Here is a 115,343-nt window from a genome sequence, read left to right on the forward strand (position 1 = left end):
TTGATGGTGCGGCCTCCGGCCGGGCCCGGTTCGGCACTTTTTTTTTATTTCAAAAAACAAAAGATCGTCCGATCGCGGCCCGAGCCTGCGGCAGCTCCTACAGGGATCGAGTTACAGGGAGGGGGCGGGTTTTAGTCACTTATTGATCTAAGCCTGCTCTATAAAAATTGCCGGCCTGTTGCACATCACAGGTAGGCAGGATGTGTATTGATTGCTAAGGCCCCATCGCTGGCAAGCCAGCTCCCACACGGTTAGTGGCGTTCACAAGTCACTGTGGGAGCTGGCTTGCCAGCGATAGGGCCATAAGCAGCACCGTGCAAAAAAGGATCTGCCAATGCTCTCCAGGCTCATTCTGTTCAGCGCTTTTGCGCTGCTATGCCCCTTCAGTTGGGCCGCCCCACAACCCGCGTTGACGGTCTACGGCGAAGCCCCCAAATACGCCCCGGACTTCCAGCACCTGGCCTACGCCAACCCCAATGCTCCCAAAGGCGGCACTCTGCGTCGTTCCTCGCTGGAAAGCGGCCCGTTCGACCATCTGATTCCGTACATCGACAAAGGCACCGGCGTTGCCGACATCGATGGCTGGCTCTACGCGCCGCTGGCCTATCGCAGCAAGGATGAACCCTACAGCGTCTACGGCCTGGTGGCGCAGCAGATGGAGCTGGATGCGGATCGCCGTTGGCTGCGGTTCTACCTCAACCCCCAGGCCCGCTTCGACGACGGTACGCCGATTACCGCCGAGGACGTGCGTTACACCTTCGAACTGTTCACCACCCAGGGCAGCCTCAAATATCGCCAGCAGTTTCGTGACGTCGCCGACGTGGTGGTGGAGTCGCCGACACAAGTGCGCTTCAACTTCAAGAACAACGACAGCCGCACCTTGCCACTGGATCTGGCGACACTGCCAGTGTTGCCCGAACATTGGTGGCGTACGCGCAACTTCGCCGAGGGCGGCGGTTTCGAGATCCCGCCGGGCAGCGGCCCGTACCGGATCAGCGCGGTGGATGCCGGGCGCAGCGTGAAATTTCAGCGCGTTGCCGACTGGTGGGCCAAGGACCTGCCGATCACGCGCGGCCTGTATAACTTCGATCACTTGAGCGTCGAGTTCTTCGCCGACACCGATGTTTCCCGGCAAGTGCTCAAGGCCGGCGGTTTCGATTACAACCGCGAATTTTCCGCGACCAGTTACACCATCGGCTATGCCGGCGCGGCGCTGGAGCAGGGAAAATTGCTCCGCGAACATCTGGCACCGGGTGCCGCGCAGGGCTCGCAGGGTTTCGTGTTCAACCTGCAGAAGCCCATGTTTCAGGATCGCCGGGTACGGCAGGCAATCGCCATGCTCTGGGATTTCGAATGGAGCAACCGGCAAATGATGCGCAGCATGTACCTGCGTCAGCGCAGTTACTTCTCGCACAGCGCATTGGCGGCCACAGAGTTGCCGGACGCGGAGGAACTGAAAATCCTCGAGCCGTGGCGCGGCAAGATCCCCGACGAGGTGTTCACCGAGGTCTTCGAAGCGCCGAAAACCGACGGCAGCGGCAACATCCGCGCCGAGCAGTTGCAGGCGTTGAAACTGCTGGAAGCCGCCGGCTGGAAACCTCGTGGTGATCAGTTGGTGAACGCCAATGGCGAGCCGTTGCAGTTCACCTTTCTCAACGGGCAGAAGGGCTTTGAACGGCTGCTGCTGCCATTCAAGCGCAACCTGGCGCAGATCGGCATCGGCTTTGATATTCGTCAGGTCGACACCGCGCAATACACCAACCGCGTGCGCAATCGCGACTACGACATGATCGTCGTCGGCTACCCGGTGAGTCAGGCGCCGGGGCGCGAGATGTTCAATTACTTCGGCTCCGACGGCGCCGACGATCCCGGCTCGAACAACTACATGGTGCTGCGCGATCCGGCCGTGGATGCCTTGCTCGAAGGGTTGGTACAGGCCGACAACCGCGAAAGTCTGTTGCTCCATGCCCACGCTTTGGATCGGGTGCTGCAGTGGGGCTATTACTGGATTCCCAACTATTACCCACCGGGGATTTCTACGGTGTGGTGGAACCGTTTCGGGCGACCGGCGACGGCGCCGCTGTACGATGCCGGATTGGATACCTGGTGGGAAATCAGCCCGACCGCGCTGACCGCCACGCAGATGCAGCAACAGCAGAAGGAGTACGCGCATGTGGGGTTATAGCCTGCGGCGTCTGCTGCTGATCGTGCCGACGTTGCTCGCCATTCTGCTGGTCAATTTCGTCATCGTGCAGGCCGCGCCGGGTGGCCCGGTGGAGCAGGCGATCGCGCGCTTGCAGGGTATAGGTGTCGGCGCGGCGGTGGGCGGCGGTCATGTCGAAACCATTGGCGGCGAATCCCGTGCCACTCGAGGCCTGGACCCGAAACTGGTGGCCGACATCGAGCGTCAGTACGGCTTCGACAAACCCGCCGGTGAGCGCCTGTGGCTGATGCTCAAAAGCTACGCGCAACTGGATTTCGGTCAGAGCTTTTTCCGTGGCGCCAGCGTCACCGAGCTGATCTGGCAGAAGCTGCCGGTGACCTTGTCACTGGGCTTGTGGGCGACGTTGATCACTTATCTGGTGTCGATTCCGCTGGGCATCCGCAAAGCGGTGCACAACGGTTCGGCGTTCGATGTCTGGAGCAGCGTGGCGATCATCATCGGCTACGCGATGCCGGGGTTCCTGTTCGCGCTGCTGTTGATTATCGTGTTTGCCGGCGGCAGCGCGCTGGACTGGTTTCCGGTGCGCGGGCTGGTCTCGGACAACTTCGCCGAGCTGTCGCCGTGGGGCAAAGTGGCCGATTACTTCTGGCACTTGGTGTTGCCGGTCACCGCGCTGGTCATCGGCGGATTCGCCACGTTGACGATCCTCACCAAGAACAGCTTTCTCAACGAGATCTCGCGCCTGTACGTGGTGACGGCACGAGCCAAGGGCCTCAGCCAGCGTCAGGTGTTGTACGGCCACGTGTTCCGCAACGCGATGCTGCTGGTGGTCGCCGGATTACCCCAGGCACTGGTGACGGTGTTCTTCGGCGGCTCGTTGTTGATCGAAGTGATCTTCTCCCTCGATGGCCTCGGCCGTCTCAGTTACGAGGCAGCGGTGTCGCGCGACTACCCGGTGGTGTTCGGTTCGCTGTTCATCTTCACCCTGTTCGGCCTGCTGATAAAACTGCTCGGCGACCTGTGCTACACGCTGGTCGACCCGCGCATCGACTTCACCGCGAGGACTGCCTGATGCTGACCTTATCTCCCATCGGCCAGCGGCGCTGGGCGCGGTTCAAGGCGCATCGGCGTGGCTGGTGGTCGCTGTGGCTGTTTGTGCTGTTGTTCGGCCTGAGCCTGGGCGGCGAGCTGATCGCCAATGACAAGCCGCTGCTGGTCGAGTATCAGGGTCAGTGGTATTTCCCGGCGTTCAAGCGCTACACCGAGCAGGATTTCGGCGGTGAGCTGCCGTTTCAGCCGGACTATCGCAGCGCGCAGGTGCGGCAGTTGATCGAGGGGCAGGGCGGGCGCCTTTGGTTTGCGCCGATCCCGTTCGGTTTCGACACGGTGAATTACGACCTGACCGAGCCGGCACCGAGTCCACCGAGCGCTGAGAACTGGCTGGGCACCGACGATCAGGCGCGGGATGTGCTGGCGCGGGTGATCTTCGGTACGCGGGTGTCGCTGCTGTTTGCCTTGGCGCTGACTGCCGCCAGCGCGCTGATCGGCATCGCTGCCGGTGCTTTGCAAGGCTATTACGGTGGCTGGGTCGATCTGCTCGGGCAGCGGCTGCTGGAGGTTTGGTCGGGGCTGCCGGTGTTGTATCTGCTGATCATTCTGTCCGGGTTCGTCGAGCCGAATTTCTGGTGGCTGCTGGGGATCATGGCGCTGTTTTCCTGGCTGAGTCTGGTGGATGTGGTGCGCGCGGAATTCCTGCGCAGCCGTGGCCTGGAATACGTGAAAGCGGCGCGGGCGCTCGGGGTTGGCGATGGGCAGGTGATCAGCCGGCACATCCTGCCCAATGCGATGAGCGCGACCCTGACTTATCTGCCGTTCATTCTCACCGGGGCGATTGCGACCTTGTCGGCGCTGGATTTTCTCGGTTTCGGCATGCCCGCCGGCAGCGCTTCGCTGGGCGAACTGATCGGCCAGGGCAAGAGCAATCTGCAAGCGCCTTGGTTGGGGCTGACGGCGTTTTTTGCCCTGGCGCTGATTCTTTCTCTGTTGGTGTTCATCGGTGAGGCCTGCCGAGATGCTTATGATCCGAGGACTTGAGATGAGCGATAACCTGATCGAAATCCGCGACCTGCGCGTGGCGTTCAACGGCCAGTCTGTGGTGCATGGCATCGACCTCGATATTCGTCCGGGCGAATGCCTGGCGCTGGTCGGCGAGTCTGGCTCGGGCAAATCGGTGACCGCCCACAGCATCCTGCAATTGCTCGACCCGAATATCACGCGAATCGACGGCAGCATTCGTTATGCCGGGGAAGAGCTGCTCGGCGTGCACGAGCGCTATCTGCGCCAGTTACGGGGCAACCGTATCGCGATGATTTTTCAGGAGCCGATGAGCTCGCTGAATCCGCTGCATACGATCGAGCGGCAACTTGGCGAAAGCCTGGCGCTGCACAAAGGTCTGGCCGGCGCGCAAGCCCGTGAGCGCATTCTTGAGTTGCTGGAGCTGGTCGGCATTCAGAAACCGCGCGAACGACTCAAGGCCTATCCGCATCAACTCTCCGGCGGCCAGCGCCAGCGGGTGATGATCGCCATGGCGCTGGCCTGCGAGCCGCAATTGTTGATCGCAGACGAGCCAACCACTGCGCTGGACGTGACCGTGCAGCGCAAGATTCTGCTGTTGCTCAAGGACTTGCAGCAGCGCCTGGGCATGGCGCTGTTGATCATCAGCCATGACCTGAATCTGGTGCGCACCATTGCGCAGCGGGTGGCGGTGATGCGCGGTGGGCGGATCGTCGAGCAGGCGTCGTGCGAGCAACTGTTCCGTGCGCCGCAGCATCCCTACAGCATCGAATTGCTCAACGCCGAGCCGGGGGGCGAAGCGCTGTGCCGGGACGATGCGCAAGACTTGTTGCAGGTGCGCGATCTGAATGTGTTTTTTCGCCTGGGGGGCGGTTGGCTGCGGCCGAAGACGTGGCTGCAGGCGGTCAAGGGCATCGATCTGAATTTGCAGCGCGGCAAGACACTGGGGATTGTCGGCGAGTCGGGCTCGGGCAAGTCGACCTTGGGCCAGGCGATTTTGCGCCTGATCGACGCCGAGGGCAGCATTCGCTTTGCCGGTGAGGCGTTGGAGCAACTGAGCGGCAAGCAGCTGCGGCCACTGCGCAAACGCCTGCAAGTGGTGTTTCAGGATCCGTTCGGCAGCCTCAGCCCACGCCTGTGTGTGGAGCAGATCATTGCCGAGGGCTTGCAGGTGCACAGCGATCTGAATGCTGCCGAGCGTGAGCAGGCGGTGATTGATGTGCTGCGCGAGGTCGGTCTCGATCCGGCGACGCGGCATCGCTACCCCCACGAATTTTCCGGTGGCCAGCGGCAGCGTATCGCTATCGCCCGAGCGCTGGTGCTCAAGCCGGATCTGATCTTGCTGGATGAGCCGACGTCGGCGCTGGATCGCACGGTGCAAAAACAGATCGTTGCGCTGTTGCGGCGGTTGCAGGAAGAACATGGGCTGACCTACCTGTTCATCAGTCATGATCTGGCGGTGGTGCGGGCGTTGGCTCATGACTTGATTGTGATGAAGGACGGCGAAGTACTGGAACGCGGTGAGACCGGCAAGCTGTTCAGCTCGGCGCAGCATCCGTACACGCAGGAGTTGCTGGCGGCATCCAACGTGGACGCGAGGCTGGCGCAAACCCTGTAGGAGCTGTCGAGTGAAACGAGGCTGCGATCTTTTAAAGGCAAGATCAAAAGATCGCAGCGTGCCGCAGCTCCTACAGGGGCCAGACGCAAAAATCCCGCCACAGGGGCGGGATTTTCTTGAAGCCGGACGCAGGTCTTACGACGGGAACAGCTCGGACAGTTTCATCGACAGCATCATGTCGCCTTCAACGCGCAGCTTGCCGCCCATGAACGCTTGCATGCCGTCGGTTTCACCGCTGACGATGTCTTTCAGGGTTGCACTGTCGAGTACCAGGGTGCAGTTGGCGTCCGGGTTTTCACCTTCCTGGATGTCGCAAGTACCGTCTTTGACGATCAGCGCGTAGTGCTTGTCTTCGTCGGTGATGTTGAAACCGAAGACCAGATCCAGACCGGCAGCAGCGGCTGGGTTGAACTTGGCTTGCATCGCTTTTACGGCATCAGCTACGGAGGTCATGGTTCGATCCTTTCTTGGGTAATAAGCGCTGGTTGATTACAGCACGGGTCACAGTTATCCGGACTCAGCGGAAAGTGATGAGTTCCGGAGCCTTCAGCAGTTGCAGGTGTGCGTGACTATTGAAGGAAGCCAAAGCCACCTCGCGACCGCGGAACTTCAGCTGGTTGAGCGAGGTGTTGACGATTTGCCAATTCAGTTCAAAGGCCTGTTTGGCAGGCATTCGGGTAATCAGGTGGAGCAGGGCGGTGATGGTGCCGCCGGAGGTGAACACGGCGATTTTCTGGTTGCCGTCGGCCTGTTCGAGGATCCGCTGCAATCCGCCCTGGACCCGCTCGACGAAACCCAGCCAGCTCTCCAGCCCGGGGGTGTCGTAGGTACCCGCCAGCCAGCGCTCGATGACCAGGGCGAAGATGCGCTGGAATTCGCTGCGGTTCTGCGCGGCGTTGCGCAGGATGTCGATGGCTTCAGGCTCGTCCTCGATCATGGCGGGGATCAGGGCGCGAATCACCGCGTCGGCATTGAATTCGTTGAATGCGGAGTCGGTTTCCAGCGTCGGTACCGCCAGGCCCTTGGCACTGAATTGCTCAAGAGCGCTGGTGGCCGTGTGTTGCTGACGGCGCAGGTCGCCGGCCAGACAGCGATCGAAGCTGATCCCCAGATCAGCGAGGTGCTGGCCGAGGATTTCTGCCTGGCGCACACCGATGGGCGACAGGACGTCATAGTCGTCTGCACCAAAGGAGGCCTGGCCATGTCGAATCAGATAGATGCTGCCCACGTCCGCGTCATCCCGGTACGTTGAAGGTTTGGCGAGGTTATGAGGATGACGGAGTGCTGTCAATGAAAAAACATACGCTTGTTTGAAATGCCCGTTACAGGCCTGTTGCCAGAGGTTTCACGGCTGGCCGACGAGGCGGCGCATGGGTATGCTGGAACCATCCCGCGCGTGTTTTGCATCCGCGCATTGTTTTAAGGAGTCTCTGTGGAGTTTTTCACCGAATACGCCAGTTTCCTGGCCAAGACCGTAACGCTGGTGGTCGCCATCCTGGTGGTGCTCGCCAGTTTTGCTGCATTGCGCAGCAAGGGCCGGCGCAAGTCGGCAGGGCAGTTGCAGGTCAGCAGGCTCAACGATTTCTATAAAGGGCTGCGTGAGCGCCTGGAGCAGACCCTGCTCGACAAGGATCAGCTCAAGGCCCTGCGCAAGGGCCAGGCCAAGTCGGAAAAGTCCGAGAAGAAGCAGAAGAATAAATCCGAGAGCAAATCGCGGGTGTTCGTGCTCGATTTCGACGGCGACATCAAGGCCTCGGCCACCGAGAGCCTGCGCCACGAAATCACCGCGCTGCTGACCCTCGCCACGCCCAAGGACGAAGTGGTACTGCGTCTGGAAAGCGGCGGCGGCATGGTTCACAGCTATGGTCTGGCGTCCTCGCAACTGGCGCGAATCCGTGAGGCCGGCGTGCCATTGACCGTGTGCATCGACAAGGTCGCGGCCAGCGGCGGCTACATGATGGCGTGCATCGGCGAGAAGATCATCAGCGCGCCGTTTGCAATTCTCGGCTCGATCGGCGTGGTGGCGCAGTTGCCCAACGTCAATCGCCTGCTGAAAAAGCACGACATCGATTTTGAAGTGCTGACCGCCGGTGAGTACAAACGCACCCTGACCGTGTTTGGCGAAAACACCGAAAAGGGCCGGGAGAAGTTCCAGGAAGACCTGGACATCACCCATCAGTTGTTCAAGAACTTCGTTTCGCGCTATCGCCCGCAACTGGCCATCGACGAAGTGGCCACCGGTGAGGTCTGGCTTGGTGTTGCGGCGCTGGACAAGCAACTGGTCGACGAACTCAAGACCAGCGACGAATACCTGGCAGACCGGGCGAAGAAAGCCGAGGTCTACCATCTGCATTACGCCGAGCGCAAAAGCCTGCAGGAGCGCATCGGCATGGCGGCCAGCGGTTCGGTGGATCGCGTGCTGCTGAGCTGGTGGAGTCGCCTGACACAACAGCGCTTCTGGTAAACAGTCAGCCACAAAAAACGCCGGTCAATGACCGGCGTTTTTTTGTGCGCATAACCTTGAAGCTTAGCGGCGACGGAACAGCGGCAGCGGTTCGTCGGTGGCGGCCTGATAGGTTACGGAGAAGTCCTTCAGGCCTTCCAGTGCTTCGTACGGATCTTTGTCCGCACGAACGGCAAACGCGTCGAAACCGCAGCGGTGCATGTAGAACAGCTGATCGCGCAGCACATCGCCAATCGCCCGCAGTTCGCCTTTGAACCCGTAACGGTCGCGCAGCAGGCGGGCGTTGGAGTAGTTGCGGCCGTCGGTGAAGGCCGGGAAATTCAGCGCGATGACCTGGAACTGATCCACATCGTCACCGATTTCTTCGGCTTCTTCATCGGCGTCCAGCCACACGCCCAGGCCGCCGTCACGGGCCTTGAGCATGCGGCTGTGTTCGCGCCACAGCTGCAATGGAACGATCAGATCGTCGCAATTGCTGATGTCGTCGATGTTGAAATCTTTCGGCAGCAGATGCCAGGTTTCGTCGACAACTTCGTTGTTCTTAATGATTCGCTGCATAGACGCGTTCCTTGAAGAGGTCGATGCCAATACGCTGGTAGGTGTCGATGAAGCGCTCGTCTTCGGTACGTTGTTCAACGTACACGTCGATCAGCTTCGAGATCACGTCCGGCATGTCGTCCTGGGCGAAGGACGGGCCGAGGATCTTGCCCAGGCTTGCGTCACGGCTGGCGCTGCCGCCGAGGGACACCTGGTAGAACTCTTCACCTTTCTTGTCCACCCCGAGGATGCCGATGTGGCCGACGTGGTGGTGACCGCAGGCGTTCATGCAACCGGAGATGTTCAGGTCCAGCTCACCGATGTCGAACAGGTAGTCCAGGTCGTCGAAACGGCGCTGGATCGATTCGGCGATCGGGATCGACTTGGCGTTGGCCAGCGAGCAGAAATCGCCACCCGGGCAGCAGATAATGTCGGTCAGCAGGCCGATGTTCGGCGTGGCGAAACCGCCTTCACGCAGCTCGCCCCACAGGGTGAACAACTGGCTCTGCTCGACGTCGGCGAGAATGATGTTCTGCTCGTGGGAAGTGCGCAGTTGACCGAAGCTGTAGCGTTCGGCCAGATCGGCGACGGCATCGAGCTGCTTGTCGGTGATGTCGCCCGGCGCCACGCCGGTCGGTTTCAGCGACAGGGTCACGGCGACATAACCCGGTTTCTTGTGCGCCAGGGTGTTGCGCGAACGCCAGCGGGCGAAACCCGGATGCTCCTTGTCGAGTTCGGCCAGGGCGGCAGTCTGGTTCTCCAGCGCCTTGTAGTCCGGATCGACGAAGTGTTTGGCGACGCGATGCAGTTCGGCTTCGGTCAGTGTGGTCTGGCCGCCGCGCAAGTGTTCCATTTCGGCATCGACTTTCTGCGCGAACACTTCAGGGGTCAGCGCCTTGACGAGGATCTTGATCCGCGCCTTGTATTTGTTGTCGCGACGGCCATAACGGTTGTACACCCGCAAGATGGCGTCGAGGTAGCTCAAAAGGTCCTGCCATGGCAGGAACTCGTTGATGAACGCGCCGACCACCGGGGTACGGCCCAGACCACCGCCGACCAGCACACGGAAGCCCAGCTCGCCGGCGGCGTTGTGGACCGGCTCCAGGCCGATGTCGTGGACTTCGATGGCCGCACGGTCAGCGGTCGAACCGTTGACGGCGATCTTGAACTTGCGCGGCAGGTAGGCGAATTCCGGGTGGAATGTAGTCCATTGACGGACGATTTCACACCATGGTCGCGGGTCGATCAGTTCATCGGCGGCGACACCGGCGAACTGGTCGGTGGTGACGTTGCGCAGGCAGTTGCCGCTGGTCTGGATCGCGTGCATCTGCACGGTGGCCAGTTCCGCGAGGATGTCCGGGATGTCTTCCACCGCCGGCCAGTTGAACTGCACGTTTTGCCGGGTACTGATGTGGGCGTAGCCCTTGTCGTAGTCACGGGCAATCTTGGCCATCATGCGCACCTGACGGGAAGTCAGCTGGCCGTAAGGCACCGCCACGCGCAACATCGGCGCAAAACGCTGGATGTAGAGGCCATTTTGCAGGCGCAGGGGGCGGAATTCTTCTTCGCTCAGCTCACCTGCCAGATAGCGTCGGGTCTGATCACGGAACTGCTTGACGCGGTCCTCGATGATCCGCTGATCGTACTCGTCGTATACGTACATATAAGTCCTGTTCTCAGGCTTTGGGCTACTCGGAAAACGCTGCGTTTTCGCTTGCTGGAGTCCGATGGTGCCTCGGCAATTACGCGCGCACGGCCGCGCACTCCCTAACGGAGCCGGGGCAATATACCCGTTTGCAGTTATGCGCAAAAGTGATGTTTGAGTATATGTAAAGAACCAAATCGCCTAACGAGAATAGTTGTTGATTAACCCACATTTGTCGCGGGGACAATCATCGTCTTAACTGTGATCGAGTCTTTCTGCAATCACCGATAAAACCGACAAGAGGCGATGCAATGAGCAATCCGACCAAGGCAAGAAAAAGCGATAGCAGTGTCGATGCATGGGCCATTCTGTTCCTGATCATTCTGGTAGTAGGGACGGCGGTATTCTGGGTCAGTCATCAGTAAACGACCGATTCGGGCCTGCTTCCGACGATTGTCGGACAAAAACGGGATCACGCGTCAATAGCCGCTGATTAGAGGGCTATAATGCGCGGCCATTTTTCCCTGGGCCCGGATCATTCATGTTGAAGTTTTTCCACCTCAGCCTCCTGCTGTTCGGTGCGGTTTTCGGTTCTGCGGCCCGGGCCGAGTCGGTGCTGTTCCTCAATCCGGGATCGACGCAGGAAGCCTTCTGGGTCAGCTATTCGCAATTCATGCAGGCGGCGGCCCGCGACCTGGGCGTCGATTTGCAGATTCTCTATTCCCAGCGCCAGCCGGAATTCACCCTTGCTCAGGCCAGAGTTGCCTTGCAGGGGCCGAATCGTCCCGATTATCTGGTGTTCGTCAACGAGCAGTACGTGGCGCCGCAGATCCTGCGTCTGGCGCAAGGCAGCGGGGTCAAGCTGTTCATGGTCAATGCGGTGCTTACCGCTGATCAGGAGGCGCTGGTCGGCGAGCGTGCCGATCGCATCGGCAGCCTGGTACCGAATGACGAGGAGGGCGGCTACCTGATGATGAAGGAGCTGATTCGCCTGCATCCTCCGGTGGCGCGGGGCGAGCAGATTGAAGTACTGGCGTTTTCCGGTCTGAAGATTACCCCGTCAGCGCAGTTGCGCGAGCAGGGCATGCAGCGCGCCCTCGCCGAACATCCACAAGTGCGACTGCGGCAACTGGTGTACAGCGGCTGGACGCGGCAGCGTGCCTACGAGCAGGCGCGGCAACTGGTCGGCCGTTATCCGAAGGTGTCGCTGGTGTGGGCGGCCAATGATGAAATGGCTTTCGGTGCGATGCGTGCGTTTGCCGAAGCCGGCAAGATCCCCGGCAAGGATGTGCTGTTCAGCGCGGTCAACACCTCACCCGAGGCGTTGCAGGCGGTGGTCGATGGACGCCTGAGCGCGCTGGTGGGCGGTCACTTCACCCTCGGCGGCTGGGCGCTGGTGGAGTTGCACGATTACGATCAGGGCGTCGATCTGGATCGGTACGGCGGACGAGAACGGCAATTGTCGCTGCTGCAACTGATCGACAAGCATCAAGCCCAGCAAATGCTGGCCATGGGCGCCTCGCCGGATTACGGCGTGAGTTTTCGCAAACTGTCAGCCAAGGGCCGCCCCACGTCCTATCGCTATCCGTTCGGCCTGCAGATCCTGATGCACTGAGTGCCGTCAGACCCCGGCGAAATGCAGCACCAGTTTGACGATGACAAACAGCGTCAGGGCGAATACCGCAGTGAAGCCGATCCCCAGGATCACGAAATGGCTGGGCTTGCCATGGGTGAAATCCCTTGCCCGGTTTTTCCCGCTTTGCACGCCGAATGCCGCAGCCATCACGCTGTGCAGCATCTGCCAGAAGCTCGGTGGCTTGTTGTCGACTGGATCGTCCATAAATCCCCCGTCCGAAAGGCTGTCCCGACAGCATAGCCAATCCAGCGGGTTGTGCCGTGGTCGCACGCGGGTTGCTGAATTGTCCGGTAACACGTCCACGCCAAAACGATAACTATGTACCGCAGGTCACTGCGGCGGACATGGTGTCCTGTCCTCCCATTTTTCAGGAGAGACAGGATGTCCACTCATCCCCCGACATTGCCCCGCGCACCGGTCAGCGCCAGCCTTCACGGCAAGCTGCTTGAGCAGATGATCCCCGATTGGCTGATTGCCGCCACGCCCGCCCGGCGAGCCGCGATGAAAGCAGTCAATAGCCGGCCAGCGCACGGTTATCACGAATTCCCGAATGATCAGCAGCAAGCCTTGAAAGACCGGGTCACGGCGGCCTTTGTCGCCCAGACCCGACTCGACAAGACCATGGCCGGCCTTGAAAGCGTCGATGCATTTGCCCAGGCGCTGCTCGGCAAGGCACTCAAGGATCAGTTCAACGTCACGGTCGATCTCGGCAAGACCTTGCTGTGTCTCAGACGGCCCCTCGAACTCGGGGTGCTGGAGGTGGAAGTTTCCACGTTCGAAGTGCTGAAGCTGCCCTTGCTGCAAGCGGTGTTGCACAACTTCGAGGCCGCGGAATGCGAAGCGGGTGCCTATCACCCCAAGTCCGGTTTCGTGGTCGAGACAGCGACCCCAGGCGAGTTTCAGGCAGCAGAAATCGGCATCACGGTCAGTCAGTTTCTGACCCTGTGTCGTTCGCTGGACGTCGGTGCCCGTTATCAGGCACGGATCAAAGGGTTTTTCGAAAAAACCGACGCCTTGCGCCAACAATTCATTACCAGCCAGAAAACCGCGCTGCGTGCCGCCGCTGAATGGGCGCTAGTGAAAAAGGACATCGAGCCCGCCGACTACCAGATGATTTTGTCGGTGGTGGACGGCCATATCCATCCGCAGCTCGGCGGCAAGGCTGTCTGGTTTCGTGATCTGAGCCTGATGAAGCGGCGGATGACCGGTTGCGTGGTGTTCAGCATCAGCGAGCGCTACCGCTATACCAACGAGTTCATCATCTACATCCCCCATGACCCGCAACACCCGCTCAAGCGTTACAGCAGTGCGCAGATGCGTGAGGTGTTCAAACGCAAGTTCACGGCCACCGACCCTGCGGCTACCGGGCCAGGACCGACCGCTTACCAGCAGTTTTTCAGTCAGTTCGTCGCTTATGCCGACCGTCCTTACTATTTCAGTCAGTTCACCCAAAAGGCTGCAGACTCCCCGAGTGACCCGTTGCATTCGATCTGGGTCAAGGTCGCACAGCTGATGCCGCCACTGTCCACCATCGCGCGGATCAAGGAGCTGCCACCTGAAGCCCCCGGCAAGCGCGAGCCGCAGCCTGACCCGTATCTCGACCCGTTTGGCATCACGCGCAAAGGCGTTGCCGGAATCTGGGCCGACAACACGGATCTGTGGCAATACCTCTACGAAGAGCACCAGGCCAGATTCATCGCCGACGCGCGCGCCCATGCCGTCCCCACGGCGGACGTCGATGCCAGGGTACGGGCAGAAAAGCTCAGTCATCTGCTCGAGTTCGGCATGCTGGCGTTGAACATGGTGTCGATGTTTGTCCCGGTCCTGGGCGAAATCATGATGACCGTGATGGCCGGGCAACTGCTCTATGAGTCGTTCGAAGGCGCCATCGAATGGTCGGAAGGCGATCGCCAGGCTGCCAAGGCGCATCTGGTCGATGTGGCGCAGAACCTCGCGCTGATTGGCGTGATGGGCGCAGTCGGCAAGGGCGCAGGGCGACTGCGTGCGGCCTCCGCCGAGCCGGTGATCGAGCATCTGCACCCGGTCGAACGGCCTGACGGCTCGGTTCGCCTGTGGAAACCTGATCTCGATGCCTACGTCAGCGATAGTGTCCTGCCTGCGACTGCCGTGCCCGATGCGCAGGGCGTGTATCGATTCGACGGCAAGACCTTCATTCGCCAGCAGGGCAAGGTCTACCAGACGCACTACGACGAGCCCTTGAAAAGCTGGCGCATCCGCCACCCGCATGATCCTGCGGCGTATCAACCGATCCTTGAGCACAACCGACTGGGCGCCTGGCGCCACAACCTGGAGCGACCGCTGAGCTGGGATCGACTGACCCTGCTGCGGCGCATCGGTCACTCGACTGATGCGTTTTCGGATGCGCAACTGCTCGAAATCGCCGATGTCAGTGGGGTCAGTGATGATGCCCTGCGTCAGATGCACCTCGATCATCAGCCGGCGCCACTGGCCCTGGCCGACACCCTGCGTCTGTATGAGGCGGATCAGCAGGTCGGGCGGCTGATCGATCAGGTCGAACGAGGAACTGCCCTGGACGATTCGTATCTGCTGACGCTGCCAATGCTCACGCAAATGCCGCGCTGGCCGAGCGGGCAGATCCTGCAAATCTTCGACGCAGCGCAGTTGTCCGGCCCCAGCCGGCTGTTCGGCGCGGAATCAGGCTCTATCGAGGGCCAGGTGCACACGCCGATCCAGGTGACCCGCGCCGAAGTGCTCGACGGCCAATTGCCTGAGCGTATTCTGGCAGCGCTGGATGAGTCGCAAACACGTTGGCTGCTGGGTGCCGAGCCGGCGCGTGTCGTCGAATCCCGGCCTTTGGAACTGCGCAAACAGATCGCCGATTACCTGCGCACCCGGCAACCCGCAATGTTCGACAGGCTCTATGACGAACTCGCGTTGAACGACCCGCGAATCGCCAGGCTACAAGACGCCACACCGGGGTTGGGCAGCTCGGCGGCTATCCGTGTGCTGCTGGAGGCGAATGCCGAGGAATTGGCACGCCTGCAAAACGCTGAGCGGGTTCCGTTGCGGCTGCTGGAGCTCTCCCGTGAATATGCCCGGCAGCGCCGCTTCAACCACGCGGTCGCTGGCCTGCACAGGGAGAATCCGGGCGGCAGCGAAAGCCAATGGCTGGCCTTGCGCGCCCTGGAACGGCTGCCGGGCTGGTCGGACGAGGTGCGTCTGGAGGTGCGCGAAGGCAGTTTCGACGGGCCGTTGATCGACAGTATCGGCAGCGAAAGTGCCGTCCAGACCAAGTACCTGGTCAAGCGCGGGCCGGTCTATCAGGCGTACAACGAGCGCGGCGAAGAGCTCAACAGTGTTCCGCGTCACGGCGACAACTTCCTCGCCTCAATCCTCCACGCGTTGCCCGACCAGTCGCGACAGGCCCTGGGGTTCGCCCAGGTTACGCGCAGCGCCGGACTGCGTCGGGCGCTGATCCGGTATGTGGCCCGCCACCGTAGCGAAATGGCTCGTCTGGCGAGCAAACGCCAGGGCCACAAGAAGCGCTTCAAGGCGCCAGTGCGGGTACGCCAGCACGGGCTGGGTTATTACGCCAGCGGTCGCGGCGAAGGCGTCAACCCGCTGCTGGTGACGCGCGTGCAGGACGTGTATCCGGCGCTGACGGATCAGCAGGCGGGCGGGTTCATCCTCAAACAGTTGGCTGCCGGGCGGACTGACGCGCAGATCTACGAGTTGTTGCAAAGGCGCATGCGTGAATGGCAGGCGCTCGAATCGACGCTGGCGCAATGGGAAGGTGTGCCAGCCCCGGAGCCGACGCTGCAATCGATGATCGGCGGCCGAGCCAGCGTGGTGCGCAGCCTCAAGCAGAGCTGGCGCAAATCGCCACTGGCTGATAGCCAGGCCACCGCCGCTCGCCTCGATCTGACGTGCGACGACCCGTTGCCGGTGCTGACGGCGGATTTCTCGCATGTGCGCGATCTGCGAATCCGCGGGCGATGCATCACCGATGCCAACGTCGATGAGTTGTTGGGCAGTTTCCCCGGACTCAGGGCGCTGCGCATCAATGCCACCGCAGAAACGTTCACCAACGTGCCGGCGGTGTTGCAGAACCTGCCGGAGTTCACTGACCTGACGCTCTATTGTGCAATGCCCTATGCCGCCGACATGCCTGCACGGCTGGCTCAGTTGACCCGCCTTGAAGCATTGAGTGTCAGCACCTCGAGCTATCAGCCACTGGCCTTCGACGTCAGCGGCATGCGTAACCTGCGCACGCTCGACATCGTCGCCTATTCATTGTTCGACTGGCCTGCGGGTGTCCTGGAATTACCAGCCCTGGAGCGTCTGAATCTCAGAGACACGGGGATCAGCAGCGTGCCGCCGACATTGTTGCAGGGGCATGGAAAACTCTGGCCGGGGCTGTCGCTGGACTGGTCAAGATTCTCCCGGGAAAATTTCGCGGGTGTGTACGAATACGTCAAGACCCATCCAGAACACCTGATCGATCGAGAGACGATGGTCAGGGATTATTGCCGTGGTGAATTGCGGCGCCTGGGCGAGGGCGTGAATCAATCGCCGGAGGGGGTGTTCAATCGTTTCTTCGAGCAATGGCCGGATGAGCAGCAGCGTTTCACCGCGATCAATGCCTTGAGTGATCAATTCGCTGCGCTGGCGAGTGAACTCAATCAGTGGCAGCAGCGCGTGGTGGTGTCGGCAGAATCGCTGCGCGAACTCATCGCGCGATCAAACCTGGCCCAAGTCCTCAAAACCAGTTGGCGCAAGGGCATGTTCAAGCGCTATGGCGCGACGCTCAGCGCTTCGACCGTGGATTTGTCGGGGTTGATGCTCAGCGAACTGCCGGTATTGCCCGCTGACGCGTTTGCGCATGTGCGCACGCTGCTGCTCAGCGGCCAGCGCGTTGCCGCCGCGCAGGTGCGCGGTTTTGTCAGCGCATTCAGCGAAGTGCGCACCCTTGATCTGAGTGACAATGCCTTGCACGAATGGCCGATCGAGTCGCAGGGGCTTTCGCGCCTGGTCCACCTCGACCTCGCCGACAATCTGTTGACCGATACTTCACGCCTGCAGAGCGGATTGAGCGCATTGCCGGCGCTCGAACAGCTGAATCTGCGCAACAATCCGTTAAGCGAACTGAACGTCGACAGCCTGCAGCGATTGAAGGCTCTCGACCTGCACGGAACACACTTGCAGCAGTGGCCGGCAGGGGCCGAAAGTCTGCCACAACTGTCGTGGCTGGATCTGCGCGACACCCGTATCGGCACGCTGCCGCCTGCCGTGCTCGAGAGCACCGCACTGCTCAATTCCAACCTGAGCGGTGCCCCTCTGACCGCCGCAGCGGCGGCCGACCTGCGTGTGGCGCAACGGCGGCTCGAGCACACCATCGGCCTGCCTGAGGGCGCGCTGGATGCGTTTGCCCGGCAACCGGTACCGGCGACTTTTCCGCCGGTGGAGAACGGTGTTTCAGTGGCCCGCCAGTTGCTGCCGCTGACGCCGGCACCGGTCAGTACCGGGCTGACACGCATGCGCCAGAACCTGCAGCGGTTGCAACCGGCCTTTACCGACGAACACGCCATGCAGATGATCGAGGCGCTGCGTAACGAGGGTGCGACCGATGTGCAGATCGGCGAGCGGATCACGGGCTGGAGCCAGACGTTTGAAACCCTCGTCCGCCGCCTCAACGGCTGGCTGTATACCCGGGAAACCCGTGGTGTCGACTGGGTCATCTCCTCGCAATCGCGCAGCCTGGCGGCGTGGCGCATCCTCACCTGCTGGCGCGCAAGGTTATCGGTTGCCGGGGTTGATGCGGTTCTCGATCTCAACGGTCTGCAATTGGGCGATTTACCGCCAGTGCCCGAGGACTTCGGGCATGTCGGCAGCTTGAACCTGACAGGCACACGAGTGACGGCCGAGGGCAGTAACGGGTTTCTCAAATCTTTCTCTCATCTGCGTAATCTGACCCTCAATGGCAATGAACTCACAGCGCTGCCTGATGGCGTCCGGCAAATGCGGGAACTTGAGCGGCTTGAACTTTCCAGCAACAACTTCAGTGACAGCGAGCATTTGTACGATGCGCTGTCCGGCCTGGAACATCTGCAGACCCTGGACTTGAGCTACAACCACCTCGAGGCGTTCGACGTCAACTATTTCGAACATTTGCGAAGTCTGGATCTGCGCAACAATAACCTCGCCGAGTGGCCGGCCGGTGCGCTGGATGCGCAACACCTGCGGACACTGAACCTGAGTCGCAACGACATCACCGCCATCCCCGAAGAGGCGCTGGACGGTCAGCACGATGAGCTGATGGACGGCACCGACCTGACTGACAACTACAACCTGTCTGAGGACTCTCTAGACAGGCTCAGAACCTATCAGGCTGCGGGCCAGCGTCAGCGAGTGCTCGGTTTCTCGCGATCCGATCTGGACGAAATGGCTGACGACGTTGCCGGCGGGCTCAGTGAAACCACTGACAGTATCGAGTCCGACGAAACCCTCCCGGGCGAACAGGCCCATGCGCAACAGAAGGCGCCGTGGCTGGCGAATCTGCCGGCGGAGCAGGCGTCCGCGCGAGACATACTCTGGGATCAACTGGCGGCGGAACCGGATAGCGCAGCATTCTTCCATTTGCTTGACCGATTGCAAGACACCCAGGAGTTTCGGGTGGCCAACGCCGATCTGACCCGACGCGTGTGGATGGTCATGGAGGCGGCGGCCGCCAACAGTGAGCTGCGCGAGGTGATTTTCGCCGGCTCGGCCACACACGGGACTTGCGTGGACGGGCGCATCCTTACGTTCAGTGGTCTGGAGAGCAAGGTCTTCACCTACAACGCCTTGCTCGATTTACCGGCCGGCCGCCCGGGAATCCGCGGCGAGGCCTTGTTATCCCTGTCGCGGCAGCTGTTCCGGCTGGACAAGGTCGATGAACTGGCAAAAGCGGCGGCTGCGCGCAGTGGTTTCGACGAAGCCGAGGTCCGTCTCGGTTACCGGATCGGTCTGACCGGGGGGTGGGACGATGGACTGGAATTGCCCGGGCAGCCGAAAAACATGAAATTTGCCTCCGGTGTCACCCCGCAGCAGTTGGTCAATGCGCGCGCCGAGGTGGTTAGCGCGGAACGCTCCGACAGATTTCTGGAGGACCTGATCCAGCGCGACTACTGGCTGGACTATCTCAAGGAGCAGCAGCCTGAAGCGTTCAGGCAAATGGATGAAGTGCAGTTGATGGAGGAAGGCGAGGACGAAGCGTTGAGTGCTGACGATCCGCTGTATCTGAGCAGGTTGTTCGACCAGGCGGCCGCGCGAAATGCCAGGCTCATCGAATTGTCGCGAGAGGAGATCGAACGGATCGGTTTGTCTGCCGGCAACGCACAAATGCCCGGTACGTCCGGGCAAATGTCAGGCGGGTAAAACCGCTGAACGGTCAGTCCCCGGGAGGTTCGGGGACTGACCGTTGCGCTTATTCGTCGTAACCGAGGTTTGGCGCCAGCCAGCGCTCGGTCACGCTCAGTTCCTGACCTTTGCGCGAGGTGTAGCTCTGCACCTGATCCTTGTCGACCTTGCCGACTGCGAAGTATTGCGCTTGCGGGTGGGCGAAGTACCAGCCGCTGACCGCCGCTGCCGGGAACATTGCGTAATGCTCGGTGAGGAACACGCCGCTGCGGCCCGCACGCATTTCGCTGGCTTCTGGATCGAGCAGGGTGAACAGCGTGGCCTTCTCGGTGTGATCCGGGCAGGCCGGGTAGCCCGGTGCCGGACGAATACCGGAGTACTGTTCTTTGATCAGCGCGTCGTTGTCCAGCACCTCGTCCTTGGCATAACCCCAGTGTTCTTTACGCACTTGCTGGTGCAGCCATTCGGCGCAAGCCTCGGCCAAACGGTCGGCGAGGGCCTTGACCATGATCGAGTTGTAGTCGTCACCAGCGTCCTGGTAGGCCTTGGCGACTTCTTCGGCGCCGATGCCGGCGGTGGTGATGAACCCGCCGACGTAGTCGGTGACTTCGCTGTCCTTCGGCGCGACGAAGTCGGCCAGCGAGAAGTTCGGCTTGCCGTCGGTCTTGATGATCTGCTGACGCAGGTGATGCAGCCGCGCCATCGGCTTGCCGTCATCGCCGTACAGCTCGATGTCGTCGTCATGCACCTGGTTGGCCGGCCAGAAGCCGAACACCGCACGGGCGCTGATCAGCTTCTCGTCGATCAGTTTGGTAAGCATCTCGCGCGCATCCTTGTACAGTGCGGTGGCGGCTTCACCGACCACTTCATCTTCAAGGATGCGCGGGAACTTGCCAGCCAGGTCCCAAGAGATAAAGAACGGCGTCCAGTCGATGTATTCGGCCAAGACCTTGAGGTCGATGTTGTCCAGTACCTTGCTGCCGGTGAAGGTCGGTTTGACCGGCTGATAATTGGCCCAGTCGAACTGTGGTTTCTTGGCGATGGCCGCTGCGTAGCTCAGGCGCTCGGTGCGGGCGCTGCGGTTCGAGGTACGTTCGCGCACATCGATGTATTCCAGACGCGTCTTTTCGACGAAACCGGCCTTCAATTCTTTCGACAGCAACTGCGTCGCCACGCCCACTGCACGGGAGGCGTCGGTCACGTAGACCACGGCATCGTTGCTGTACTTCGGCTCGATCTTCACCGCCGTGTGCGCTTTGGAAGTGGTCGCGCCACCGATCATCAGCGGCAGGTGGAAGTCCTGGCGCTGCATTTCACGGGCAACGTGAACCATTTCGTCCAGCGACGGGGTGATCAGGCCGGAGAGGCCGATGATGTCGCATTTCTGTTCTTTGGCGACCTGCAGAATCTTCTCTGCCGGGACCATCACGCCAAGGTCGACGATGTCATAGCCGTTGCAACCAAGTACCACGCCGACAATGTTCTTGCCGATGTCGTGCACGTCACCTTTCACGGTTGCCATGAGGATCTTGCCTTTGGCTTCCGGCTTGTCGCCTTTTTCCAGTTCGATGAACGGGATCAAGTGCGCCACCGCCTGCTTCATCACTCGCGCGGATTTCACCACCTGCGGCAGGAACATCTTGCCGGCGCCGAACAGGTCGCCGACGATGTTCATGCCCGACATCAGCGGGCCTTCGATGACTTCGATCGGGCGCGCGAACGACTGGCGCGACTCTTCGGTGTCTTCAACGATGTGGGTGGTGATGCCCTTGACCAGCGCATGCTCCAGACGCTTGTTGACGTCCCAGCTGCGCCACTCTTCGGTCTCTGCTTCCTTGACGCTGCCGTCGCCCTTGTACTTGTCGGCGATGGCGAGGAGGGCGTCGGTGCCTTCCGGCGTGCGGTTGAGGATCACGTCCTCGACGGCGTCGCGCAGCTCCTGCGGGATCTGGTCGTAGATTTCCAGCTGACCGGCGTTGACGATGCCCATGGTCAGGCCGGCGCGGATCGCGTACAGCAGGAACACCGAGTGAATCGCTTCACGCACCGGGTTGTTGCCACGGAACGAGAACGACACGTTGGACACGCCGCCGGAACTCAGCGCATACGGCAGCTCGTCGCGGATGTAGGCACAGGCGTTGATGAAGTCCACAGCGTAGTTGTTGTGTTCTTCGATGCCGGTGGCCACGGCGAAGATGTTCGTGTCGAAGATGATGTCTTCCGGCGGGAAGCCGACTTCGTTGACCAGAATGTCGTAGGAGCGTTTGCAGATTTCTTTCTTGCGCGCTTCGGTGTCGGCCTGGCCGGCTTCGTCGAACGCCATCACCACCACCGCCGCGCCGTAGCGTTTGCACAGCTTGGCGTGATGGATGAACTGCTCGACGCCTTCTTTCATGCTGATCGAGTTGACGATGCCCTTGCCCTGAATGCACTTCAGACCCGCTTCGATGACTTCCCATTTCGACGAGTCGATCATGATCGGCACGCGGGAGATGTCCGGTTCCCCGGCGATCAGATTGAGGAAGGTCACCATGGCCTTCTTCGAATCGAGCATGCCTTCGTCCATGTTGATGTCGATCACCTGCGCGCCGGCCTCGACCTGCTGCAGGGCGACTTCCAGGGCTTCGGTGTAGTTGTCTTCACGGATCAGACGGGCGAACTTGGCGGAACCGGTGATGTTGGTGCGCTCGCCGACGTTGACGAACAACGAGCTGCGATCGATGGTGAACGGCTCCAGACCGGACAGGCGGCAAGCCTTGGGAATGTCCGGAATCTGTCGCGGCGCATAACCGGCCACGGCTTTGGCGATGGCTTCGATGTGGCCCGGGGTGGTGCCGCAGCAACCGCCGACGATGTTGAGGAAACCGCTCTGGGCGAATTCTTCGATGACCTTGGCGGTTTGCGCCGGCAGTTCGTCGTACTCGCCGAATTCGTTCGGCAGACCGGCGTTCGGGTGCGCCGACACGTGGGTGCTGGCCTTGTTCGACAGCTCTTCCAGGTACGGACGCAGTTCACTGGCGCCGAGCGCGCAGTTGAGGCCGACGGAAATCGGCTTGGCGTGGGCCACGGAGTTCCAGAACGCTTCAGTGGTCTGGCCGGACAGAGTGCGACCGGACGCATCGGTGATGGTTCCGGAAATCATGATCGGCAGTTCGATGTGCAGTTCTTCGAACACGCCCTGCACGGCGAAGATCGCGGCTTTGGCGTTGAGCGTGTCGAAGATGGTTTCGATCAGGATCAGATCGACGCCGCCCTCGATCAGGCCTTTGGTGGCTTCGGTGTAGTTTTCCACCAGTTCATCGAAGGTGACGTTGCGGTAGCCGGGGTTGTTGACGTCAGGCGACAGCGAGCAGGTGCGGCTGGTCGGGCCGAGCACGCCGGCGACGAAACGCGGCTTGTCCGGGTTCTCGGCGGTCTTGGCGTCGGCGATCTTGCGCGCCAGTCGTGCGCCTTCTACGTTTAATTCGTACGCCAGTTCTTCCATGCCGTAGTCGGCCATGGAAATACGCGTGGCGTTGAAGGTGTTGGTTTCCAGGATGTCGGCGCCGGCATCCAGATAAGCCTTTTCGATGCCGCCGATCACGTCCGGACGGGTGATCACCAGCAGGTCGTTGTTGCCCTTGACGTCACTCGGCCAGTCGGCAAAGCGTTTGCCGCGATAATCCTGCTCTTCGAGCTTGTAGCTCTGGATCATCGTGCCCATGCCGCCGTCGAGTATCAGGATGCGCTCTTTGAGGGCTTGCTTGAGAGCTTGAAGGCGGACGCTGCGATCGGACATTGGGACTACTCGAAAAGACCATGACGAAGGGCCGGGATCATAACAAACCTGTGCGCTTTTGGAGCATGCAGGCTATTTGCATGAATATCGCTCATGTTGGTACGAGCGTCATACTGTAGAATCGCGGCGTTTTTTTCAGGATCGGGATCAAGGGCATGTCGTACCGCGTCATCAGCATTTTCTTGCTGTTCTTAAGCTGGGGCGCCGTTGCGCAAGAGCCTGCGATCTCTTACACCCGAGATATTCAGCCGATCTTCACCGAGAAATGCGTGGCCTGCCATGCCTGCTACGACTCTGCCTGCCAGCTCAATCTGGGCAGCGGCGAAGGCGCAGGGCGGGGCGCGAGCAAGATGCCGGTCTACGACGGTGAACGCACGCAAGCCGCGCCGACCACGCGGCTGTTCTACGACGCCTTCGGCAAACACGCCTGGCAGCAGAAAGGCTTTTATTCGGTACTCGATGCCCAAGGCAGCCAGGCGGCGTTGATGGCGCGGATGCTGGAATTGGGGCACAAAACCCCGCTGACCCCGAATGCCAAGCTGCCGGAAGACATCGTCCTCGGCCTGCAACGGGAAAACATGTGCGCGATGCCCGCCGAGTTTGACGGCTACGCCGGCGCCCACCCGAAAGAAGGGATGCCGCTGGCGGTGACTGGCCTCACCGATCAGCAATACCAAACCCTGCAACGCTGGCTGGCGTCCGGTGCACCAATCGACGAGCAAGGCCTGGCGCCGAGCGCCAAAGAAGCGCTGCAAATCGTCCAGTGGGAAAATCTGCTCAACACTCCGGGGGCGCGGCAGAGTCTGGTCGGGCGCTGGTTGTTCGAGCACTGGTTCCTGGCGCATATCTACTTCAAGGACGGCGAGCCGGGCCACTACTTCCAATGGGTGCGTTCACGCACGCCGACCGGCCAGCCGATCGATCTGATCGCCACCCGTCGCCCGAATGACGACCCGGGCACCCAGGTTTACTACCGCTTGTGGCCGGTGCAAGGGGTGATCGTGCACAAGACCCACATCACCTATCCGCTGAGCGCGGCGAAGATGGCGCGGGTCAAGAGTCTGTTCTACAGCGGCAACTGGCAGGTCAATGCGTTGCCGGGGTACGGCCCGCAGAGCCGGGCCAACCCGTTCGCCACCTTCGAGGCGATTCCGGCGCAGGCGCGTTATCAGTTCATGCTCGATAACGCCGAATACTTCGTCCGCACCTTCATTCGCGGGCCGGTGTGCCGTGGGCAGATTGCGACGGACGTGATTCGCGACAACTTCTGGGCGCTGTTCCAGGCCCCGGAACATGACCTGTACATCACCGATCCGAACTATCGCGGCCAGGCCACGCCGTTGCTGGCGATGCCGGGGCAGAACGATGACGTCGGCAGTGTCCTGAGCCTGTGGCACAACTATCGCAACAAGCGCAATGAATACGAGGCCCTGCGCCGCGACAGCTACGCCGACCAGCCGCCGCCGAGCTGGTCGACCCTGTGGGCCGGCAACGACAACGCGCTGCTGAGCATTTTCCGCCACTTCGACAGTGCGTCGGTGACCAAAGGCCTGATTGGCGAAGTGCCACAGACCATGTGGCTGTTCGACTATCCGCTGCTGGAGCGCACCTATTATCAGTTGGCAGTCAACTTCGATGTGTTCGGCAACGTCTCCCATCAGGCGCAGACCCGCCTGTATTTCGACCTGATCCGCAACGGCGCCGAGCAGAATTTCCTGCGTTTGATGCCAGCCGATTCCCGCGAGGACTACCTGGACGATTGGTATCAGAGCAGCGGCCAGTTCAAGATGTGGCTCGACTACGAAGCCATCGACGACGACAAGCCGACCGCGCTGAAACTCGATGAGAAAGACCCGAAATACGACTTCGCCATGCAGTTGCTGGCGCGTTACGGCGACCTCAATGCGCGGCCCGACCCGATCAATCGTTGTGAGGGCGCCTACTGCTCGCGGCCGAATATCGACCCGGCGCTGCAGAACGCCGAGCAGGCACTCAGTCGCCTGACGTCACGCCCGGCGGCCGGTCTGAAGGTTATCGATCAACTGCCGGAAGCGACCATGCTGCGCATCGAAACCCGCAGCGGTAAACGCGAGGTTTACAGCCTGCTGCGTAACCGCGCACACAGCAACGTGGCGTTCCTGCTGGGCGAATCGTTGCGTTATCAGCCGGGGCTGGACACCTTGACTATCTATCCGGGCGTGCTCAGCAGCTACCCGAACTTCATGTTCAACATTCCGGCCGAGCAAGTGCCGGAGTTTGTCGATGCCATGGAAAACGCCAAGGATGCCAACCGTTTCGAGAAAATCGTCGAACGTTGGGGGATCCGTCGCAGTCATCCGCAATTCTGGTTCTATTTCCACGACCTGAGCCAATACCTCCATGAAACCGATCCGGTGGAAGAGGGCGTGCTGGACATGAACCGCTACGAGAATCTTTGATCGTTGAGATCGACCTGCTGTCACAATTCCAAGCAACACCGCAAAACCCCTGTAGGAGCTGTCGAGTGCAACGAGGCTGCGATCTTTTGATTCTTTAACAACAAAGATCAAAAGATCGCAGCGTGCCGCAGCTCCTACAGGGGGGGGCGGTGGGGATTCAGGAATCGTGGACAGGAGCCGATCATGTTGATTTCAGTGCAGGCCCTGCGGGCGCTTGCCGCGTGGACGGTGGTCTGTCACCACTTCATGCAGATTTTTTTCGACTTCAAGGCGAGCGGCCCGGTCGGGCAGTTCTTCATCGACAAAGGCGCAGTCGGCGTCGATGTCTTTTTCGTCATCAGCGGTCTGGTGATTTTCCTGTCTACCGAAAGCAAGTCGTTGCCTCCGGCGCGATTTCTGCTGTTTCGGCTGTTTCGCATCGTGCCGGCGTACTGGCTGTACACGCTGTTGATGGCGTTGCTGGTGGTGTTCGCCCGGCCGATGTTGCCGGATCAGACCGTGGATTGGGCGCATTTCCTCGCGTCGCTGTTATTCATTCCTGCGCAAAACCCCGGTGGCTACGGGATCTACCCGACATTGAATGTCGGCTGGACGCTCAATTACGAAATGCTTTTTTATGTGCTGTTTGCCTGTGCGCTGGTGTTTCGCTGGCAGGTGCGCTTGCTGGTGGTTGGCGCGTTGCTGTTTTCGGTGTGTCAGGCGTTCGGCTGGCTCAACGAGTTTTACCGTTCGGACATCGTCTACGAATTTTTGCTGGGGATCGGCATTGGCGTGCTCTATCGCCGGGGCTGGATCGGTGCGGGTCTGTGGCTGCCACTGTTGGCGATGGGCGCCGCGTTGTTGGCGATCTATCACTTGGCGCCGGCGCCAAGACTGTTGAACTGGGGCGTGCCGAGTGCGGTGCTGGTGATGGCCTGCATGGCGCTGGAACGCTATGTCGAGCGCAATCGGCTGGTGAAGTTGCTCGGCGACTGTTCCTACTCGGTGTACCTGATGCACGTGCTGGTGCTGTCTGCCGGTGGTTTTATTGCCCGGCGCTATGGAATCAATCCGTATCTGATGTTCGCTATTTGCGCCCTGGCTATCGCAGTGGGTTCGTGGCTAAGCTACGAATGGGTGGAAAAACGCAGCTATCAGTGGCTTAAAGCGCGGATCGACGGCGAATCGGTTCGCGAGCCTGTCGAGAATCTTTCCCGACAAAAATACTAGGACTTTGTCCGGCGCAATGATTGGCGTAAACTGCGCCCAAGCCTGCGAGGAGTTTCCATGACCGCTATTACCATTACCGACGCCGCCCACGATTACCTGGCCGATCTGCTCTCCAAGCAGAACACCCCGGGCATCGGCATCCGCGTCTTCATCACCCAGCCTGGCACCCAGTACGCCGAAACCTGCATTGCCTACTGCAAGCCGGGCGAAGAAAAACCTGAAGATACCGCGCTGGGGCTGAAAAGCTTCACCGCCTACATCGACTCGTTCAGCGAAGCGTTCCTCGACGATGCCGTCGTCGACTACGCCACCGACCGCATGGGCGGCCAGCTGACCATCAAGGCGCCAAACGCCAAAGTACCGATGGTCAACGCCGACAGCCCGGTCAACGAGCGCATCAACTACTACCTGCAAACCGAAATCAACCCGGGGCTGGCCAGCCACGGCGGTCAGGTCAGCCTGATTGATGTGGTCGAGGACGGCATTGCCGTGCTGCAGTTCGGCGGCGGCTGCCAGGGCTGCGGCCAGGCCGACGTGACCCTGAAGGAAGGCATCGAGCGCACCTTGCTGGAGCGCATCCCTGAGTTGAAGGGTGTTCGCGACGTGACCGACCACACGCAGAAAGAAAACGCCTACTACTGAGTAAGGTGTTCACTGCGGACCTGAAAAACGGCGCTGTGGCGAGGGAGCTTGCTCCCGCTTGACTGCAAAGCAGTCACAAACCTGACAATGCATTTACCCGTGATGAGTGGATTGTCTGGTTTTGGGATCGCTCCGCGATCCGGCGGGAGCAAGCTCCCTCGCCACAATTGCTTTCAGGGTCTGTAAAGGTGTGCATGCCCCGCGCGATACAACGATGACTCGCTAAACACTTCACTCCCCAGCACCCGTCCCACCAGAATCAACGCCGTCCGCCGAAACCCCTTGGCTTCAACCTTCCCGGCAATATCCGCCAGCGTCCCCACCACCCAATCCTGATCCGGCCACGTCGCCCGGTGAATCACCGCAATCGGGCAATCCGCGCCGTAATGCGGTAGCAGTTCGGCGATGATCTTCTGCAGATGATTGACCCCCAGATGAATCGCCATGGTCGCGCCATGCTGCGCCAGACTGCTCAATTCCTCACCCGCCGGCATGGCAGTTTTATCGGCGTAGCGGGTCAGAATCACACTCTGCGACACGTCCGGCAGCGTCAATTCGGCGCCGAGCAACGCCGCACACGCTGCGGTCGCGGTGACGCCGGGGATGATTTCGAACGGAATATTCAGCTCACGCAGATAACGAATCTGCTCACCAATCGCGCCATACAGACTTGGATCGCCGGAATGCACCCGCGCCACATCCTGGCCGTTGGCATGCGCGGTTTTGATCAGTTCGATGATCTGTTCCAGATGCAATTCGGCGCTGTTGACCACGGTGTCGGCCTGATGCCCCTCCAGCACCGCAGCCGGTACCAGCGAGCCTGCGTAGATGATCACCGGGCAGCTGCGGATCAGCCGCTGGCCTTTGACGGTGATCAATTCCGGGTCGCCGGGGCCGGCGCCGATGAAGTAGACAGTCATGCAGAAATCCTGTGAAAAACGGGGCAGGGCAACGCTTCAGATGAAGATTGCTCATGATCAAACAGGGGGATTATCGGGATTTTACGCAGCGCCGGCCAATGCCAGGGTTGCCTGAGCGTATTTTTGCCGGGAAATCAGCAATTTTGCCGGTGCCTGAATCAACTGCTCGGCAAGGGCCAGGGCGGCACTTTCCGCCACGCCGTAGCAGCCGGTGCGCTCATAGGCGATCTGCGAATGGTGGCTGAGTCGCTGCTGGTAACTGGCCAGTTCGTCGCTGCTGAAATACAACAGTGGTAACGCAAGTTGTGCGGCCAGTTCCTGCAAGCCCGGCTCATCGCGCTTCAAGTCGATGCTCGCCAGGGCCTTGACCGCTTCCAGCTCGATGCGATGCGCCTGCAATGCCTGATCGAGTAGCGCGCGCAGCGTGCTGGCCGGGCAGCCGCGCTGGCAGCCCAGGCCAACCACGAAGGTCGGCGCTGCGCGGTCATCGGTCATGCGTGGTATTGACCATCGCTTTTGCGGCGGAACAACCAGGCGCTGATCAGGCCCAGGGCCAGCCAGAACGCCACGTTGGTCAACTGCGAAGCGATTTTGAACTGGGCTTCCAACGCTTCCGGCGCGAGCATCGAATGGACTTCCGGTTGTGGTGCGCCGATTACGTGCGGCACAGCCAGAATCGCCACGCCCAGCAGCTTCATCAACCAATGACGGCTGAACACGATCAGCGCCAGACCGACAGCGGTGGATGCGGCGGTGCCGATCCACCACATCTGCCGCGACGCCAGATCGGCTGCGGCTGTGCCCGGCAGTTCAGGCGGCAGGCCCAAGGTCGGCGCGAGCACGAAAGTTGCGTAACCGGCCAGACCCCAGAGCAGACCTTGTGAGGTTTTGGTCGGTGCACGCAGGGTGTACAGGCCGGCGAGCATCAGGGCGAAACCGACCGCCACCACCAGATTGCCACCGGTGGTCGAGACCACGCGTTGCCAGCCGTCTTCCGGTTCCCAGGCTTCGGCGTCGTGAGTGTGCCCGGCCATGGCGCCGTCGGCATGTTGGTGAACGGCCACCGGTTCGGATTTCTCGAAGGTTTCGGCCTGGAGAATCAGTGGCGAGACCCAGAAACTTTGCAGCAAGGTCAGCAACAGGGCGGCCAGCAGCCCGGTGAAACCTGCGGTTTGCGCAATACGCTTGATCATGGCGGCAGGTCTCAGTGGCACGGGAACGCGGCGCTGTGGCGGGTATCGTGAGCGGCGTTGTGCACCGCTTCGATGTGCGAGAAACCGGCGAAGTAAACCAGGCTGGCGCCGAGGATCGACGCGAAAATCGCGGCGGTCAGGCGTTGGCTCAAGGTGGCGGTGCTGGAGATTTTGTCGGTGTTGCTGCCGGTGCTGCTGATGATCGACATGGCGCTTCCCTCTGGAGTGTCAGCGGGTGAATAGAGCGCATGAAAACCCCTGCGGGTCAGGCACGCAGAGGTTCAAACAGCGCCCGCCCACCGCGGGTTTGTTTTGTTCAGCGACGCAGCATGCGTGCTGTGTGTTGCGGGCCGGTCTCCGGGCTCACGAGGGGTTGGCGTCTGGCCGACCTGCAAGCATCACCTTCCCATGCCGTATGGCACAGTGGATCTGACGCTTCGCTCGCTTACCGTTGCGGGGGCAGCACCGGACTGACATGGCTTTGAGTAAAGCACATGATTCACCGGTTTCCCGTTTCACCCTGTGAAGGGCACCCGTAACAAGTTGTGTAGGAGAGCATGGGTGGGGATTTGAGTCAATTGAATGGGTATGGGGGTATATCCGTTGCTGCGGTAACGGCTTCCTATGGTTCCGCCCTTACGGCGGGTCACTTTTGGCAAACTCCCCAAAAGTAACCAAAAGGTCTGTGCCCTGACGTTCGGCCCTCGCCTAGGCTCGGGTTCCTTCGCTCCGGGATTCATCCGGGGGGCAGCGCCTACGGTTTGCTTCGCTGCACCTCCTCTCGCTGTGTTTGGCTGCGCCAAACGGTCGCTGCGCTCCCACCCCCGGATAAATCCCTCCACTCAGCCTGCCGACGGGCCTTGAGATCAAAAGCTTTACTCGAGCTAACGCTCATCGTGTTGAGTGGTGAAAAGCGGGTGCGATCTGCTGTTGATTTTTGTGGGAGCTGGCTTGCCAGCGATGGCGGCCTGACAGCCGACCAATTTCCAACCGAATACACCCAATCCCCTGTAGGAACTGCCGAAGGCTGTGATCTTTTGATCTGCTTTGGCTTTGGCTTTGGCTTTGGCTTTGGCTTTGGCTCTGGCTCTTGATGTGTCTTTTGATCTTCAGCCCCTTCGGCAGGCCGAGCGTAGGTGTCCATCCGGGGGATAGGCGCGCAGCGCCGTGCGGCGAAGCCGCATACATCGAGAGGAGGTGCAGCGAAGCAAACCGTAGGCGATGCCCCCGGATGGACACCGTAGCGAGGGAACACTGAGCCTCAGCGAAGTGCCGTACGCCGGGGGAAGCCTTTTTGGTTACTTTTTCGGCGTTTGGAAAAAGTGACCCGCCGTAAGGGCGGAACCCTAAGCGGCCATAACCGCAGCAACGGATATGCCCACAAAACCAACCCCCCATTGACCCATCACGAACCCATGCGTAGCCTTGCACCTTCGAGGTTCTTCGGCCCACGCCGAAGCTAAGAAGGGAACGCGGTCAAAGCCGCGGCTGCCCCCGCAACTGTGAACGGTGAAGTTCGTTGCCACGCCACTGCCAGCTCAATCCACAGAGCCCGCGGGAAGGCGCAGCGAATGCCAGGCCCCGCGCCCGAACACCGTCAGCCAGGAGACCTGCCTCGTCACAGATTTCTCACTACAACCGGGCGGGGTGATCCGGTGGCGAATTCTTCCGCGCGCACGCTCGCAGCGGATCTCGTCCCGTATGCCCGCCACCTTGCCAAAGGGCATCCGATGAAAACACTGGCCAAACTCCCCGTCACCATCGTCACCGGTTTCCTCGGCTCGGGCAAAACCACCTTGCTGCGCCATATGCTCGACAACGCTCAGGCCCGCCGCATCGCGGTGATCGTCAACGAATTCGGCGAGCTGGGCATCGACGGTGAAATCCTCAAACAATGCACCATCGGCTGCACCGAAGAAGAGGCCACTGGCCGCGTCTACGAACTGGCCAACGGCTGCCTGTGCTGCACGGTTCAGGAAGAGTTCTTCCCGGTGATGCGTGAACTGGTCGCCCGTCGCGGCGATCTCGACCACATCCTGATCGAGACGTCCGGTCTGGCCCTGCCAAAACCGCTGGTTCAAGCCTTCCAGTGGCCAGAAATCCGCAGCGCCTGCACCGTGGACGCGGTGATTACCGTGGTCGACAGCCCGGCCGTGGCCGCTGGCACGTTTGCCGCGTTCCCGGATCAGGTCGACGCCCAGCGCAAACTTGACCCGAACCTGGATCACGAATCGCCGCTGCACGAACTGTTCGCCGACCAACTGGCCAGCGCCGATCTGGTGATCCTCAACAAGGCCGACCAGACCAGCCCTGAAGACCTCGCTCGCGTACGTCTGGAAGTCGCTGAAGAACTGCCGCCAGCGGTAAAAATCATCGAAGCCAGCAACGGTCGCCTGCCACTGGACGTGCTGATCGGTCTCGGCGCCGGTTCCGAAGAACACATCGACAGCCGCCACAGCCATCACGATCACCACCACGACGGTGATGACGATCACGATGACCATGATCACGACGCCTTTGATTCGATCTCCATTGAACTGCCGCAAGCCGATGAAAGCCTGCTGCTCGACGCGCTGACGCAACTGGTGGTCCAGCACGGAATCCTGCGCGTGAAGGGCTTCGCGGCGATTCCGAACAAGCCGATGCGTCTGTTGATCCAAGGCGTGGGCACGCGTTTCGACAAGCATTTCGACCGCCAGTGGGGCGCTGACGAAGCGCGCGTCACCCGTCTGGTGCTGATCGGTCAGGAACTCGACGCCGCGCAACTCGAAGCGCAACTGCGCGCCGCGCTCAGCGTTTAAGCCATGCACCTGCTCAGGACCCAGCCCGGCGGTTTCGTGTCGGATGACAACATTGCCGACCTTGGACAAACCCCCGCCGAACTGGTGATCCTGTGCAGCGGCGATTCCAGCCTGGCGCTGCTCGCCGAAGCGGCGCAGCAGTTGCCCGAGGATTATCCGAGCCTGCGTCTGGCCAACCCCATGCAGGTGCAGAATCATGCCTCGGTCGATCTGTATGTCGATGAGGTACTGCGTCACGCCAAGGTCATTCTGATTTCGCTGCACGGCGGCATCGCTTACTGGCGTTATGGCGTCGAGCGTCTGGTGGAGTTGTCCGAACGCGGCGTGCAGGTGATTCTGGTGCCGGGCGATGACCGTCCCGACCCGGAGCTCAGCGACCTGAGCACTGTGCCCGCCGAAGATCGCGACCGCCTCTGGCAGTTCCTGCGTCAGGGCGGCATGGGCAATGCGCTGGACTTCTTCCATTGCCTGGCCAACCGCTGGTTGGCGCGCGACTACGTCTGGGGCGAGCCGCAAGCGCTGCCGCGTACGGTGATTTACCACCCCCAGAAAAACACCGCCGCACTGTGCGACTGGCAAGCCGAATGGCTGCCCGGTCAACCGGTTGCGGCGGTGTTGTTTTATCGCTCGCATTTGCAAGCGGCGAACACCGCGTTCATTGACGTGTTTTGCCAGCGCTTGCAGGCAGCGGGGCTCAATCCGTTGCCGATCGCCGTCGCCAGCCTGAAAGAACCCGGCTGTCTGAGTGTGGTCGAGGACTGGCTGGATGAGGTCGAGGCGGCGGTGATTCTCAACACCACCGGCTTCGCGCAATCCAGCCCGGAAGCGCCGCATCTGCGGCCGTTCCGGCGCAATATTCCGGTGATTCAAGCGATCTGCGCCCAGGACAACGAACCCGGTTGGCGCGACAGCGAGCAGGGTCTGGGGCCACGGGATCTGGCGATGCACATCGCCTTGCCGGAACTCGACGGGCGCATCATCAGCCGGCCGATCAGCTTCAAGGATCTGGCCTGGCGCAGTGAGCGCAGTCAGTCCGACGTGGTCTGCTATCGGGCGCAACCCGAGCGCATGGATTTTGTCGCCGAACTGGCCCGGCGCTGGAGCGATCTGGCGCAACTGCCGAACGCTGAAAAACGCATCGCGCTGATTCTCGCCAATTACCCGACTCGCGACGGTCGCATCGGCAATGGCGTCGGTCTCGATACGCCGGCGGCCGCGTTGAATATCCTGCGGGCGTTGCAGGCCGAAGGCTTTCCGCTGGCGGCGCAGTTGCCGGACAGCGGCACCGAACTGATCCAGCAATTGCTCGGCGGCGTGAGCAACGACCTCGACAGCATCGACTTGCGTCCGTGCCAGCAAAGTCTGGCGATGGACGCCTATTTGGCGATGCTCAATGCGCTGCCGCAAGCCAATCGCGCGGCAGTGCTGGAACGCTGGGGCGCGCCGCAAAACGATCCGATGTGTCGCGACGGGCGGATGATGATCGCCGGGCTGCGTTTTGGCCTGACCTTCGTCGGCATTCAGCCGGCGCGCGGTTATCAGGTCGATCCGAGCGCGGTGTATCACGACCCGGATCTGGTGCCACCCCACGGCTATCTGGCGTTCTATTTCTGGCTGCGCAACACCTACGGCGCGCACGCGGTGATTCACGTCGGCAAGCACGGCAACCTCGAATGGCTGCCGGGCAAGGGTGTCGGCCTTTCGGAGAATTGCTGGCCGGATGCATTGCTCGGGCCGCTGCCGAATATCTATCCGTTTATCGTCAACGATCCGGGCGAGGGCGCCCAGGCCAAACGGCGTACGCAAGCGGTGATCATCGACCACCTGATGCCGCCGCTGACCCGCGCCGAAACCTACGGCCCGCTGCGCAATCTGGAGCTGCTGGCCGACGAATATTACGAGGCGCAACTGCTCGATCCGCGTCGTGCGCGGGAGCTGCAGCGTGACATCCTGCAACTGGTGCGCGAGACGCAGATCGATCGCGAACTGCAACTTGATGCCGGTCTGGACAGCGACGCCGACGCAGCAATCTGGCTGCCGCGCCTGGACACCTATCTGTGTGATCTGAAGGAATCGCAGATCCGCGATGGCCTGCACATTTTCGGCGAGTCACCGAGCGGGCGTTTACGCATCGATACCTTGCTGGCCTTGCTGCGCATCCCGCGTGGCGACGGCAAGGGCGCGCAGTCGAGTCTGCTACGGGCGTTGGCCAAGGCGTTTGAGTTGGGCTTTGATCCGCTGGACTGTGCGTTGGCCGATCCGTGGAACGGCCCGCGCCCGCCGGAGCTGCAAAACGTCAGCGACGAAATCTGGCGCACCGCCGGCGACACCCGCGAACGCCTGGAGCTATTCGCCACCCACCTGATCTCCCAAGCACTACAAATCCCCTGTGGGAGCGAGCTTGCTCGCGAAAGCGGTGGGTCAGGTACATCAATGTCGACTGACACGACGCTTTCGCGAGCAAGTCGAATCGTCGCACCGTCGCTCCCACAAGGGGCAGGAAGGGTCGAAGTCAACGCGATTCTGGACAACCTGCGCGAAGTCGTCGCCCCACGCCTCGACGCCTGCGGCCCCGCCGAAATGCGCGGCCTGCTCGACGCGCTGAACGGTCGCTTCGTCCCCGCCGGCCCAAGCGGCGCACCCAGCCGTGGTCGTCTCGACGTGTTGCCCACCGGGCGCAATTTCTACTCGGTAGACGTGCGCAACCTGCCGACCACCACCGCCTGGCGCATCGGCTTCCAGTCCGCCACGCTGATTCTCGAGCGGCATTTGCAGGATCACGGCGATCACCTGCGCCAGCTCGGTTTATCAGTGTGGGGTACGGCGACCATGCGCACCGGCGGTGATGACATCGCTCAGGCCATGGCACTGATGGGCGTGCGTCCGGTCTGGGCCACCGGCAGTCAGCGCGTCGATGATTTCGAGATTCTGCCGCTGAGCCTGCTCGACCGGCCACGGGTCGATGTCACGCTGCGGGTCTCGGGCTTCTTCCGCGATGCCTTTGCCAATTTGATTCGTCTGTTCGACGCGTCCGTGCAAGCGGTGGCGGCGCTGGACGAACCGGATGACTTCAATCCGCTGGCCGCCAAAGTGCGGGCCGAGCGCGAGGCGCTTTTGCAATCGGGGCTGGATGAAGACGCGGCGCGGCGCCAGGCCGGCTGGCGGATCTTCGGCGCCAAACCCGGTGCCTATGGCGCGGGTGTACAGGGCGCGATCGACGGTCGCCTGTGGCAGAGCCGCGAAGATCTGGCCGAGGTCTATCTGAACTGGGGCGCTTACGCTTATGGCGGTGCGGATGAAGGCACCGCCGCCCGTGAACAGTTCGTCCAGCGCCTGAGTCAGGTGCAGGCGGTGTTGCAGAATCAGGACAATCGCGAGCACGATTTGCTCGATTCCAACGACTATTACCAGTTTCAGGGCGGCATGCTCGCGGCGGTGGAAACCCTTCGCGGTGAAGCGGCGGCCAGTTATCACGGCGATCACAGCCAGCCGGATCTGCCGAAAATCCGTACCCTGAAAGAAGAACTGAACCGGGTGATCCGCTCGCGGGCGGCCAATCCGAAATGGATCGACGGGGTCAAGCGTCACGGCTATAAGGGAGCTTTTGAACTGGCGGCGACGGTCGACAACCTGTTTGCTTTTGATGCCACCACGCAGCTGATTGACGATCATCAATATGCGTTGCTGGCGGACGCCTACTTGCTCGATCCGGCGACCCGCGATTTTGTTCGTGAACACAATCCGCATGCCCTGCGGGACATGACCGAGCGCATGCTCGAAGCGCAGCAGCGCGGGATGTGGCAGGAACCCGGCGTGTATAAAGAAGCACTGGAAAACCTGCTGCTGGATATAGAAGAAGACACCTGACACACCGCAACATTTTGTAGGAGTGAGCCTGCTCGCGATAGCGGTGTATCAGCCAACCTGTTTGTTGCTGACCCACCGCTATCGCGAGCAGGCTCACTCCTACATTGAAATGAATTCACACCGACCATGACCGAGTATTGAAGATGACCGACACCCCGCATTTCCCGCTCTCCGCCGTGGTCGGCGCCGATGACCTGAAACTCGCGCTGTGCCTCACCGCCATCGACCCGAAAATCGGCGGGGTGCTGATCGAAGGTCCGCGTGGCATGGCCAAATCGACCCTGGCCCGTGGCCTCGCCGATCTGCTGGCGAGCGGGCAGTTCGTCACGCTGCCACTGGGCGCCACCGAAGAACGTCTGGTCGGCACCCTCGATCTGGACGCCGCGCTGAGCGAAAGCCGTGCGCAGTTTTCCCCCGGCGTGCTGGCCAAGGCTGACGGCGGTGTGCTGTACGTCGATGAAGTGAACCTGCTGCCCGATCATCTGGTGGATCTGCTGCTCGATGTGGCGGCCAGTGGCACCAACCTGATCGAGCGCGACGGGATTTCCCATCGGCATTCGGCGCGATTCGTGTTGATCGGCACGATGAACCCGGAAGAGGGCGAACTGCGCCCGCAACTGCTCGACCGTTTCGGCCTGAACGTCGCCCTCAGCGGTCACACCGCGCCGACCGAGCGCGGGCAGATCATCCGTCGTCGACTGGATTTCGACAGCGATCCACAGGCGTTCTGCGCGCAGTGGGAAGCCCGGCAGCAAGCACTGCGTGAGCGCTGCGAACAGGCGCGCATCCTGTTGGCGAGCATTGCGCTGGATGACGACGCGTTGGCGAGCATCACCGAGCGTTGCTTTGCGTCGGGTGTCGATGGCTTGCGCGCCGATCTGGTCTGGCTGCGTGCGGCCCGTGCGCATGCGGCATGGCGCGGCGCGGCAGCGATTGCCGAGCAGGACATTGATGCTGTGGCGGAATTTGCCCTGCGTCATCGCCGTAAAGAGTCATCTTCTTCCAGTCCGCAACCCCCCGCGCAAACCTCGGCCAATACCCAAATCGACCCGAGCGAAGGGCAAGGGCAGTGGGGAGATATGCCCGCCCCGGCACTGGCCACCGGCGCCCGTCGCGAAGTGCCGAGCTGGCCAAAAAAGTAACCGGCATTCGTCCCCGATCCGACGCGGGGGCGAATGCCAGACCCCGCGCCGGACAACTCGACCACGGACGCCAAGGCCAGCGCCACGCCGCGCGCAGCGGTCTGGTGAACTGGCCGGGCACGCTGCTCAACGGTCGGCCGCAGACTCGAGAAGATCTCCAGTTCCAGTTGCGCACTCGTACTCCCCATGAATTGTGGCTGGTGATCGTCGACGCCTCGGCATCAACGCGTCGGCATCAGGCGCTGAGCGATGCCAAGGGCTTGCTCGCGCAATTGTTCGATGATGCTTATCGTCAGCGCGCCCGCCTGGCATTGCTGACCGCCAGCGGCAGCGCGCCGAAATGGCAGGTGCAGGGCTTGAAGGCGTCGAGTGGTTTGCGCGCCTGGCTGGAGGCGTTGGGTGCTGGCGGTGGCACGCCGTTGGTTGCGGCATTGACGCAGGCACAGCAATGGCTGGTACAGCGACAGAAGCGCTTTCCGGCGGAGCAGCAGCGCTTGCTGGTGGTGACGGATGGGCGTTTGAAAGTCTTGCCGCCGCTGTCGCCACTGGAGTGTCCGGGGCTGTTGATCGACATAGAGCGTGGGCCGATCCGTCTGGCTCGGGCGCGAGAATTGGCGATGGCGCTGAATGTGGATTATCGGCATATTGATGATGTGTGATGCCCGTGCGGGCCTCATCGCCAGCGGGCTCGCTCCCACAGTGTGAGCTGTGTTCACGAATATTGTGTGCGACACAAAACCCTGTGGGAGCCAGCCTGCTGGCGATGGCCCCGATTCGGTTTCAGGTGAACATGGCAATCAGGCTCCGACCCTCTATGCTCACCCCAGCCCAATCACAAGGAGTGAATCATGCGGGTACTGGTCGCCAATCCTCAGGACGATTTTCGCGTCAAAGCCTACGCCGGCACCAACGGCGTATTACTCGCCATGGACCTGGCCGAACCCCGCCGCAAAGGCTTGCTCGGGTTTGCCATCGAAAAGCAGCAGGGCGACAAACCGTGGTTGTTCCTGTTCAACAGCCTGACATTTCCCGGCAAGTCGCACACCTTCCCCCAGTATCACGCCACACCCAGCGATAAAGCGCCGCTGCAGAAATTCCGCTGGGCCGATTACGCGGTCAATCCGGGCACGACGATGCACTATCGCGTGCATCTGGCCTACGGCACGGCGGATGCGCCGCAACTGGGCGAATCGCTGGAGCTGAGCATCACCAGTGACGACGGCCATCCAGCCAACCAGAGCGTAATCTTCAATCGAGCCGTGGCTGCCAGTCAGGCCTTCCAGCGCAAGTTTCCCGAGCTCGACGCGCAGATCAGCGCCAACAGGAACCTGCCCATCGAAGCCTGGCCCGACGCGGCACGACTGTGGCTGGAGAACGGCCTGCTGGAGCGTTTGCTCGGGTACATCGAGCGCGCCGTGGACGTCAATTGGGCGCTGGATATCGCGATCTACGAGTATCAGTTGCAGGCGATCATTGATGCAGTGAATGCAGCATTTGCCCGAGGGGTTCAGGTGCGCGTGCTGTATCACGCGCAGCCTGGTGATTCCGATACGACCCTGAACGAAACGAACCTTGCCAGGTTGCCGGCGGCGAACAAACGCGGCCGGGTCACCCACAACATCTTTCACGATAAATTCATTGTTCTCAGCCGCGTCGATGGCGCGGGTCAGCGGCAACCGCAGGCGGTGCTGTGCGGCAGTACCAACTTCACCGCCAATGGCGTGTATCGCCAGGCCAATGTGGTGCATACGCTCGACGACGTGATGATTGCCGCGCGGTATTTGCAAGTGTTCGATGAGGTCTGGGCCAACCCCGCCGACGTCGCTGCGACGCGCAGCTGGATCACCGAGCACAACCCGATGGACCCGACACAGGCGCTGTTCGCCGGGTTCTCGCCACGCAGCGGTGGTGGTGATTTGCGTGAGTTTGTCGAGATCATCGAGGCGGCCAGGAAGGACGTGCTGTTCGTCACCGCGTTCACCTTGCCGGACGCGATCCTCAACGCGCTGCTCGGCAAACCGCATGACGACATTCTGCGTTACGGCCTGCAAAACACCGCGAGCAGCATCACCGGTTTTCATGCCGACCGCACCGCCGAATTCGCTGCCACAGCTTTGCTCAACACCGGGCTGGAAGGCTGGCTGAAAGAAAACATGAAGGGCCAGAAGGGCAACCTGCTGGTGCACACCAAAGCGGTGGTCACCGACTTCACTACCGACGCGCCGACCATCATCAGCGGCAGCCACAACCTCAGCACCTCGGCCAGTAACGGCAATGACGAAAATTACCTGATCATTCGAGGCGATACCGACCTGGCGGACCGCTATGGCCTGGAATTGCTGCGGTTTTATGAGCATTACCGCTTTCGCTATTTCGCGAAAAAACTCGAGTTGAAGCAGGTGAGTCCGTTGGCGGTGGACGACAGCTGGACTCACGATTATTACGTGGAAGGGGATTTACGCCAGCTGTCGCGGTTGCGCTTTGCCGGACGATGACAGCCAACTGTAGGAGCTGCCGCAGGCTGCGATCTTTTGACTTAGTTGTTCAGGATCAAGATCAAAAGATCGCAGCCTTCGGCAGCTCCTACAGGGGGGCGGTGGGCTGTTGATACAGATTTTGAAATGATTTGCCGCTGTAGAAAATGTGCCTTGAGCCTGTACGCTCCAAGGCCATTTTTAATTCAGGATTTGCATGAACACCCTCTTGGAGCCTCCCAGTCGTACCTTCTACTCGCGCCATGGCGCGGTCTTGACGCACTCGCAGTATCCGGTATTCCGACTCCCGACTATCGTTGACAACGCGGCTTCAGAGCCTTCGCGTTGCACTTTGCCGTGCCCGGCAGCCTGAATTCACTGAAGAGAGATCGAGACATTTTATGGAATGGTTAGCGGATCCCACGGCCTGGTTAGGCTTGTTGACTCTGATCGTGCTGGAACTGGTGCTGGGTATCGACAACCTGGTGTTCATCGCCATCCTGGCAGACAAGCTGCCACCGCATCAGCGCGATCGTGCGCGGATCATCGGCCTGTCGTTGGCGCTGATCATGCGCTTGGGCCTGTTGGCGAGTATTTCCTGGCTGGTGACTCTCACACAGCCGTTGTTCGAGGTGTTCGACAAGAGCTTCTCCGGTCGTGACCTGATCATGCTGTTCGGTGGTGTGTTCCTGCTGTTCAAGGCGACGATGGAGTTGCACGAACGACTTGAGGGGCACGTCGGCCAGCGCTCGACCAATGCCGCTTACGCATTGTTCTGGCCGATCGTCGCGCAGATCGTGGTGCTCGACGCGGTGTTCTCTTTGGACGCGGTAATCACTGCAGTCGGTATGGTGGATGAACTGGCGGTGATGATGATCGCGGTGATCATTTCCATTGCTCTGATGATCGTGGCCAGCAAGCCGCTGACCCGCTTCGTCAATGCGCACCCGACGGTGATCATGCTGTGTCTGGGCTTTTTGATGATGATCGGTCTTGCCCTGACGGCCGAAGGCCTGGGTTTCCACATCCCGAAAGGTTATCTGTACGCAGCCATCGGCTTCTCGATCCTGATCGAGGTGTTCAACCAGATCGCTCGTGCTCGACGCAAGCGCTCGATGCAAGGCATGCGGCCGATGCGTGAGCGCACGGCGCATGCGGTGATGCGCTTGCTGGGCGGACGCAAGCTGGCGGTGGAGGAGGTCGGCGAGGAAATCTCCGACCTGCTGGACGACGGTGAAGCACCGAGTGCGGAGCTGTTCGACCGTCGTGAGCGAGTGATGATCAGCGGTGTGCTGCAACTGGCCGAGCGGCCGATTCGCAACCTGATGACCGTGCGCGCCGACGTCGACACCATCGATCTGGCCGACGACGCCGAAACGATTCGCACAAAATTGATGCACTCGTCGTATTCGCGTCTGCCGCTGATTCGCGACGGCGCAGTGGATGAGCCGCTGGGTTTCGTGCACAAGAAGGAACTGCTCAAGGAATACCTGGCCGGTACCGAGCCGAATCTGGAGCACCTGGCGCGCAAGACCATCAACCTGCTCGACAGTTATTCGATCCTCAATGCCTTGGAGCAGATGCGCACGGTGTCGACCCACATCGCCTTCGTGGTCAACGAATTCGGTGACTTTGTCGGCGTGTTGACCATGACCGACATCCTTGAGTCGATTGCCGGCGAGCTGCCAGATGCCAGCGAAATCGAAGGTCCGGACGTGATCGAGGAGCAGGGCGGGTTTGTCGTCAGCGGCGCATTGAACCTGACCCGTGTTCGCCAGCGCACCGGGTTTGGCGCCGAACCGACCGAGGACTATCAGACCTTGGCCGGACTGGTGATGAGCCTGCTGGACCGCTTGCCAATGAAGGGGGATCGCCTGCAGTACCAAGGCTGGCAAATGACCGTGGTGGCCGTTGAAGAGCGGCGGGTGACGCGGGTGTTGCTGGCGCGTGACGCTGCTGTGTAATGCTTGGCTGTCTTGCCGGCCCCATCGCCAGCAGGCTGGCTCCCGCATTGGTCTGTGTACCTGCACATTCCCTGTGGGAGCGAGCCTGCTCGCGAATGCAATCTGTCCTGCACCACAAAATCACTGATGAAAGGTAAAGCGATCCTTGCCCGTATGCTTTGACTGATACAACGCGTCATCCGCCTTGACCAGCGCCTGATTCAAGGTATCGCCATCCTCCACCCGAGCCACACCCATGCTGATCGTGACCGGGTGCTGTGTCGGTTGCTCGCGAACCATCCGGCACAACTCGCCCGCCAGCGCCTCGACATCCTCGCGCCGCACACCCGTCAAGTAAATCGCAAACTCTTCGCCGCCCAGACGCGCGAAATCGTGCTGCGCCATCACCGTTTTGATATCGGCGGCCACGCGTTTCAGCACTTCATCGCCAATGTCGTGACCGTACACATCATTCACTTTCTTGAAGTTGTCGATGTCGATCATCGCCAGGTAATGGTCGTGCTCGCGAGGGACCGCTTGCAGGTGTTTTTGCGCGACGGTCATGAACGATCGACGGTTAGGGATTTCGGTCAGCGTGTCGTTATAGGCCTGATCCAGCAGCAGCCGGGACATGATGTAGTTGTAGAGCTTGGCCTCACGCAGTTTGAGAAAGGTGTAGATCGTCAACGAGCAGAGAAACACGCTGTAGCAAGCGGTCATCACGCCACGCAGCTCAATCAGGGTAGTGGGGGTGTTGATGAACGGGTTGAGGACCAGCCAGATGATCACTTGCGTCGCAAAGAACGCCCAGCGACTCAGTGGCAACACCGAGACGCTATACAGCATGCTGGCCGCAGCGAGTACCAGCCAGGAGCTATGAACGGCAGGCGGGATGCCGGTGACGATCAATCGCACGCCAACGGTAAGGCCGAGTACGAACAGCAGCGTGATCACGTCAAAATACCGGGCCTTGCGGGTGAAGCCCAGCACCACGGTCAGCGTTGCAAAGAACGTGACGAAGGCCATCGAGCGCCAGGTGAAGCCCTGTTCACCGAGGAAACTGACGACCAGATCGAACACCAGCCAGATCGCAATACTGGCGGCGTAGATCAGCAGGCTGAATGTGTGCAGCCGTTCGAATTCATGCTGGATGAACTCGGCCCGCAACTCGGCGGGCGCGGTTTTTTTCAGTACCTGCTCTTCAATGAGTTTGTACATTGCTGCTTTGCTGTTTGCGCTGGTTGTCGAGGATCACCCGGCCCCACGGGCGGTAACGCAGGGAAAATACCGCGCTGGCGTGGCAGCCTGTGGAGGTCGCATCGGGCGGCGCAGGTTCGGCACGAAAGGCCTGCCCCTCGGCACTGACCTGCCGAAATGCCTCGCGCACGATGCCCACGGAGCAGGGCAGTGCATTGGCGTAACCGCTGCGTACCACCGGTGACAGTTTCTTGGTGCCAGCGCCATCCTGCCACCACACCTGAATCCCGACGGCGCTCAGTTCGCCCAGCCATTGCCCGTTTACCCCCGGCGCGAGTTTGCCGGCGCTGAATGCACTGATGTGCAACGGTGCATCGAGCTTGCTGGCGAAATCCTTGAGCTGGCGTTGCAATGTGGCTCGGCGATCTGTCGCCAGGAAGTGCAAGTCGTCCAGCTCCAGTGGCAGATACCAGCCACTGACTGGCAGCTTCCAGTCCTCGCGCAATGTTTGCTGTTGCGCCAGTGACTGGCCCAACTGTGCCTGCCAGTAGGTGCCGAGGCCGGCACTGTCGAGTTCGTCGATGCGCTGGTAATAGGCCGGATCCATCTTCAACCCGAGCACCAGTTGCAAGCCATGTTGTTGCGCCAGTTTCAGACTGTTGGCGAGCCAGCCACTGGCGCCGCCAAAGTCCGAATCGCCATAGGCTGTCCACTGCACGATCACGGTGCGGGCACCCTGACGCGCAGTGTCTTGCCAGATTTGCTGCCACTGAGCCTGACTGAGGCTGGCATCGACATTCAGCGGTTGGTAAAACACGCGCTCGTCGGCACGCACAAAGACTGCGCCAAGCAGCAGACAGAAAAACATCATCCAGCGCGCCATCAGAAATTCCACTCCACGCCCAGTAACACACCGTTGCCACCGTCATACAGATTGCCGCCCAGCGATTGCTGGTACTCGGTGCGCACCGTCAGTTTCGAGCGGTAAGCGTTGTAGCGATCATCGTCATACCACCATTGCCAGCGCAGACCGACCCCGGTGCGCAGATCCTGGCGCCAGTCGTTGCTCGGGTCCTGACTGGCGAATTCGAGAAAGCCATACGGCATGATCGTCTGTGCGGCGTTGGACGACAGCTTCCACGCATGCCCTTGCTGGAAGCGCGACAGCCACTGATGGTCGCCAGCCTTGGTCCACCACGCGGCATCCAGGTAGAGAAAACGCTCATCCCAGTCGCTTTCATCGACGCGCCAGTCGTTGCGGTACTGGCCCTGATCGAGGAACGAGGCTGTGGCGCGCAACAGGTAGTCGGTGGTGGTGTGGCCGTCCTGGCGATGATCGTCGAGCTGATCGGAGAGCTTGTGCGGGTTGATCATCTGCCCCAGGCTCAGGCCGTGATTGTCCTGCTCATCGAACTGGCTCTGCTTGTAGATTTCAGCGTAGAGGTTGATGTTTTGCGTGCCCCACGGCTTGTAGCGCAGACCAACCCCCGCCGCAGCGGATTCAGCGTAGCTGGAGCGGCTCTGACCACCGAGCAGAACCCGCCCGTAGACTGACAGCGTGCTGCCCGCGCGACTCGGTTCTTCGCCCAGAGCGTGGTCCCACATCGCCACTTGCACGTTCTGCGAGCTGGCACTGCGGCGTGTACCTTTGCTGTTGTCGTCGCGCAGGAAATCGTTGGTCGAGACCCCTGCCGGCGACCAGGTGCTGGCGAGGGTGAAGCTGTCACGACGCGACAGGGTTTCGTGGGTACGACGCTGGCGGTAGCGCCGGGCTTCCATGCTGCCGTCTTCGTCGTCGGCGGCAACCGGGTTCTGCTCCAGATCAATGACCCGACGCAGCTCCTTGCGCGCCGAGGCGCTGTCTTCGACTTCGTCATAACGCCACGCCAGGGTTTCGCCGAGACGGTAATCCTCAGGGAAATCCCGGGTGGCTTGCTGCAGGTACGGAATCGCCCGGGCGCGTTCTTCGCGAGTCGGCGCGCCGGACAGGCGCATACCGTAATCGGCGCGGTAACGCGGGTTGTCCGGCTCACGGCGTACCGCTTCCGCGAGCCACGCATTGCTTTGCGCCAGGTCGCCGGCCTTTTGTGCGGTGACAGACGCGGCATAGAAATGCCCGGCATCCGGCGCTTGCTGCAAGGCCTGACGCTGGCGCTGCAAGGCCTGGGGATGATCGCCTCGGGCATCGGCAATCGCTGCGCCGAGCGCCCATTCGTTGGCGCCGCGAGTCCTGCTTTGTTGCCAGTAACCCTCGGCAGCCTGGCTGTCACCGGCATTCAGCGCGCTACGGCTGGCGGTCAGGCGGGCGTTGTCGCTGAGTTCGGCGGCAGGAGTGCTGCGCCAGATCGCCAAGGCACCTGCGGAATCGCCCGCAGCTTCCAGTGCGTAGGCCAATGGCAAACGGCTGCTGCGGTCACCGAGTTTTTCCGCTTGCTGGTAATAAACCACCGCTTCACCGGGGCGATCCGGCATGGCGCAACGGCCGAGCGCACGATAATCGCCAGCGGCTTGCGGGTGATTGCCAAGCGCTTGCTGAACAGCATTGCACTGACCGTTTTCCGCCAGTTGCGCAAGCAATTGGCCGCGAGTGGCACCGTCGATATGACGGATCAGTGACGCCATCCGCTGCTGCTGTGCGGGCGTGGTCTCTTTGGCTGACGCGTAGATTTCGGCCAGACGCTGCAGCGCGGTGCCTGGCAGGCGTGCGCCGAAGCGGTCATAGGCGTTTTCCAGCAGTTCCTGAGCGTGGGCACGATCACCGCTGTCGAGTGCGAGGAAACTGGCCTGATTCAGCGACGCCAGATCGCCGGTCTGACGGTAGTGGTATTCCCACAGCGTTTGCTCCTCGGTGCGGCGCCCCATGGTTTGGGCCAGTTGCGCGCGGCGTTTGACCACCGCCGGGGTCTGTTGTTGCCCGGCGAGCCAGACCATGACCTTGCTGCTCTGGCCCTGTTCCTGCCAGACATCGAGCAGTTGCGCCTGTCGCCGACTCTCCCACGGTTGCGGCAACGTCGTGCTCTGCAGCAGATCGGTGGCTTGCAGGCGCTGGGCGAGCACCAGCCACGCTTTTGGATCATCGCTTGGCTGGCAACTGCGCAGTTGTGTCAGTGCGGCTTCAGGGTCGTGACGCGACAACCAGTCGGCGGTTTCCAGGCAAGGGCGCTGCAGGTCGTTGCTCAGGCGTTGAACGCTGGGCACATCGTCGGTCTGGCGTGCCAGTTCCCACAGCCGCTGGCGTTGCGCCGGATCCGCCAGGTCTTCGGCAGGCAGTGACTGCAGCCAGCGCTGAGCCTGTTGATCGTGGCCCATGGCGATGGCGCGATCGACCATCGCCAGGCGCACCTTGCGCGCGGCCGCAGGACTTGGGGCCTGTTGCAGCAGTTGTTGCAGCGGTTTTTCGTCCAGGCGCTGCACATAGGCGTTGGCCAGACGTTGCCAGCCCTCGGCATCCAGTTGGTTGCGCGCCGCGAGCGGTGCCAGTTGCTCGATGGTGCCGCTCCAGTCGCGCAGTTGCTCGGACCAGTTGGCGCGGGCCAGACGCAAAATATTGTCGTCGCCCTTGGGCGCCAGTTGCGCCAGCCAGTCGTGGGCCTTGGCTGCGCCGCCGAATTTGGCCAGGCTCAGGCTGTAGGCCTGCCACAGGCGCACGCGGTCATTGAGGTCGCTGGTCGCCATCCATTGCTCGACCTGGGTGCTGTTCGGCGGATCCTGTTCGATCCAGGTCAGACGCAAGTCCAGCGTGGCTTCGCTGTCATTGGCCGGTAAGGCTTCGACGGCGTCCTTGTAACGCCGCTGTTTAGCCAGCGATTCCACCAGCAACGCCCGCGCTTCGTCGTTCTTCGGGACCTTTTCCAGCAGATGGCGCATCAGCCGTTCGACTTCTTTCCAGTTGCCTTTTTTGGCTTCGCGGTAGCTGCGATCCATGTAGGGATAGCTGCGGAACTGTTCAAAGTCGCTCAGGGGCGCGGCGTGCAGCGGGTAGGCGCTGCTCAGGACGAGCAACAGGCTGCCCATCAGCAAGGTGTGACGATGTACGGGTTTCATGCGACCTCCCGGACGATGCGGTAAGCCGCTTGTTGTTCACTGGCCTGATCGGCCAGGGCTTGCTGGAGCACTTGCTCCGTGATCATGCCGCGGGAAATCAGGTATTCACCGAGGGACATCTTGTCCGCGTCGAAATCGATCAGCGCCTGATTGAACAGGGTCGGCGGCACCATGCCGCGCACCTGCAGCAGGTTGCCAAGCAACACCTGATGGCGGCTGACACGTTCCAGCAGGGCTTCGTCGTCCTGATGGCGCTCAAGCACTTGCAGCATGTGACGCACTTCCTCATTTTGCCGGGGGCTGGCGTACCAGTAGCGAATCCCCAGCGTCACGCGGCCCTGTGGTGCCAGTCGGCAGCGCACCGGGCGTTTCAATTGGCGACTGATGGCGCCGAGCGAAACCTGGCTGACCGGGCCTTCGGAGGCCAGCACCAGAGTCTCGCCTTCCTCGGCGACCGGCAGCACGCCGTAGTGGGTCGCAACCCGGCGCGGCACGGCGTCGATCAGACGTTTGTCGAGCTTGAACGGATTGAGCGGTGCCCATTCCAGGTCGAGCTGTTCGGCCAGTTCTTGCACCAGTTGGGTGCTGTTGATGTACTCACGCAGCAGCAGTTCGCGACCAAGACGGCGACGTACCGGGCTGGTGATCGCGGCTTCGAGTTGCTCTTCGGTGAGCAGGCCTTTATCCACTAGGCGATGACCCAAGGGGGTACGCTGGGCCTTGGTCAATGCTGGAAATTCGTGGGTTGTCTTGTCCCAGGCTACGCGCCGCGAATCGCCCATCTCCATGACCTGACGCAGCGCGCGCAGGTTGGCGAAGAAGTTGACGAAGTTGCTCCACATCATGCGGGGTGCCGAGAGCAGGCCCTCGACCAGCCCGTAATAACGGGTAACGAACCAACCGCGCTGAAACAGCCGGTTGAGCAGCATGAAGCCGTTGAGCCAGAGCAATACCGAGAGCAGCGAGCTGTCGGAGAGAATCGATGGATAGCGCCACGAGTCGGGCGAAATCACCGTAATCAGCCACATCGCGATCAGCACCACGAACAGCAGGTTGACCAGAAAACTCAACATGTAGGCGATCAGGCCGCGACGGTCACGCCACAGGAAGTAGTTGAGCAGGCCCTTGCGGCTCCAGCCGAGGTTCTTGGTGCCCTGAAAGACGATGCCAACGATCCAGCGCGATTTCTGCCGGATCGCATGTTGCAGGTCGCGAGGAAAATGCTCGCGCACGCAGATCACTTGGGAGAACTCGCGGTTCATGCCGAGCACCCACGGTTGCTCCAGTGCCAGCTTCGGATCACTGACCGAGTAACGGGCAAAGATGCACTTCATGCCTTTTTGCTTGAGGCGGAAGCCGATGTCGTAGTCCTCGGTGAGACTCTGCACATCGAAGGCGATGCCGTCGCCGTCTTCGAGCAGGGCGCTGATCGCCTTGCGACTGAAGCAGGTGCCGACCCCGGCGCTCGGCACCTGGCCGGTCAGGGCTTCGCGGACGATGACATCCTTGCCGTGGTTCTCGGCGAACTCGTCGACATAGTGCCCGGCGGTAAAACCTTTCCATTCGGGGGCGTAGGGGTAGACCGGGATCTGGATCAGGTCCTTGTTCGGCAGCAGATAGTTGAACAGGCGCAATTCCATCGGCGAAATCACGTCTTCGGCGTCGTGCAGGATGAAGCCGGCGAACTGGATTTTCGCCTCGCTTTCAAAGCGCAAAATCGCGTCGATGATGTTGTTCAGGCAGTCGGCCTTGCTGGTCGGGCCGGGGCGGGCGCAGACCACTTTGTGCACGTTGGGGTAGTGCTGGCAGACCGCGTCGACGTCGGCCTGGGTTTCGGCGTCGTTGGGGTAGGTGCCGACGAAAATCTGATAGTTCTCGTAATCGATGGTCGAGGCTGCCAGTCGTGCCATTTCGCCGACCACACCGACTTCATTCCACGCCGGTACCATGATTGCCAGGGGCTTTTCGGGAATGGTGTAGAGCCGCTGTTCGTCGGCGCGCTCGAATTTTTCGTAGATCCGCCAGCGCCGGATCAGCTTGCGGAACCAGTAGACCAGGTCGATGAACAGGTCATCCAGACCGAGGAAGAACATCAACAGGGCGAGGCCAATCGCCACATATTTAAGAGCAAACAGCACGTACGCAAAGAAGTCGACCCAACCCAGACTCATACGTCGGTACCCGCCGCCGAGCGAGCGCTCAGCCAGGCGTGGAGGCGGGTGGCGATCAGTTCACTGGCGTGGCCGTCGCCGTAGGGAAAGTGCACGCGGCTCATGCGGGCGTAGGTGTCTTTGTCGTCCAGTAAACGGCTGGACTCTTCGACGATACGTGCCTTGTCGGTTCCCACCAGCAGCATGGTGCCGCTTTCCAGCACCGACGGCCGTTCGGTCACATCGCGTAGCACCAGCAACGGTTTGCCGATGGCCGGCGCTTCTTCCTGTACACCACCGGAATCGGTGAGGATGAAATGCGCCCGACCCATCAACCAGACAAAATTCGGGTAGTCCTGCGGGGCGATCAGATAGATGTTGGGTTTGTCCGAGAGAGTGCCATACACCACTTCCTGCACCAGCGGGTTGAGGTGTACCGGGTAGACAAACTGTACTTGCGGGTAACGCTCGGCGAGTTCGGCCAGCGCCTGACAGATGTTGCGAAAGCCATCGCCGATGTTTTCCCGGCGATGGCTGGTGATCAGGATCATCCGGCGTTGATCATCGAGTACAGCCAGCGGCGAGTCTGCGGCGGGCTGCCAGTGGGTTTGTTGCTGGTGATCGCGCATCCACAGCAAGGCATCGATCACGGTATTGCCGGTGATCTCGATGTTGTCCTCGGGCACGCCTTCGCGCAGGAGATTGGCGGCTGTCTTTGAGGTCGGCGGGAAATGCAGGTCGGCGATCACCCCGGTCAGACGCCGGTTGGCTTCCTCCGGCCAGGGGGCGCGCAGGTTGCCGGTACGCAGGCCCGCTTCGACGTGGCCGATCGGCAATTGGCGGTTGAACGCGGCGAGGGCGGCGATGAAGCTGGTAGTGGTGTCACCGTGTACCAGCACGATGTCCGGTTTGATGCGTTCGTAGGCCTGGTCGAGCTGTCCGAGCAGGTTCTGCGAGAGGCCGTTGATGGTCTGGCCCTGAGTCATCACTTGCAGGTCTTCGTCGACCGTCAGTTCAAAGGCGTCGAGCACCTGGGTGAGCATCTCCCGATGCTGGCCGGTGGAACAGATGTTCAGTTGGATGTCAGGCCACTGACGCAGAACCCGGGCCAACGGGGCCATTTTGATGGCCTCCGGACGAGTACCGAAAACCATCATGACTTTGAACGACATTGACCCCTCCTGGGACATGGCAACGCCGGGCGAAAACGCCGCGAGCGTGTGTTCTCTTGCTGAGAAATAAAGAAAAGCAGCCGGATGGGAGCTTGTCCAATCCGGCGCGAGGCTTGTGTGTTACCGATGATTTGGAACGAAAGTGCCATCGATTGAATGGCACTTAGGTGGCACTTTCAGCAAAAGTTCCGCTGACGTGGGCGAGGGAGGGTGCAGAGGGTACGCAGGGTATGACGCAGCCAGAGCAGATCATGCTGTGGCTGGCGGGCCAGGGCAGGCGCTTTGGTTCTGCCGATGTGTCGGGCGAAATCTTCACTTAATGTTTCTGCCGTGCCGATGCCTTTGAGCTTCTTCATGAGTTTGCCGTTCTTGTAGAACAACACGGTCGGCGTGCCGGTAACCAGCGGATGACGCGGCGACTCACGGGTATTGAGCATGTAAATGTTGGCCCGCAGCCGATACGGCTCGGCCACCTCGCGAAACACCGGCCCGGCCCATTCGCAGGCGGGGCAGTGTTCGTTGGCGAAGTACAGGATCACCGGACGCCAGGTTTTCAGGGCTTTGCGGTAGACCGGAGCCAGATTGGAAATGGTCTTGGCAGCACTCATTGAGAACTCCTTTTTCAACGACCTCGAAGGTTCGATGACGTTAAAGGAGGGTGCAAAACCGGTCTACTGTCAGAAATTACAGGTGGCCCGTGGATTCGCGAGATTTTTCCCACTTTTTTGAAGGACCGACCCGACATGAAACCCGGAAATGTGGAATGTCGGGACGTGATACCTTTTTCACTCCTCCGAAAACGGAGGTGGGATTTATATCGTGCTTTATGTCGTAGCGAGAATTTCTGGATTGAAACGAAATCCCATTGCCACCGTCGCCGCTGGTGACAGTAAAACTGTCGTAGTCCTTCATCGGCTCCAGCCCGTTTTCAATTGCGCGTCTGAAAAGGAGTATGAAGAGATGATGGATAAACTAGAGGATCAGGAGCTGATCATGTTGTGTGAGGAGCGAGAAAGTGATCCCTTTTTTAAAGTCTCGCTAGATGACCTATGAGACAAAATCCGAACTTCAATCGCGTTGCACCGAATCCGCCCATCCGTGCTCCATCTGGGAACCTGCTACTCGCTATTTGTAGCCTAAGGTAGCGCAGCCCATCAGCACCCGCACCTGATTCGATTTTTCGCATTTCCTGCATCCTGTTGATTCCAAAAACATTTAACCCCTCTACAGATTCCCTCTGATTCCTGTGGCACACTTTCTGCTGTCTATTCCGTAGTAACAAACCGTGTTCCGGTATAGCGGAATAAACATCATCTGGAGTGCTTGCCATGCATCGCCGTCCTTCGTTGTTCAAAGCGTGTGTTTTTGTTCTTGCGGCTTCGTCCGCTGTGATGGGCATGGCCCAGGCAGCCGATAGCAAGCTCGACAGTGTTCTGGCCCGTGGCAAGTTGATCGTGGGCACCGGCAGCACCAATGCGCCGTGGCACTTCCAGGGGGCGGATGGCAAGTTGCAGGGTTTTGACATTGATATCGCCAGGATGGTGGCCAAAGGGCTGTTCAATGACCCGAACAAGGTCGAGTTCGTTGTGCAGTCCTCCGATGCGCGGATTCCCAATCTGCTGACCGACAAGGTCGACATGAGCTGCCAGTTCATCACCGTCACTGCCAGCCGTGCGCAGCAAGTGGCATTTACCCTGCCGTACTACCGTGAAGGTGTCGGCCTGCTGCTGGCGGCCAACAGCAAGTACAAGGAAATCGAAGACCTGCAGGCCGCTGGCGACAGCGTCACCGTGGCCGTGCTGCAAAACGTCTATGCCGAAGAATTGGTGCATCAGGCGCTGTCCAAGGCCAAGGTCGATCAGTACGACAGCGTCGACCTGATGTATCAGGCGGTGAACTCCGGCCGCGCCGACACCGCCGCCACTGATCAGTCGTCGGTCAAATACCTGATGGTGCAGAACCCTGGGCGCTACCGCAGCCCGACCTACGCCTGGAGCCCGCAGACCTACGCTTGCGCAGTCAAACGCGGCGATCAGGACTGGCTGAATTTCGTCAACACCGCCCTGCATGAAGCCATGACCGGCGTTGAGTTCCCGACTTACGCGGCCTCCTTCAAGCAATGGTTCGGTGTCGACCTGCCGTCGCCGGCGATCGGTTTCCCTGTCGAATTCAAATGACTCCGTGAGAGTGGGGCGATACAAATCGCCCCGCTGAAGGTACTGCTGACCATGAACTATCAGTTGAACTTTGCCGCCGTATGGCGCGATTTCGACACCTTGCTGGCGGGGCTCGGTCTGGGCCTCGAACTGGCGCTGGTGTCGATCGCCATCGGCTGCGTGATCGGCCTGCTGATGGCGTTTGCCTTGCTGTCGAAGCATCGCGCCTTGCGGGTGCTGGCCTCGGTGTACGTCACGGTGGTGCGTAACACGCCGATTCTGGTGTTGATTCTGTTGATCTACTTTGCCTTGCCAAGCCTGGGCATTCGTCTGGACAAGATCCCGTCGTTCATCATCACGTTGTCGCTGTATGCCGGGGCCTATCTGACCGAAGTGTTCCGTGGCGGCTTGCTGAGCATTCCCAAAGGCCAGCGTGAGGCCGGGCTGGCGATCGGACTCGGTGAGTGGCAGGTCAAGGCCTACGTCACCGTGCCGGTCATGCTGCGCAACGTGTTGCCGGCGCTGTCGAACAACTTCATCTCGCTGTTCAAGGACACCTCGCTGGCCGCCGCGATTGCGGTGCCGGAGCTGACCTATTACGCGCGCAAGATCAACGTCGAGAGCTACCGGGTGATCGAAACCTGGCTGGTGACCACGGCGCTGTATGTCGCGGCCTGTTACCTCATTGCCATGCTGCTGCGTTACCTCGAGCAGCGTCTGGCGATCCGCCGATAGGAGGCTGCGATGTACGAATCTCCCAGTTGGTTGCATGAATTGTGGGTGGCACGCGAGACGTTGCTGCAAGGCTTTCTGACAAGCGTGCAGGTGTCGGCGCTGGCGATTCTGTTCGGCACATTGCTCGGGGTTGTCACCGGTCTGATGCTGACTTACGGCAAGTTCTGGATGCGCGCGCCGTTCCGCTTTTATGTCGACATTATTCGCGGCACGCCGGTGTTTGTACTGGTGCTGGCCTGCTTCTATATGGCGCCGGCGCTGGGCTGGCAGATCAGCGCGTTCCAGGCCGGTGCGCTGGGCCTGACGCTGTTCTGCGGCTCGCACGTCGCCGAGATCGTGCGCGGTGCCTTGCAGGCATTGCCACGCGGGCAGATGGAGGCGAGCAAGGCGATCGGCCTGACGTTTTATCAGTCTCTCGGCTACGTGCTGTTGCCCCAGGCGTTGCGGCAGATCCTGCCGACCTGGGTCAACTCGTCCACCGAAATCGTCAAGGCTTCGACCTTGCTCTCGGTGATCGGCGTCGCTGAATTGCTGCTCAGCACCCAACAGATCATCGCCCGGACTTTCATGACTCTGGAGTTCTACCTGTTCGCCGGTTTTCTGTTCTTCGTCATCAACTACGGCATCGAATTACTCGGCCGGCACATTGAAAAGCGGGTGGCCCTGCCATGACTCAAGCTCAAGTTTCCAACGTTCAGCACGCTCAGCCGCTGCTGGACATCCGTGGCCTGCACAAGCAGTACGGCGCAGTCGAAGTGCTCAAGGGCGTCGACCTGAGCATGCAGCGCGGTAACGTCGTGACGCTGATCGGCTCCAGCGGTTCGGGCAAGACCACCCTGCTGCGCTGCGTGAACATGCTCGAAGAGTTTCAGGGCGGGCAGATCCTGCTTGATGGCGAGTCCATCGGCTATGACGAGGTCGGCGGTAAACGCGTGCGTCATGCGGAAAAAGTCATCGCCCGCCATCGTGCCATGACCGGCATGGCCTTCCAGCAGTTCAACCTGTTCCCGCATCTGACCGCGTTGCAGAACGTCACCCTCGGTCTGCTCAAGGTAAAGAAAATGCACAAGGACCAAGCCGTGGTGCTGGCCGAGAAATGGCTGGAGCGGGTCGGCCTGCTGGAACGGCGCAATCACTTTCCCGGGCAGTTGTCCGGCGGGCAGCAACAGCGCGTGGCGATTGCCCGGGCGATTGCGATGAACCCGAGCCTGATGCTGTTCGACGAAGTCACCTCGGCCCTCGACCCGGAGCTGGTCGGTGAAGTGCTTAACGTGATCAAGGGTCTGGCCGAAGACGGCATGACCATGTTGCTGGTGACCCACGAGATGCGTTTCGCCTTCGAGGTCTCGGACAAGATCGTGTTCATGAATCAGGGGCGCATCGAAGAGCAGGGTCCGCCCAAGGAACTGTTCGAACGCCCGCAATCACCGCGTCTGGCTGAGTTTCTCAAGAGCACGCGGTTCTAATTTTTGTTTTGTAACCAGGAGAAGTACCCATGAGCATTACTCGATACGGCACCGGCAGCACCGCCGCTGGCGGTCAGCCACGTCCCTTCGCGCGCGCCGTTGAAGCGGATGGCTGGCTGCACGTGTCCGGCCAGGTGCCGGCGGTGGATGGCGAGATCATCGTTGGCGGCATCGTCGAACAGACCCACCAGACCATGAAGAACCTGATCGCGATTCTCGAAGAGGCCGGTTATGGCCTGGAAGATGTGGTGCGGGCCGGCGTATGGCTGGACGATCCAAGGGATTTCAGCAGTTTCAACAAGGTTTTCGGCGAGTACTTCAAACCCGAGCACGCCCCGGCACGGGCCTGTGTGCAGGCGAGCATGATGGTCGATTGCAAGGTCGAGATTGACTGCATCGCCTACAAGAAAAAGGTTTGAGTGATGGCTGCCCCTCACCCTAACCCTCTCCCGGAGGGAGAGGGGACTGGTCTGTATCGATGCGAATTTTGCGTAAGACGCTTACATTTACATCGATACGGTCAGGCTCCCTCTACCTCCGGGAGAGGGCGGGGGGTGAGGGCCTCGATCCAACTGACACAACACCTCAGGCCAGTTACCATCCCGGCACTTTTTATGGGAACCACTGACATGACCGAAGACACCATCAAACGCCGGGCCCGTGGTCTGGACCGGGCGTTCGATATCCTCGATTTCCTCAAGGAGATCGGCCAGCCGCTGCGTCCGAACGACATCGCCAACGGTATCGGCAGCCCGAAATCCACGGTCTACGAACTGGTGGCGTCGCTGCTGGAACGACGGATTCTGGAGCCGGTGGGCAAGGACGGTCACGTCTATCTCGGACGTCAGTTGTACTTCCTCGGGCAGGCGCATCTGCGCCATTTCGACCTCAGCCGCGAGGCCGATCACGCCTTGCAGGAGATCGTCAGCCAGACCCGGGAAACCGCGCAGATGTGCCTGCTCAACGGGCGCAAATACACGGTGGCGCTGATGAAGGAGGGCGAGCGGCATTTCCGCATTTCGTCCGACATCGGCGAAAACGCACCGATCCCGTGGACCGCGTCCGGGCGCTTGCTGCTGGCGCATTTGAGCGACCAGCAGATCATCGATCTGATCGACGAAGACGACTACATCCTGCCCGACGGCGAGCGCCTGCCGCTGGAGCGCTTTCTGGCAGAGATCCGGCAGGCCGGCATCGACGGTTTCTTCTCCTTCGACAGCGTGGCCGACACCTTCACCCATTGCTTTGCTGCTCCGGTCAAAGACCCCAGTGGCATCGCCATCTGCACCCTGTGCATCGTCGCCCCACGGGCCGATGCGAAGAACAATTACGACGACTATCGCCGGGTGCTGATCGAGAGCGCCAACAGCCTCGCCCGGCGCATCAACGAATAACCGCGGCTGCTTGTGGCCGCGACTGAATGCGAGGAATTTGACCATGACGACTGCCATCAATACCGCTGTGGAAAAGGGCGACGCTGCCATTGGCGCGCAGCTTGTGCGTGACGTCAGCCTGCCGGCGCTGGTGCTGCACCGCGAGGCGCTGGAGCACAACATTCGCTGGATGCAGAAGTTCGTCAGCGACAGCGGCGCCGAGCTCGCGCCCCACGGCAAGACCAGCATGACCCCGGCGCTGTTCCAGCGTCAGCTCGACGCCGGCGCCTGGGGCATCACCCTGGCCAGCGCCACCCAGACCCGCGCCGCGTATGCCCACGGCGTGCGCCGGGTGTTGATGGCCAACCAACTGGTCGGCACGCCGAACATGGCGCTGATTGCCGATCTGCTGGCCGACCCGGATTTCGATTTCTACTGCATGGTCGATCACCCGGACAACGTCGCCGATCTCGGCGCCTACTTCGCCTCGCGCGGAGTCAAGTTGAACGTGATGATCGAGTACGGCGTGGTCGGCGGCCGTTGCGGTTGCCGCAGCGAGCAGGAAGTCATCGCGCTGGCCCAGGCGATCAACGCGCAACCGGCGCTGGCCCTGACCGGCATCGAAGGTTACGAAGGGGTGATCCACGGCGATCACGCGGTCAGCGGCATTCGCGAATTCGCCGCGTCACTGGTGCGACTGGCGGTACAACTGCAGGACAGCGGCGCGTTTGCCATTGCCAAGCCGATCATCACTGCCTCGGGGTCGGCGTGGTACGACCTGATCGCCGAGTCGTTCGAATCGCAGAACGCGAGCGGACGCTTCCTCAGCGTGCTGCGCCCGGGCAGTTATGTCGCCCACGACCATGGTATCTACAAGGAAGCGCAATGCTGCGTGCTGGATCGTCGCAGTGATCTGCACGAAGGCCTGCGTCCGGCGCTGGAAGTCTGGGCGCACGTGCAATCGCTGCCGGAGCCTGGTTTCGCGGTGATCGCCCTCGGCAAACGTGATGTGGCATTCGATGCCGGACTGCCGGTGCCGCTGCTGCGCTACAAGGCCGGCGTGGTGCCGGCGGTCGGCGATGATGTCGGCGCGTGCAAGGTGACGGCAGTGATGGACCAGCATGCGTTCATGAGCGTGGCGCCGGGGGTTGAGTTGCGGGTGGGCGACATCATTTCCTTCGGCACCTCGCACCCGTGTCTGACGTTCGACAAGTGGCGGGTGGGGTTGCTGGTGGATGAGCAGTTGGTGGTGGTCGAGAGCATGGAGACTTGTTTCTAAGGCTTGGAACCGCGTTGCGGCCAATCGCTGGCAAGCCAGCTCCCACAGGGATCTCATGAACTGTGAAGATTGTGTGGGAGCTGGCTTGCCAGCGATGAGGCCGGATCAAACACCACCGAATCAGCAGAGACAGCACAAGATGAGCACCCTCAGCCCCCTGGGCCCGAACACTCCGCGCATTGCCCTGATCGGCGAGTGCATGATCGAACTCCAGCACCGCGCCGATGGCAGCCTGCAGCAAAGCTTCGGCGGCGATACCTTGAACACCGCGGTGTACCTGTCCCGCGGCCTCGGCGAGAAAGCCCAGGTCGATTACGTCACCGCGCTGGGCGATGACAGCTTCAGCGACGCCATGTGCCAGAGCTGGGCTGACGAAGGCATTGGCCTGGATCTCGTGCAACGCCTGCCCGGTCGTTTGCCGGGCCTGTACTGCATCCAGACCGACGCCAATGGCGAGCGGCGTTTTCTCTACTGGCGCAATGAAGCGGCGGTGCGCGATTGTTTCACCACTCCAGCGGCCGAGCCGATTCTGGCGGCGCTGCCGGACTACGACGTCCTTTATTTCAGCGGCATCACCCTCGCAGTGCTGGGGGCCAAGGGCCGCGAGCGCTTGATCCAGACCCTGATCGAAGCCCGCCAGCGCGATGCGCGGATCGTCTTCGACAACAACTATCGGCCACGTTTGTGGGCCTCACAGGAAGAGGCGCGGGCGGCCTATCGCAGCGTGTTGCCGCATGTCGATCTGGCATTGCTGACCGTGGATGACGAACAGGCGCTGTTCCATTTTGTCGATTGCGACGCGGTGTTCGAGGCGTACGCGCAGATCGGCACGCCGGAAGTGGTGCTCAAGCGCGGCGCCGAGGCGTGTCTGATTCGTTGTGATGGCGAGGCGTTTGAAGTGCCAGCGCAGAAGGTCGAGAAGGTGGTGGATACGACGGCGGCGGGGGATTCGTTCAGTGCGGCGTATCTGGCGAGCCGCTTGCTGGGGGGCAGTCCGGTGGAGGCGGCGCAGGCGGGGCATTTACTGGCGAGTCGGGTCATCCAGTTTCCGGGAGCGTTGATTCCTAAAGAATGAGTGTTCTTGTGGCGAGGGAGCTTGCTCCCGCTCGACTGCGCAGCAGGCGCAAGCCTTATTGGGGCGGCTCCGCCACCCAGCGGGAGCAAGCTCCCTCGCCACAAACGCCAGAAAGCAAAGCCTTCAATCGCGGAAAAACACCTGCACCAGGTGATAGCCGAACTTGCTCTTGATCGGCCCATGCACCGTGCGCAGCGGCTTCTTGAAGATCACCGCATCAATCGCGCCGACCATCTGTCCCGGCCGCACTTCACCCAGATCACCGCCGCGCTTGCCGGACGGGCAGGTCGAGTACTTCTTCGCCAGTACATCGAACGCTTCGCCCTTGGCAATGCGTTGCTTGAGCTGTTCGGCCTCTTCGGCGGTTTTCACCAGAATATGGCGGGCTTGGGCTTTCATCGTGCGATACCTGTAACGGGGTGACGGCGGGGCGCGGGATTATGCCTCAAGTGACGGCGTTTGGTTGATCATCTCGCGGATCTTGTTGGCCAGCACTTCAATCGAAAACGGCTTGGACACCATGTCCATGCCATCCTCCAGAAAGCCCTGACGCTCGGCGGCTTTCTGCGCGTAACCGGTCATGAACAGCACTTTCAGGCCCGGACGATGCTGGCGGGCGATTTCCGCCAGTTGCCGGCCATTCATCCCCGGCAGACCGACATCGGTCACCAGCAGATCCACGCGCATCTCCGATTCCAGCAGCGGCAGGGCGGCGCTGGCGTCGGCGGCTTCGTGGGCGAGGTAACCCAGCTCCTTGAGCAGATCGAGCACCAGCATGCGCACTGCCGGGTCATCTTCAACCACCACCACGGTTTCGCCACAGGTGGCCGTCGGCGCGGCACCGAGGGTTTCCACGACTGGCCGTTCCGGTTCCAGCAGGTTCAGGCGCGGCAAGTATAGGCGCACACAGGTGCCCTGATTCGGCAGACTGTCGAGGCTGACATGCCCGCCCGACTGTTGGGCGAAGCCATAAATCATCGACAGCCCGAGCCCGGTGCCCTGGCCGATCGGTTTGGTGGTGAAGAACGGATCGAACGCCTTGGCGCGCACCGACGGCGTCATGCCGGTGCCGTTGTCGCTGACCGCCAGCATCAGGTAGTCGCCGGCCTTGACCGGTTCGAGGGTGGTGATGTCGTTGCCGTCGAGGTAGACGTTGGCGGTTTCGATCAGCAGCTCGCCGCCATCGGGCATGGCGTCGCGGGCGTTGATCACCAGGTTGAGCAGGGCATTTTCCAGTTGGCTGACGTCGGTGCTGATCGGCCAGACATCGTCGGCCAGATTCAGTATGAGTTCGATCGGATCGCCCTTGGTGCGGCGGATCAAATCCTCCAGCGAATGAATCAGTTCGTTGACGTTGAGGGTCTTGCGGTCCAGCGACTGCCGGCGCGAGAACGCCAGCAGCCGATGGGTCAGCGCCGCCGCTCGGTTGGCCGACGACACCGCCGCTTCGGTGAAACGGCCGATTTCATCGGCGCGGCCGTCGGCGATGTAACGCTGCATCAGGTCCAGACTGCCGATGATTCCGGTGAGCATGTTATTGAAGTCGTGGGCGATACCGCCGGTGAGCTGGCCGACCGCCTCCATCTTTTGCGCATGGCGCAACGCGTCTTCGGCGCGCTCGCGTTCGAACATTTCGTTCTGCAGGCGTTGATTGGCCTGGGCCAGTTGTTCGGTGCGGGCGCTGACCCGTTCTTCCAGGGTTTCGTTGAGATTGCGCAAGGCTTCTTCGGTTTTTTTTCGTTCGGATTCGTCGATCACGAAAATATAGAAACCGTTGACTGAGCCGTCGGCGCCGTGGCGCGGCAGGTAATTCATCAGCGCATGGCGGTTGCTGCCGTCGCGATGCGGGGTGTACAGGCTGAACGAGCAGGGCCGCCCGGCCAGCGCTTCGGCGATATAGGGCGCGCGCAGGAAGTAGGCTTCTTCGCCGATCACTTCGCGAATGGTGCGGCCATACAGCTCCTGCGGCGTCAGGCCATACCAGTCCAGATACGCCGCATTGTTCAGGCGGAAGCGCTCTTCGTGGTCGACGTAACTGATGAGGATCGGCATTGCATTGATGATCAGCTGCAATTCCGTCTGGCTCTGGCGCAGCGCCTGCTCGGTGTGCTTGCGCTCGGTCAGATCCAGCGCGGCGCCGAGGAAGCGCACCGGTCGCCCGTGGTGATCCTTGTAACAGCGACCCCGGGCAAACACCCAGCGCAGTTCACCGTCGGCTTTCAGCAGGCGATATTCCTCGGCGTACTCGGTGCCGTGGGTGATGCAATGCTTGATGCTGCGGGCGATCAGGGCGCGGTCCTCGGGGTGCACGCCTTGCAGGTAATCGCTGATCGGCAACAGGCTGGCCAGCGCCGGGTCGATGCCGTGCAATTGGGCGAAATGCGCGTCGGCGATGAAGCGGTCTTCACCGATGTCCCAATCCCAGGTGCCGACCGCATCGGTGGCGGCCAGCGCCAGTTGCAGGCGTTCCTCGGTATCGCGCTGGGCCTTGAGGCTTTCGTCGGAGCGGCGTTGCAGTTCGAGGGCGATGCGTCGGCGCTCGTTGGTTTCGATAGCCGTCACCAGAATCCCCGCCACCTGGGTGTTTTCATCGCGGATGGGGCTGTAGGTCAGGTCCAGCCAGAAGTCGGATTCCTTGCCTTCACGTTGCAGGGTAAATCGTCGTTCGCTGTAGGTACGCACCTGGCCTTGTAGGACGGCTCGATAAATCGGGTCGGTAAAGTCCTGAAGTTCTGGCCATATAAGGTGCGCGGGCTGTCCGAAAGCGTGCGGATGCTTGCTCCCGGCGAGCATTGCAAAGCCATTGTTGTAGATCTGCGTGAGCTGCGGCCCCCACAACAGCAGCATCGGCATCGGTGAGTGAATCACGATGTCCACCGCGGTGCGCAGGCTTTGCGGCCAGGTGCCAGAAGCGCCCAACGGAGTGCGGCTCCAGTCGGTACGGGCGATCAGGGCTTGGGCGTCATCGGGGGAGGGTGCTGCGTTCATCACATGTATCCTGAGCGTCGGTCAGTGCGTTGGCATCTACTATTCTTGCACTTGCGGTAGACGCTGTATGACCCGTTACGTCACGACACTGGGTCATTTCTGTTAATTGAATGCTTCGCGGGTGCTATTTGCCATGGAAATCGACGCACTTTTGCTCCGTCTGTCGAGCCAGCACGGCTCTGACCTGTTCCTGTCCACGGGAGCGCCACCCAGTGCGCGCATCGATGGCGTGCTGACGCCGTTCAGCGAGCGGCCGTTCAAGCCCGGTGAGGTCGAGGCCATCGCCAACTCCTTGATGGACGCCGAGCAGCGGCGCGAGTTCGATCGGGATCTGGAAATGAACCTGGCGATTTCCCGTACGGGCGTCGGGCGTTTTCGGGTGAACATCTTCAAGCAACGCAATGATGTGTCAATCGTGATCCGCAACGTCAAACTCGATATCCCGCGATTCGAAGACCTGAAACTGCCGCCGGTACTGCTGGAAACGGTGATGCTCAAACAAGGGCTGATCCTGTTCGTTGGCGCCACCGACTCCGGTAAATCCACCTCGCTGGCAGCGCTGATTGACCACCGCAACCGCCACAGCAGCGGGCACATCATCACCATCGAAGACCCGGTGGAGTATATCCATCGGCACCAGCGCTCGATCATCAATCAACGCGAAGTCGGCGTCGATACCCGCAGTTTCCATGCGGCGCTGAAAAACACCCTGCGCCAGGCCCCGGACGTGGTGCTGATCGGCGAGATCCGCGACCGCGAAACCATGGAGCATGCGCTGACGTTTGCCGACACCGGGCATCTGGTGCTGTCGACGCTGCATGCGCACAACGCCAATCAAGCGCTGGACCGTATCGTCAATCTATTCCCCGAAGAGCGCCGCCCGCAGTTGCTGCATGCGCTGGGCAACAATCTCAAGGCCTTTGTTTCGCAACGGCTGGTGCGCACTGTTGATGGGCAGCGCCGGGCGGCGGTCGAAGTGATGCTTGGCACGCCGACCATCGCCGACCTGATCCGCCGCAACGAGTTGGGCGAACTCAAGGGCATCATGGAGAAGTCCGGCGAGGTCGGCATGCAGACCTTCGACGCGGCGCTGTACGGGCTGGTGGTGGAGGGCGTGATCAGTGAAGACGAAGCGCTCAAACATGCCGATTCGCAGAACAATCTGCGCCTGCGTTTGAAGCTGCACGCCGAGACGGGCCCGGCGCCCGCGCCTTCATCATCAGGCGAGTGGGGCTTGATGGACTGAACACCGTTCCCCTGTAGGAGCCAGCCTGCTGGCGATGGCGGCGTATCAGTTGATATTTGTATGGATGACACTTCGCTATCGCCAGCAGGCTGGCTCCTACAGGGGAACGGTGTTAGTCCGACAGCTCCGGGCGACTGCGAAACTGCTCCAGCGCTTCAGGATTGGCCAACGCATCGGTATTTTTCACCGGCTCGCCATGCACCACATTGCGCACCGCGAGTTCCACCACCTTGCCGCTGATGGTGCGCGGAATATCGGTCACCGCGACGATCTTCGCCGGGACATGGCGCGGTGTGGTGTTGGCGCGGATCACCTGGCGGATCTGCTGTTGCAGGGCGTCATCCAGCGTCAAGCCATCCTGCAGACGGACAAACAGCACTACGCGCACATCGTCCTGCCATTGCTGTCCGATCGCCACGCTGTCCAGCACCTGCGGGACTTTCTCGACCTGACGATAGATTTCCGCCGTGCCGATGCGCACGCCGCCGGGGTTGAGCACCGCGTCGGAGCGGCCGTGGATCAGCATCCCGCCGTGGGGCAATTGCTCGGCGTAGTCGCCCTGGGCCCAGACGCCGGGGAACAGGCTGAAATAGGATTTGCGCAGCTTTTCGCCGTCAGGGTCGTGCCACAGGCCGACGGGCATGGCTGGGAAGTGCCGGGTGCAGACCAGTTCGCCTTTTTCGCCGATCACTGCGACGCCTTTGTCATTCCATACTTCAACGGCCATGCCCAGGCTCTTGCCCATGATCTCGCCTCGGCGCACGGGCGACAGCGGGTTGCCGTTGACGAAGCACGACACCACATCGGTGCCGCCGGACATCGACGCCAGGCACACATCGCGCTTGAAGTCGCGGTAGACGAAGTCGTAGCTCTGCGGCGACAGCGCGGAACCGGTACACAGCAAGGTCTTCAGGCTACTCAGATCATGGCTGTGCGCAGGCTTCAAGCCGCTGCTTTCCAGTGTCGCGAGAAACTTCGGGCTGGTGCCGAACACGCTGATGCGCTCGTCGTCGATCAGATCCAGCAGTCGTTCATGGCCGGGGTGAAACGGCGAACCGTCATACAGCACTACTGCGCTGCCGACGGCTAGAGCCGAGACCAGCCAGTTCCACATCATCCAGCCGCAAGTGGTGTAGTAGAACAACCGGTCACCGGGGCCGAGATCGACGTGCAGGCCATGCTCCTTGGCATGCTGCAGCAGTACGCCGCCGGTGCTGTGCACGATGCATTTGGGTACGCCGGTGGTGCCGCTGGAATACAGCACGTACAACGGATGATTGAACGGCACCGGGACAAACCGCGGTTCGCTGCCGGGTTGGTAAAAGTCGTCCCACAACGTCACGTTGGCGTGGCTGTGGTAATCCTCGACATGGGCCTGCGCGCGAGCGTAGGGGACGATGATCAACTGCTGCAGCGACGGCAGTTGCGCGAGGATTTCGTTGACCTTGGTGGTCTGGTCGATGTCTTTGCCGGCGTAACGGTAGCCGGCGCAGGTGATCAACACTTTGGGTTCGATCTGGCCGAAACGGTCGATCACCCCGTGGGTGCCGAAGTCCGGCGACGAGCACGACCAGATCGCGCCGAGGCTGGTGGTCGCGAGCATCGCCACCAGGGTCTGCCAGGTGTTGGGCATGCACGCGGCCACGCGGTCGCCGAGGCCGACACCGGCGGCTTGCAGGCTGGCCTGAAAACCGGCGACGTGCTCGGCCAGTTCGGCCCAGGTCAGCTGTTCGCGCTGACCGTTTTCCGCCACGGCGATCACTGCAACGGCATCGTCACGACGGCGCAGCAGGTGTTCGGCAAAATTCAGGGTCGCGCCGGGAAACCATTCGGCACTGGGCATCTGCGCGCCTTCACGCAGGACGGCGTCGGGCTGGGTGTGAAAGCGGATGTCGAAGAGGTCGACGATCGCCTGCCAGAACGCTTCGCGCTGATCCACGCTCCAGCGGTGCAGGTCGGTGTAGCTGCTCAGGGCCAGACCATGACGCTGATTGATATCGCGGCGGAACTGATCCATGCGCGATTGGGCGATACGCTCGGCATCGGGTTGCCAGAGGAGGTCGGACATTGGTTTGCCTCTTGTTGTGTTGTGCAAGCACGCAGGCCAGGGTGTAGCACTTAATTCTGTGGCGAGGGAGCTTGCTCCCGATCGGCTGCGCAGCAGTCGTAAATTGCCGGGGGCGCCTTCGCCACCCAGCGGGAGCAAGCTCCCTCGCCACAGCGGTTTCGCGTCGTTTATTGCGCCAACCAGCCCCCATCAATATTCCACGCCGCCCCCCGCACCTGGCTGCCAGCCTCGCTGCACAGGAACAACACCAATTCCCCCAGATGCTGCGGCGTAACGAACTCCAGCGACGGCTGCTTCTCCGCCAGCAAATCATGCTGCGCCTGCTGCGGATCGACGCCTTTGGCCGCACGATCGTCGATCTGCTTCTGCACCAGTGGCGTCAGCACCCAGCCCGGGCAGATCGCGTTGCAAGTGACGTTGCTGGTGGCTGTTTCCAGGCCAACCACTTTGGTCAAGCCGATCACCCCATGCTTGGCCGCAACATACGCAGCCTTGCCAGTCGAACCCACCTGACCATGCACCGAGGCAATGTTGACGATCCGCCCCCAGCCCTTGGCGCGCATGCCCGGCAGGCTCAGGCGGGTGCTGTGGAACACCGATGACAGGTTGATCGCGATGATCGAGTCCCAGCGCTCCACCGGAAACTCCTCCACGGCCGCCACGTGCTGAATCCCGGCGTTGTTGACCAGAATGTCGACGCCGCCGAATTCGCGTTCGGCGTAAGCGATCATGTCGGCAATCTGCGCCGGGTCGCTGACGTCCGCCGGATGATGACCGACCTTGCCACCAAACTGGCCGACTTCGGCGATCACGCTCGAGGCATCACCGAAACCGTTGAGAATCAGGTTGGCGCCGGCCTTGGCCAGGCTCAGGGCGATGCCCAGACCGATGCCGCTGGTGGAACCGGTAACCAGTGCGGTCTTGCCCGAAAGAGTCGTCATGAATACCTCACACAATGCCAGTGGCGTAGAAAGTGCCAATCACTACGAAGACCGCCAGGGTCTTGATCAGCGTAATACAGAAAATGTCTTTATAGGCTTCGCGGTGGGTCAGGCCAGTGACCGCCAGCAGGGTGATCACCGCGCCGTTGTGCGGCAGGGTGTCCATGCCGCCGCTGGCCATCGCGGCCACGCGGTGCAGCACTTCCAGCGGAATGTTCGCCGCGTGCGCCGCCGCGATGAACTGCTCGGACATCGCTGCCAGCGCGATGCTCATGCCGCCCGATGCCGAACCGGTGATACCCGCCAGCAGGGTCACGGTGATCGCTTCGTTGACCAGCGGATTGGGGATTTGCTTGAGCCAGTCGGCCAGTACCAGAAAACCCGGCAACGAAGCGATTACCGCACCGAAACCGTATTCCGAGGCGGTGTTCATCGCCGCCAGCAGTGCGCCGCTGACCGCGCTTTTGCTGCCTTCGGCGAGTTTGCTGCGAATCGCCTTGAAGCCGAACACCAGCACCATCAGGATGCCGATCAGCAATGCCGCCTGCACCGCCCAGATCGCCGTGAGCTTGGCGATTTCCGTGGTCACCGGCGTGGCCATCCCCGGCAACGCGAGGCTGTGGGTCTTGCCGTACCACTGCGGAATCCACTGGGTGAACAGCAGGTTCATGATGCCCACTGCCAGCAGTGGCGACAGGGCGATCCATGGGTTTGGCAGCTGCAGGTCTTCGGCAGTTTCCGGCTCGTTACGCAGCTCGGTGCCATAACCTTCGCCGGCGCGCTGGGCCTTGTTGCGTTGGCGCTGCAGGAACAGCATGCCGGCGCAGAACACGAAAATCGTGCCGATCACCCCCAGCCACGGCGCGGCCCATGCGGTGGTGTTGAAGAAGGTGCTGGGGATGATGTTCTGAATCTGCGGCGTGCCGGGCAGGGCGTCCATGGTGAACGAGAATGCGCCGAGGGCGATGGTTGCCGGGATCAGGCGCTTGGGGATATTGCTCTGGCGGAACATTTCCGCGGCAAACGGATACACCGCAAACACCACCACGAACAACGATACGCCGCCGTAGGTGAGCAGGGCGCAGACCAGCACGATCACCAGCATCGCCTGGCGAGTGCCGAGCAGGCGAATCGCTGCGGCCACGATCGAACGGGAGAACCCCGACAATTCGATTAACTTGCCGAACACGGCGCCGAGCAGGAATACCGGGAAATACAGTTTGATGAAACCGACCATTTTCTCCATGAACACCCCGGTGAAGGCAGGGGCGACGGCGGAGGGGTCAGTGAGCAGAACGGCGCCGAGGGCGGCAATCGGGGCGAAGAGGATGACGCTGTAGCCACGGTAGGCGGCAAGCATCAGCAGCGCGAGGGCTGCCAAAGCGATGATCACACTCATGGAGTGTCTCCAGGGATTGTTATTTTTGTGGGTGTTGCCAGGTAGGAGGGAGCTATAGCGAGATGTGTGCCAGCTTTGTAACGCGTTGAAATATATAGGTTTTATTTGTTTTTGCGTTGAACTGTTCGAAGATTTGTCTCGATAGTGAGACTGCTTTGAAGCGAAAAGATCGCAGCCTTCGGCAGCTCCTACATGGAATGTCCGTATCTACCCCGTAGGAGCTGCCGAAGGCTGCGATCTTTTGATCTTGAAGTGAATGTCTCACTAGCGAGACTAAATCTCTTTATTGAGACTCGGCGATACCCAAGGCCAACATCTTCTTGTACAACGTCGACCGCCCCAACCCCAACCGAGCCGCCGCCTCCGGCACTTTGCCCGCACATTGCGCGAGAGCAGATTCGATCAACTGCCGGTCAAACCGCTGCCGCGCCTGGGCAAAAGTCTCTTCCGCCAACGGTACCAGCGTGGTTGCAGACGGACGTTCAACCGGTGTGAAGGTGCCGATCGCAGCGTGAATATCCTCTTCGCTGAGGATCAGGTCATCGCTGAGCAGCGCCGCGCGTTCCAGCACGTTGCGCAACTCACGGATGTTGCCCGGCCACGCATGTTGTCCGAGCAATTCCAGCGCTGCGCGACTCAGCTCATGCTGGCTGCGCAGCTCTTCAAGGATCGCCTCGCTGAGCGCTGGCAGATCGTCGAGGCGCTCGCGCAGTGGCGGGACCTGGATCGGCAGCACGTTGAGGCGGTAATACAGATCGGCGCGGAACTCGCCGCGCTTGATCGCGGCTTGCAGATCGGTCGACGTCGCCGCGATCACTCGCACATCGCTCTGGATCACGTCGTTGGAGCCAACCGGCTCGAACTCCTTTTCCTGCAGCACCCGCAGCAGTTTGCTTTGCAGCGGCAACGGCATGTCGCCGATCTCATCGAGAAACAGCGTACCGCCCTGAGCGATCTGCAACTTGCCGGTGCGACCCTTGCGGTCGGCGCCGGTAAACGCACCGGGGGCAGTACCGAAGAATTCGGCTTCCAGCAGCGCTTCGGGAATCGCCGCGCTGTTGATGCTGACGAACGCCTTGTGCGCGCGGGGCGAGGCGCTGTGAATCGCCTGAGCCAGCAACTCCTTGCCGGTGCCGGTTTCGCCGAGCAGCAACACCGGGGATTCGGCGCTGGCGCTGCGGCGGGCGCGGCGCTTGACCTCGAGGCTGGCGCTGCTGGTGCCGATGAAATGGGCGAAGTTGTATTTGGTCTGCCGCGCTCTTAGCAGGGAGCGGGTCGAGGCCAGTTCTTCCTGCATGCTCAGGTAGCGCTTGAGCATCGGCGACAGGCTGCGCAATTCATCGAACAGGGCAAACCCGATGGCGCCAATCACCGCCCCGGCGTCGTCGTGGATTGGCAGGCGCATCACCACCAGCGGCTCTTTCGGTGTGTCCTGCATGTCCAGAAGGATTGGCCGGCCGGTGCGCACCACTTCACGCAGCAGGCTGCCGGGGATCACGCTTTCGCAGGGTTTGCCGATGGCTTTTTTCGCCGACTCCAGCCCAAAACGCCGGGCATAGCGTTCGTTCATCCAGACGATGTTCGCATCACGATCGACAATCACCGTGCCTTCGCTGGACTGCTCGATGATCTCGAACAGCGAGCGGATCGCCAGCGTGCGCACGCGTTGGTAGTCCTTGAGGCTTTCGGAGGTGTTCATGCGTGAGTTGGTCCGGAGTTTGGGTTGTCTGTTCGGGCCTCTTCGCTGGCAAGCCAGCTCCCACAGGTTTCTTTGGTGTACCCCATATTTGGATACAACCCAAATCCCTGTGGGAGCTGGCTTGCCAGCGAAAGTCGCGACTCGGTATCAAGGCTAGCGCCGATTATGCCTACCCCGGATGCGCCGCCGCCAACAGCTCTTTGGTGTAAGGATGCTGCGGCGAGTCGAACACCTCGTGGCTGGCACCGCGCTCGACTACCTTGCCATCCTTGATCACGATCATGTCATGCGCCAGCGCTCGCACCACCGCCAGGTCGTGGCTGATGAACAGGTAGGTCAGGCCATGTTTTTCCTGAAGGTCGCGGAGCAGGGCGACCACTTGTTTCTGCACTGTACGGTCGAGGGCCGAGGTCGGCTCGTCGAGCAGGATCAGCGCCGGTTTCAGCACCAGCGCCCGGGCGATGGCGATGCGCTGGCGCTGGCCGCCGGAAAATTCGTGCGGGTAGCGATGACGGCTTTCCGGATCCAGGCCAACTTCCTTGAGTACACGGATCACCTGAGCATCGCACTCTTCGGCGCTGGACTGACAATGCACCTCCAGTCCTTCGCTGATGATCTGCGCCACGGACATCCGTGGACTGAGGCTGCCGAACGGGTCCTGAAAAACCACCTGCATCTGCCGACGCCACGGTCGCAATTGCTTCTGATCGAGGCCGTCGAGGGCGGTGCCCTGAAAACGGATACTGCCCTCGGAGTCGAGCAACCGCAGAATCGCCTGGCCCAGGGTCGACTTGCCCGAGCCGGATTCACCGACAATGCCCAGCGTCTTACCGCGCTGGATATTCAGGCTGATGCCGTCCACCGCACGCAAGTATTGTTTGCGCTGGAACAGACCGCCGCCGACGATGAACTCGACCCGTAGATCAGCCACCTCCAGCACGTTCTCGCGCTCGTCCCGGGGCAGGGCTTCGCCCTCCGGTTCGGCATTCAGCAGCACGCAGCTGTAAGGGTGCTTCGGTTCGGTAAACAGGGTTTCGCACGGCGCCTGCTCGACGATTTCGCCAGCCTTCATCACGCACACCCGTTGCGCAATGCTGCGCACCAGATTGAGGTCGTGGCTGATCAGCAGCAGCGACATGCCCAAGCGTTGTTGCAAGGATTTGAGCAGCAGCAGGATCTTGCGCTGCACCGTCACATCCAACGCCGTGGTCGGCTCGTCAGCGATCAGCAGTTCCGGCTCGCAAGCCAGGGCCATGGCGATCATCACCCGTTGCCGCTGGCCGCCGGACAGCTGATGCGGATAGGCCTTGAGGCGCTCTTTGGGCTTCTGAATACCCACCAGTTCCAGCAGTTCAAGAATGCGCAGTTGCGCCGCTTTACCGCCCAGGCCGCGATGCACCAACAGCGTTTCGCCGATCTGCTTTTCAATGGTGTGCAGCGGGTTGAGCGAGGTCATCGGCTCCTGGAAGATCATTGCGATCCGATTGCCGCGTAGCTCACGCAAGACCTTTGGATCGGCGCCGAGCAATTCCTGGCCGCGATAGCGAATGCTGCCGCTGGTTTGCGCATCACCTTCGGGGAGCAGTTGCAGGATCGAATGCGCGGTCACCGATTTGCCCGAGCCCGACTCGCCGACCAGCGCCAGGCACTCGCCGGGGCGGATGTCCAGGCACAGGTTGCGCACCGCCGGCTGGCCATGGAAGGCGACGTTCAGGTCACGGATTTCGATCAGGTTATCAGTCATGGTCACACTTCAGGATCGAGGGTCGAACGCGTCACGCAACGCTTCGCCGATGAACACCAGTAAAGAAAGAATCAGCGCCAGGGTGAAAAATGCGGTCAGCCCGAGCCACGGCGCTTGCAGGTTCTGTTTGCCCTGGCCGATCAGCTCGCCCAGCGAGGCACTGCCGGCGGGCATGCCGAAACCGAGGAAGTCGAGAGCGGTGAGGGTGGAAATCGCCCCGGTCAGAATGAACGGCAGGTAACTCAGCGTCGCGTTCATCGCATTCGGCAGGATGTGCCGGACAATCACCTTGCGGTCGCTCAGACCCAACGCGCGCGCCGCTTTGACATATTCCAGATTACGCCCGCGCAGGAATTCGGCGCGCACCACATCGACCAGCGCCAGCCATGAAAACAGCGCCATGATCCCCAGCAGCCACCAGAAATTCGGCTCGACGAAACCGGACAGGATGATCAGCAGGTACAGCACCGGCAATCCGCTCCAGACCTCCAGCAGGCGCTGCCCGAACAGATCGACCCAACCGCCGTAATAGCCTTGCAGGGCGCCGGCAGCAATGCCGATCAGCGCGCTGACGGCGGTCAGCATCAGGGCAAACAAGATCGATACCCGGGCACCGAAAATCACCCGCGCCAACACATCACGCGCCTGATCGTCGGTACCGAGCCAGTTGACCTTTGAGGGCGGGCTCGGCGCAGGTTGGTTGAGGTCGTAATTGGGCGTGTCATCGCTGAACGGGATCGGCGGGAACAGCAGCCAGCCACCGTCCTTGCGGATCAGGTTCTGCACATAGTCACTGCGGTAATCGGCCTGGAACGGCAGTTGCCCGCCAAACTCCTGTTCGGTGTAGCGCTTGAAGACCGGGAAGTAGAGCTGGTTCTGGTAGCTCACCACCAGTGGTTTGTCATTGGCGATCAGTTCACCGCCTAGCGTCACCACAAACAGTCCAATAAACAGCCACAACGACCACCAGCCACGGCGGTTTTTCTTGAATCGGGCAAAACGGCGACGGCCCAGAGGCGAGAGCTTGAACATCAGGCATTCCTCGCGGCGAAGTCGATACGCGGATCGACCAGGGTGTAGCACAGGTCGCCGATCAGTTTTATCAAGAGGCCAAACAGCGTGAAGATGAACAGTGAACCGAACACCACCGGATAGTCTCGGGAAACCGCCGCTTCGTAGCTCATGCGGCCGAGGCCGTCGAGAGAGAAGATCACTTCGATCAACAGCGAACCGGCAAAGAACACACTGATGAACGCCTGCGGAATCCCCGAGACTACCAGCAGCATCGCGTTGCGGAATACGTGGCCGTAAAGCACGCGTCGTTCGCTCAGGCCTTTGGCGCGCGCGGTGACCACATACTGGCGGGTGATTTCATTGAGGAAAGAGTTCTTGGTGAGGATCGTCAGCGTGGCAAAGCCGCCGATCACCAGCGCCGTCACTGGCAGCACCAGATGCCAGAAGTAATCGGCGATCTTGCCCAGGGTCGACAGTGATTCGAAGTTGTCGGATACCAGTCCGCGCACCGGGAACCAGTTCAATGACGTGCCACCGGCAAACACCACGATCAGAAACATCGCGAACAGAAACGCCGGCATCGCGTAGCCGATGATGATCGCGGTGCTGCTCCAGATGTCGAAATGGCTGCCGTGATGCACCGCTTTGCGGATGCCCAGCGGGATCGACACCAGATAGGTGATCAGCGTCGCCCACAAGCCGAGGGAAATGGTCACCGGCATTTTTTCCAGAATCAAATCGGTGACCGTCGCGCCGCGGAAAAAGCTTTTGCCGAAGTCCAGCTGTGCGTAGTTCTTGAGCATCAGCCACAGGCGTTCATGCGCCGGCTTGTCGAAACCGTATTGCTTTTCGATGTCCTTGATCAGTTGCGGATCGAGGCCACGGCTGGCACGCGAAGTGTTGCTCATGGTTTCGCTGGCACTGCCACCGACACTCGCACCGCCGATCCCTTGCAGATGGGCGATGGCCTGTTCGACCGGTCCACCGGGCGCCGCCTGAATGATCACGAAATTGACCAGCAGGATGATCACCAGCGTCGGAATGATCAGCAGCAGGCGCCGCAGAATGTATGCCCACATCAGTGCGGTCCTCCGGGTCTGCCACGGCCGATTTTCTCGGCGGTCATCTGCTGGTTGGTCAATGGCGTGCTGCTGATTTCCCACCAGCTCTCGATGGCTTCGTCATTGCTGGCCTGGATCGCCGGCATGCCGAAACGGTTCCACCAGACGGTCGAGGTGCCTGGCGGGTAATAGTTGGGAATCCAGTAGTAGTTCCATTGCAGCACCCGGTCCAGGGCGTGGGCGTAGTGCAACATGTCGCTCTGGGTCGAGGCGCGGATCAGGCCGTTGATCAATGTGTCGACCGCCGGATTTTTCAGCACCATGTAGTTATTGGCGCCGGGATCGTTAGCCGATATCGAACCGAAGTAGTTGAGCAACTCGCCACCCGGAGACGTGCTGACCGGGTAGCCGGTGACAATCATGTCGTAGTCACGGCTCATCAGGCGATTGACGTATTGCGAGGAGTCGATGCGACGGATATTCAGGTCGATACCGATCTGTTTCAGCGTGCGTTTGTAAGGCAGCAGCAGGCGATCCATGCCGTTCTGGCTGACCAGAAAGGTAAAGCTCAGCGGCTCGCCCTCGGCGTTGACCAGTTGATCGCCATCAGGTTTCCAGCCGGCCTGTTCGAGCAACTGCAGCGCTTGCAGCTGTTTGTCGCGGATCAGGCCGCTGCCATCGGTTTTCGGCGCCTCGAAGACCTGAGTGAAGACCTCGTCGGGAACCTGCCCGCGCAACGGCTCGAGGATTTTCAGTTCGGCGGCATCTGGCAGCTCGCGGGCGGCCAGTGCGGTGTTGGAGAAATAGCTTTGCTGGCGGATGTACATGTTGCGCATCATCTGCCGGTTGCTCCACTCGAAATCCCAGAGCATCGCCAGCGCCTGGCGTACCCGACGGTCCTGAAACATCGGTTTCTGCAGATTGAACACGAAACCCTGAGCCGATTGCGGAGCCTCGGTGGCCAGATGGGCCTTCTGCAAACGACCGTCACTCAGCGCAGGGCTGTCGTAACCGATCGAATAGCCGGTGGCGGAAAACTCGCGGTTGTAGTCATAGGCACCGCCGCGCAACACCTGGCGTGCGACATCGGTGTCGCCGAAATACTCGATGCTGAAGTGATCGAAGTTGTACAGGCCACGACTGACCGGCAGATCCTTGCCCCACCAGTCCGGGTTGCGCTCAAAGGTGATGCTGCGCCCGGAGTCAACCTTGCCAACCCGATACGGGCCGCTGCCCAGTGGAGGTTCATAGCCACCGCCGCCAGCGAAGTCACGGGTTTTCCACCAGTGCTCGGGAAATACCGGCAGGGTGGCGATGTCCAGCGGCAAGGTGCGGTTCTCGTTGCTTTTGAAGTCGAAGCGCACGGTCAGCGGCGCTTCCACTTCCACGCCTTTGACGTCGGCGAACTGCGTGCGATAGCGCAGGCTGCCCTGGGTCATCAGCAGGTCATAGGTGTAGCGCACGTCTTCGGCAGTGATCGACTTGCCGTCAGCGAAGCGTGCCTTGGGATCGATGAAAAAGCGCAGCGACAGGCCATCTTCCGAGCGCTCCATCTTTTGTGCCACCAGGCCGTAGACGGTGTAAGGCTCATCCATCGAACGCTGGGCCAGCGGCGAATAGAGCATGCCGTCGATCTGGGTGACGCCGATGCCTTTGTCTATATAAGGCAGGATGTGATCGAAATGCCCGATCTCTATCGCCGAACGGCGCAGGGTGCCACCCTTGGGCGCCTGCGGATTGGTGTAGTCGAAGTGGCTGAAACCGGCCGGGTATTTGGCAGGTTCGCCATAGACGGTCAACGCGTGTTGCGGGGTAGCGTCCACACCAGCGGCGCCCAACAGCAGGGCCACGGCAGTGAACAGCAAGGTCGGGAAAGCCAGTCGCATTGTCAGCCTTAAGCCGGGTGATCGATAAGCGCAATTTGTACGCGAGCGGCGCGTCAGTCGCCAGCCGTATCCTGTAACCAAAACACAACGGCCCACCAAAAGGCGGGCCGTTGCACAGCAGACCGGACGCGGGATCAGTCCTGGCGGCTGGTGACTTCGAGCAGGTGATAACCGAACTGGGTCTTCACCGGGCCTTGCACGACGTTGATCGGCGCGCTGAAGACCACGGTGTCGAATTCCTTGACCATCTGGCCAGGACCGAACGAACCCAGGTCGCCGCCCTGACGGCTGGACGGGCAGGTGGAGTTGGCCTTGGCGACTTCGGCGAAATCAGCACCGCCTTCGATCTGGGCCTTGAGTTCGTTGCACTTGTCTTCGCTGGAAACCAGGATGTGGCGGGCAGTGGCTTTAGCCATGGGGAAAATCTCCAATCTATTTCAGTAAAGTGTGGAGCCTACCGGATTCAGTAAGCGATTTCTCGGCAAAGTTCCACTCGGTACATTGACGTACATCTACAGTTGCGCTGCCTTCAGGCGCATCGCGTGCTCGACATAGAGTCCGATGGAATCAAGACCGGGTTTGCGCAAACCGTCTGGACGACGCAGGCTGGCGAGATGATTGAGGGGGTAGTCGGAGCGGATGACCCGGCCCAGATGCGAGCTGTAGCGGCCGACGAAACCATCGTTCTGTCCGGCCTCGATGACAAAATGGCCCGCCAGTGCCCGGCAGACGGCATGTACCGGATCCATTGTCTGTAACAAATCGTCTTGCAGCGTACCGCTCCAGGAATAGTAGTGAACGCCGTTGACCTGCTCCGCACCTTGACCGCCCCAGGTCGCGGGCAGGCCTTGCGGGTACTTTCTGTTGAATTGGCCGACACCTGTGGTCGTCAGAGCGTTGAGTGCCGCCACGGCTTGCTGTGGCAGGGCTTGTTGACCGCTGAGCAGCGACAGGAGGTCCGCGAATCGGCTTGCCAGTTGTTCCGCCACCTGCTCCGGCAGGCTCCCCGGAATCAATGCGCGGCGCAATGCATCAGCGAGTTCCGAGCCGTGGTTGGGGCCGCTGACCGAGGTGACCGAAGCGATTTTTTCCGGCGCCAGCGCAGCGGCGTAACGACAGGCCAACGCGCCCTGGCTATGTCCGATCAGGTTGACCTTGCCGGCGCCTGTTCCTTGCAGAACACGTTCGATCTGCGACATCAATTGCTGGCCGCGTACTTCGTTGTCATGGGTCGCAGACAGCTGCGGCACAAACACTTGTCCGCCAGCCTCTCTCAGCGCTTGCTTGACATCATGAAAAAGCTCGAAACGGCCGATACGGTCAAACCCGAACAGGCCATGGACCAAAAGGATGGGGTAGCGAGTTGTCGCATTCCGTTGCATGTTCCTGCCTCTTTTGCTGATGCTGGTCAGTGGTTGGTGCGTGCCACTGTAAAACAGGCCTGCGGGTTGGCGATGTCTGAAAAATCCTCGGAGTGGAGGGGAATCTGGACTAAAAATGGTGCGAATTTTCGTTTCTGCTTGAGGGGCTAGTCGGAACATTTGGCAATCTTTTGCCGCGTATGGACCGATTCGCTGCCGTCTGCCTACGTCGTGCGGCGTGTTTACCTCGGGGGTGCGGGGCTTCGGGCTGACTTCGCCCATTCGCTGGATGATGTTCAATGGAATTCGTTCGACGCTGCCTTGATGGTGGCGTTCTATCCAAGGAATGGAGCTGCGAATGTCTATCTACGAAGTCACTAGCGAGTCTTGTGCAATGCCGGCAGAAAATGCCTTCCCCTTGTCGGTTGCCACCGAGGGGGCTGGTCATCTGAGCCTGAAGGTGGACGGTGAAAATCTCGAATTCAGCTATCGGCCGATACCTGCACCGGCGTCATCGCCAGCCTTGTACCTGTCTGCCCCGGTGATCGAAGTGTTGGAGGGCGGGATGCTTGATCCTTCTCTGAGCAACGCCTTCGTCAGGATTGCGCCATATCCGAACATGCTCTGCGGCGACAAACTGGTGCTGAGCTGGCAAGGGCTCGACGATGAAGGACTGGCTTATAGTCATGAAGCCACTCGCTCGGTAAGCGAAGGTCAGGTGGGCGCGGAAATCGTCTTTGTCATAAAAGGTCAGCACGTTGCGGCGCTGGAGCGTGGCTCACTGGAGGTTTACTGGACGCTGCACAGCGTTGCACTGTCCCATCCGGTGTCATCCCGTCGCCTGCAACTGGATGTGGGCGATCCCGAGCCTGGGCTGCTTGCACCAATCATTGAAGAAACAGTCGGTGGAACGCTCGACCCATCCCGTGTTCCGCAGGGGACAAATGTCATCGTCCGGCCCTATGCCCGGATGGCTGCCGGTGACCGCATCAGCCTGTCCTGGCAGGGCGCCGAGGGGATGCCGGTGTTCAATGATGTGCTGATCGTAGAACCGTTTGCCGTTGGTCAGGCGCTGTCTTTCTGGATAACCGCCGATCGCATCTCGGCTCATTCCACACAAGAGGTGAGCGTCAGTTACCGGGTTGAATCAGCAGCGGCGCAGGTGAGGAACTCCGTGAACTCGCGAGTTCTGATCGCACCGTTGATTCGAGGAGATCTTGCGGCACCCCAGGTGCTGGAAGCACAAGACGGTGAGCTGGAGGCTGCAGACACCGTGGACGGGGTTACCGTGGTGATTGGCGATGCCCAGGCCGAGGAAGGAGAGTTGGTGTACCTGAAATGCGATGGCGAGTACTTCAGTCATCGCGATGACCGGGACATCACTCGGGAAAACGCCGGGCAGCCTCTGGTATTCATCGTGCCGTACCGCTTCTGGCGCGAGCATCGGGAAACCGTAGTGCAGGTATCGTATTTGGTGGAGCGACTGGATGATGCCAGTCAGGCTTCCGGTATTACCCGCATTCGGGTGCGGGCGTAACCCTGGATTGAGCGATGGTTCGACCTTTGCGGGTTTTTGATTCGACCCGCAAAGGCGGTTCTGACCGTCAGGTTTTAAGCCGTTTGGCCGCGTTCGACAACAACTGCTCCGTTGCACTGAACCCCAGGCAACCATCGGTGACCGATACGCCATAGCGCAGGGCAGGGCTCAAAGGCTGACAGCCCTCGAACAGATGGGATTCGATCATCATGCCGATCAAGGTGCGATCACCTTGCAGGCGTTGTTCGAGCACCTCGTTGAACACGTCAGGCTGGCGCAGTGGATCCTTGCCGCTGTTCGCGTGGCTGCAGTCGACCATGATACGGCTCGGTATCTTCAGGCGGTTCAGGTCGGCATGTACCCGGGCGACGCTTTCGCGATCGTAGTTCGGGCCTTGATGACCACCGCGCAGTACCAGGTGCGTATCGGGGTTGCCGGGTGTCTGAATGATTGCCGGGTGCCCTTGGCTGTCGACGCCGAAGTGTCGATGCGGGTGGGCTGCCGAACGCATGGCATCGACAGCCACGGTTACGCCACCGTCGGTGCCGTTCTTGAAGCCAACGGGCATGCTCAGGCCGCTGGCCATTTCCCGATGGATCTGCGACTCGGTGGTGCGTGCACCGATGGCAACCCAACTGAGCAGGTCGTCGAAGTAGCCGGCGGCCATTGGTTGCAGCAGCTCGGTCGCGATGGGCAGTCCCAGGCGGATCATCTCAAGCATCAATTCACGCGACAGGGTCAGGCCGGCGGCCATGTCATCGCTGCCATCGAGTTGCGGATCGTACGCCAGGCCTTTCCAGCCGACGGTGGTGCGTGGTTTTTCGATGTAGGCGCGCATCACCAGCAACATCTCGTCGCTGACTTCATGGGCCAGGCGGGAAAGTTTTTCGGCGTATTCGAGTGCGGAGCGCGGGTCATGAATCGAGCAAGGGCCGACGACGACCAGCAGACGATGGTCTTCGCCATTGAGAATCGCGCGGACCGCCTGGCGGTGGGCTGCGACTTGCTGGGCGAGGGCATTGCTCAGGGGCAATTGCTGTTTGAGCTGTAACGAGCTGGGCAGACGCAGGGTCAGTGCTTCGTTGGCAGAGTTCAGGGTGGTCAGTGGCAGAGCAGAAACAGACGAGTTCATATTCGGGATTCCTGGGCTGGCGGCGGGTGCTTCCCGCTCACTCGGCCCTACTGGGGTGTTCGACAATTGGCCGTATTGGCTGCGTGTGAGTGCTTGCCACCTGTGGGTGACCGATCGGAGGCGGCAGGCTGTCCCGAGCGGAGGCTGCTAAATCGCCAGGCGGTAAAAGTGTCGTAACGGTAATAAGTGGCGTAGTTCATGTGGTGATTCCTCAAAGTGTCTGGTGTGTTGCTGAAAAAATTCGGGCCTGAAAAAACAAAACCCCCGGTCGGGAGGCCGACCGGGGGTTGAGAATTCTCTGGTAGGCGACCCGTTTTCATGGGCGCCGTGTGGGTATCAGGCGCGCCAGTGGCTAAACCAATACCCAAAATAAAAGCTTGCTGGAGCGCAAACGTCATTCGCCCGGGCAGCCGCAACCGAGCGCAGGGCGCTGGCGGAACGAAGCTGTGAGAGGGCGTTGAACATGGTTTGTCTCCGATGAATGCGCCGAGCTTACTAGAGGCCTGTACGCCTGAGCAATCAGAAATTGCTATCGCTCATTCAAGGCGTTACCTATCGTTCTGGTGCCTCGGACGTTGTGACACACTGAGATTTTGCGCAAGCCCAAGGATGAATAATGTCGACGTTCACCATTGCTGCAGCCCAATCGTTTTCCGTTGCCGGTGATCTGGCGGCGAACATCGCCTGTCATTTGCGCTTCATGGCCGTGGCGGCTGAGCAGGGCGTCGAGCTGCTGGTGTTCCCGGAGCTGTCGCTGACAGGCTACGAAGGCCAGATGGCCGCCGACCTGGCAATCGATCCGCAGGACACGATGCTGCAACCCTTGCGCGATTGCGCTCGCGAGCTGGGCCTCACCGCTGTCGTCGGCATGCCGATTCGACACGAGGACAGTGCGCAGGTATTGATCGGCGCGCTGACGTTAGCCGGGGACGGTTCTCTCAAGGTTTACAGCAAACAACATTTGCACAGTGGCGAAGAACTCTTTTATGCCTCTGGGGCTGGTGGTTCTGCCTTGCGAATAGGCAGCGATACCGTCGCGCTGGCGGTCTGTGCTGATTTTTCCCACGCCAGTCACGCGGCAGCGGCCGCCGAGGTTGGCGCCGACCTGTACGCAGCAGGCGTGCTGATTGGCGAGAAAGGTTATGGCGTAGATAGCGCAATACTGCAGGGCTATGCCCAAAACCACTCAATGGCGGTGCTGATGGCCAATCACGCCGGGCTCACGGGTGGATGGCAATCGGCGGGTCGCAGTGCAGTCTGGTCTGAAAATGGCACGCTGGTCGCCGCCGCGCCAGGCCCTGGTGAACTGTTGGTCGTCGCGCGACGTGATGCCGGCGAATGGCAGGGACGGGTAGTACCCGTGGTGGTGGGGCAATGACTTACCGTTTGCGTCGCGCCGAACCGTCTGATCGGGTATTTGCCCGAGAGCTGACGTGTCAGAACATGCTGCGCTATTACATTGCCCATGATCTGCTGTGGCAGGACGAAGCATTCGACGTTGCCTGGGATGGCCGGGACAACTGGCTGATCCTTCTTGGTGAAATTCCTGTGGGATTTTTCAGTCTCAGTCGCGATCGGCGAGCCTTGTACATACGCGAGCTGCAGATAGCCGAGACCTCTCGCAGGCAGGGTGCAGGATCCTGGGCGATTGATCAGGTTGTCGCCCTGGCTTGTGGCGAAAAACTCCAGGCACTGCGTTTGACAGTATTCAAAAATAATCCGGCGCAAAGTCTGTATAAGAGAAAAGGCTTCAAGGTGTGTGGCGAGGACGAGTGTTTCCTGAGGATGCAGCTCGATTTCGGTACACCTGTGCTCTGAAACCCACGGCCGGCAAGCCCTCGATGATGAATTGAAACTTTTTAAATGACGCTTGCCGCTAGGTCTGTCCGGCACTTTTTGCTAAGGTGTCCGGCATCCCAATAAGACCATATCGCGAGGTGTCTGCTTGATTAGGGTGCTAGTGGTCGATGACCATGATCTCGTTCGTACAGGCATTACACGTATGCTGGCCGATATCGATGGCTTGCAGGTGGTTGGACAGGCCGAGTCCGGGGAAGAATCCCTGATCAAGGCTCGTGAGTTGAAACCCGATGTGGTCCTGATGGACGTCAAGATGCCCGGTATCGGGGGTCTCGAGGCCACGCGCAAACTGTTGCGCAGTCATCCGGACATCAAGGTTGTCGCTGTCACGGTGTGTGAGGAAGATCCGTTTCCTACACGTCTGTTGCAGGCAGGAGCCGCCGGCTACCTGACCAAGGGCGCTGGATTGCCGGAAATGGTTCAGGCGATCCGCCTGGTATTTGCCGGGCAGCGTTACATCAGCCCGCAGATTGCCCAGCAACTGGCGATCAAATCGTTCCAGCCAACCAACGATTCACCTTTCGATGCCTTATCCGAACGGGAAATCCAGATAGCCTTGATGATTGTCGGCTGCCAGAAAGTGCAGATCATCTCCGACAAACTTTGTCTGTCGCCGAAAACGGTGAACACTTACCGCTACCGAATCTTCGAAAAACTGTCGATCAGCAGCGACGTAGAGCTGACGCTGTTGGCAGTACGCCACGGCATGGTTGATGCCAGCGCCTGATCATGACTGAAGCATTCGATTCCGGCGCCTTTCTGGCGACAGTCAGTGGGCGTCCAGGCGTCTATCGCATGTTCGACAGCGAGGCGCGCCTGCTGTATGTCGGCAAGGCCAAGAACCTCAAGAAACGCCTTGCCAGCTATTTTCGCAAGACCGGGCTGGCGCCGAAAACCGCTGCGCTGGTCGGGCGTATCGCGCAGGTCGAAACCACCATCACCGCCAACGAAACCGAGGCGTTGCTGCTTGAACAGACGCTGATCAAGGAGTGGCGGCCGCCGTACAACATTCTGTTGCGCGACGATAAGTCCTATCCCTATGTCTTTCTGTCTGACGGCCAATTCCCTCGTCTGAGCATCCACCGTGGCGCGAAGAAGGCCAAGGGCAAGTATTTCGGCCCGTACCCGAGCGCCGGGGCGATTCGCGAAAGTCTCAGCCTCTTGCAAAAGACCTTTTTCGTCCGTCAGTGCGAAGACAGCTATTACAAAAATCGCACGCGCCCGTGTCTTCAATATCAGATCAAGCGTTGCAAGGCGCCTTGTGTCGGCCTGGTTGAACCTGAGGTCTACGCCGAGGATGTACGCCATTCGGTGATGTTTCTCGAGGGGCGCAGTCACGCCCTGACCAATGAGCTGTCAACCGCTATGGAAGAGGCGGCGATCAATCTGGAATTCGAGCGTGCTGCCGAGTTGCGTGACCAGATTGCCTTGCTGCGCCGGGTCCAGGACCAGCAAAGCATGGAAGGTGGCACGGGCGACATCGATGTTATTGCAGCCTTCGTCAACCCGGGCGGCGCTTGCGTTCATTTGATCAGCGTGCGTGGCGGTCGTGTATTGGGCAGCAAGAACTTCTTTCCGCAGGTTGGTATCGAGGAGGAAGTTGCCGAAGTCATGGCGGCGTTTCTCGGTCAGTACTACATCAGCAGTCCGGAGCGCGACCTGCCCAGCGAGTTGATCGTCAATGTGGTACCGGAAGACGCTACAGCCCTGATCGAAGCCATCCACGAGTTGCGCGGTCGTGAACTGACCATCAGCCTTCGGGTGCGAGGCACACGGGCGCGCTGGCAGCAGTTGGCGGTCACCAATGCCGAGCAAGCGCTGGGCGCACGCCTGGCCAACCGTCAACACACGGCAGCGCGCTTCGATGCGCTGGCTGAAGTGCTGAATCTGGATGAGCCGCCACAGCGTCTTGAGTGCTATGACATCAGTCATTCCAGTGGTGAGGCCACCGTCGCTTCCTGTGTCGTGTTCGGCCCGGAAGGCGCAATCAAGTCCGACTATCGTCGCTACAACATTGAAGGCGTCACGGCGGGCGATGACTATGCGGCCATGCACCAGGCGTTGACTCGGCGCTTCAGTAAACTGAAGGACGGGGAGGGCAAGCTGCCGGACATTCTGCTGGTCGACGGCGGCAAAGGTCAGTTGTCGATGGCCCGTGACGTGCTCAATGAATTGGCGGTGCCGGATCTGATCCTGCTGGGTGTGGCCAAGGGCGCAACACGCAAGGCCGGCTTCGAAACTTTGTATCTTAATGATGCCGCCCATGAGTTCACCCTGCGCGGTGACTCACCGGCACTGCACCTGATTCAGCAGATACGTGACGAAGCTCACCGCTTCGCAATTACCGGCCACCGTGCGCGGCGCGGCAAGACCCGCCGCACCTCGACGCTGGAAGGCGTTGCGGGTGTCGGGCCGACCCGGCGTCGGGACTTGTTGAAACATTTTGGTGGATTGCAGGAGCTGTCTCGTGCAAGCATCGAAGAGATCGCCAAAGCACCGGGGATCAGTAAAAAGCTCGCAGAGTCGATTTATGCAAACCTGCATAGCGAGTAGAATGCCAACTCACCTCGTAGCCAGTTGTGCCGATGAATATCCCTAATCTGATTACCGTTCTCCGCGTCCTGCTCATCCCGATCTTCATTTTGTTGTTTTACCTGCCTTACCAGTGGAGCTACATGGCCTCCGCCTCGGTATTCGCCTTTGCGGCGGCAACTGACTGGCTGGATGGCTATCTGGCCCGCCGCCTGGAACAAAGTACGCCGTTTGGCGCATTCCTCGATCCGGTTGCCGACAAGCTGATGGTGGCGGTCGCCCTGGTATTGCTGGTGCAGGAACACGGCAACTTGTGGCTGACACTTCCCGCAGCCGTCATCATCGGCCGCGAGATTGTCGTGTCGGCCTTGCGTGAATGGATGGCCGAACTGGGTGCCCGCGCTCATGTAGCAGTGTCCAATCTCGGCAAGTGGAAAACCGCAGCGCAGATGCTGGCGCTGGTGATCCTGCTGGCCAATCCCCGCGACTTCAGCTTCTGGGTCTTGCTGGGTTACTCCTTGCTGATGATCTCGGCAGGCCTGACATTGTGGTCGATGGTTCAATACCTGCGGGCCGCCTGGCCGCATCTGAAAACCGACGTTGAAAAGAAATAAAACTTTTTTGAATCAAAGGGTTGACGGGGCATCTGAAATCTATAGAATGCGCCACACCAAGCGGGAATAGCTCAGTTGGTAGAGCACGACCTTGCCAAGGTCGGGGTCGCGAGTTCGAGTCTCGTTTCCCGCTCCAGTTTGTACGCGGTTGTTGTTGTGCTACTAAACAGCGATCGTTTGAGGCCGAGTAGCAAAATGGTTATGCAGTGGATTGCAAATCCACCTACGCCGGTTCGATTCCGACCTCGGCCTCCACTATTAAAAACCCCGTAGATCAATGATCTACGGGGTTTTTTATTGCCTGCGAAAAAGTGGGGTGTTCCGCAATTCTTGAGGGGGTTCCGCAACCTATCGTGCTGGCTACGTGGTTTTATTGGGGCTTTAGTTTTTTTCGTGGTGCTGCTGAGTTGCCGTCAGGTGGCTGTCAAGAAACGATTTCAGAATGAAATACGTTGCTGCTACAAGTGAGCCCTTGAACCTGACGTTATCTAACAATTTCAATTAAAGGGTTGTGCAACTACGTCGCTGGCCTAATCTAATTTGCGCGTTCGGGTTCATAGTGATGCAGCTGAGCGATAGCCCGGAAGAGGAAGGAAATTTTAATTTTTCAAGGAGCGTGCAAGTGACCGCCACTGATAATACGAAAAAGGTCGACCTAGTCTTTTTAATTGACTCTAGTAACTCAATGAAGGATGAAGCATCCGCGCTCAGTGCAAGGCTCAATGCGGCAATCGAGGAGGCAAGTAAAGCTTGTCCTTCGGATTTACGTGTTGAGTTTCTTGGAATTGAGGGTACTTTTGGCAATTCAAAATTTGATAAGAGCGCACGTAGCTATCTTACCGGGACGCTTGGGGTCGACGACGGTAAGATCAAAGGCCGAAAAGCCAGTGCCGTCGGTAATCCAACACAGGAGGATGTAGCGCCGGCTGCCGAAGACATCATCAAATATTTTGACTGGCGCAAAGGAGCGGAAAGAAATCTCTTCGTATTGGGAGATGAAAGCCTGTACGGCGGAGAGATGGTACTGAATGCAGAGCGCATTAAAGCCTGTGATGATGCCATCGACACCGCACTGGCCCATACTGTTAAGGTTCACTCCTATCTGGGAACTCCGCACCATACTCTGCCTTACCCTACACCTGCTGATGAAGAGGCCATGGTTAAGGAGTACAAGCGTCTTGCATTACGCACCGGCGGTGAACATTATATTTACACCAAAGGCATTGCTGATTTCTCCCAAGTACTGAAAAACGCTATCTGCGCCAGCAAGGTACCCCATCAGGAAAGTGTCGAAGAGAAGAAAGAAGAGGCCGATAAGTTGGAGGGTAAAGATCCTGTCGATAAGCCAGATAATACCGCTTCAGGAAATAGTAATCTCTGCGAGCAACTCCCCGAGATTGTCAAAGCGGTTAATACGTTGGCCGACGTACTGAAAGGTCTGGTTGAGTCCTGCGCCCCGAGCAGCAAAGGAGAAAAACACGCTTGTCGTTGTCATGAGCATGATGCGAAAAAAGACACTGGGAATAACAGTGCTGAGCAACCTGGGAATAGTAACTCCGGGGTGGAAGAGCAGCCCCAGGTATCCGAATTCGTCGATAAAACGATGTTTACTGATGGCGACTGGAACCACTGGGAAGCCGGGCCCGTCGGACATGACTGTCAACTTGTCGATTACGCGAAGCAAAAAACTAAAGGTCTTTATTTTAAAACAGCTGCGAACAAAGCGCATGCCGGCACTATCCTGAAGAAAACTCTGGTTGGATTGGAACCAGGGCAAGAGTATTCGTTTCTGATCCGCGCCAAGCGGGTGATCGGGAAGTTTAGTACACCAAAGCTCTCATTGAGCGTTGACGGTAAAGACATCAGTGGCGTGGTAGAGCTGACAACTACAGATGAGTGGGTGACAATAACAGGGAACTTCACCGCGGGAGCGGGGCCGACAAATCTGGAGGTGATCAGTCATGAAAATGACAGCAATGGCAATGATTACCATGTGGGACGCCTGGTGATTGCCAATCCTGGAAACCCGGCTTTAGACATTTGAATATGGGGCCACAGATCTGTGGCCTCTTCTGTCTTGCCTCCCACCCTGATCGCCAGTAAATCGCACGTACTGTGTAGTGCTCTAATGAAACCGGACACCCATTCAGGCGAGAATGCTCGCCAGATAGAGGTGTCTGATGACCAAGCAACGTCGTTCCTTTTCCGCTGAATTCAACGCGAGGCCGCAGGCCTCGTGCTTGATCAGGGCTATAGCCACGTCGAAGCCTGCCGTTCGCTCGGAGTTGTCGAGTCGTCCAGTTGTCGAGTCCGCATTGCGCCGCTGGGTCATCAGGAAACAGGGTTGAAAATGGGTTCAAGCTACCAGGTAGATAGCTATCAACCGAGACAGGAGTTTACCTGTCTCGCGATTGGTGGGGCGTGAACAGATTTCCGCAACGATATTTCCCTTTGGATGGGACGTACCCTAGAGGGCTTCAGAAATCAGTAGCTTGCGGAACAAAATGCGTGCTAACCTATTGATCTACTTAGCTTTGTAGCGTGGATTGCAAATCCGCCTACGCCGGTTCGATTCCGATCTCGGCCTCCACTATAAACAAGCTCCGTAGATCCATGATTTACGGAGCTTTTTTATTTTCAGTGCGCTGCAAGATTTAGTCTTGAAATCAGCCACTGTGAACTTGCTTCACCGGGATGTGATGTATATATTTCCCGCTCTGCTTCAAAGGCTCAACACAGACAGATTCTCTGGTCGACTGATTTGAGCACTACAACAGCGCTACCGCCCGAATGGCGAAACTGGTAGACGCATGGGACTTAAAATCCCCCGCTCGTAAGGGCGTGCCGGTTCGATTCCGGCTTCGGGCACCATGAATATCAAGGGCTTGCATGAGAAACCTCATGCAAGCCCTTTTGTTTTTTTTCCGCAATAAAAAATTCCTTTCCGCAATTCGCTGCCATTCGTCATTTCGTTGGGGTGACTTTCTTCCCTTTACGCATCCGGATGTACTGTTCTGTCATACCCACGGTGGTGTGTCCCAACTGATCCCGGGCCTCTCGAATGCTGCCAGTCGATTCTTCCTTATCCGTCGCTGCCTTGGCCCGCAAATCCCGCATCTGGAACTCAGCTTTTGGAATGCCGGCCGCTTCTCGCGCGTCATCAAATCGTTTTCTGAGCATGCTCGGTGTCATTGGCTGGCCGGAGTCTATGACAACCAGGCGGGTTGATCGGATTTTGTGTCCGCTTTTCCTCGTCATGATTCGATCAATCACAACTTTCAGTTCCCCGATGATTTCAATACGGCGTTTCGCGCCGGTCTTTCCCTGGCGAACAGCCAACTTTCCGTCCCGGATATCTCGCTCATCCATTTTCAATGTGTCAGCAATGCGCTGACCAGTCAGATAGAACAGATCCAGTGCGTCACGTAGTGGTTGGTCGGCGTGCTCGTAGGCCTTGGCCAGCATTTCGTCCTCAACATAAACGTCCCTACCGGTTTCCTTATTGCCTTTGACGCCGGCGCACGGATTAGCCAGCGATGTATATCCGCTTTCCCTGGCGAAGTTCCAGATGGCGCTGAGCAAGGCCTTTTCACGATTCGCACGGACAGGGGCTGTTTTGCCGCGATGCCGCAAGTATTGCGCGACATGCTGCGGTTCAATCGCTTCCAGTGGGGCAGGTGGGTCATTGAAGAACAAAAGCAAGTTCTTCAGCTCGCGGATGTTATCTCGCTGAGACGCGCTGCTTTTCGTCGGAACAACTTCCTTCATGTAAATCTGGGCAACGTAGTCGAATGTCAGCACCTGTTGGGTAAGGGCCTCAGAAACGCGTGTTTGTTCGAGCTTGGCATATTCCAAGATGGCTTTGCCGTAGTCAGTGCCCAGCGGTATTTCCTTGCGGGGTTTGCCGCCAGTGTCATAAAGGTAATAGATCTTTTCGCCGCGCTTTCTTTCGCGCAGCCGGGGAATACTCCCCGGCTTGGTTGGACGCCTTCCCATTTATCCCACCAGGCGCGGTTTCCACGCCGGCTTTTCCGACGTGGTGATAGTTTCGCCGGTGAGTGCCGCGGCGATCACGCAGGGCCATCCATTACGTTTGATGGTGTGACGGATGCCGTTGCGCTTGAGTACGATAATCTGGCCGGCCTTGGTCTTGGCGCCTGTTAGTTCGCATACCTGGTCGTGACTTAGAAACTCGACGGTATTCATGCGGCCTCCCGTAGCTGTTCAGTTTGGCGCCACGGGTCGTTTGCCCGTGCCAGTGCAGCCATCGGTGGCGGACTAACGCTGTTGCCGCACATGTGGACCTGCTGGGTCTTGGTGAACGGCTTGCCGTCAGCGCCGTGGCTGATGATGTAGTCGGCGGGGAAGCCCTGGGCCTTGTACAGCTCGGCCGGTTGCAGCATCCGCAGGCAGATATCGACGATCACGTAAGGAGTGCCCTTGATGGTGACGGTGACCAAGCCCAGCCGATCTTTGGTGGTAATGGTTGGCGCTGGCGCGTCGGCGGCGCTCATGTTCTCAGTGCCGTAGTAGCTGATCAGGAATGCCGCGACCCTCAGCGCACCGGCTTCAACTTCAGCCGAGAGCTGCAGCTCGACCAGCGTACTCTTGCCGCCACCGCCGGCAGTGATGGTTGGTGCTGGCTCGTCCACGCCCTGGCCAACGCTGGCGCCGAACTGGCGTTCCATGAAGGCGGTGACCAGCGCGTGATGCTGCCCAGTAGTCACGGTCGGTACCGCGTTTCTCAGGTCCGTCGCGGCGTGCCCGGTGGTGTTGGTGATTAAAGTCGCCGTCACCAGCTGCTGCTGGCTGCCGGTGTTGGTCACCGTGGTCATCGGATCCTCGATGCTCTTGGCGTCCGTGGTGTTGAATCCGCCATTCATCTGGGCCATGAACACGGTTGAGATGCCCATGGCGTGGGCGGCGCCGGCGGGGCGCTGGTAGTTACCGCCGCTGGTGATAGTTGGAAGCGGTTCGTCGAGCGCTTTGCCTTCGTCTGCAAATCGAAACTTCACCAAATGCGCCGCGGCGAGCGCGCGGTGACCACGCGTCATCAAGGTGCCGAGAGGCTTATCCGCAGCTACCGGATTTCCGGCATATACCGGGCCACCGGCACCAACCAGCACCGGACTGATCAGCGTCAACTCGCCGCGATTCGCGCACGTCACAGTCGGCAGCGGGGCGTGTGGATCGTTGACGCGGTCGCTGCCCTGATGCGTTGCCGGCGCAATGATTGGGCTTGCCATGGCGAACGATCCGCCGCGCGGCCAAGATGTCACGGTGCGCAGTGGGTCGTGGGCAGACTGCACGCTATCACCGGACCAGTTTGCGATCGGCACGATAAATGGATCAGTGGCATCGATGACGAACTTCTTCATGCCCTTGGCGATTCGGCGCAGGGTAGCCGGTGCCAGCGGCTTGGCCCGGTTGAAAATGCTTTTGCTCGGGATGGTCCAGTCGATGCACTCGACGGCGGTGCGCCACTTCTTTTGGCCCTTGACCGGGTGCTTCGCGTGGGTCGGCTCGGGCCATACAATGGGCTGACCATCGCAGCGGGCGATCATGAAAAGGCGTTCGCGGCTGGTCGGTGCACCGAAGTCGCAGGCTTTGATCACCCGCCATTCAACTGCGTAACCCAGACGCTGCAGCTCGGCGACGAACACAGCCCAAGTCTGCCCGCGGCGTGCCGGATCCGGAACCAGAAACTGCTGGCTCACCGGTACAACTTCGCCAGGTTCGGCAACACCGCCGCCCAGTTTCACCACGCGGCCGGTTGTCTTGCAGCGCTTGGCGATCAGCGGCCCCCACTGGAGGATCTGTTTCACGTTTTCCAGGCTGATGACTCGAGGCTTCTTCTTGCCGGCCCACTTCAGGCCGATCCACGACAGGTTCCGGATCTCGCGCTTGCGTGGCTGGCCGCCGGCGGCCTGGCTGTGGTGTGTGCAGTCCGGCGACATGTGGAACCAGCCCACGGCCTTGCCACCGCACTCGGTGTCAGGATCACCGTCGAACACGTCGGTGGTGTAGTGCACGGCGCCCGGGTGGTTCACGGTGTGCATGCTGATCGCCGCGGCGCTGTGGTTCTTTGCGACATTCACCGCGCGGCCAAGTCCCATTTCCAGCCCGGTACCGGCGCCGCCGCCACCGCAGAAGAAGTCGACAACGATCTCATCGTCCTGAGCATTGAAGCCGAGCGCGTACTGAGTCTTGAAGTCGAAAGGAGGTTTTTTGAATGCTGTCACGCGCAAGCCCTCCGATGATCACCCTGCATCAGCTCCATCAGCCGGCTGAAGTACTGCATGTAGGCCTCTGGCGCGGATTGCGGGGTTATGGTTTCGGGCATGGGCGGTACGCCGCTCAAGCATTCCCACTCGGCGGGGTGCTTAGGCATCAGGTCGCGGCGTTCGGTGGCCAGCGCGATCAGGTCGGCGCGTACCACGCATTCGGGTAGCACTGGGTCGAGGTTGAAGCGATCGCAGATGGCGTGCCAGATGATTTCTTCTGCGATGCGGAAGCCTGGCATGATCGCTTTCAGTGGTCGGGTCATGTCGCCGATGTAGGCTTCGGTCGCGTCGTGCAGCAGCGCCACCAGTTTGTGCTTGTCGGGAACAAGGCTCGACACCAGCATGCTGTGCTGGGCCACGCTGTAGTGCGTGCGGGTGTGTCCGTTGAAGCGGCACAGGTTCGACAGTGCTTGTGCGATGTCGAGCGGGGAGATCATGGCGGCGGTTGGGTTTACCAGGTCGAACTGGCGACCGCTGTGCGTGAGTATCCAGCTCATGCTGCGTCCTCCACTGACACCCGGTCCAGCTCGATCGCCTGAAGTTTCATGTCCAGCTCAAAGGCTTCGCGCAGGGCATCACGTAGGTGTGGGTAGCCTTCGGTATCGGCGGCGTGCGGGAAGCTGATTGAACTCAGTTCCGGAGAGGCGTTGAAGGTGCCGCGTTTGTTCAGCCATTCCATCAGCTGGGTGTCGAGCGGCTGCGAGTTGAGGTTTCCGGCCGTCTCGACAGCGTGGAACATGCGGTAGGCCAAGGCCCGGGAAACCTTGATGAGTTGTTCAGCTCTGACTTGGCTGGCCTCCGTACCTTTCAATGCCTTCCACGTCTGGAGTGCAAGCGCCAGAAACTGGGTGATCTCCGTCAGGTCGCGATAGTCGGTCGCTGTGAAGGGTGTGGCCTTGATGCTTTGCATCTGTGCGCGCAGGTCGGCCAGCTGTTGGGCCTCGCGGTTGCGTAGCAGCGTGATGGTGGTCAGGTCGGTGTTGAGCGCGGCGATCCGTTGGCTGTGCAGGCCGTTGCGTTCCTTGAGCCCGGCGGCGTAGCTGCGATCCAGTGCCCGAAGGATGAGCTTGCGGATGTAGTAACCCAGCAGGAACAAGCCGAAAGCCATTCCGATGAAGATGATCGTGTTTTGTGCGTGCATGTGCTGTGCTCCGGTAGAGCCCGCCGCCGGGATTCTTGGTGAGAGGCCGGCGGCGGGGTGTTGCAGTGGTGGTTAACCCAGGTTGAACGTGCCGATGGTCAAAGTCGCGGAGCCGCCGACCTCTTTTTGAACGACTTGTTTGAACTCTTGGGCCAGGTCTTCGCGCAACTGCGCTTCGCCAATCCAGCGCAGGCGGAGTGCTGGTTTATCGCCGCCAGCCAGCACGGCTACGCGCAAGCGGATGGTGCGTGCAATGAGCCCTTCGTAAGGCGCCACGGTGAACAGGAATTCAGCCGGCAGACCTTCGGAAGATTTGGCCTCGATCTGATCCATCGCCGAACGGGAAGCGCTCATATCGCCAACTACGTGTTCGCTCTTGCGAGCCTGCTCGATGCTGATGGAGCGGATCGCTCCGGCAGCCTTGCGCAGGTCAATTTCTTTATCGTCAGCGTCCAGAGCTTTCAGGTTCGGTGCCCAGTCCTCGATCCAGTCGCTGAGATCTTTCTGGGCGTGCTGGCGTTGGGCGGCATATTCAAGCGCGAGGAACGCCGCGGTCTTTTTCAGGCCGAGAGTTGCGGTGTAGTCACCATGGCCCGGCTCTTCTGCGGTACCGAGGTTGAAGTACACAGTGCAGGTCATCGAGTCACCGTCTACAAAGCCCGCGACCGCCGGGCCTTTACCGGCGATCACATAGTCGGCGAAGTCTTTCAGCGAGTGGGTGGACAGCGAGCCACGGAAGCGGCTGCGCCCCTCCTGAAACTTTTCAATGCTATGGATCTTGACGTCTGCCGGCAGCGCCAGAACTGGCGTGAAGGTGTCCAACGATTTGGCGTTGGCGAGCAGGGCGGTCTCTTGAATGATTTGGATTGCACGAGCTTCCATTGGGTCTATTCCTGTTTTGGTGAGAGGTATAAAGCAGTGAAGCGTTACGACTTCGCGTGAATCGGTGCGTCGTCGCGGGAAAACATCTGATCGGCATGGGGCGTTTCAGGGAACAGCGTGAGGCAGCCGCCCGATCCGACATGCATAGGAGTGTCGAGGGTGGTGTCTTCGCTCCGGCTGCCGCGCTTGGTTGGCACTTTGTAGGCGAGCTTGTGGTTGACGGTCACCTGGTGGCTGTCTGCAATCTGCTTCAAGGTGAAGGTGAGCGTGACGGTGCCGACTTTCTTATTGTCAACGACGCCGGCCGCGACCTCCGAGAGGGCGTGTCCGATTTGACTGGCGAAGACGCCGGCGTTGAGTTCGCCAATAAATTCGGCAGTGTTGGTAGCTTTCATGTGCTGTGCCTCATTGAGTTGTGCTGTTTGCGCCTGAACGGCAGGCGCCACCGTTGAATCAGGCTGCTTGCTTCGTCGCTTGAGCGTCGAGGTATGCAGCCAAGTCGTGCAGGTAAACGACGGCGGTGCCTTTGGCTGATCCGCCGAGGCGTGTCACCTTCAGTGCGATACGGCCGGCGCTGATGCGCCGCAACAGGTAGCGGTCGCTGGTGATGTGCGAAAAGTAGCGCTGCCTAACAGCGGACAATGTGGGGCAGGGCGTCGGCCATTCCTTTCGCAGTTGGTCGATAGTGGTGCTCACGCTGCTTTCTCCCCGTGCCCCTCTGTTGGGGGCAGCAACTTCAGGCGGATCATCTCGGCGAGACCTTCCTTGCTTTTGCCCATGGCGGCGGCGCAGACGTTGCCGTTTTCATCCGCCACGACGGCGCCGAATGGATATTCCGGCGAGTTGGTCGGGGTGACGTAGGCGGTCTGGCCTTCAAGGATCACGTTGTTCACGCAGCGAAATACGTCGGCCAGTTCAAGCACGCGCATGGGTACGCTGCCGAGCATTAGCGCGGCTTCGTTGGCGGCGCCGAGAAGTAGGGCGCGGCTGACGATGCCGGGGCTGTCCAGGTAGATCGGGACAAGGCGAAGGCTGCCAAGCGCCTGCATGTGGGCATTGATGTAGTTGATGTTCATGCGGCGGCATCCTTTTTGGTGATGGTGATTCCCAGCTTTTTCGCCAGCCAATCAACGCCGTCCTCTTTCACCATCACCACCGAGTAATGCCGTGGCTTGTTGTGAGGTGGAATCAACGTGATGCGCGGATCCGAGTACAGATGGCCGCGGTCGCGGTGCTGGCTGGCAAGGTCGCCGCTGCTGTTCAGAATGCCCAGCTCGCGCAACCTGGTGCGGAAGGCACGGGGCTTGAGTCCGAGCAGTGCGGCGGTTTCGTCCAGGGTGCGGTTTGTCATGGCGGCGCCCTCAGCCCTGAGCTTGGCGATTGGCGACTTCATGGATGAAGTCACGCAGGTGCAAGTGATTCGCTCGATCATTGCGGCGCAGCTTGATGCTGTCCTTGCGGCCTGCAACGTTGACCTCGACGATCGTGAAGGTAGGAGTCAGCTCGACCGAAAACTCTGCTCGCATGGTCTGCTCGGGGCGGATCAACTCGCAGGTAGCATCGCCGCCGACCTGCAGCATGTGATGCAAGAGCTCTTGTCTGGCGAGAGGAAGGGAATAGGCACTCATGCCGCGTCACCCCCGAATGGCCCCAGGTCAGACGCTGCAGTAGCTGCTTTCGCAGATACCAGTCGAGAGCCGGGAGTGACGATTACCAGCAGGCCCGTGTGCCTTTGAATCGCTTCGACGGCTGCTGAGCTGGTGCAAGCTGAGGGGTGCAGGTATACCGGGCAGCGGGGTGTGTTGTGCTGTGCAGTAGGCATTGCTCGTACTCTTGGTGAGAGGTGTACGAGCAGATTAGGAGGGTAGGTTTAAAAAATCAACCGTAGGTTTAAATATTTAGTATTTTTTGAACTTTCCGATCACTACCCCACAGATGGTCCAGCTGTCATCCAAGCGAACGACCGGCTCAGGCCAGTCTCTGTTTTGCGCCTTCAAGTAGAGATTATCGCCTTCTTGAAGCAATTTTTTCAGTGATGCTTCGCGGTGAAGGTCGAGCTTCGCTACCACGAAATCTCCAGATTTTGGGGGGCGGGCAGGGTCTACAAAAATGATTTCGTTTTCAAAGAATTCAGTTTCCATACTGCTTCCGCGCACAGGCAATGCATAGGTGGAGGAGCTGCATGGATATGGCCACGCGAGCCAATCCTCCGCATCCGCAGGTGCAATTCGTTCATTCGGATCCAGCAGTAGCGCCGCTTGGGCGTAGCTCAGCAGGGGGTGGAGTTCTACAGCCTCTTTTACAGGCCTTACGCCAGGCATCTGCATTATCAGGCTATTTGGATCATTGGGTGTCCAACTGCGCTCGTTTGTGTCCAGAAACCAATCAATGCGAAGACCTGTGATATCCGCCAACTTTTGTAGGTTAGCCTTTTCGATTTTTCCAGTTTTGATCCACTTGTAAACGGATTGAGGCGTGACACCAATACGCTGAGCGGCAGCCGTCTGGGATAGAGAGGCACGCTTTAGCGCGTAGCGAATTTTTTCGTTCAAATCATTCATTTGTGGATCATCTTCAATCTTTGGTTGACGGTCTACAACGCATTGGCTCATTATTTAAGCCGTAGGGTTAAAATGAGATTGCCAATGGACATCTTCGAGGTGCTTAGACAGCAGGTTCACAGCCAGTCAGCTCTCGCGCGAGCACTGGGTATCTCCCCGCAGGCGCTGGATGGATGGCGCAGGCGCAAACAGATACCGGCGGAGCGAGTTCTCGATATCGAGCGAATTACGGAGTTTAGAGTTACACGCTACATGCTGCGGCCCGACATTTTTGGTGCAGCACCAGAATCCATTCAAATGAAAGCACATGGTTGCGATGGCCACAGGAAAGTTTCCGTCTGATCATCGAATGCGTTGCCCTGCTGACTAATGATTTCGCGTCAGGGTTGTAAAAAAAATGCCGGTCTGGGGCCTCTCACCAAAGAATCCCCCAGCCCGGCGCGGCGGCACGCAGAACATAACGCATCACCACTTACCGACCTGAAGCCTCTCACCAAAGAATCCTTCGGGCCGGCTGCAACGAGCTACATGGGCTACATGCAACTTGCTACAGAGATCATCAGTTCGGGGCCTCTCACCATAAGAACTCCCCGGACTGACTGGAACGATGAACCGTGCGGCACAGCACGATTAGCACAGCACATCGGTCGTGGTCGTAGGATAGGGCGTGTCCTATCTGATGGCTAGGCCGTAAACGGGGTATTTACGGTTATGAGTCGCACAGATCTCCTTCCGGGCGCTGGCCCGGTTCTTTCTTTGCGTGAGGCGCTTTACCGTGCCGGGCGCGATTATCGAGGCGGCATCACCACGTTGGCCCATGACATGCTCATGGACTACGACGAGCTGCAGAAGAAACTCAAGCTCAATGAAGAACGCCGCTGGCTGATTCCGGATGAACTCGAAGAGGTCATTCGGCTGACGCAAAACTCTGCGTTGCTGGACGCGCTGGTGCGTCCTGCGGGCGCTGTCTGGTACAAGCCGACGCCAGTACCCGCCACATCCGAGGCTCTGAAGTCTGTCGGCAAGCTGTTGGAAAGAACGGGGGAGTTCGTCTCCAGTATGCATTCAGGTGCAGCCGACAACGTGTGGGAGCCTCACGAAGTCGCAACTCTCGACAAGCACGGGATTGATGTGATCCAAGCGGTGCTTGGAATAATGGCAGGTGCGCGCGAGGCCATGGAGGGTTTGGAATGACCCTCCAATGCTTAATCAATTTGTCTTGTGAAAGGTTAAATATCCGCTGGAGGCTGCCTACGACTGTTTATGAGCGCAGGCAAAGTATAGATGTAGGTCAAGAACGCCTCGGTGAACGCAACGATGTCTTCTGCATCTCGTTGCGTAAACTCATCGTCTTCGTGGATGGCCGCGTTTCGGTCGATACGAATTTCTTGCGCCCAATCAGCCATTGCAGCGGTGATCTTTCCATCGGCGGCGAGCGTCTTGAGACGCTTTTCCAGTTTCCAAGTTTGATCCATACCTTTTGTAGCGAGATCCATTGCTTTGCCGCAGAGGAGAATAGATGTCTCGTACTTTCCTCGGTGAAGGTTGTCGAGCGCCTCCTCATATGTATTGCCTATTTTTTCAGGTACGTCGTCTGGTACCTCTCGCTTCATGTCCTTTGGGTATTGAAGGTGTTGTCGCTGGATTACAGAGTTTCGATCGTCAAGATTGAATACGGTGCTCGCCGTCCAGGCTGTACGTTCAAATTTGGTATCAGCGTCTGCTCCAACAATTACGATCTCGTCGCAGTGTGGACATGTCAATGGAACCCGATAATCAATCCCGTTGAAAATAAGAGAGGTCGACCGCATTCCGGATTTTGTTGTCTTGCAGTGCGGACAGTCGAGTGTTGCGACATATTGAGGCATACGTTCATCCCTGTTACGGCAGCTATGAGTTCTTCGATAATCAGCTGCTTCCAATCTAAATCGCAAGATCCGGTGGTGAAAAATGTTTAGTGCCCAAGGGGTTTCGAGCTGGGCGAAGCTATACATTGAGAATTGGAGTTTGGCTCTTGTCCCTATTGAACCGGGTGAAAAGGCCCCGAAAGGTATGGGTTGGAACAAACCGGGCGGTTATATCACCGACCCTGTTGCCGCCGAAGCATTCTGGCAGCGTAACCCCAACCACAATCTGGGCGTAGTGCTCGGGCCCAGTCGTGTCTGTTCGCTGGACGTTGATGATGTCCAGTGGGCCCGCCATGTCCTATATGAACTGCTGGGTCTTGATCTCGATGCGATGGCCGTTGTTTACCCGACCATTGTCGGCAACCCGTTGCGGTTTCGCGTGTTGTTTAAGTTGCCTGACGGCGTTGAGCTGGCCCGGCATTCGCTTTCGTGGCCGAATGAAAAAGACCCGGATGGCTCGATCTGGAAGGGGCTGATGGCTAAGGCCAAGGCTGCGAAAGAGCGGGGCGATGTTGCCGGTGAGGCGGAGGCAAAAGCCGAGGCGGAAGACTACAAGCGGTTCACTGTGTTCGAGCTACGTGCGGGCCTGGTGCAGGACGTTTTTCCGCCGTCGATCCATCCCGGTACCGGAAAACCTTACACCTGGCGCACCCCGCCAAATGCGACTGATGGCTTGCCGACGCTTATGAATGAGCTGCTGAGCATCTGGCAAAATTGGGACATCTTCAAGAGGGATGCCGAATCGGCATGTCCGTGGGCCCCGAAGCCGAAGAAACCGCTTGCGAAGGTCATCAAACGACCGCCACCAGCGGCGGGTAAACCGCCCTCTGTGATTGACGAGTTCAACCGGTGTCATGACGTCGAAGAACTGTTGCGCGCACATGGCTATATCAAGCGCGGCAGCAAGTGGTTGTACCCGCAGAGCAGTACGGGCTTACCGGGTGTCACGGTCAACGAAGACAAAGTGTATTCGCACCACGGCGCAGATCCCTTGGCTAACGGTCATCAGAATGACGCCTTTGAGGTGTTTTGCCTGCTGGAGCATTCCGGCGATCAGTCGCGCGCGGTGAAAGCCGCGGCGCAGTTGTTGGGGATGCAGCATGCTTCCCGGCCGGATCCGCGCGATCTTCCCCCGACCCCATCCGATGACATGCGCGAGCCGACCTACCACGGCGCGCAGTCCAGCGAGGCCGCTCCGGATCCTGTAGGGGGCGCGGGGGGCGCTGATGAGCCGGTAGCCTTGACGATTGACCAGGTGCTGCGCCGGTACGCGTTGGTGGATGGAACGACTCACATCTGGGATCTGGACCAGTCCAAGGTTATGAAGAAGTCTGCCTTCGAGGCGCGCGTTGGCAAGCCGATGGCGAAGCAGTGGCTGGAAGACACCGAGCACCGAAAACTGATTTCGGGTGATCACGTCAGCGAGATCGAGCAGGCGCGGCGCATGGCGGGGAAGAAGGGCGGCGCGTTCGGGATGTCGCCGACAGAGCGCTATGTGTACATCGATGGGACGAAGGACGTGTGGGACAGGGAGAAGAAGCGGCGGATCGCTGAAGGCGCGGTGAAGATGGCGCTGGGCGATACTTACCCCCTGTGGTTGAACAGTGCCGAACGGCGCGTGGTTGATGTTGATCACATCGTCTTCGACCCGACCATGACCAAAGACCCGAGCGTCTATATCAATACGTTTGATGGCTTGCCGCTTGATCCTGTTCGCGATGACGACGCCTGCGCGAATCTGCGATGGCTGATCAAGTTCCTATGTAATGGTGACGATGACGCGGCGTGGTGGTTGACCCGCTGGCTGGCTTACCCGCTCCAACATCTTGGCGCGAAGATGGACACGGCAGTGTTGATGCACTCGATCATGGAAGGTTCGGGTAAAAGCCTGCTGTTTGCCGATGCGTTGGGCATGCTTTACGGCCAGTACGCCGCGACAGTGGGCCAGACCCAGCTTGAAAGCAACTTCAACGCCTGGCAAAGCCGCAAGCTCTGGGCGGTGTTCGAAGAGGTCGTGAGTCGTGACCAGCGGTACAACCAGGTAGGCAAGATCAAGCACTTGATCACTGGCAAGACCGTGCGGATGGAATCCAAGTTCATCAACGGCTGGGAAGAGTCCAACCACATGAACGCTGTGTTCTTGAGTAACGAGATCCTGCCGTGGCCCATCAGTGAGAGCGATCGCCGGATGTTGGTGATGTGGCCCAATGAGACGTTGCCGCCCGATCGGCAAAAGGCGATCGGACATGAGCTGAAGAATGGTGGTGTCGCGGCGCTGCATGGTTGGTTGCTGTCGCTCGACCTCGGTGACTTTGATCAGCGAACACGTCCGCCGAAGACAGAGGCGCGGGAGCGGCTTGTTGCACTGAGCCGGGCAGGCTGGCAGACGTTCCTTCATTTGTGGAAGTACGGCGAGCTGGGGCGGGATCTATGGGGCGTCTGCCTCTCAAGTGACGTGTTCGCGTTGTTCCTGGAGTGGTGCCAGCGCAACAAAGAGCACGCGATGAGCCACACGAAGTTCGCGCTGTTCCTCAGTTCCGAGTTGGACAAGTCGCGCTCTATACCGTGGACGGATGGCAACAACAGGCGATTCGGGGCGTTTTTCTTTCCCGCTGATCTGGAACCTTCCCGCGCCCCATCCCTGAAAGCGGCCGACCTTGGGGCAGTCGTCAGCGACTGGCGGGCAAAAGCGCGGCTGGCGGGCTGGAACGTCGATAACTGGGAACACATCAAGGCGGCTGCAGCATGAGTACACATAAAAGTGTGTCGGGTGTGTGGGGTGCGTGTTGGGTTGGTTTTCGAGACCCCGCACAGTTTGAGGCCTTTAAATTCGCGGCTTTCCGAGCTTTGTGTGGAGTGTGTTGGGTTTCGCTTCGCGCACGCGCCTGCGTGATCTTTTTCGATTGGTTGAATCACCAGACAAAAAAACTCTATGCGAGGGCAGAAAAACCCAACCAACCCAACACACTTAACTCAAGTTTCATTATTTACATGAATTTAAAGGGATTTATTTGTGTCGGGTTTGTGCTGGGTTGCTGGTTTTTTGTGTTGGGTTCGATTTTTTTGGGGGGAAGGGCGATGATCGAGGAAGTCGAAGAACTCATGCAGCATTGGGGTAATCAGTTCAACCAGGTGGGTGACGGTGGAGGTCTCGGTAGCCCAATGGCGACGATCATGGAGTGGGGCGGCTCTGCCCCTCGCGGTACGCCGGGATCGCGCGACCTGATGATGGCGGCTGGTGGTGGCATGGATCACGCCGCGCAGGAAGTCGCGGCGGCGCTGGCGCAACTTGAGCGTCAGTCTGAGAAGGGCGCGCTGTTGGCGAAGCTGGCTCGCAATCGGTATCTGCCTCGACCTGCGCTGTCGGTTCGCTCTCAGTTGCCGATTCTGGGTCTCGGTGACAATGCTGACCGGACGTATCGGAACTGGGTTCATGCTCTGCATCAGCAGGTGCTGGTGATCTTGACCGTGCGGAGCGCCCCAGGTCGTGCACGTAATCGACGCGTGAAGTCAGCGGAGACCGATCTTCTGCGAGCGTCTAGGGTTGCGAGGATCAGACCGTGCTGACCGCTCGTCGGGGCGGCTTGTCGCGTTGTGGTCGGATCACGGTCACATTAGTGTCGTTTGCTGACCTACCGAAAATCACCGCTTTTCGGTTTTTCCGGAGGCGGGTAAAAAGTCACCACGATATGCAATTTGCGCCTCGGCGCTGACCTCGCACGTGCTGTGCAGATACACCCGGCCTTCCCTGAGCCGGTCACCTAACCCCGCTTCGGCGGGGTTTTTAATTAGGCTAGACGTCGTGACAAGCGCTTGAAAAGTCGAGCTACAGCCCCAATTTTCTCATAGCCGCTAATCACAAGGGCTCAACGCAACGGAATGAGGAGTTGGGAATGTCGGATGATGTAGACGCTAAGCTTGACGCGATTTTTAACGCCCGGGCTGAAAGAATTGCTGAAAATAAGCGCGTCAAGCTGGAGGCAGAACAAAAGCAGGAAAAAAGCCTTCAGGATTTTCTAGAGTTGCAGGCGTCGGTAATACGACCAACTCTTAACGCGCTAGCTCAAAAACTCACTGACCGAGGTCTCGAGAGCAGGGTTTTTGAAACACAAGATGGGCAGAAAAAGGGCAACGAGGTCTTACCTGCATCGATAGGCATCAAGTTTTTGCATCGCCAAGTACTAAAGTTTCGGGATGGAGAAGATGCTCCTTACTTGACTCTTACACTGGATAAGTCTGTTAACCGTGTGTTGTTCCATTTCAGTACCTTTTCTCCGGGACGGAAGGATGGGAACTCTGGTGTCGCTACCATGGCTGATTTCGCGTCGCTAACGGCAAACCTGATTAACAACGAAGCATTGAAAATCGTCGAGGCGATATACAAATAACCTTCGGCTCTAACATCGTTCCCCCCGGCCTTCCCTGAGCCGGTCACCCAAACCCGCTTCGGCGGGTTTTTTATTTTCGGCCCGTTGGGGTGTCTGCAAGGAGAATCAGCATGAGCGAGCCGGCAACTGTTGTCGTGGCCGGTGGTGTAGGACTGGCGGCTACCGGTCTGCTGGCGGGCGTGGACATGCTCGCTGTGATCGGTGCGCTGGCTGGCTCTCTGGTGTTCTTCACCACCACTGAGGAATTGCCGGTCTGGAAGCGGGTTCTGTTCCTGCTGGTGTCTTTCGTGATGGGTTACATGTTCGCACCTGGCATGGCCGAGGTTGAGTTGTTCGGCACCAGGCCCTTCAAGTACACCGGTCCGGCGGCGTTCGGCGCCTCGGTTGTGGTTGTTACCGTCGCGCTCGCCGTCATCAAGAGACGCGGCCTCGTTGCTGAACCGCAAGGGAGGCAGGATGGATAGTCAACTGATGCCGCAAGTTCTCACGCAGGCCACGTTCTGGTTGTGCGTGGCGTTGTTCGTTCGGCTGTTCACGTTCCGTCGTCGCGGTGCCCGGTTCCGCCGGAGCATGAGCTGTCTTGCTTGGGTGGTGATGGTCGCGTCTGGATCTGCGGTTGTGTACATCGGCAAAGGGCAGTTGGTCATGCCGCAGAACTCATGGCCGCTGGTTATCGTGCTGGCGGTGTTCGTTGGGTCGGTGTACCAAAGCAGCGGCAATCTGGCCCGTGTCTGGAAGATGGGCTGATGAACAAGGTATCGGATGACCGACGCTGCAGCAGCACCGAGCGGGGTTACGGGTACAAGTGGCAGAAGTCACGCGATGGACACTTGCGGGAACACCCGTATTGCACGATGTGTTCGACCGATCAGCGACCAGTCGCGGCGACAATCGTTGACCACAAGATTGCACCCAAGCTGAAGGACGCCAAGGACAGCGGCGATCCGGTGCGGATCAAGGGTGCGTGGAAGCTGTTCTGGAACCCAGAGAACTGGGCGAGCCTGTGCAAGTTCTGCCACGACTCGACGAAGCAGCGGATCGAGAAGAGCGGACGCGTGCCAGGGTGTCATGCCGATGGCCGTCCGGTCGATCCGGGGCATCACTGGAACCGGTGAGCCGGCAGATTAACGCCCACTGTTATTTTTTTAGCGAGTGTTTTTCTTATCCCGAAACCACGGCAAAAGTAGTCGGCGAAAAAAACCGGTCACCGAAAAAGTAGTGACCGAAAAAAACCGGTTTGCTGAGGGTGGGGGGGGGTAAAAAACTTCATTCCGCCTTCCTTCTAGACCGATCGCCCAACTCTTTACACAAAGTCGGGAAAAATGAGGGGAGGGGGGTATCGACAGGTAAGGGGTTGAATTAATGGCAGGAAATGGAAATTCGGGCCGCCCGTCTTTACCGGCGTCGGTCCATCTGTTGCGGGGAAACCCGAGCGGTAAGAACGTCGCGGCTCTGTTGGATGAAGTGCAGTCCCCGACCGTGCCGGTGAAAGCTCCACTCATGCCGGACGTTCTTTCTGCCGATGCGGTGGCCGAGTGGGAAAGAGTGGTTCCGGCGTTGATGTCTCTGCGCCTCATCTCCGAACTCGACGCGATGGCTCTGTCCTCGTACTGCCAGGCCGCTGCGGATTGGCGTCGTTACCAGCGGCTGATCGCCGAGCGAAACGCCAAATCCGACGATGAGCTGGGTGGCGATGTCCAGACCTTCAAGACCGGTGCCCAACAGATGCACGTTTTGCGGCAGCTCGCCAACGACGCCGAGCGCCGCGCCAACGCCGCTGGCGCCCAGTTCGGTATGTCGCCAGTGTCCCGCCGCAACTTGAAAGCACCGGCGCCCCCGCAAGGTGAGTTATTCCCCAATGACCCAAGAGCAGCCGCTGAACAGTACTTCAGCTGATGACCGAGTGACCGCCTACGCGAATGCGGTGCTGGCTGGTGAAATCGTCGCTGGCCCTGATGTCCGCAACGCGTGCAAGCGTCACTTGCGGGATTTGAAGAACGGTCCGGATCGCGGGTTGATGTTCGACCTGGCCCGCGTGAATCGTGCTATCGGCTTTTTCGAAGATGTCCTGTGCCTCAACGGCGGTGACTACGAGGGCATGCCGTTCTTGCTTGCACCCTGGCAGGCATTCGTCGTGGGCAGTCTGTTCGGTTGGATGACAGAGGATGGTTTCCGCCGCTTCCGCCTGGGCTACATCGAGACGGGAAAGGGCTCCGGGAAAAGTCCACTGGTTGCTGGAATCGGCTTGTACGGTCTGGCATCCGACGGTGAACGGCGTGCGGAGATCTACGCGGCCGCCACCAAGCGTGACCAGGCAATGGTCTTGTTTCGTGACGCCGTGTCGATGGTGGACATGTCACCATCGCTACATTCCCGGGTGGTGCAATCGGGCCGGGACGAAAAGGTCTGGAACCTCTACTACCCCAACACCCGTTCATTCTTCCGCCCGATCAGCGCGGACGAAGGCCAGTCCGGCCCGCGCCCTCACATCGGCCTGCTCGATGAGGTGCACGAACACAAAACCGCCGCGACCGTGAACATGATGCGCGCCGGTACCAAGAATCGGCGCAAGGCCATGGTGGTGATGATCACCAACAGCGGCTCCGACAAGAAGACAGTGTGTGGCCAGTACCACGACTTGGGCGTGCGGATCTGTGCGGACATCGAAACAGACGACAGTTTCTTTGCGTTCATCTGTTCGCTGGACGAAGGGGACGATCCTCTTACAGACGAAGCCTGCTGGCCGAAGGTCAACCCGTCGCTTGATTACGTTGCGGAAGGGCAGACCGATGGAATTCCCGGGCGCAAGTACTTGCGTGAGCAGGTCCAATCGGCCCGGGGCTTGCCGGCGCAAGAATCCGTGGTGCGCCGCCTCAACTTCTGTGAGTGGACCCAAGCGGATGCGCCGTGGATTTCGTGGGCCGTCTGGAAGCAGGCCGAAGAGCGCGTACCGATGCGGCTTCTCCGTAACCGTCGTTGCGTTGCCGGCCTCGACCTGGCCAGCACCACCGACCTGACTGCGTTCGTGCTGCTGTTCTGGCCAGTGCCGCACGACCCTCACTGGCGGTTGCTGCCGTACTTCTGGATTCCGGATGAAGACCTACAGGGGCGTGAGGATCGGGACAAGGTTCCGTACGCCATGTGGGTCAAGGACGGCCACCTCGAAACAACCCCCGGTCGAGCCATCAGCAAGAAACACGTACTGATGCGGCTCGTAAAAATCTGCGCGTACTTTGAAGTCGAGCGAATTGGCTACGACCGTTGGCGCGTGGAAGACCTGCTGCAACTGATGGCGGATGAGGATATCTCGCTGCCGGAAATGGTCGGCTTCGGCCAAGGCTTCAAGGACATGGCACCCGCGGTTGATGAGTTCGAACGTCGGTTGCTGGGGCGTGCAGATGAGCAGGGCGTCATTGATCTGGATCCGGCGGACTATGAAGTCATCGAAACGGAAACGGTTGAAACCTTGCGCCACGACGGCAATCCGGTCATGACCTGGTGCGCCGGTAACGCGGTGATCGTTTGCGATCCGGCCAACAACCGAAAGGCGGACAAAGCCAAAGCCACGGGTCGGATTGACGGCATCGTGGCATCCATCATCGCCGTCGGAACCAGCATCAAGTCCGCTGGACCGAGCGGTAAATCCATCTACGACGAAGGAGCAGGTATATGAAATTAGCCATCGCGGCATGGCTGGCCGGCCTGCTGGGCTTCGGGCTGCTGGTGGGTGGCGTGACGCTGATCAGCGTTCCCGCTGGTTGCATCGTCGCCGGGCTCGGCCTGATGGCGTGGGCCTACCTTGCCGATCGCGCAGCCGCTGTACTGAAGGCCCAATCCAAACCCCAAGGAGGTTGAGCATGTTTTTCTCAAGCGTGCTCGGCGATGGGCGCGGCACTCTCACAAACCCCGACAGCGGTTTCTGGCGCGGACTCATCGGCAGTGGCCGGAACAGTTCGGGCGTCACCGTCACGCCCGAGTCAGCGCTCGGCCTCCCCATCCTGCAGAACTGCGTCACGCTGTTGGCGGAAACCATGGGGCAGTTGCCCTGCGAGATGTACCGCCGTCAAGACAAAGGCCAGCGGGAAGCGGCGATCAATCATCCGGCCTACGACGTTCTGCGGTACCAGCCTAATGGTTTTCAGACACCATACGAATACCGGGAATGCAGTCAGCTCGCGGCGGGACTGCGGGGCAACAGCTACAGCTTCATTGACCGTCGCGACGACGGCAATGTCATTGGCTTGTGGCCGCTTTGCAACAATAAGGTCCAGGTGCTGAAGGGTGCCGACTTGCTGCCTTACTACCGGATCGGCGCAAGCGAGCCGCCGATGCGCATGATCCATCACGTCCGATGGGTCAGCACCAATCAGTACGTGGGACTTTCGCCAATAGAAGTGCATGCCGATTCCGTTGGTCTTGCCCAGGCCGTACGGCAGTACACAGGCAAGAGCTTCGCCAACGGGGCGACCGTGTCAGGTGTAATCGAGCGTCCCCGTGAAGCGCCCTCAATCAAGGATCAGGGCAGCATCGACAAGATTGTCGATCAGTGGGGGCAAAAGTATAGCGGCATGGACAACGCCAAAAAGGTCGCTTTGTTGCAGGAGGGCATGACCTTCAAACCGATATCCATGAGCAACGTGGATGCCGAGGTGCTGGGCATCCTCAAAACCACCGGCACCGATATCGCCCGGATCTACAAGATCCCGCTGCCCATGGTCAACGACTTGGAAAAGTCGAACTACAACACGCTGGAACAACTGATGATTCAGTTTGTGGTGTTCGCGTTGCTGCCTTGGGTCAAGCGCCACGAACAGGCAATGATGCGCGACTTCCTGTTGCCCAAGGATCGGCGCGAGTACTTCATTGAGTTCAACCTGTCCGGCCTGCTGCGCGGCGACCAGAAGAGTCGCTACGAAGCGTACGCCATTGGCCGGCAATGGGGCTGGCTCAGCGTCAATGATATTCGGCGTCTGGAGAACATGCCGCCAGTACCTGGTGGCGATATCTACCTTCAACCGTTGAACATGGTCGATGCAGGAAAACCCGGCGGCGATTTGACCAACCCCAAAGTGCGAGCCCAGCTCGAACTCCAGCAAGCTGAAATCGGAAGGATTCTTGCCCAATGAAAAACTACCTGCGAGCCTCCAGCCTGCTGTTTAACCAGCCGCTGCTGGTGACCCCGGACATGCTAGATCTCGGCGTGCGCTGGGCCAACCAGGCAATGAGCCTGAACATCGTCAACATCGGTACCAAGAGCGGCCCGAGTATCTGGGATGACGATGGCATCGACCGCATAGCGCAACAAGAGGAAGAGCGCCGCACGGCGATCGCCCGAACCGGGATCGAGGTGATTCCCGTCAGCGGCGTGTTGGTCAGCCGTGGCAGTCACATCGGCATGTGCGAAACGATGACCAGCTATGAATCACTGCGGGCGCAACTGCGCAACGCGGTAGCCGATCCGATGGTGGAGCGGATCGTGCTGGACATCGACAGCCCCGGAGGGTCAGCGGTCGGCGCTTTCGAACTGGCTGCCGATATCCGCGCCATGGCTCAGCAAAAGCCTATCACGGGCATCGTCAACTTCATGGCCTACAGCGGCGGCTACTTGCTCGGATCGGCCTGTAGCGAGCTGGTGGTGAGCCAGACCAGCGGCGTCGGTTCGATTGGTGTCATTGCCAGTCACATGGACCGGTCCAAGCAGGAAGAGGGCATGGGCGTGAAAGTGACCACGGTTTATGCGGGGGCTCACAAGAACGACCTCAGCCCTCACGAACCCTTGAGCGAGCAGTCGCTGAAGTACCTGAACGATGTGGTTCAAGAGAGCTACCAGCTCTTCGTCAACGCCGTGGCGGACTACCGGGGACTCTCCGTGCAGCAGGTCATCGCCACCGAAGCAGGGCTGTATCGGGGGCAGGCCGGTATCAACGCCGGGCTGGCTGATCGGATGCAGAGCCCGCAACAGGCGGTCGATGACCTTTCTCACTCTGTCGCCATGAGCCGTGCAGTCCGCCAGTCCGGCCGCCTGTCCGTCCGTGCATCCGCGCTGAATCTTCAAACCCAGATCTGACCGCGTTCGCGGCAGTCACCGAAACCCGCCCTGTGCGGGTTTTTTTATGCCCAGGAGGCAACATGTCCCAAGTACTTCAGTTGCGTAGCGAACGCGCGAAGATCAACGATTCGATTCAGGCGTTGGCCAAACTCGAAACCGCAGGCGAGTCCTTGTCGGCTGAACAGTTGGCCCAGTTTGCGACTCTGGAAGCAGAGTTCAACGCACTGACTGACAAGATCAGCCGTGCAGAACAGGCCGAGCGTATTGCCGCCGCGAGCGCCGTGCCTGTGAATGAGTCTGCTCAGGGCCGCACCGGCCCGCCGAAAGGCCGTACTCACGGCCATATTCACGGTGGTGGGCCGGCTGAAGCACCCGGTGTGCGAATGGCACAGATGGTTCGACTGCTTGCCGCCGCCGGTGGCAATCAGCATCAAGCCGCCCAAATGGCGCAGCAGGGCGGATTTTCTACCGATGTTGCAATGGCTCTCAGCACCGTGACGCCGGGTGCTGGTGGTGTACTGGTTCCACAAAACTTCGCTTCCGAAATTATCGAAGCGCTCCGCCCAATGTCTGTTGTGCGCAAGATGGGCGCGCGCAGTTTGCCGCTGAACAATGGCAACCTGACTCAACCCCGCATCACCGGCAACACCGTCGTTACCTACATCGGTACCGAAACCGATATCCCGATCACTGGGATGACGTTTGCAGATACGAAGCTGTCCGCGAAAAAGGCTGCGGCGATCGTGCCGATTTCAAACGACCTGATTGCCAATGCCGGTGTCAGCCCACGAACTGACGATATCGTCGTTGAAGACTTGGCGGTCTCGATGGGCCTGTCAGAAGATCTGCACTTCATCCGTGCTGACGGCAGCGGCTCGCTGCCAAAAGGGATGCGTTATTGGGCACAGCCGTTCAACATTTTGCCGGCACCGGCGGTGGACACCATCACCCTGGAAAAGATCGACCTGTTTTGCGGAGGCATGATGCTCCGCCTGGAAACGGCGAACGTGATGATGAAGGCCTGCGGCTGGCTGATGCATCCACGCGTCCTCCGTTGGCTGCAGTCGCTTCGTGACGGCAATGGCAACAAAGCTTACCCTGAAATCGAACAAGGCCTGTTCAAGGGCTACCCGGTCGGCCTCAGTAACCAAATTCCGGTCAACCTCGGTGCCGGTGGTGATGAGACCGAATTCTATTTCGTCAACTTCGCAGACATGATGATCGGCGAAGACATGGACCTGACGATCTCCTTCAGTAACGAAGCCTCCTACAAGGACGCCGAAGGCAACATGGTCAGCGCGTTCCAGCGTGACCAGACGCTGGTCAAAGTTATCGCCAAACACGACTTTGGCCCGCGCCACGTCGAGTGCATCGTCGTTGCCATCAACGTCAAGTGGGGCGCCGGCATGTAATTCCGCGACCCCGCTTCGGCGGGGTTTCGCATAACTGAGGGATGGGTAATGACAGACAAAGTAGTGGTGCGTTTTCTGAAGGCCTGGCGCGGTTACTCTGCGGACGAGTTGGCCGGCTTCGATCAAACTGTAGTCGAGGGGCTGCAGGCGAAGGGGTTCGCGGAAATCTATGAACCCAGCGGCGAGACGTCGGCAAAATCGAAGGGGGGTAAAGGCAAAACCGCAAAAGCCGGTGCTGCAAAACCTGAGAGCGGCCCGGCTGCTGGGGGTGGTACTTCCGAAGCAACCACCGAGCCAGGCGGTACAACCGAAATCGTTGATGGACCCGTCGAAGAGAAACCCTAAACCATGGCCCGTCGAATCGAATACTTCGGCGAGCCAGTCCTGACGCTGGAGCAAGTCGCCTTCCAGTGTCGGCTGGAGCCTGAAGACATGGAGCCGGGGCTTATCAGGGACATCATCATTCCCGGTGTCACGACTCAGTGCGAGTCCAAAACCGGGGCGGGTATTCGCGGGGCGATCTACGAAGAGGACTGGCCCGCTGCATTCCCCTCCGGCCACGCGCTGGATGTCGGCCAAGCGACCGAAGTTTTGTCGGTCAAGCTTCGGCAGGCTGATGGCACGTGGAGCGATTACGCTGGCCCGGTAGAACTCGAACAGGGCCAGCGCGAAAGCTTCGTGTCGTTTCCATCAGGGCGACCTGCTGGCGCCTTGCGTATTCGCTACAAGGCAGAGACTGACCTGGATCTTCACCCAGGTGTCCGCAACTGGCTGCTGATGGCGGCGGCTACGATTCATCGGCATCCGGAAATGTTCCTGGTTGGCCAATCCCTGTCAGAGCTGCCTTCTGACTTTCTTGATCACCTGGTGGCTGAGATCACTTTACCGCCGAGGTTTTGACCATGGCCTATCGCGAACCGAGTGCCGGTGAGCTGGATCGGCGAATTACGTTGAGGCTGCGCACGGATGTTCCCGCGCCGGATCAGGGGCTTGACTCGATCTTCACCGACGAGAAAAAGCGATGGGCGAAGATTGAGCCGGTCGGTACTGCGGTCTACACGGCAGGTGTTCAAACGGACGTGAAGATCACTCACCGCGTGACGTTCTACTTCCTCAAGGGCGTGAGCGACGCCCATGAGGTCGTGCACGGCGGCACCATCTACCGGATGCGGCGTGTTGCCGACATGAACGGTACACGTCGTTACACCATTCTTGAAGTCGAAGAACTCGGGCCGCAGAAATCCGGAGGCGGTATCTATGGCTAACTCTGCGTCGGTTGAAAGTTACCTGCACGTTGAAGGCTTCGAGGATTTCGAGCGCGACGCCTTCGATAAAAAGAAGATTCGCGCAGGGATGCGTAAGGCCGGCTTGCTGGTCACGCAGCATGCTCAAATGAACCTGGTGCTGGGCAAGGGGCGGCAAGGCTACCCGGCCAACCGGACCGGTGAGACGGTCAAGTCCATCAAGTTCAAGGTGTCGCGTTCGGGCTTCATGGTGAAGATCTCACCGACGCTCACCCCCGCGATGGGTGAGTTCTACCCGGCCTATCTGTACTACGGCGTGAAGCAGGGCCGTAGGCCTCAAAAGCTCGCGCCGGGCAAAGGCATCGGCCGCAAAAACCGCCGGCAGGCTGGCGTTCGTACCCGGCTCATTGCCGAGAGGGCAGCGGGTGAGTGGCGGATCAAGCCGCACGATAACTACATGGCCGATGCGCTGCAGGACACATCCGAACAGGTGCGGTCGATTCTGTTCACGGCTTTCGCATCGGCGCTTTCATGATCTGCACGCTGCCAAGTGAGGCATTTCAAAACACATTGGGATAGGCTTGTCGCTCTGATAACAGGGAGTTGCCTATGAAAATTATGAGTTTGCTTGCCTCTGTCGCCATGGCTGTTTCAGCGATGACCACGCATGCAGCAGATGCTGTGAGCGAGGCCCCAAGTGCGGCCATTGACCGGATCACACTTATTTACCTGAACCACAAGATCTATCCCAACGGTTCTGTTGAGTGTGATTCGAAAGTGATCGGCAACCGTTCCATAGTTGGATGCTGGAACCTGACCATGAACGGCAAAAGTGCACCACATATCTGGCTCTACGAAGCTGACAAGTTCAAGTCGGTAAACGGTAGTGCGCGCCAACTAGCGGAGGGGAAATTCTCCACGGAGCCAGATGTAACGGTCGTGAAGTTGCCTTTGCCGAGCGACATCAATGTTGGCTCGACGGTAGAAGCATTCACTAAAGGCTGACCTTGAACTTCAAAAGAACCTCGCTGACGCGGGGTTTTTTTATGCCCGGGATTTGAACAATGAAGCTGAACCCGATTGTTGCTCACCTCAAGGCTACATGCCCGACCTATGGCGGTCGGGTTGCTGCCGGTATCGATTGGGACGCTGTCGCTGAGAGTGCCAAGCTGCCGATGCCAGCGGCTTACGTTATCGCGGCGGCTGATGCTGCCGCGCCAAGTCAGGCGCAGAACGCGGTGATTCAGGCGGTGACTGATCAATTTGCTGTGGTCGTTGTGTTGGACGCCGGCGACGAGCGAGGGCAGGAGGCCAACGATCAGTTACACGATATTCGTGCGGAACTGTGGCGCTCTTTGGTTGGTTGGAAAGCAGGACCTGAGTACACACCTATCGAATACGACAAAGGCGCACTGGTGTTCGTCAGTCGCGCCCGAGTCATCTACCAGTACCTTTTCACCGCTGAGTTTCAGATCGGGCGCAACAACACAACAGACCCCGCCGAGACCTGGCATGAACTCGAGCTCGACGGTTTGACGCCGTACACCGGCGCCACTATCAACATGGACTGCATCGACCCTGCAGACCCCAACCTGAAACGTCCAGGCCCGGATGGGCGCATCGAAGTGAAATTCACTGGAGACGTAACACCATGACCAAGCGCATCACTGTGGTGCCGGCCTCGGGCCGCGCTGTACCTGATCCAGAGGCTGGCGATCTGCTGCCGGTTGAAGGCCGGGAAGTTATCGACGGCGCCTGGTGGCGCCGTCGTTTGGCCGACGGTGACATCACCATCAAAGCCAGCAAGCCCCCAACCACCAAAGCCCCAGCGGCGAACCCCGAGGAAGGCAAATAATGGCCATCGGATTCAGCAACATCCCCGCCGATATCCGCGTGCCGCTGTTCTACGCGGAGATGGATAACTCGGCTGCAAACTCGGCCTCGTCGGCCATGCGTCGGTTGATCGTTGGGCAGGTCAACGATGACGCGGATAGCGAAAGCATCGGCAAGCTGGTGCTGGTTTCGAGCGTCGCGATCGCCAAGAGCATTGGCGGTCAAGGCTCGATGCTTGCCGCCATGTATGAGACCTGGCGAAAGGCGGACGCGATCGGCGAAATCTGGTGTCTGCCATTACAAGGCGAAACCGGTACCGCCGCTTCCGCGACAGTGACCCTCACAGGTGCCGCCGCTGAGGCGGGTCTACTGAACCTGTATGTTGGAGGAGCTCGTGTGCAGTCGGTCGTGACTGCGGCAGCAACGCCGGCGATAGCCGCCGCCGCGCTGGCGGTCAAGATCAATGCGACCCCAGATCTGCCGGTGTCCGCTCTCGCGGCTGCAGGTGTGGTGACGCTGACCTGCAAATGGAAGGGCGACAGCGGCAACGATATCAGCCTGGTGATGAATCGCCTCGGCAAGTCGAATGGCGAATTTACACCGGCTGGCTTGACCGTGGCGCTCACGTCTATGGCTGGCGGTGTAGGCGTACCGGATGTGGTGGATGCCATAGCGGCACTGGGTGACGAACCGTTTGAATTCCTGTGCCAGCCCTGGTCGGATACGACCACGCTCAATGCCTGGCGTGACGCGATGGATGACAATACAGGTCGCTGGAGCTGGGCCAAGCAGTTGTTCGGCCACGTTTACACTGCCAAGCGCGGCACCATCGGCACGCTGGTCGCCGCGGGTCAGGCGCGCAACGACCAGCACATGACCATTCAGGCGCTGGAGCCGGGAGTGCCGCAACCATTCTGGGTGCAGGCTGCTGCGCTGGGCGCCCGTACTGCGGTTTTTATCTCGGCTGATGCCAGTCGGCCAACGCAGAGCGGTAGCCTCCCCGGGGTGGACCCTGCGCCTGCCAGTGACCGTTTCACCCTGACCGAGCGCCAATCGCTGTTGAACTATGGCATTGCCACCGCGTACTACGAAGGCGGCTACGTGCGCATTCAGCGCTCGATCACTACCTACCAGAAGAACGCCTACGGCCAGGCAGATAACTCGTATCTGGACAGCGAAACCATGCACCAGTCCGCGTTCATCGTGCGGCGGATGCAGGGCGTGATCACCAGCAAATACGGTCGGCACAAGCTGGCCAGCGACGGTACCGCTTTCGGTGCTGGCCAGCCAATCGTTACCCCCAACACGATTCGCGGTGAGCTGATTGCTCAGTACGCCAAGCTGGAAATGGAAGGCCACGTTGAAAACGCGGAACTGTTCGCTGAGCACTTGATTGTCGAGCGCGACAGCAACGATCCAAGCCGTGTCAATGTGCTGTTCCCGCCGGACTACATCAACGGGTTGCGTATTTTCGCGCTGCTCAACCAATTCCGCCTGCAGTACGACGATGCGGCGTGAGTCTGACCCTGTACACCCAGCCCGCCCAGTGCGGGCTTTTTCATTCTGGAGAACATGACCATGGGTCAACTTGTAGCGGGTACCGCATACGTAAAAGTAGATGGGGCGCAACTGACCATCACGGGAGGGGCAGAGGCGCCACTGATGGCCGTCAAGCGTGAGACGGTCCACCCGGGCTTCTACAAAGAAGAGCCGCTGGCGCCTTATCTGAAAATGACCACGATTTTCGAGGCGGGTTTTCCGCTCAAATCGCTGATCAATGGGCGTGACATGACCGTCACCTGCGAGTTCAAGAACGGCAAGGTTTACGTTTTGTCGGGCGCGTACCTGGTGGACGAACCTTCGCATAAGGGTGATGACGGAACGGTAGAACTGCAATTCGACGGCGTGAACGGGAGCTGGCAATGAGTGATCTGGTGAAACTACAAGTCGCGATCGAGGCACACGGCGAGCCAGTGACTGAACTGAACCTACGCAGGCCGACAGTGCAGGAAGTGCGGGCCATCAAGTCTCTGCCGTACAGGATCGACAAAAACGAAGAAGTCAGTCTGGACATGGACGTTACCGCCAAATACATCGCGGTCTGCGCGGGTATCCCACCTTCGTCGGTCAACCAGCTGGATCTTGCCGATCTCAACGCCCTGAGTTGGGCGGTGGCCGGTTTTTTCATGAGTGCGGCGTCGGCACCGTCGAGCAACTGATCGAGGTCGCATATGACCTGGCGTGGTTCTGGAAAACAGATCCGGAGCTCTTAATGGCCCGGCCGTTGGACGTGCTCGTTGAGTCCTTGGTGCACGCCCAGCGCATTAACAATTCCCAGCAGGTGCAGTGATGGCGGACAAGTTCCAGCTCAAGGCGTTGATCACTGGCGTCGACAAGCTGTCGCCGACACTGAAGGGCGCCGCAAAGAACGTTGCGGGCTTCCGCAAACAGATGAACAGTTCTGGGCTCGGCAAAATAGGGTTCAGCGATATCGTGCAGGGAGGCGCGTTCGCGGCGCCCTTCATCGCGGGTGCCAAGGCGGCAATGGCCTTTGAATCCTCGATGGCCGACGTGAAAAAAGGTTGTTGATTTCGATACGCCGGAGCAGTTCAAGCAGATGGGCAAGGACGTGCTAGATATGTCCGAGAAGATGCCGATGGCCGCCAGCGGGATCGCATCCATCGTCGCGGCGGGCGGGCAGGCCGGCTTTGCTCGCGGTGAACTCAAACAGTTCGCTGAAGACGCCGTGAAGATGGGTATCGCGTTTGATCAGACAGCCGACCAATCCGGCGACATGATGGCCAAGTGGCGGACGTCCTTCAAGTTGAGCCAGGCTGAAGTGGTGACGTTGGCAGACAAGATCAACTACCTCAGCAACACAGGGCCATCGTCGGCGGCCCAGGTTGCCGACATCGTAACAAGGGTCGGTGCGCTGGGTGGCGTCGCTGGCTTGAGTGCCGGGCAACTGGCGGCGATGGGCGCTACGCTCGCGGGAGTTGGTGTGCCGAGCGAAGTCGCTGCCACGGGCATGAAGAACTTCATGCTGGCCCTAACGAAAGGCAGCGCAGCCACGAAGCAACAATCACAGGCCTTCAAATCTCTGCGACTCGATGTGAAGCAGGTCGCCAAGAGCATGCAGAAGGACGCTCAGGGCACGATTGAGGATGTGCTCAACCGCATTGCCAAGGTAGACCCGGCGAAGCAGGCGGGGCTGCTGACCGAGTTGTTCGGCACCGAGTCTGTGACAGCTATCGCGCCGATGCTGACCAACCTGGATCTGCTGAAAACCAGCTTCGCGGCGGTGGGTAAGGAAGGCAAGTTCGCCGGCTCCATGGAAAAGGAATATGAGGCACGGTCCAAGACCACGGCCAATGCCATGCAGCTGCTGCAAAACCGGGTTACTCGGCTCGGCATTGAGGTCGGCGCCGCTCTTCTGCCGCCACTGAACGACATCATGGAAACACTCGGCCCGCTCATTACAAGAATGTCCGAGCTGGCGGCGGAACACCCCGGAGTGGTCCGCGGGGTGCTGGCGGCCGGCCTTGCCTTCGGTGTACTGCGGGTTGCGGTGATGGGCGCAGTTATGGCGACCAAAATTCTCAGCGCGGTGATGGCGATGTCACCGGTCGGAATCATCGTCCGAGTTATCGCGTTGGCGGCAGGACTGCTGATTGCAAACTGGAAAACAGTGGCGCCGTTCTTTGAGCGGTTGTGGGAGCGAATGCGGCGTCCTGCAATGGTTTTCTGGGAGTGGATCAAACTGGCTTGGCAATTCACGCCGATGGCCTGGGTGGTCGCCAACTGGGAGCCGTTGACTGGTCTGTTCTCGGCAATCTGGGATGTGCTTTATGCCGTCAGTACGCCGGTGATGAAATTCCTCGGCGATCTGTTCGACTGGACGCCGCTCGGCATGATCATTAACAACTGGGAACCCATCGTCGCCTTCTTCAAGAAGCTCTGGGACCGAGTGAGGCCGATTCTAGAACCAA

At 59.9% G+C, this 115,343-nt stretch carries 98 protein-coding genes, 3 tRNA genes, 2 pseudogenes and 2 riboswitches (1 of these 105 only partly in view); of the genes and pseudogenes, 61 read left to right on the plus strand and 42 right to left on the minus strand.

Annotated elements, in window-relative coordinates:
• Window positions 1-334 precede the first annotated feature (334 nt).
• Genes ACIP8I_RS00640 through ACIP8I_RS00655 form a run of 4 tightly spaced genes read left to right on the plus strand, consistent with a single transcriptional unit; the run spans window position 335 to window position 5,855 of the window.
• The gene (locus ACIP8I_RS00640; RefSeq protein ID WP_400757941.1) at window positions 335-2,185 is read left to right on the plus strand and encodes an extracellular solute-binding protein; all 1,851 of its coding nucleotides are present in this window, start codon (window positions 335-337) and stop codon (window positions 2,183-2,185) included.
• Window positions 2,172-3,236 carry a microcin C ABC transporter permease YejB gene (locus ACIP8I_RS00645; protein ID WP_007967873.1) on the plus strand — a complete coding sequence of 355 codons (1,065 nt, stop codon included), beginning with the start codon at window positions 2,172-2,174 and terminating at the stop codon, window positions 3,234-3,236. Before ACIP8I_RS00640 ends, ACIP8I_RS00645 begins: the two co-directional genes overlap by 14 nt.
• Complete coding sequence (locus tag ACIP8I_RS00650) at window positions 3,236-4,258, plus strand: ABC transporter permease (protein ID WP_400757943.1); 1,023 nt, start codon at window positions 3,236-3,238, stop codon at window positions 4,256-4,258. The genes ACIP8I_RS00645 and ACIP8I_RS00650 overlap by 1 nt, the downstream gene beginning before the upstream one ends.
• Window position 4,259: 1 nt before the next feature.
• Complete coding sequence (locus tag ACIP8I_RS00655) at window positions 4,260-5,855, plus strand: ABC transporter ATP-binding protein (RefSeq protein ID WP_400757945.1); 1,596 nt, start codon at window positions 4,260-4,262, stop codon at window positions 5,853-5,855.
• Between the two features lie 135 nt (window positions 5,856-5,990).
• On the opposite strand, the gene ACIP8I_RS00660 is transcribed toward ACIP8I_RS00655, so the two are convergent.
• Together ACIP8I_RS00660 and ACIP8I_RS00665 are read right to left on the minus strand one after the other, a co-directional pair.
• Window positions 5,991-6,308, minus strand: coding sequence for an SCP2 sterol-binding domain-containing protein (locus tag ACIP8I_RS00660; RefSeq protein ID WP_027613701.1), 318 nt, complete (start codon window positions 6,306-6,308; stop codon window positions 5,991-5,993).
• A 64-nt stretch (window positions 6,309-6,372) separates the two neighbouring features.
• Window positions 6,373-7,083, minus strand: a complete 711-nt coding sequence (locus tag ACIP8I_RS00665) for a histidine phosphatase family protein (RefSeq protein WP_400757947.1) — start codon at window positions 7,081-7,083, stop codon at window positions 6,373-6,375.
• A 204-nt stretch (window positions 7,084-7,287) separates the two neighbouring features.
• Between ACIP8I_RS00665 and sohB the strand changes: the two genes are divergently transcribed.
• Window positions 7,288-8,319, plus strand: coding sequence for a protease SohB (sohB, locus tag ACIP8I_RS00670; RefSeq protein WP_400757948.1), 1,032 nt, complete (start codon window positions 7,288-7,290; stop codon window positions 8,317-8,319).
• Window positions 8,320-8,382: 63 nt separating this feature from the next.
• Here the strand turns inward: sohB and ACIP8I_RS00675 are convergent, their stop codons facing one another.
• Window positions 8,383-8,877: a DUF934 domain-containing protein gene (locus tag ACIP8I_RS00675; protein ID WP_007967866.1), complete on the minus strand. Its 495-nt coding sequence runs from the start codon at window positions 8,875-8,877 to the stop codon at window positions 8,383-8,385.
• Window positions 8,861-10,519, minus strand: coding sequence for a nitrite/sulfite reductase (locus ACIP8I_RS00680; RefSeq protein WP_007967865.1), 1,659 nt, complete (start codon window positions 10,517-10,519; stop codon window positions 8,861-8,863). The genes ACIP8I_RS00675 and ACIP8I_RS00680 overlap by 17 nt, the downstream gene beginning before the upstream one ends.
• A 523-nt stretch (window positions 10,520-11,042) precedes the next feature.
• Here ACIP8I_RS00680 and ACIP8I_RS00685 point away from each other — a divergent pair.
• Entirely contained in the window at window positions 11,043-12,116 is a 1,074-nt protein-coding gene (locus tag ACIP8I_RS00685) for an ABC transporter substrate-binding protein (protein WP_400757949.1), read from the plus strand.
• A 6-nt stretch (window positions 12,117-12,122) separates the two neighbouring features.
• Here the strand turns inward: ACIP8I_RS00685 and ACIP8I_RS00690 are convergent, their stop codons facing one another.
• Entirely contained in the window at window positions 12,123-12,341 is a 219-nt protein-coding gene (locus tag ACIP8I_RS00690) for a DUF2970 domain-containing protein (RefSeq protein WP_007967863.1), read from the minus strand.
• Between the two features lie 177 nt (window positions 12,342-12,518).
• Between ACIP8I_RS00690 and ACIP8I_RS00695 the strand changes: the two genes are divergently transcribed.
• Window positions 12,519-19,535, plus strand: coding sequence for an NEL-type E3 ubiquitin ligase domain-containing protein (locus tag ACIP8I_RS00695; RefSeq protein WP_400757950.1), 7,017 nt, complete (start codon window positions 12,519-12,521; stop codon window positions 19,533-19,535).
• A 49-nt stretch (window positions 19,536-19,584) separates the two neighbouring features.
• On the opposite strand, the gene metH is transcribed toward ACIP8I_RS00695, so the two are convergent.
• The gene (metH, locus tag ACIP8I_RS00700; protein WP_400757952.1) at window positions 19,585-23,295 is read right to left on the minus strand and encodes a methionine synthase; all 3,711 of its coding nucleotides are present in this window, start codon (window positions 23,293-23,295) and stop codon (window positions 19,585-19,587) included.
• Window positions 23,296-23,450: 155 nt separating this feature from the next.
• Between metH and ACIP8I_RS00705 the strand changes: the two genes are divergently transcribed.
• The 3 genes from ACIP8I_RS00705 to nfuA all read left to right on the plus strand — a co-directional run bounded on the left by ACIP8I_RS00705 (window position 23,451) and on the right by nfuA (window position 27,584).
• Window positions 23,451-25,733 carry a fatty acid cis/trans isomerase gene (locus ACIP8I_RS00705; RefSeq protein ID WP_400757953.1) on the plus strand — a complete coding sequence of 761 codons (2,283 nt, stop codon included), beginning with the start codon at window positions 23,451-23,453 and terminating at the stop codon, window positions 25,731-25,733.
• Between the two features lie 183 nt (window positions 25,734-25,916).
• Window positions 25,917-26,942, plus strand: a complete 1,026-nt coding sequence (locus ACIP8I_RS00710) for an acyltransferase family protein (RefSeq protein ID WP_400757955.1) — start codon at window positions 25,917-25,919, stop codon at window positions 26,940-26,942.
• A 57-nt stretch (window positions 26,943-26,999) separates the two neighbouring features.
• Window positions 27,000-27,584 (plus strand): Fe-S biogenesis protein NfuA, encoded by a 585-nt coding sequence (nfuA, locus tag ACIP8I_RS00715; protein WP_003225494.1) that lies wholly within the window; start codon window positions 27,000-27,002, stop codon window positions 27,582-27,584.
• Window positions 27,585-27,757: 173 nt separating this feature from the next.
• Here nfuA and cobM read toward each other — a convergent pair whose 3' ends face one another.
• The 4 genes from cobM to ACIP8I_RS00735 all read right to left on the minus strand — a co-directional run bounded on the left by cobM (window position 27,758) and on the right by ACIP8I_RS00735 (window position 29,906).
• Window positions 27,758-28,504 carry a precorrin-4 C(11)-methyltransferase gene (gene cobM, locus ACIP8I_RS00720; protein ID WP_400757957.1) on the minus strand — a complete coding sequence of 249 codons (747 nt, stop codon included), beginning with the start codon at window positions 28,502-28,504 and terminating at the stop codon, window positions 27,758-27,760.
• A gap of 81 nt (window positions 28,505-28,585) precedes the next feature.
• The gene (locus ACIP8I_RS00725) at window positions 28,586-28,999 is read right to left on the minus strand and encodes a cobalamin biosynthesis protein (RefSeq protein WP_003225490.1); all 414 of its coding nucleotides are present in this window, start codon (window positions 28,997-28,999) and stop codon (window positions 28,586-28,588) included.
• Entirely contained in the window at window positions 28,996-29,697 is a 702-nt protein-coding gene (locus ACIP8I_RS00730; RefSeq protein WP_400757959.1) for a CbtA family protein, read from the minus strand. Before ACIP8I_RS00730 ends, ACIP8I_RS00725 begins: the two co-directional genes overlap by 4 nt.
• Before the next feature lie 11 nt (window positions 29,698-29,708).
• Window positions 29,709-29,906 carry a CbtB domain-containing protein gene (locus ACIP8I_RS00735; protein ID WP_003225486.1) on the minus strand — a complete coding sequence of 66 codons (198 nt, stop codon included), beginning with the start codon at window positions 29,904-29,906 and terminating at the stop codon, window positions 29,709-29,711.
• A gap of 121 nt (window positions 29,907-30,027) precedes the next feature.
• Window positions 30,028-30,249, minus strand: a riboswitch (cobalamin riboswitch).
• An 867-nt stretch (window positions 30,250-31,116) separates the two neighbouring features.
• A riboswitch (cobalamin riboswitch) is annotated at window positions 31,117-31,330 on the plus strand.
• Window positions 31,331-31,427: 97 nt separating this feature from the next.
• Here ACIP8I_RS00735 and cobW point away from each other — a divergent pair.
• From cobW to ACIP8I_RS00765, 6 genes are all read left to right on the plus strand, one after another.
• The gene (gene cobW, locus ACIP8I_RS00740) at window positions 31,428-32,498 is read left to right on the plus strand and encodes a cobalamin biosynthesis protein CobW (RefSeq protein WP_400757961.1); all 1,071 of its coding nucleotides are present in this window, start codon (window positions 31,428-31,430) and stop codon (window positions 32,496-32,498) included.
• A gap of 3 nt (window positions 32,499-32,501) precedes the next feature.
• Window positions 32,502-36,365, plus strand: coding sequence for a cobaltochelatase subunit CobN (gene cobN / locus ACIP8I_RS00745; RefSeq protein WP_400757963.1), 3,864 nt, complete (start codon window positions 32,502-32,504; stop codon window positions 36,363-36,365).
• Window positions 36,366-36,508: 143 nt separating this feature from the next.
• Complete coding sequence (locus ACIP8I_RS00750) at window positions 36,509-37,507, plus strand: ATP-binding protein (RefSeq protein WP_400757965.1); 999 nt, start codon at window positions 36,509-36,511, stop codon at window positions 37,505-37,507.
• On the plus strand, window positions 37,435-38,166 hold the full coding sequence (locus ACIP8I_RS00755) for a VWA domain-containing protein (RefSeq protein ID WP_400757967.1): 732 nt from the start codon (window positions 37,435-37,437) through the stop codon (window positions 38,164-38,166). The genes ACIP8I_RS00750 and ACIP8I_RS00755 overlap by 73 nt, the downstream gene beginning before the upstream one ends.
• Window positions 38,167-38,355: 189 nt before the next feature.
• Complete coding sequence (locus tag ACIP8I_RS00760) at window positions 38,356-40,002, plus strand: phospholipase D-like domain-containing protein (RefSeq protein ID WP_400757969.1); 1,647 nt, start codon at window positions 38,356-38,358, stop codon at window positions 40,000-40,002.
• 380 nt (window positions 40,003-40,382) lie between these two features.
• A complete protein-coding gene (locus ACIP8I_RS00765) occupies window positions 40,383-41,945 on the plus strand; it encodes a transporter associated domain-containing protein (protein ID WP_400757971.1) in 1,563 nt (520 codons plus the stop codon).
• 120 nt (window positions 41,946-42,065) lie between these two features.
• Here ACIP8I_RS00765 and ACIP8I_RS00770 read toward each other — a convergent pair whose 3' ends face one another.
• From ACIP8I_RS00770 to ACIP8I_RS00795, 6 genes are all read right to left on the minus strand, one after another.
• On the minus strand, window positions 42,066-43,142 hold the full coding sequence (locus tag ACIP8I_RS00770) for a GGDEF domain-containing protein (RefSeq protein WP_400757972.1): 1,077 nt from the start codon (window positions 43,140-43,142) through the stop codon (window positions 42,066-42,068).
• A complete protein-coding gene (locus ACIP8I_RS00775; RefSeq protein WP_400757974.1) occupies window positions 43,126-44,004 on the minus strand; it encodes a DUF4434 family protein in 879 nt (292 codons plus the stop codon). The genes ACIP8I_RS00770 and ACIP8I_RS00775 overlap by 17 nt, the downstream gene beginning before the upstream one ends.
• Window positions 44,004-47,165, minus strand: a complete 3,162-nt coding sequence (locus tag ACIP8I_RS00780) for a phage receptor (protein ID WP_400757975.1) — start codon at window positions 47,163-47,165, stop codon at window positions 44,004-44,006. Before ACIP8I_RS00780 ends, ACIP8I_RS00775 begins: the two co-directional genes overlap by 1 nt.
• Entirely contained in the window at window positions 47,162-49,336 is a 2,175-nt protein-coding gene (gene nrfB / locus ACIP8I_RS00785) for a cyclic di-3',5'-guanylate-activated glycosyltransferase NrfB (RefSeq protein ID WP_400757977.1), read from the minus strand. Before nrfB ends, ACIP8I_RS00780 begins: the two co-directional genes overlap by 4 nt.
• Window positions 49,333-50,487 carry a non-hydrolyzing UDP-N-acetylglucosamine 2-epimerase gene (wecB, locus tag ACIP8I_RS00790; protein ID WP_400757978.1) on the minus strand — a complete coding sequence of 385 codons (1,155 nt, stop codon included), beginning with the start codon at window positions 50,485-50,487 and terminating at the stop codon, window positions 49,333-49,335. Before wecB ends, nrfB begins: the two co-directional genes overlap by 4 nt.
• 176 nt (window positions 50,488-50,663) lie before the next feature.
• Complete coding sequence (locus ACIP8I_RS00795) at window positions 50,664-51,095, minus strand: thioredoxin family protein (RefSeq protein WP_400757980.1); 432 nt, start codon at window positions 51,093-51,095, stop codon at window positions 50,664-50,666.
• A 720-nt stretch (window positions 51,096-51,815) separates the two neighbouring features.
• Between ACIP8I_RS00795 and ACIP8I_RS00800 the strand changes: the two genes are divergently transcribed.
• From ACIP8I_RS00800 to ACIP8I_RS00835, 8 genes are all read left to right on the plus strand, one after another.
• Window positions 51,816-52,664, plus strand: coding sequence for a transporter substrate-binding domain-containing protein (locus ACIP8I_RS00800; RefSeq protein WP_400757982.1), 849 nt, complete (start codon window positions 51,816-51,818; stop codon window positions 52,662-52,664).
• A 51-nt stretch (window positions 52,665-52,715) separates the two neighbouring features.
• Window positions 52,716-53,378 carry an amino acid ABC transporter permease gene (locus ACIP8I_RS00805; RefSeq protein WP_003225455.1) on the plus strand — a complete coding sequence of 221 codons (663 nt, stop codon included), beginning with the start codon at window positions 52,716-52,718 and terminating at the stop codon, window positions 53,376-53,378.
• 9 nt (window positions 53,379-53,387) lie between these two features.
• Window positions 53,388-54,050 carry an amino acid ABC transporter permease gene (locus ACIP8I_RS00810; protein WP_367084370.1) on the plus strand — a complete coding sequence of 221 codons (663 nt, stop codon included), beginning with the start codon at window positions 53,388-53,390 and terminating at the stop codon, window positions 54,048-54,050.
• Complete coding sequence (locus ACIP8I_RS00815; RefSeq protein WP_123586512.1) at window positions 54,047-54,844, plus strand: amino acid ABC transporter ATP-binding protein; 798 nt, start codon at window positions 54,047-54,049, stop codon at window positions 54,842-54,844. The genes ACIP8I_RS00810 and ACIP8I_RS00815 overlap by 4 nt, the downstream gene beginning before the upstream one ends.
• 29 nt (window positions 54,845-54,873) lie before the next feature.
• A complete protein-coding gene (locus ACIP8I_RS00820; protein WP_016984340.1) occupies window positions 54,874-55,263 on the plus strand; it encodes a RidA family protein in 390 nt (129 codons plus the stop codon).
• Window positions 55,264-55,473: 210 nt separating this feature from the next.
• A complete protein-coding gene (locus ACIP8I_RS00825; RefSeq protein ID WP_007965122.1) occupies window positions 55,474-56,238 on the plus strand; it encodes an IclR family transcriptional regulator in 765 nt (254 codons plus the stop codon).
• 43 nt (window positions 56,239-56,281) lie between these two features.
• On the plus strand, window positions 56,282-57,496 hold the full coding sequence (locus ACIP8I_RS00830) for an amino acid deaminase (protein WP_400757985.1): 1,215 nt from the start codon (window positions 56,282-56,284) through the stop codon (window positions 57,494-57,496).
• 139 nt (window positions 57,497-57,635) lie between these two features.
• Window positions 57,636-58,571, plus strand: coding sequence for a sugar kinase (locus ACIP8I_RS00835; protein ID WP_400757987.1), 936 nt, complete (start codon window positions 57,636-57,638; stop codon window positions 58,569-58,571).
• A 123-nt stretch (window positions 58,572-58,694) separates the two neighbouring features.
• Here the strand turns inward: ACIP8I_RS00835 and ACIP8I_RS00840 are convergent, their stop codons facing one another.
• A complete protein-coding gene (locus ACIP8I_RS00840) occupies window positions 58,695-58,970 on the minus strand; it encodes a peptidylprolyl isomerase (RefSeq protein ID WP_003225447.1) in 276 nt (91 codons plus the stop codon).
• Window positions 58,971-59,009: 39 nt separating this feature from the next.
• Window positions 59,010-61,559 carry a PAS domain-containing protein gene (locus ACIP8I_RS00845; RefSeq protein ID WP_400757989.1) on the minus strand — a complete coding sequence of 850 codons (2,550 nt, stop codon included), beginning with the start codon at window positions 61,557-61,559 and terminating at the stop codon, window positions 59,010-59,012.
• 133 nt (window positions 61,560-61,692) lie between these two features.
• On the opposite strand from ACIP8I_RS00845, the gene ACIP8I_RS00850 reads away from it, so the two are divergent.
• Window positions 61,693-62,805 (plus strand): PilT/PilU family type 4a pilus ATPase, encoded by a 1,113-nt coding sequence (locus ACIP8I_RS00850; protein ID WP_400757991.1) that lies wholly within the window; start codon window positions 61,693-61,695, stop codon window positions 62,803-62,805.
• Window positions 62,806-62,917: 112 nt separating this feature from the next.
• Here the strand turns inward: ACIP8I_RS00850 and ACIP8I_RS00855 are convergent, their stop codons facing one another.
• From ACIP8I_RS00855 to ACIP8I_RS00900, 10 genes are all read right to left on the minus strand, one after another.
• Entirely contained in the window at window positions 62,918-64,873 is a 1,956-nt protein-coding gene (locus ACIP8I_RS00855) for an acetoacetate--CoA ligase (protein WP_400757993.1), read from the minus strand.
• 167 nt (window positions 64,874-65,040) lie between these two features.
• Complete coding sequence (hbdH, locus tag ACIP8I_RS00860) at window positions 65,041-65,814, minus strand: 3-hydroxybutyrate dehydrogenase (protein ID WP_047294787.1); 774 nt, start codon at window positions 65,812-65,814, stop codon at window positions 65,041-65,043.
• Between the two features lie 7 nt (window positions 65,815-65,821).
• Complete coding sequence (locus ACIP8I_RS00865) at window positions 65,822-67,213, minus strand: GntP family permease (RefSeq protein ID WP_007965105.1); 1,392 nt, start codon at window positions 67,211-67,213, stop codon at window positions 65,822-65,824.
• A 283-nt stretch (window positions 67,214-67,496) separates the two neighbouring features.
• Window positions 67,497-68,912: a sigma-54 interaction domain-containing protein gene (locus ACIP8I_RS00870; RefSeq protein WP_400757995.1), complete on the minus strand. Its 1,416-nt coding sequence runs from the start codon at window positions 68,910-68,912 to the stop codon at window positions 67,497-67,499.
• 169 nt (window positions 68,913-69,081) lie between these two features.
• Complete coding sequence (locus tag ACIP8I_RS00875; protein WP_400757997.1) at window positions 69,082-70,656, minus strand: ABC transporter ATP-binding protein; 1,575 nt, start codon at window positions 70,654-70,656, stop codon at window positions 69,082-69,084.
• A 9-nt stretch (window positions 70,657-70,665) separates the two neighbouring features.
• Entirely contained in the window at window positions 70,666-71,688 is a 1,023-nt protein-coding gene (locus ACIP8I_RS00880; protein WP_400757999.1) for an ABC transporter permease, read from the minus strand.
• Complete coding sequence (locus tag ACIP8I_RS00885; RefSeq protein ID WP_007965097.1) at window positions 71,688-72,749, minus strand: microcin C ABC transporter permease YejB; 1,062 nt, start codon at window positions 72,747-72,749, stop codon at window positions 71,688-71,690. The genes ACIP8I_RS00880 and ACIP8I_RS00885 overlap by 1 nt, the downstream gene beginning before the upstream one ends.
• Window positions 72,749-74,617 carry an extracellular solute-binding protein gene (locus tag ACIP8I_RS00890; RefSeq protein WP_400758001.1) on the minus strand — a complete coding sequence of 623 codons (1,869 nt, stop codon included), beginning with the start codon at window positions 74,615-74,617 and terminating at the stop codon, window positions 72,749-72,751. The genes ACIP8I_RS00885 and ACIP8I_RS00890 overlap by 1 nt, the downstream gene beginning before the upstream one ends.
• Before the next feature lie 134 nt (window positions 74,618-74,751).
• The gene (locus ACIP8I_RS00895) at window positions 74,752-75,033 is read right to left on the minus strand and encodes a peptidylprolyl isomerase (RefSeq protein ID WP_007912303.1); all 282 of its coding nucleotides are present in this window, start codon (window positions 75,031-75,033) and stop codon (window positions 74,752-74,754) included.
• A 96-nt stretch (window positions 75,034-75,129) separates the two neighbouring features.
• The gene (locus ACIP8I_RS00900) at window positions 75,130-75,999 is read right to left on the minus strand and encodes a triacylglycerol lipase (RefSeq protein ID WP_007965094.1); all 870 of its coding nucleotides are present in this window, start codon (window positions 75,997-75,999) and stop codon (window positions 75,130-75,132) included.
• Window positions 76,000-76,336: 337 nt separating this feature from the next.
• Here ACIP8I_RS00900 and ACIP8I_RS00905 point away from each other — a divergent pair, with 337 nt between their 5' ends.
• The gene (locus tag ACIP8I_RS00905; protein WP_400758003.1) at window positions 76,337-77,515 is read left to right on the plus strand and encodes a hypothetical protein; all 1,179 of its coding nucleotides are present in this window, start codon (window positions 76,337-76,339) and stop codon (window positions 77,513-77,515) included.
• A 67-nt stretch (window positions 77,516-77,582) separates the two neighbouring features.
• Here the strand turns inward: ACIP8I_RS00905 and ACIP8I_RS00910 are convergent, their stop codons facing one another.
• A complete protein-coding gene (locus ACIP8I_RS00910) occupies window positions 77,583-78,647 on the minus strand; it encodes a 3-deoxy-7-phosphoheptulonate synthase (RefSeq protein WP_400758005.1) in 1,065 nt (354 codons plus the stop codon).
• Between the two features lie 616 nt (window positions 78,648-79,263).
• On the opposite strand from ACIP8I_RS00910, the gene ACIP8I_RS00915 reads away from it, so the two are divergent.
• From ACIP8I_RS00915 to ACIP8I_RS00960, 10 genes and pseudogenes are all read left to right on the plus strand, one after another.
• Window positions 79,264-80,025: a carbon-nitrogen hydrolase family protein gene (locus tag ACIP8I_RS00915; protein ID WP_400758007.1), complete on the plus strand. Its 762-nt coding sequence runs from the start codon at window positions 79,264-79,266 to the stop codon at window positions 80,023-80,025.
• Window positions 80,022-80,465 (plus strand): GNAT family N-acetyltransferase, encoded by a 444-nt coding sequence (locus ACIP8I_RS00920; protein ID WP_400758008.1) that lies wholly within the window; start codon window positions 80,022-80,024, stop codon window positions 80,463-80,465. Before ACIP8I_RS00915 ends, ACIP8I_RS00920 begins: the two co-directional genes overlap by 4 nt.
• Window positions 80,466-80,592: 127 nt before the next feature.
• Window positions 80,593-81,234, plus strand: coding sequence for a UvrY/SirA/GacA family response regulator transcription factor (gene uvrY / locus ACIP8I_RS00925; protein ID WP_024012761.1), 642 nt, complete (start codon window positions 80,593-80,595; stop codon window positions 81,232-81,234).
• Between the two features lie 2 nt (window positions 81,235-81,236).
• Window positions 81,237-83,060 (plus strand): excinuclease ABC subunit UvrC, encoded by a 1,824-nt coding sequence (gene uvrC, locus ACIP8I_RS00930; RefSeq protein ID WP_123586495.1) that lies wholly within the window; start codon window positions 81,237-81,239, stop codon window positions 83,058-83,060.
• A gap of 32 nt (window positions 83,061-83,092) precedes the next feature.
• The gene (gene pgsA, locus ACIP8I_RS00935) at window positions 83,093-83,653 is read left to right on the plus strand and encodes a CDP-diacylglycerol--glycerol-3-phosphate 3-phosphatidyltransferase (RefSeq protein ID WP_007965084.1); all 561 of its coding nucleotides are present in this window, start codon (window positions 83,093-83,095) and stop codon (window positions 83,651-83,653) included.
• Between the two features lie 60 nt (window positions 83,654-83,713).
• Window positions 83,714-83,789: transfer RNA gene (locus ACIP8I_RS00940), tRNA-Gly, on the plus strand.
• Between the two features lie 45 nt (window positions 83,790-83,834).
• Window positions 83,835-83,908 (plus strand) — tRNA-Cys (locus tag ACIP8I_RS00945).
• A 367-nt stretch (window positions 83,909-84,275) separates the two neighbouring features.
• Window positions 84,276-85,697, plus strand: coding sequence for a carbohydrate binding domain-containing protein (locus tag ACIP8I_RS00950; protein ID WP_400758010.1), 1,422 nt, complete (start codon window positions 84,276-84,278; stop codon window positions 85,695-85,697).
• Between the two features lie 136 nt (window positions 85,698-85,833).
• Window positions 85,834-85,956 (plus strand): annotated as a pseudogene (locus tag ACIP8I_RS00955) (transposase); the annotation flags it as partial.
• 481 nt (window positions 85,957-86,437) lie between these two features.
• Window positions 86,438-86,524 (plus strand) — tRNA-Leu (locus ACIP8I_RS00960).
• 93 nt (window positions 86,525-86,617) lie between these two features.
• Here ACIP8I_RS00960 and ACIP8I_RS00965 read toward each other — a convergent pair.
• The 12 genes from ACIP8I_RS00965 to ACIP8I_RS01020 all read right to left on the minus strand — a co-directional run bounded on the left by ACIP8I_RS00965 (window position 86,618) and on the right by ACIP8I_RS01020 (window position 94,572).
• Window positions 86,618-87,649, minus strand: coding sequence for a tyrosine-type recombinase/integrase (locus ACIP8I_RS00965; RefSeq protein ID WP_400758012.1), 1,032 nt, complete (start codon window positions 87,647-87,649; stop codon window positions 86,618-86,620).
• Window positions 87,650-87,859, minus strand: coding sequence for a DUF4224 domain-containing protein (locus ACIP8I_RS00970; RefSeq protein ID WP_400758014.1), 210 nt, complete (start codon window positions 87,857-87,859; stop codon window positions 87,650-87,652).
• Entirely contained in the window at window positions 87,856-89,895 is a 2,040-nt protein-coding gene (locus ACIP8I_RS00975) for a DNA cytosine methyltransferase (protein ID WP_400758015.1), read from the minus strand. Before ACIP8I_RS00975 ends, ACIP8I_RS00970 begins: the two co-directional genes overlap by 4 nt.
• The gene (locus ACIP8I_RS00980) at window positions 89,892-90,434 is read right to left on the minus strand and encodes a phosphohydrolase (protein WP_400758017.1); all 543 of its coding nucleotides are present in this window, start codon (window positions 90,432-90,434) and stop codon (window positions 89,892-89,894) included. The genes ACIP8I_RS00975 and ACIP8I_RS00980 overlap by 4 nt, the downstream gene beginning before the upstream one ends.
• Window positions 90,431-91,078, minus strand: coding sequence for a hypothetical protein (locus ACIP8I_RS00985; RefSeq protein WP_400758018.1), 648 nt, complete (start codon window positions 91,076-91,078; stop codon window positions 90,431-90,433). The genes ACIP8I_RS00980 and ACIP8I_RS00985 overlap by 4 nt, the downstream gene beginning before the upstream one ends.
• 72 nt (window positions 91,079-91,150) lie before the next feature.
• The gene (locus ACIP8I_RS00990; protein WP_400758020.1) at window positions 91,151-91,960 is read right to left on the minus strand and encodes a DUF2303 family protein; all 810 of its coding nucleotides are present in this window, start codon (window positions 91,958-91,960) and stop codon (window positions 91,151-91,153) included.
• Between the two features lie 44 nt (window positions 91,961-92,004).
• Complete coding sequence (locus ACIP8I_RS00995; protein ID WP_222014650.1) at window positions 92,005-92,355, minus strand: hypothetical protein; 351 nt, start codon at window positions 92,353-92,355, stop codon at window positions 92,005-92,007.
• 58 nt (window positions 92,356-92,413) lie between these two features.
• Window positions 92,414-92,656: a pyocin activator PrtN family protein gene (locus ACIP8I_RS01000; RefSeq protein WP_108589632.1), complete on the minus strand. Its 243-nt coding sequence runs from the start codon at window positions 92,654-92,656 to the stop codon at window positions 92,414-92,416.
• Window positions 92,653-93,036, minus strand: a complete 384-nt coding sequence (locus ACIP8I_RS01005; protein ID WP_400758022.1) for a hypothetical protein — start codon at window positions 93,034-93,036, stop codon at window positions 92,653-92,655. The genes ACIP8I_RS01000 and ACIP8I_RS01005 overlap by 4 nt, the downstream gene beginning before the upstream one ends.
• Complete coding sequence (locus ACIP8I_RS01010; RefSeq protein WP_400758548.1) at window positions 93,033-93,311, minus strand: hypothetical protein; 279 nt, start codon at window positions 93,309-93,311, stop codon at window positions 93,033-93,035. Before ACIP8I_RS01010 ends, ACIP8I_RS01005 begins: the two co-directional genes overlap by 4 nt.
• Before the next feature lie 10 nt (window positions 93,312-93,321).
• Entirely contained in the window at window positions 93,322-93,588 is a 267-nt protein-coding gene (locus tag ACIP8I_RS01015; protein ID WP_400758024.1) for a hypothetical protein, read from the minus strand.
• A 270-nt stretch (window positions 93,589-93,858) separates the two neighbouring features.
• Window positions 93,859-94,572 (minus strand): LexA family protein, encoded by a 714-nt coding sequence (locus tag ACIP8I_RS01020; RefSeq protein WP_400758026.1) that lies wholly within the window; start codon window positions 94,570-94,572, stop codon window positions 93,859-93,861.
• Between the two features lie 33 nt (window positions 94,573-94,605).
• Between ACIP8I_RS01020 and ACIP8I_RS01025 the strand changes: the two genes are divergently transcribed.
• A complete protein-coding gene (locus tag ACIP8I_RS01025; RefSeq protein ID WP_400758028.1) occupies window positions 94,606-94,863 on the plus strand; it encodes a transcriptional regulator in 258 nt (85 codons plus the stop codon).
• A gap of 369 nt (window positions 94,864-95,232) precedes the next feature.
• Window positions 95,233-95,715: a phage regulatory CII family protein gene (locus ACIP8I_RS01030; protein ID WP_400758030.1), complete on the plus strand. Its 483-nt coding sequence runs from the start codon at window positions 95,233-95,235 to the stop codon at window positions 95,713-95,715.
• 35 nt (window positions 95,716-95,750) lie between these two features.
• Here ACIP8I_RS01030 and ACIP8I_RS01035 read toward each other — a convergent pair whose 3' ends face one another.
• Window positions 95,751-96,389, minus strand: a complete 639-nt coding sequence (locus ACIP8I_RS01035; RefSeq protein ID WP_400758032.1) for a DUF4145 domain-containing protein — start codon at window positions 96,387-96,389, stop codon at window positions 95,751-95,753.
• 82 nt (window positions 96,390-96,471) lie between these two features.
• Between ACIP8I_RS01035 and ACIP8I_RS01040 the strand changes: the two genes are divergently transcribed.
• The 23 genes and pseudogenes from ACIP8I_RS01040 to ACIP8I_RS01150 form a co-directional block, all read left to right on the plus strand.
• Complete coding sequence (locus ACIP8I_RS01040; protein ID WP_400758034.1) at window positions 96,472-99,177, plus strand: bifunctional DNA primase/polymerase; 2,706 nt, start codon at window positions 96,472-96,474, stop codon at window positions 99,175-99,177.
• 329 nt (window positions 99,178-99,506) lie between these two features.
• Window positions 99,507-99,995 carry a hypothetical protein gene (locus ACIP8I_RS01045; protein ID WP_400758550.1) on the plus strand — a complete coding sequence of 163 codons (489 nt, stop codon included), beginning with the start codon at window positions 99,507-99,509 and terminating at the stop codon, window positions 99,993-99,995.
• 326 nt (window positions 99,996-100,321) lie between these two features.
• The gene (locus ACIP8I_RS01050) at window positions 100,322-100,816 is read left to right on the plus strand and encodes a hypothetical protein (protein WP_400758036.1); all 495 of its coding nucleotides are present in this window, start codon (window positions 100,322-100,324) and stop codon (window positions 100,814-100,816) included.
• A gap of 110 nt (window positions 100,817-100,926) precedes the next feature.
• Window positions 100,927-101,280: a putative holin gene (locus ACIP8I_RS01055; RefSeq protein WP_108589620.1), complete on the plus strand. Its 354-nt coding sequence runs from the start codon at window positions 100,927-100,929 to the stop codon at window positions 101,278-101,280.
• Window positions 101,273-101,563 (plus strand): phage holin family protein, encoded by a 291-nt coding sequence (locus ACIP8I_RS01060; RefSeq protein WP_400758038.1) that lies wholly within the window; start codon window positions 101,273-101,275, stop codon window positions 101,561-101,563. The genes ACIP8I_RS01055 and ACIP8I_RS01060 overlap by 8 nt, the downstream gene beginning before the upstream one ends.
• A complete protein-coding gene (locus tag ACIP8I_RS01065; protein ID WP_400758040.1) occupies window positions 101,563-101,931 on the plus strand; it encodes an HNH endonuclease in 369 nt (122 codons plus the stop codon). The genes ACIP8I_RS01060 and ACIP8I_RS01065 overlap by 1 nt, the downstream gene beginning before the upstream one ends.
• A 370-nt stretch (window positions 101,932-102,301) precedes the next feature.
• Window positions 102,302-102,712, plus strand: a complete 411-nt coding sequence (locus ACIP8I_RS01070) for a phage terminase small subunit P27 family (RefSeq protein ID WP_400758042.1) — start codon at window positions 102,302-102,304, stop codon at window positions 102,710-102,712.
• Window positions 102,675-104,489 carry a terminase large subunit gene (locus tag ACIP8I_RS01075; protein ID WP_400758044.1) on the plus strand — a complete coding sequence of 605 codons (1,815 nt, stop codon included), beginning with the start codon at window positions 102,675-102,677 and terminating at the stop codon, window positions 104,487-104,489. The genes ACIP8I_RS01070 and ACIP8I_RS01075 overlap by 38 nt, the downstream gene beginning before the upstream one ends.
• Window positions 104,486-104,671, plus strand: a complete 186-nt coding sequence (locus tag ACIP8I_RS01080; protein WP_065259027.1) for a hypothetical protein — start codon at window positions 104,486-104,488, stop codon at window positions 104,669-104,671. The genes ACIP8I_RS01075 and ACIP8I_RS01080 overlap by 4 nt, the downstream gene beginning before the upstream one ends.
• A gap of 2 nt (window positions 104,672-104,673) precedes the next feature.
• Entirely contained in the window at window positions 104,674-105,942 is a 1,269-nt protein-coding gene (locus ACIP8I_RS01085) for a phage portal protein (RefSeq protein WP_400758046.1), read from the plus strand.
• Window positions 105,939-106,883 carry a S49 family peptidase gene (locus ACIP8I_RS01090; RefSeq protein ID WP_400758048.1) on the plus strand — a complete coding sequence of 315 codons (945 nt, stop codon included), beginning with the start codon at window positions 105,939-105,941 and terminating at the stop codon, window positions 106,881-106,883. Before ACIP8I_RS01085 ends, ACIP8I_RS01090 begins: the two co-directional genes overlap by 4 nt.
• 62 nt (window positions 106,884-106,945) lie before the next feature.
• The gene (locus ACIP8I_RS01095) at window positions 106,946-108,277 is read left to right on the plus strand and encodes a phage major capsid protein (protein ID WP_400758049.1); all 1,332 of its coding nucleotides are present in this window, start codon (window positions 106,946-106,948) and stop codon (window positions 108,275-108,277) included.
• 48 nt (window positions 108,278-108,325) lie between these two features.
• The gene (locus ACIP8I_RS01100; RefSeq protein WP_400758050.1) at window positions 108,326-108,622 is read left to right on the plus strand and encodes a hypothetical protein; all 297 of its coding nucleotides are present in this window, start codon (window positions 108,326-108,328) and stop codon (window positions 108,620-108,622) included.
• A 3-nt stretch (window positions 108,623-108,625) separates the two neighbouring features.
• Entirely contained in the window at window positions 108,626-109,177 is a 552-nt protein-coding gene (locus ACIP8I_RS01105; RefSeq protein WP_400758051.1) for a hypothetical protein, read from the plus strand.
• Between the two features lie 2 nt (window positions 109,178-109,179).
• Entirely contained in the window at window positions 109,180-109,542 is a 363-nt protein-coding gene (locus ACIP8I_RS01110) for a phage head closure protein (protein WP_400758053.1), read from the plus strand.
• Window positions 109,535-110,056 (plus strand): hypothetical protein, encoded by a 522-nt coding sequence (locus ACIP8I_RS01115; RefSeq protein WP_400758054.1) that lies wholly within the window; start codon window positions 109,535-109,537, stop codon window positions 110,054-110,056. The genes ACIP8I_RS01110 and ACIP8I_RS01115 overlap by 8 nt, the downstream gene beginning before the upstream one ends.
• 74 nt (window positions 110,057-110,130) lie before the next feature.
• Entirely contained in the window at window positions 110,131-110,526 is a 396-nt protein-coding gene (locus ACIP8I_RS01120) for a hypothetical protein (protein ID WP_400758056.1), read from the plus strand.
• Window positions 110,527-110,585: 59 nt separating this feature from the next.
• Window positions 110,586-111,176, plus strand: coding sequence for a hypothetical protein (locus ACIP8I_RS01125; protein ID WP_400758058.1), 591 nt, complete (start codon window positions 110,586-110,588; stop codon window positions 111,174-111,176).
• Complete coding sequence (locus tag ACIP8I_RS01130; RefSeq protein ID WP_400758059.1) at window positions 111,173-111,376, plus strand: DUF2635 domain-containing protein; 204 nt, start codon at window positions 111,173-111,175, stop codon at window positions 111,374-111,376. Before ACIP8I_RS01125 ends, ACIP8I_RS01130 begins: the two co-directional genes overlap by 4 nt.
• On the plus strand, window positions 111,376-112,872 hold the full coding sequence (locus tag ACIP8I_RS01135; RefSeq protein WP_400758061.1) for a phage tail sheath subtilisin-like domain-containing protein: 1,497 nt from the start codon (window positions 111,376-111,378) through the stop codon (window positions 112,870-112,872). Before ACIP8I_RS01130 ends, ACIP8I_RS01135 begins: the two co-directional genes overlap by 1 nt.
• Window positions 112,873-112,932: 60 nt before the next feature.
• A complete protein-coding gene (locus ACIP8I_RS01140; protein ID WP_400758063.1) occupies window positions 112,933-113,280 on the plus strand; it encodes a phage tail tube protein in 348 nt (115 codons plus the stop codon).
• On the plus strand, window positions 113,277-113,573 hold the full coding sequence (locus ACIP8I_RS01145; RefSeq protein ID WP_400758065.1) for a phage tail assembly protein: 297 nt from the start codon (window positions 113,277-113,279) through the stop codon (window positions 113,571-113,573). Before ACIP8I_RS01140 ends, ACIP8I_RS01145 begins: the two co-directional genes overlap by 4 nt.
• A 130-nt stretch (window positions 113,574-113,703) precedes the next feature.
• Window positions 113,704-115,343: pseudogene (locus ACIP8I_RS01150) on the plus strand (phage tail tape measure protein); it runs 434 nt beyond the window's last position.

Origin of the sequence: Pseudomonas sp. NPDC088414 (assembly GCF_044753325.1) — a bacterium.
Taxonomy (GTDB): Bacteria; Pseudomonadota; Gammaproteobacteria; order Pseudomonadales; family Pseudomonadaceae; genus Aquipseudomonas.

Excerpts from the sequence above, each read along its gene's own strand:
- ACIP8I_RS00680 (WP_007967865.1), bottom strand. The coding sequence starts at position 10,519 with ATGTACGTATACGACGAGTACGATCAGCGGATCATCGAGGACCGCGTC.
- ACIP8I_RS01075 (WP_400758044.1), top strand. The coding sequence starts at position 102,675 with ATGACCCAAGAGCAGCCGCTGAACAGTACTTCAGCTGATGACCGAGTG.
- ACIP8I_RS00855 (WP_400757993.1), bottom strand. The coding sequence starts at position 64,873 with ATGTCCGACCTCCTCTGGCAACCCGATGCCGAGCGTATCGCCCAATCG.
- ACIP8I_RS01015 (WP_400758024.1), bottom strand. The coding sequence starts at position 93,588 with ATGAGTGCCTATTCCCTTCCTCTCGCCAGACAAGAGCTCTTGCATCAC.
- metH (WP_400757952.1), bottom strand. The coding sequence starts at position 23,295 with ATGTCCGATCGCAGCGTCCGCCTTCAAGCTCTCAAGCAAGCCCTCAAA.
- ACIP8I_RS01125 (WP_400758058.1), top strand. The coding sequence starts at position 110,586 with ATGAAGCTGAACCCGATTGTTGCTCACCTCAAGGCTACATGCCCGACC.
- ACIP8I_RS01045 (WP_400758550.1), top strand. The coding sequence starts at position 99,507 with ATGATCGAGGAAGTCGAAGAACTCATGCAGCATTGGGGTAATCAGTTC.
- ACIP8I_RS01025 (WP_400758028.1), top strand. The coding sequence starts at position 94,606 with ATGGACATCTTCGAGGTGCTTAGACAGCAGGTTCACAGCCAGTCAGCT.
- ACIP8I_RS00805 (WP_003225455.1), top strand. The coding sequence starts at position 52,716 with ATGAACTATCAGTTGAACTTTGCCGCCGTATGGCGCGATTTCGACACC.
- ACIP8I_RS01020 (WP_400758026.1), bottom strand. The coding sequence starts at position 94,572 with ATGAGCCAATGCGTTGTAGACCGTCAACCAAAGATTGAAGATGATCCA.
- ACIP8I_RS00875 (WP_400757997.1), bottom strand. The coding sequence starts at position 70,656 with ATGACTGATAACCTGATCGAAATCCGTGACCTGAACGTCGCCTTCCAT.
- ACIP8I_RS00760 (WP_400757969.1), top strand. The coding sequence starts at position 38,356 with ATGCGGGTACTGGTCGCCAATCCTCAGGACGATTTTCGCGTCAAAGCC.
- ACIP8I_RS00645 (WP_007967873.1), top strand. The coding sequence starts at position 2,172 with ATGTGGGGTTATAGCCTGCGGCGTCTGCTGCTGATCGTGCCGACGTTG.
- ACIP8I_RS00990 (WP_400758020.1), bottom strand. The coding sequence starts at position 91,960 with ATGGAAGCTCGTGCAATCCAAATCATTCAAGAGACCGCCCTGCTCGCC.
- ACIP8I_RS00815 (WP_123586512.1), top strand. The coding sequence starts at position 54,047 with ATGACTCAAGCTCAAGTTTCCAACGTTCAGCACGCTCAGCCGCTGCTG.
- ACIP8I_RS00840 (WP_003225447.1), bottom strand. The coding sequence starts at position 58,970 with ATGAAAGCCCAAGCCCGCCATATTCTGGTGAAAACCGCCGAAGAGGCC.
- ACIP8I_RS00650 (WP_400757943.1), top strand. The coding sequence starts at position 3,236 with ATGCTGACCTTATCTCCCATCGGCCAGCGGCGCTGGGCGCGGTTCAAG.
- ACIP8I_RS00660 (WP_027613701.1), bottom strand. The coding sequence starts at position 6,308 with ATGACCTCCGTAGCTGATGCCGTAAAAGCGATGCAAGCCAAGTTCAAC.
- uvrC (WP_123586495.1), top strand. The coding sequence starts at position 81,237 with ATGACTGAAGCATTCGATTCCGGCGCCTTTCTGGCGACAGTCAGTGGG.
- ACIP8I_RS00655 (WP_400757945.1), top strand. The coding sequence starts at position 4,260 with ATGAGCGATAACCTGATCGAAATCCGCGACCTGCGCGTGGCGTTCAAC.
- ACIP8I_RS00825 (WP_007965122.1), top strand. The coding sequence starts at position 55,474 with ATGACCGAAGACACCATCAAACGCCGGGCCCGTGGTCTGGACCGGGCG.
- ACIP8I_RS01055 (WP_108589620.1), top strand. The coding sequence starts at position 100,927 with ATGAGCGAGCCGGCAACTGTTGTCGTGGCCGGTGGTGTAGGACTGGCG.
- ACIP8I_RS00735 (WP_003225486.1), bottom strand. The coding sequence starts at position 29,906 with ATGTCGATCATCAGCAGCACCGGCAGCAACACCGACAAAATCTCCAGC.
- ACIP8I_RS00845 (WP_400757989.1), bottom strand. The coding sequence starts at position 61,559 with ATGAACGCAGCACCCTCCCCCGATGACGCCCAAGCCCTGATCGCCCGT.
- ACIP8I_RS00880 (WP_400757999.1), bottom strand. The coding sequence starts at position 71,688 with ATGTTCAAGCTCTCGCCTCTGGGCCGTCGCCGTTTTGCCCGATTCAAG.
- ACIP8I_RS00865 (WP_007965105.1), bottom strand. The coding sequence starts at position 67,213 with ATGAGTGTGATCATCGCTTTGGCAGCCCTCGCGCTGCTGATGCTTGCC.
- ACIP8I_RS01050 (WP_400758036.1), top strand. The coding sequence starts at position 100,322 with ATGTCGGATGATGTAGACGCTAAGCTTGACGCGATTTTTAACGCCCGG.
- nfuA (WP_003225494.1), top strand. The coding sequence starts at position 27,000 with ATGACCGCTATTACCATTACCGACGCCGCCCACGATTACCTGGCCGAT.
- ACIP8I_RS01090 (WP_400758048.1), top strand. The coding sequence starts at position 105,939 with ATGAAAAACTACCTGCGAGCCTCCAGCCTGCTGTTTAACCAGCCGCTG.
- ACIP8I_RS00685 (WP_400757949.1), top strand. The coding sequence starts at position 11,043 with ATGTTGAAGTTTTTCCACCTCAGCCTCCTGCTGTTCGGTGCGGTTTTC.
- ACIP8I_RS00995 (WP_222014650.1), bottom strand. The coding sequence starts at position 92,355 with ATGAAAGCTACCAACACTGCCGAATTTATTGGCGAACTCAACGCCGGC.
- ACIP8I_RS01080 (WP_065259027.1), top strand. The coding sequence starts at position 104,486 with ATGAAATTAGCCATCGCGGCATGGCTGGCCGGCCTGCTGGGCTTCGGG.
- ACIP8I_RS01130 (WP_400758059.1), top strand. The coding sequence starts at position 111,173 with ATGACCAAGCGCATCACTGTGGTGCCGGCCTCGGGCCGCGCTGTACCT.
- ACIP8I_RS00910 (WP_400758005.1), bottom strand. The coding sequence starts at position 78,647 with ATGAACTCGTCTGTTTCTGCTCTGCCACTGACCACCCTGAACTCTGCC.
- ACIP8I_RS00640 (WP_400757941.1), top strand. The coding sequence starts at position 335 with ATGCTCTCCAGGCTCATTCTGTTCAGCGCTTTTGCGCTGCTATGCCCC.
- ACIP8I_RS00780 (WP_400757975.1), bottom strand. The coding sequence starts at position 47,165 with ATGAAACCCGTACATCGTCACACCTTGCTGATGGGCAGCCTGTTGCTC.
- ACIP8I_RS01100 (WP_400758050.1), top strand. The coding sequence starts at position 108,326 with ATGACAGACAAAGTAGTGGTGCGTTTTCTGAAGGCCTGGCGCGGTTAC.
- ACIP8I_RS00965 (WP_400758012.1), bottom strand. The coding sequence starts at position 87,649 with ATGGGAAGGCGTCCAACCAAGCCGGGGAGTATTCCCCGGCTGCGCGAA.
- ACIP8I_RS00835 (WP_400757987.1), top strand. The coding sequence starts at position 57,636 with ATGAGCACCCTCAGCCCCCTGGGCCCGAACACTCCGCGCATTGCCCTG.
- ACIP8I_RS00810 (WP_367084370.1), top strand. The coding sequence starts at position 53,388 with ATGTACGAATCTCCCAGTTGGTTGCATGAATTGTGGGTGGCACGCGAG.
- ACIP8I_RS01060 (WP_400758038.1), top strand. The coding sequence starts at position 101,273 with ATGGATAGTCAACTGATGCCGCAAGTTCTCACGCAGGCCACGTTCTGG.
- ACIP8I_RS00765 (WP_400757971.1), top strand. The coding sequence starts at position 40,383 with ATGGAATGGTTAGCGGATCCCACGGCCTGGTTAGGCTTGTTGACTCTG.
- ACIP8I_RS00885 (WP_007965097.1), bottom strand. The coding sequence starts at position 72,749 with ATGTGGGCATACATTCTGCGGCGCCTGCTGCTGATCATTCCGACGCTG.
- ACIP8I_RS00705 (WP_400757953.1), top strand. The coding sequence starts at position 23,451 with ATGTCGTACCGCGTCATCAGCATTTTCTTGCTGTTCTTAAGCTGGGGC.
- ACIP8I_RS00905 (WP_400758003.1), top strand. The coding sequence starts at position 76,337 with ATGTCTATCTACGAAGTCACTAGCGAGTCTTGTGCAATGCCGGCAGAA.
- ACIP8I_RS00770 (WP_400757972.1), bottom strand. The coding sequence starts at position 43,142 with ATGTACAAACTCATTGAAGAGCAGGTACTGAAAAAAACCGCGCCCGCC.
- ACIP8I_RS01145 (WP_400758065.1), top strand. The coding sequence starts at position 113,277 with ATGAGTGATCTGGTGAAACTACAAGTCGCGATCGAGGCACACGGCGAG.
- ACIP8I_RS00795 (WP_400757980.1), bottom strand. The coding sequence starts at position 51,095 with ATGAGTGCTGCCAAGACCATTTCCAATCTGGCTCCGGTCTACCGCAAA.
- ACIP8I_RS01005 (WP_400758022.1), bottom strand. The coding sequence starts at position 93,036 with ATGAACATCAACTACATCAATGCCCACATGCAGGCGCTTGGCAGCCTT.
- ACIP8I_RS00800 (WP_400757982.1), top strand. The coding sequence starts at position 51,816 with ATGCATCGCCGTCCTTCGTTGTTCAAAGCGTGTGTTTTTGTTCTTGCG.
- ACIP8I_RS01140 (WP_400758063.1), top strand. The coding sequence starts at position 112,933 with ATGGGTCAACTTGTAGCGGGTACCGCATACGTAAAAGTAGATGGGGCG.
- cobN (WP_400757963.1), top strand. The coding sequence starts at position 32,502 with ATGCACCTGCTCAGGACCCAGCCCGGCGGTTTCGTGTCGGATGACAAC.
- nrfB (WP_400757977.1), bottom strand. The coding sequence starts at position 49,336 with ATGAGTCTGGGTTGGGTCGACTTCTTTGCGTACGTGCTGTTTGCTCTT.
- cobM (WP_400757957.1), bottom strand. The coding sequence starts at position 28,504 with ATGACTGTCTACTTCATCGGCGCCGGCCCCGGCGACCCGGAATTGATC.
- ACIP8I_RS01110 (WP_400758053.1), top strand. The coding sequence starts at position 109,180 with ATGGCCTATCGCGAACCGAGTGCCGGTGAGCTGGATCGGCGAATTACG.
- ACIP8I_RS01010 (WP_400758548.1), bottom strand. The coding sequence starts at position 93,311 with ATGACAAACCGCACCCTGGACGAAACCGCCGCACTGCTCGGACTCAAG.
- ACIP8I_RS00985 (WP_400758018.1), bottom strand. The coding sequence starts at position 91,078 with ATGCACGCACAAAACACGATCATCTTCATCGGAATGGCTTTCGGCTTG.
- pgsA (WP_007965084.1), top strand. The coding sequence starts at position 83,093 with ATGAATATCCCTAATCTGATTACCGTTCTCCGCGTCCTGCTCATCCCG.
- ACIP8I_RS01115 (WP_400758054.1), top strand. The coding sequence starts at position 109,535 with ATGGCTAACTCTGCGTCGGTTGAAAGTTACCTGCACGTTGAAGGCTTC.
- ACIP8I_RS00980 (WP_400758017.1), bottom strand. The coding sequence starts at position 90,434 with ATGAGCTGGATACTCACGCACAGCGGTCGCCAGTTCGACCTGGTAAAC.
- ACIP8I_RS01085 (WP_400758046.1), top strand. The coding sequence starts at position 104,674 with ATGTTTTTCTCAAGCGTGCTCGGCGATGGGCGCGGCACTCTCACAAAC.
- ACIP8I_RS00775 (WP_400757974.1), bottom strand. The coding sequence starts at position 44,004 with ATGGCGCGCTGGATGATGTTTTTCTGTCTGCTGCTTGGCGCAGTCTTT.
- ACIP8I_RS00750 (WP_400757965.1), top strand. The coding sequence starts at position 36,509 with ATGACCGACACCCCGCATTTCCCGCTCTCCGCCGTGGTCGGCGCCGAT.
- ACIP8I_RS00830 (WP_400757985.1), top strand. The coding sequence starts at position 56,282 with ATGACGACTGCCATCAATACCGCTGTGGAAAAGGGCGACGCTGCCATT.
- ACIP8I_RS01095 (WP_400758049.1), top strand. The coding sequence starts at position 106,946 with ATGTCCCAAGTACTTCAGTTGCGTAGCGAACGCGCGAAGATCAACGAT.
- ACIP8I_RS00920 (WP_400758008.1), top strand. The coding sequence starts at position 80,022 with ATGACTTACCGTTTGCGTCGCGCCGAACCGTCTGATCGGGTATTTGCC.
- ACIP8I_RS00710 (WP_400757955.1), top strand. The coding sequence starts at position 25,917 with ATGTTGATTTCAGTGCAGGCCCTGCGGGCGCTTGCCGCGTGGACGGTG.
- ACIP8I_RS00675 (WP_007967866.1), bottom strand. The coding sequence starts at position 8,877 with ATGCAGCGAATCATTAAGAACAACGAAGTTGTCGACGAAACCTGGCAT.
- ACIP8I_RS01135 (WP_400758061.1), top strand. The coding sequence starts at position 111,376 with ATGGCCATCGGATTCAGCAACATCCCCGCCGATATCCGCGTGCCGCTG.
- ACIP8I_RS00730 (WP_400757959.1), bottom strand. The coding sequence starts at position 29,697 with ATGATCAAGCGTATTGCGCAAACCGCAGGTTTCACCGGGCTGCTGGCC.
- cobW (WP_400757961.1), top strand. The coding sequence starts at position 31,428 with ATGAAAACACTGGCCAAACTCCCCGTCACCATCGTCACCGGTTTCCTC.
- ACIP8I_RS00970 (WP_400758014.1), bottom strand. The coding sequence starts at position 87,859 with ATGAATACCGTCGAGTTTCTAAGTCACGACCAGGTATGCGAACTAACA.
- ACIP8I_RS01120 (WP_400758056.1), top strand. The coding sequence starts at position 110,131 with ATGAAAATTATGAGTTTGCTTGCCTCTGTCGCCATGGCTGTTTCAGCG.
- ACIP8I_RS01035 (WP_400758032.1), bottom strand. The coding sequence starts at position 96,389 with ATGCCTCAATATGTCGCAACACTCGACTGTCCGCACTGCAAGACAACA.
- ACIP8I_RS00870 (WP_400757995.1), bottom strand. The coding sequence starts at position 68,912 with ATGAACACCTCCGAAAGCCTCAAGGACTACCAACGCGTGCGCACGCTG.
- hbdH (WP_047294787.1), bottom strand. The coding sequence starts at position 65,814 with ATGACGACTCTTTCGGGCAAGACCGCACTGGTTACCGGTTCCACCAGC.
- ACIP8I_RS00690 (WP_007967863.1), bottom strand. The coding sequence starts at position 12,341 with ATGGACGATCCAGTCGACAACAAGCCACCGAGCTTCTGGCAGATGCTG.
- ACIP8I_RS00695 (WP_400757950.1), top strand. The coding sequence starts at position 12,519 with ATGTCCACTCATCCCCCGACATTGCCCCGCGCACCGGTCAGCGCCAGC.
- ACIP8I_RS01065 (WP_400758040.1), top strand. The coding sequence starts at position 101,563 with ATGAACAAGGTATCGGATGACCGACGCTGCAGCAGCACCGAGCGGGGT.
- ACIP8I_RS01030 (WP_400758030.1), top strand. The coding sequence starts at position 95,233 with ATGAGTCGCACAGATCTCCTTCCGGGCGCTGGCCCGGTTCTTTCTTTG.
- ACIP8I_RS01040 (WP_400758034.1), top strand. The coding sequence starts at position 96,472 with ATGTTTAGTGCCCAAGGGGTTTCGAGCTGGGCGAAGCTATACATTGAG.
- ACIP8I_RS01105 (WP_400758051.1), top strand. The coding sequence starts at position 108,626 with ATGGCCCGTCGAATCGAATACTTCGGCGAGCCAGTCCTGACGCTGGAG.
- ACIP8I_RS00820 (WP_016984340.1), top strand. The coding sequence starts at position 54,874 with ATGAGCATTACTCGATACGGCACCGGCAGCACCGCCGCTGGCGGTCAG.
- ACIP8I_RS00850 (WP_400757991.1), top strand. The coding sequence starts at position 61,693 with ATGGAAATCGACGCACTTTTGCTCCGTCTGTCGAGCCAGCACGGCTCT.
- ACIP8I_RS00900 (WP_007965094.1), bottom strand. The coding sequence starts at position 75,999 with ATGCAACGGAATGCGACAACTCGCTACCCCATCCTTTTGGTCCATGGC.
- wecB (WP_400757978.1), bottom strand. The coding sequence starts at position 50,487 with ATGTCGTTCAAAGTCATGATGGTTTTCGGTACTCGTCCGGAGGCCATC.
- ACIP8I_RS00915 (WP_400758007.1), top strand. The coding sequence starts at position 79,264 with ATGTCGACGTTCACCATTGCTGCAGCCCAATCGTTTTCCGTTGCCGGT.
- ACIP8I_RS00725 (WP_003225490.1), bottom strand. The coding sequence starts at position 28,999 with ATGACCGATGACCGCGCAGCGCCGACCTTCGTGGTTGGCCTGGGCTGC.
- ACIP8I_RS00890 (WP_400758001.1), bottom strand. The coding sequence starts at position 74,617 with ATGCGACTGGCTTTCCCGACCTTGCTGTTCACTGCCGTGGCCCTGCTG.
- ACIP8I_RS00895 (WP_007912303.1), bottom strand. The coding sequence starts at position 75,033 with ATGGCTAAAGCCACTGCCCGCCACATCCTGGTTTCCAGCGAAGACAAG.